Annotated in this window: 80 protein-coding genes, 2 tRNA genes, 3 rRNA genes and 11 pseudogenes (1 of these 96 cut by a window edge); 55 read left to right on the top strand and 41 right to left on the bottom strand. The window is 63.6% G+C overall.

Translation table 11 applies throughout. From position 1 onward, the window contains the following. From ACCQ00_RS21260 to ACCQ00_RS21245, 4 genes are all read left to right on the top strand, one after another. A protein-coding gene (locus ACCQ00_RS21260) for an OmpA family protein (RefSeq protein WP_052758119.1) crosses the window boundary here: on the top strand, window positions 1–288 show its final stretch. The gene continues 462 nt to the left of window position 1, outside the view; the window shows 288 of its 750 coding nt (coding positions 463–750); its start codon lies beyond the left edge, outside the window; its stop codon occupies window positions 286–288. A gap of 81 nt (window positions 289–369) precedes the next feature. Beyond that, window positions 370–2,964, top strand: a complete 2,595-nt coding sequence (locus ACCQ00_RS21255; protein WP_127446621.1) for a hypothetical protein — start codon at window positions 370–372, stop codon at window positions 2,962–2,964. Between the two features lie 1,140 nt (window positions 2,965–4,104). Further along, on the top strand, window positions 4,105–5,124 hold the full coding sequence (locus tag ACCQ00_RS21250) for an F-box protein (protein ID WP_039571080.1): 1,020 nt from the start codon (window positions 4,105–4,107) through the stop codon (window positions 5,122–5,124). 93 nt (window positions 5,125–5,217) lie between these two features. Further along, window positions 5,218–7,269 carry an IpaD/SipD/SspD family type III secretion system needle tip protein gene (locus ACCQ00_RS21245; protein WP_039571082.1) on the top strand — a complete coding sequence of 684 codons (2,052 nt, stop codon included), beginning with the start codon at window positions 5,218–5,220 and terminating at the stop codon, window positions 7,267–7,269. Window positions 7,270–7,677: 408 nt separating this feature from the next. Here the strand turns inward: ACCQ00_RS21245 and ACCQ00_RS21240 are convergent. Then, window positions 7,678–8,207: pseudogene (locus tag ACCQ00_RS21240) on the bottom strand (plasmid pRiA4b ORF-3 family protein). A 168-nt stretch (window positions 8,208–8,375) separates the two neighbouring features. Here ACCQ00_RS21240 and ACCQ00_RS21235 point away from each other — a divergent pair. Then, a complete protein-coding gene (locus ACCQ00_RS21235) occupies window positions 8,376–10,967 on the top strand; it encodes a hypothetical protein (protein WP_372354027.1) in 2,592 nt (863 codons plus the stop codon). A gap of 55 nt (window positions 10,968–11,022) precedes the next feature. Here the strand turns inward: ACCQ00_RS21235 and ACCQ00_RS21230 are convergent. The 4 genes and pseudogenes from ACCQ00_RS21230 to ACCQ00_RS21215 form a co-directional block, all read right to left on the bottom strand. After that, a pseudogene (locus ACCQ00_RS21230) lies at window positions 11,023–11,555 on the bottom strand (transposase); the annotation flags it as partial. A 20-nt stretch (window positions 11,556–11,575) separates the two neighbouring features. After that, window positions 11,576–12,663, bottom strand: a protein-coding gene (locus ACCQ00_RS21225) for an IS3-like element ISXac2 family transposase (RefSeq protein ID WP_099770635.1) whose coding sequence is annotated in 2 segments (ribosomal slippage) — window positions 11,576–12,411 and window positions 12,411–12,663 — 1,089 coding nt in all. Because the reading frame shifts where the segments join, the coding sequence is not laid out codon by codon here. Window positions 12,664–12,733: 70 nt separating this feature from the next. Then, a pseudogene (locus ACCQ00_RS21220) lies at window positions 12,734–13,096 on the bottom strand (restriction endonuclease); the annotation flags it as partial. A gap of 491 nt (window positions 13,097–13,587) precedes the next feature. After that, window positions 13,588–15,138, bottom strand: coding sequence for a choice-of-anchor Q domain-containing protein (locus ACCQ00_RS21215; protein WP_180301616.1), 1,551 nt, complete (start codon window positions 15,136–15,138; stop codon window positions 13,588–13,590). A gap of 194 nt (window positions 15,139–15,332) precedes the next feature. Here ACCQ00_RS21215 and ACCQ00_RS21210 point away from each other — a divergent pair, with 194 nt between their 5' ends. Both ACCQ00_RS21210 and ACCQ00_RS21205 read left to right on the top strand, forming a co-directional pair. Next, the gene (locus ACCQ00_RS21210; protein WP_174888085.1) at window positions 15,333–16,400 is read left to right on the top strand and encodes an RluA family pseudouridine synthase; all 1,068 of its coding nucleotides are present in this window, start codon (window positions 15,333–15,335) and stop codon (window positions 16,398–16,400) included. Between the two features lie 30 nt (window positions 16,401–16,430). Further along, complete coding sequence (locus ACCQ00_RS21205) at window positions 16,431–17,123, top strand: DUF2306 domain-containing protein (protein ID WP_046121223.1); 693 nt, start codon at window positions 16,431–16,433, stop codon at window positions 17,121–17,123. Window positions 17,124–17,141: 18 nt separating this feature from the next. Here ACCQ00_RS21205 and ACCQ00_RS21200 read toward each other — a convergent pair. Continuing rightward, window positions 17,142–17,572: pseudogene (locus ACCQ00_RS21200) on the bottom strand (hypothetical protein). Between the two features lie 314 nt (window positions 17,573–17,886). Here ACCQ00_RS21200 and ACCQ00_RS21195 point away from each other — a divergent pair. After that, window positions 17,887–18,285 (top strand): antitoxin Xre/MbcA/ParS toxin-binding domain-containing protein, encoded by a 399-nt coding sequence (locus tag ACCQ00_RS21195; protein WP_022560443.1) that lies wholly within the window; start codon window positions 17,887–17,889, stop codon window positions 18,283–18,285. A gap of 103 nt (window positions 18,286–18,388) precedes the next feature. Here ACCQ00_RS21195 and ACCQ00_RS21190 read toward each other — a convergent pair whose 3' ends face one another. Next, window positions 18,389–20,008 (bottom strand): alpha/beta hydrolase, encoded by a 1,620-nt coding sequence (locus ACCQ00_RS21190; RefSeq protein ID WP_022560442.1) that lies wholly within the window; start codon window positions 20,006–20,008, stop codon window positions 18,389–18,391. 508 nt (window positions 20,009–20,516) lie between these two features. Between ACCQ00_RS21190 and ACCQ00_RS21185 the strand changes: the two are divergent. Then, window positions 20,517–21,563, top strand: a pseudogene (locus ACCQ00_RS21185) (IS256 family transposase); the annotation flags it as partial. Window positions 21,564–21,568: 5 nt separating this feature from the next. On the opposite strand, the gene ACCQ00_RS21180 reads toward ACCQ00_RS21185, so the two are convergent. Further along, on the bottom strand, window positions 21,569–22,795 hold the full coding sequence (locus ACCQ00_RS21180) for an IS256-like element ISXax1 family transposase (protein ID WP_011345585.1): 1,227 nt from the start codon (window positions 22,793–22,795) through the stop codon (window positions 21,569–21,571). Between the two features lie 66 nt (window positions 22,796–22,861). On the opposite strand from ACCQ00_RS21180, the pseudogene ACCQ00_RS21175 reads away from it, so the two are divergent. Together ACCQ00_RS21175 and ACCQ00_RS21170 are read left to right on the top strand one after the other, a co-directional pair. Then, window positions 22,862–23,080, top strand: a pseudogene (locus ACCQ00_RS21175) (transposase); the annotation flags it as partial. A gap of 30 nt (window positions 23,081–23,110) precedes the next feature. Continuing rightward, window positions 23,111–23,443: pseudogene (locus ACCQ00_RS21170) on the top strand (hypothetical protein); the annotation flags it as partial. Between the two features lie 205 nt (window positions 23,444–23,648). On the opposite strand, the gene ACCQ00_RS21165 reads toward ACCQ00_RS21170, so the two are convergent. Next, complete coding sequence (locus tag ACCQ00_RS21165; protein WP_022560441.1) at window positions 23,649–24,755, bottom strand: type II toxin-antitoxin system RelE/ParE family toxin; 1,107 nt, start codon at window positions 24,753–24,755, stop codon at window positions 23,649–23,651. After that, on the bottom strand, window positions 24,742–24,948 hold the full coding sequence (locus ACCQ00_RS21160) for a hypothetical protein (RefSeq protein ID WP_022560440.1): 207 nt from the start codon (window positions 24,946–24,948) through the stop codon (window positions 24,742–24,744). Before ACCQ00_RS21160 ends, ACCQ00_RS21165 begins: the two co-directional genes overlap by 14 nt. A gap of 270 nt (window positions 24,949–25,218) precedes the next feature. On the opposite strand from ACCQ00_RS21160, the gene ACCQ00_RS21155 reads away from it, so the two are divergent. Continuing rightward, window positions 25,219–25,746 (top strand): CcdC protein domain-containing protein, encoded by a 528-nt coding sequence (locus ACCQ00_RS21155; protein ID WP_007964984.1) that lies wholly within the window; start codon window positions 25,219–25,221, stop codon window positions 25,744–25,746. Window positions 25,747–25,769: 23 nt separating this feature from the next. Here ACCQ00_RS21155 and ACCQ00_RS21150 read toward each other — a convergent pair whose 3' ends face one another. From ACCQ00_RS21150 to ACCQ00_RS21140, 3 genes and pseudogenes are all read right to left on the bottom strand, one after another. Beyond that, window positions 25,770–27,035, bottom strand: a complete 1,266-nt coding sequence (locus ACCQ00_RS21150) for a phospholipase D-like domain-containing protein (protein WP_022560439.1) — start codon at window positions 27,033–27,035, stop codon at window positions 25,770–25,772. 120 nt (window positions 27,036–27,155) lie between these two features. Beyond that, window positions 27,156–27,703: pseudogene (locus ACCQ00_RS21145) on the bottom strand (RNA 2'-phosphotransferase). 155 nt (window positions 27,704–27,858) lie between these two features. Continuing rightward, entirely contained in the window at window positions 27,859–28,692 is an 834-nt protein-coding gene (locus ACCQ00_RS21140) for an SDR family oxidoreductase (protein ID WP_022560437.1), read from the bottom strand. A gap of 100 nt (window positions 28,693–28,792) precedes the next feature. On the opposite strand from ACCQ00_RS21140, the gene ACCQ00_RS21135 reads away from it, so the two are divergent. The 3 genes and pseudogenes from ACCQ00_RS21135 (at window position 28,793) to ACCQ00_RS21125 (ending at window position 31,809) form a co-directional block, all read left to right on the top strand. Continuing rightward, the gene (locus ACCQ00_RS21135; RefSeq protein WP_007964977.1) at window positions 28,793–29,695 is read left to right on the top strand and encodes a LysR family transcriptional regulator; all 903 of its coding nucleotides are present in this window, start codon (window positions 28,793–28,795) and stop codon (window positions 29,693–29,695) included. A gap of 106 nt (window positions 29,696–29,801) precedes the next feature. Further along, window positions 29,802–30,334, top strand: a pseudogene (locus ACCQ00_RS21130) (YdeI/OmpD-associated family protein). Window positions 30,335–30,447: 113 nt separating this feature from the next. Beyond that, complete coding sequence (locus tag ACCQ00_RS21125) at window positions 30,448–31,809, top strand: MFS transporter (protein ID WP_007964975.1); 1,362 nt, start codon at window positions 30,448–30,450, stop codon at window positions 31,807–31,809. A gap of 250 nt (window positions 31,810–32,059) precedes the next feature. On the opposite strand, the gene ACCQ00_RS21120 is transcribed toward ACCQ00_RS21125, so the two are convergent. The 5 genes from ACCQ00_RS21120 to ACCQ00_RS21100 form a co-directional block, all read right to left on the bottom strand. After that, window positions 32,060–34,378 (bottom strand): FUSC family protein, encoded by a 2,319-nt coding sequence (locus tag ACCQ00_RS21120; RefSeq protein ID WP_022560436.1) that lies wholly within the window; start codon window positions 34,376–34,378, stop codon window positions 32,060–32,062. Then, entirely contained in the window at window positions 34,375–35,835 is a 1,461-nt protein-coding gene (locus ACCQ00_RS21115; RefSeq protein ID WP_039574950.1) for an efflux transporter outer membrane subunit, read from the bottom strand. The genes ACCQ00_RS21120 and ACCQ00_RS21115 overlap by 4 nt, the downstream gene beginning before the upstream one ends. After that, window positions 35,832–36,755: an efflux RND transporter periplasmic adaptor subunit gene (locus ACCQ00_RS21110; protein WP_039574948.1), complete on the bottom strand. Its 924-nt coding sequence runs from the start codon at window positions 36,753–36,755 to the stop codon at window positions 35,832–35,834. Before ACCQ00_RS21110 ends, ACCQ00_RS21115 begins: the two co-directional genes overlap by 4 nt. Then, window positions 36,752–36,970, bottom strand: coding sequence for a DUF1656 domain-containing protein (locus ACCQ00_RS21105; RefSeq protein ID WP_017158363.1), 219 nt, complete (start codon window positions 36,968–36,970; stop codon window positions 36,752–36,754). Before ACCQ00_RS21105 ends, ACCQ00_RS21110 begins: the two co-directional genes overlap by 4 nt. Window positions 36,971–37,057: 87 nt before the next feature. Continuing rightward, window positions 37,058–37,510 (bottom strand): MarR family winged helix-turn-helix transcriptional regulator, encoded by a 453-nt coding sequence (locus ACCQ00_RS21100; RefSeq protein WP_039574946.1) that lies wholly within the window; start codon window positions 37,508–37,510, stop codon window positions 37,058–37,060. Window positions 37,511–37,640: 130 nt separating this feature from the next. Here ACCQ00_RS21100 and folE point away from each other — a divergent pair, with 130 nt between their 5' ends. From folE to ACCQ00_RS21070, 6 genes are all read left to right on the top strand, one after another. Next, on the top strand, window positions 37,641–38,243 hold the full coding sequence (folE, locus tag ACCQ00_RS21095; RefSeq protein WP_017158364.1) for a GTP cyclohydrolase I FolE: 603 nt from the start codon (window positions 37,641–37,643) through the stop codon (window positions 38,241–38,243). 19 nt (window positions 38,244–38,262) lie between these two features. Then, window positions 38,263–39,732 carry a DUF3375 domain-containing protein gene (locus ACCQ00_RS21090; RefSeq protein ID WP_039574944.1) on the top strand — a complete coding sequence of 490 codons (1,470 nt, stop codon included), beginning with the start codon at window positions 38,263–38,265 and terminating at the stop codon, window positions 39,730–39,732. Beyond that, window positions 39,719–40,420 carry a DUF4194 domain-containing protein gene (locus tag ACCQ00_RS21085; protein WP_039574942.1) on the top strand — a complete coding sequence of 234 codons (702 nt, stop codon included), beginning with the start codon at window positions 39,719–39,721 and terminating at the stop codon, window positions 40,418–40,420. Before ACCQ00_RS21090 ends, ACCQ00_RS21085 begins: the two co-directional genes overlap by 14 nt. 325 nt (window positions 40,421–40,745) lie before the next feature. After that, entirely contained in the window at window positions 40,746–41,027 is a 282-nt protein-coding gene (locus tag ACCQ00_RS21080) for a hypothetical protein (RefSeq protein ID WP_372354152.1), read from the top strand. Window positions 41,028–41,239: 212 nt separating this feature from the next. Beyond that, the gene (locus ACCQ00_RS21075) at window positions 41,240–42,466 is read left to right on the top strand and encodes an IS256-like element ISXax1 family transposase (protein ID WP_011345585.1); all 1,227 of its coding nucleotides are present in this window, start codon (window positions 41,240–41,242) and stop codon (window positions 42,464–42,466) included. Window positions 42,467–42,637: 171 nt separating this feature from the next. Beyond that, window positions 42,638–46,660 carry an SbcC/MukB-like Walker B domain-containing protein gene (locus ACCQ00_RS21070; RefSeq protein ID WP_039569997.1) on the top strand — a complete coding sequence of 1,341 codons (4,023 nt, stop codon included), beginning with the start codon at window positions 42,638–42,640 and terminating at the stop codon, window positions 46,658–46,660. A gap of 74 nt (window positions 46,661–46,734) precedes the next feature. Here ACCQ00_RS21070 and ACCQ00_RS21065 read toward each other — a convergent pair whose 3' ends face one another. After that, entirely contained in the window at window positions 46,735–47,517 is a 783-nt protein-coding gene (locus tag ACCQ00_RS21065; RefSeq protein ID WP_180301614.1) for a sulfite exporter TauE/SafE family protein, read from the bottom strand. 298 nt (window positions 47,518–47,815) lie between these two features. Here ACCQ00_RS21065 and ACCQ00_RS21060 point away from each other — a divergent pair, with 298 nt between their 5' ends. The 4 genes from ACCQ00_RS21060 (at window position 47,816) to ACCQ00_RS21045 (ending at window position 50,470) form a co-directional block, all read left to right on the top strand. Next, window positions 47,816–49,369 (top strand): site-specific integrase, encoded by a 1,554-nt coding sequence (locus ACCQ00_RS21060; protein ID WP_039570001.1) that lies wholly within the window; start codon window positions 47,816–47,818, stop codon window positions 49,367–49,369. Next, window positions 49,366–49,548 carry a PIN domain-containing protein gene (locus tag ACCQ00_RS21055; protein ID WP_052763246.1) on the top strand — a complete coding sequence of 61 codons (183 nt, stop codon included), beginning with the start codon at window positions 49,366–49,368 and terminating at the stop codon, window positions 49,546–49,548. Before ACCQ00_RS21060 ends, ACCQ00_RS21055 begins: the two co-directional genes overlap by 4 nt. After that, window positions 49,545–50,042 carry an NYN domain-containing protein gene (locus tag ACCQ00_RS21050; RefSeq protein WP_236493322.1) on the top strand — a complete coding sequence of 166 codons (498 nt, stop codon included), beginning with the start codon at window positions 49,545–49,547 and terminating at the stop codon, window positions 50,040–50,042. The genes ACCQ00_RS21055 and ACCQ00_RS21050 overlap by 4 nt, the downstream gene beginning before the upstream one ends. A 101-nt stretch (window positions 50,043–50,143) precedes the next feature. Beyond that, window positions 50,144–50,470 (top strand): hypothetical protein, encoded by a 327-nt coding sequence (locus ACCQ00_RS21045; protein WP_039583999.1) that lies wholly within the window; start codon window positions 50,144–50,146, stop codon window positions 50,468–50,470. Window positions 50,471–50,520: 50 nt separating this feature from the next. Here ACCQ00_RS21045 and ACCQ00_RS21040 read toward each other — a convergent pair whose 3' ends face one another. Next, on the bottom strand, window positions 50,521–52,104 hold the full coding sequence (locus tag ACCQ00_RS21040; protein ID WP_039584000.1) for a MobA/MobL family protein: 1,584 nt from the start codon (window positions 52,102–52,104) through the stop codon (window positions 50,521–50,523). A 261-nt stretch (window positions 52,105–52,365) separates the two neighbouring features. Between ACCQ00_RS21040 and ACCQ00_RS21035 the strand changes: the two genes are divergently transcribed. Further along, entirely contained in the window at window positions 52,366–52,641 is a 276-nt protein-coding gene (locus ACCQ00_RS21035) for a hypothetical protein (RefSeq protein WP_236493321.1), read from the top strand. A 68-nt stretch (window positions 52,642–52,709) separates the two neighbouring features. Here ACCQ00_RS21035 and ACCQ00_RS21030 read toward each other — a convergent pair whose 3' ends face one another. Next, on the bottom strand, window positions 52,710–53,936 hold the full coding sequence (locus ACCQ00_RS21030; protein WP_011345585.1) for an IS256-like element ISXax1 family transposase: 1,227 nt from the start codon (window positions 53,934–53,936) through the stop codon (window positions 52,710–52,712). 67 nt (window positions 53,937–54,003) lie between these two features. Beyond that, window positions 54,004–54,395, bottom strand: a pseudogene (locus tag ACCQ00_RS21025) (transposase); the annotation flags it as partial. A gap of 369 nt (window positions 54,396–54,764) precedes the next feature. On the opposite strand from ACCQ00_RS21025, the gene ACCQ00_RS21020 reads away from it, so the two are divergent. Continuing rightward, window positions 54,765–55,127: a type II toxin-antitoxin system RnlB family antitoxin gene (locus tag ACCQ00_RS21020; RefSeq protein ID WP_080950264.1), complete on the top strand. Its 363-nt coding sequence runs from the start codon at window positions 54,765–54,767 to the stop codon at window positions 55,125–55,127. A gap of 59 nt (window positions 55,128–55,186) precedes the next feature. Here the strand turns inward: ACCQ00_RS21020 and ACCQ00_RS21015 are convergent, their stop codons facing one another. The 3 genes from ACCQ00_RS21015 to ACCQ00_RS21005 are packed head-to-tail and all read right to left on the bottom strand — an operon-like array spanning window position 55,187 to window position 59,001. Next, window positions 55,187–56,716, bottom strand: coding sequence for a DndE family protein (locus tag ACCQ00_RS21015; protein WP_039584031.1), 1,530 nt, complete (start codon window positions 56,714–56,716; stop codon window positions 55,187–55,189). Between the two features lies 1 nt (window position 56,717). Next, the gene (gene dndD / locus ACCQ00_RS21010; RefSeq protein ID WP_039584029.1) at window positions 56,718–58,796 is read right to left on the bottom strand and encodes a DNA sulfur modification protein DndD; all 2,079 of its coding nucleotides are present in this window, start codon (window positions 58,794–58,796) and stop codon (window positions 56,718–56,720) included. After that, on the bottom strand, window positions 58,786–59,001 hold the full coding sequence (locus tag ACCQ00_RS21005; protein WP_017154970.1) for a DNA modification system-associated small protein: 216 nt from the start codon (window positions 58,999–59,001) through the stop codon (window positions 58,786–58,788). Before ACCQ00_RS21005 ends, dndD begins: the two co-directional genes overlap by 11 nt. A 68-nt stretch (window positions 59,002–59,069) precedes the next feature. Between ACCQ00_RS21005 and ACCQ00_RS21000 the strand changes: the two genes are divergently transcribed. Continuing rightward, entirely contained in the window at window positions 59,070–60,053 is a 984-nt protein-coding gene (locus tag ACCQ00_RS21000) for an IS5-like element ISXfu1 family transposase (protein WP_022557821.1), read from the top strand. 135 nt (window positions 60,054–60,188) lie between these two features. Here ACCQ00_RS21000 and dndC read toward each other — a convergent pair whose 3' ends face one another. Continuing rightward, window positions 60,189–61,346: a DNA phosphorothioation system sulfurtransferase DndC gene (gene dndC / locus ACCQ00_RS20995; protein WP_236493574.1), complete on the bottom strand. Its 1,158-nt coding sequence runs from the start codon at window positions 61,344–61,346 to the stop codon at window positions 60,189–60,191. Between the two features lie 130 nt (window positions 61,347–61,476). Continuing rightward, entirely contained in the window at window positions 61,477–61,758 is a 282-nt protein-coding gene (locus ACCQ00_RS20990; protein WP_052756665.1) for a helix-turn-helix domain-containing protein, read from the bottom strand. Window positions 61,759–61,920: 162 nt separating this feature from the next. Between ACCQ00_RS20990 and ACCQ00_RS20985 the strand changes: the two genes are divergently transcribed. The 3 genes from ACCQ00_RS20985 (at window position 61,921) to ACCQ00_RS20975 (ending at window position 63,457) form a co-directional block, all read left to right on the top strand. After that, entirely contained in the window at window positions 61,921–62,691 is a 771-nt protein-coding gene (locus ACCQ00_RS20985; protein ID WP_039575679.1) for a hypothetical protein, read from the top strand. Between the two features lie 80 nt (window positions 62,692–62,771). After that, window positions 62,772–63,086, top strand: coding sequence for a hypothetical protein (locus tag ACCQ00_RS20980; protein WP_039575675.1), 315 nt, complete (start codon window positions 62,772–62,774; stop codon window positions 63,084–63,086). After that, window positions 63,083–63,457, top strand: a complete 375-nt coding sequence (locus ACCQ00_RS20975; RefSeq protein ID WP_080950263.1) for a hypothetical protein — start codon at window positions 63,083–63,085, stop codon at window positions 63,455–63,457. Before ACCQ00_RS20980 ends, ACCQ00_RS20975 begins: the two co-directional genes overlap by 4 nt. Window positions 63,458–63,683: 226 nt before the next feature. Here ACCQ00_RS20975 and ACCQ00_RS20970 read toward each other — a convergent pair whose 3' ends face one another. Next, window positions 63,684–64,319 (bottom strand): YjaZ family protein, encoded by a 636-nt coding sequence (locus ACCQ00_RS20970; RefSeq protein ID WP_503290771.1) that lies wholly within the window; start codon window positions 64,317–64,319, stop codon window positions 63,684–63,686. 325 nt (window positions 64,320–64,644) lie between these two features. Between ACCQ00_RS20970 and ACCQ00_RS20965 the strand changes: the two genes are divergently transcribed. From ACCQ00_RS20965 to ACCQ00_RS20955, 3 genes are all read left to right on the top strand, one after another. Continuing rightward, window positions 64,645–65,034 (top strand): YchJ family protein, encoded by a 390-nt coding sequence (locus tag ACCQ00_RS20965; protein ID WP_017166597.1) that lies wholly within the window; start codon window positions 64,645–64,647, stop codon window positions 65,032–65,034. A 216-nt stretch (window positions 65,035–65,250) separates the two neighbouring features. Beyond that, entirely contained in the window at window positions 65,251–65,457 is a 207-nt protein-coding gene (locus ACCQ00_RS20960) for a hypothetical protein (RefSeq protein WP_039575672.1), read from the top strand. A gap of 178 nt (window positions 65,458–65,635) precedes the next feature. Continuing rightward, complete coding sequence (locus tag ACCQ00_RS20955; protein WP_372354026.1) at window positions 65,636–67,798, top strand: lytic murein transglycosylase; 2,163 nt, start codon at window positions 65,636–65,638, stop codon at window positions 67,796–67,798. Window positions 67,799–67,963: 165 nt separating this feature from the next. Here the strand turns inward: ACCQ00_RS20955 and ACCQ00_RS20950 are convergent, their stop codons facing one another. Next, window positions 67,964–68,212 (bottom strand): hypothetical protein, encoded by a 249-nt coding sequence (locus ACCQ00_RS20950; protein WP_236493573.1) that lies wholly within the window; start codon window positions 68,210–68,212, stop codon window positions 67,964–67,966. A 182-nt stretch (window positions 68,213–68,394) separates the two neighbouring features. On the opposite strand from ACCQ00_RS20950, the gene ACCQ00_RS20945 reads away from it, so the two are divergent. The 3 genes from ACCQ00_RS20945 (at window position 68,395) to bphP (ending at window position 72,254) form a co-directional block, all read left to right on the top strand. Continuing rightward, window positions 68,395–69,660, top strand: a complete 1,266-nt coding sequence (locus ACCQ00_RS20945) for a TCR/Tet family MFS transporter (protein ID WP_039575594.1) — start codon at window positions 68,395–68,397, stop codon at window positions 69,658–69,660. Window positions 69,661–69,759: 99 nt separating this feature from the next. Next, complete coding sequence (locus tag ACCQ00_RS20940; RefSeq protein WP_039575597.1) at window positions 69,760–70,353, top strand: biliverdin-producing heme oxygenase; 594 nt, start codon at window positions 69,760–69,762, stop codon at window positions 70,351–70,353. Continuing rightward, window positions 70,350–72,254 carry a bacteriophytochrome BphP gene (bphP, locus tag ACCQ00_RS20935; RefSeq protein WP_039575599.1) on the top strand — a complete coding sequence of 635 codons (1,905 nt, stop codon included), beginning with the start codon at window positions 70,350–70,352 and terminating at the stop codon, window positions 72,252–72,254. Before ACCQ00_RS20940 ends, bphP begins: the two co-directional genes overlap by 4 nt. A 74-nt stretch (window positions 72,255–72,328) precedes the next feature. Here bphP and ACCQ00_RS20930 read toward each other — a convergent pair whose 3' ends face one another. Next, window positions 72,329–73,510, bottom strand: a complete 1,182-nt coding sequence (locus tag ACCQ00_RS20930; protein WP_039575605.1) for a benzoate/H(+) symporter BenE family transporter — start codon at window positions 73,508–73,510, stop codon at window positions 72,329–72,331. A gap of 746 nt (window positions 73,511–74,256) precedes the next feature. Here ACCQ00_RS20930 and ACCQ00_RS20925 point away from each other — a divergent pair. The 8 genes from ACCQ00_RS20925 (at window position 74,257) to ACCQ00_RS20890 (ending at window position 84,425) form a co-directional block, all read left to right on the top strand. Continuing rightward, window positions 74,257–75,803, top strand: a 16S ribosomal RNA gene (locus ACCQ00_RS20925). Between the two features lie 95 nt (window positions 75,804–75,898). Beyond that, window positions 75,899–75,974, top strand: a tRNA-Ala gene (locus ACCQ00_RS20920). An 18-nt stretch (window positions 75,975–75,992) separates the two neighbouring features. After that, window positions 75,993–76,069: transfer RNA gene (locus tag ACCQ00_RS20915), tRNA-Ile, on the top strand. 226 nt (window positions 76,070–76,295) lie between these two features. After that, window positions 76,296–79,176 (top strand): 23S ribosomal RNA (locus ACCQ00_RS20910). A 170-nt stretch (window positions 79,177–79,346) separates the two neighbouring features. Further along, window positions 79,347–79,461, top strand: a 5S ribosomal RNA gene (gene rrf / locus ACCQ00_RS20905). The 16S, 23S and 5S rRNA genes sit together here with 2 tRNA genes alongside, the layout of an rRNA operon. An 808-nt stretch (window positions 79,462–80,269) precedes the next feature. Beyond that, a complete protein-coding gene (gene mutM / locus ACCQ00_RS20900) occupies window positions 80,270–81,085 on the top strand; it encodes a bifunctional DNA-formamidopyrimidine glycosylase/DNA-(apurinic or apyrimidinic site) lyase (protein ID WP_039569938.1) in 816 nt (271 codons plus the stop codon). A gap of 692 nt (window positions 81,086–81,777) precedes the next feature. Continuing rightward, a complete protein-coding gene (locus tag ACCQ00_RS20895; protein WP_039569929.1) occupies window positions 81,778–82,755 on the top strand; it encodes a DUF4380 domain-containing protein in 978 nt (325 codons plus the stop codon). A 68-nt stretch (window positions 82,756–82,823) separates the two neighbouring features. Then, on the top strand, window positions 82,824–84,425 hold the full coding sequence (locus ACCQ00_RS20890; RefSeq protein WP_039583978.1) for an OpgD/OpgG family glucan biosynthesis protein: 1,602 nt from the start codon (window positions 82,824–82,826) through the stop codon (window positions 84,423–84,425). 162 nt (window positions 84,426–84,587) lie between these two features. Here the strand turns inward: ACCQ00_RS20890 and ACCQ00_RS20885 are convergent, their stop codons facing one another. Then, window positions 84,588–85,832, bottom strand: a complete 1,245-nt coding sequence (locus ACCQ00_RS20885; protein WP_039569926.1) for a GAF domain-containing sensor histidine kinase — start codon at window positions 85,830–85,832, stop codon at window positions 84,588–84,590. Between the two features lie 428 nt (window positions 85,833–86,260). After that, on the bottom strand, window positions 86,261–86,890 hold the full coding sequence (locus tag ACCQ00_RS20880; RefSeq protein ID WP_017155167.1) for a thymidine kinase: 630 nt from the start codon (window positions 86,888–86,890) through the stop codon (window positions 86,261–86,263). 208 nt (window positions 86,891–87,098) lie between these two features. Here ACCQ00_RS20880 and rep point away from each other — a divergent pair, with 208 nt between their 5' ends. The 3 genes from rep to ACCQ00_RS20865 all read left to right on the top strand — a co-directional run bounded on the left by rep (window position 87,099) and on the right by ACCQ00_RS20865 (window position 91,260). Then, the gene (gene rep / locus ACCQ00_RS20875) at window positions 87,099–89,075 is read left to right on the top strand and encodes a DNA helicase Rep (RefSeq protein ID WP_007971162.1); all 1,977 of its coding nucleotides are present in this window, start codon (window positions 87,099–87,101) and stop codon (window positions 89,073–89,075) included. Between the two features lie 562 nt (window positions 89,076–89,637). Continuing rightward, on the top strand, window positions 89,638–90,174 hold the full coding sequence (locus ACCQ00_RS20870) for a GNAT family N-acetyltransferase (RefSeq protein ID WP_017159712.1): 537 nt from the start codon (window positions 89,638–89,640) through the stop codon (window positions 90,172–90,174). Between the two features lie 51 nt (window positions 90,175–90,225). Then, window positions 90,226–91,260 (top strand): DUF4272 domain-containing protein, encoded by a 1,035-nt coding sequence (locus ACCQ00_RS20865; protein ID WP_039569922.1) that lies wholly within the window; start codon window positions 90,226–90,228, stop codon window positions 91,258–91,260. A gap of 106 nt (window positions 91,261–91,366) precedes the next feature. Here ACCQ00_RS20865 and ACCQ00_RS20860 read toward each other — a convergent pair. From ACCQ00_RS20860 to ACCQ00_RS20845, 4 genes and pseudogenes are all read right to left on the bottom strand, one after another. Continuing rightward, a pseudogene (locus ACCQ00_RS20860) lies at window positions 91,367–94,066 on the bottom strand (bpX6 domain-containing protein). Beyond that, window positions 94,059–95,906, bottom strand: a complete 1,848-nt coding sequence (locus ACCQ00_RS20855) for a hypothetical protein (RefSeq protein ID WP_039569921.1) — start codon at window positions 95,904–95,906, stop codon at window positions 94,059–94,061. The pseudogene ACCQ00_RS20860 and the gene ACCQ00_RS20855 overlap by 8 nt, the downstream one beginning before the upstream one ends. Beyond that, window positions 95,903–96,316 (bottom strand): bpX5 domain-containing protein, encoded by a 414-nt coding sequence (locus tag ACCQ00_RS20850; RefSeq protein WP_039569919.1) that lies wholly within the window; start codon window positions 96,314–96,316, stop codon window positions 95,903–95,905. The genes ACCQ00_RS20855 and ACCQ00_RS20850 overlap by 4 nt, the downstream gene beginning before the upstream one ends. Beyond that, complete coding sequence (locus ACCQ00_RS20845; RefSeq protein WP_039569917.1) at window positions 96,313–97,434, bottom strand: AAA family ATPase; 1,122 nt, start codon at window positions 97,432–97,434, stop codon at window positions 96,313–96,315. The genes ACCQ00_RS20850 and ACCQ00_RS20845 overlap by 4 nt, the downstream gene beginning before the upstream one ends. Before the next feature lie 142 nt (window positions 97,435–97,576). On the opposite strand from ACCQ00_RS20845, the gene ACCQ00_RS20840 reads away from it, so the two are divergent. From ACCQ00_RS20840 to ACCQ00_RS20820, 5 genes are read left to right on the top strand one after another with little or no spacing between them, the layout of a single operon-like run. After that, on the top strand, window positions 97,577–98,488 hold the full coding sequence (locus tag ACCQ00_RS20840) for an STM4015 family protein (protein WP_017155176.1): 912 nt from the start codon (window positions 97,577–97,579) through the stop codon (window positions 98,486–98,488). A 19-nt stretch (window positions 98,489–98,507) separates the two neighbouring features. Then, window positions 98,508–99,602, top strand: coding sequence for an STM4014 family protein (locus ACCQ00_RS20835; protein ID WP_372354151.1), 1,095 nt, complete (start codon window positions 98,508–98,510; stop codon window positions 99,600–99,602). Continuing rightward, window positions 99,595–100,413 carry an STM4013/SEN3800 family hydrolase gene (locus ACCQ00_RS20830; protein WP_201417377.1) on the top strand — a complete coding sequence of 273 codons (819 nt, stop codon included), beginning with the start codon at window positions 99,595–99,597 and terminating at the stop codon, window positions 100,411–100,413. Before ACCQ00_RS20835 ends, ACCQ00_RS20830 begins: the two co-directional genes overlap by 8 nt. Beyond that, window positions 100,410–101,771: an STM4012 family radical SAM protein gene (locus tag ACCQ00_RS20825; RefSeq protein WP_039569912.1), complete on the top strand. Its 1,362-nt coding sequence runs from the start codon at window positions 100,410–100,412 to the stop codon at window positions 101,769–101,771. The genes ACCQ00_RS20830 and ACCQ00_RS20825 overlap by 4 nt, the downstream gene beginning before the upstream one ends. A gap of 7 nt (window positions 101,772–101,778) precedes the next feature. Continuing rightward, entirely contained in the window at window positions 101,779–102,630 is an 852-nt protein-coding gene (locus ACCQ00_RS20820; protein ID WP_039569910.1) for an STM4011 family radical SAM protein, read from the top strand. 163 nt (window positions 102,631–102,793) lie between these two features. Here the strand turns inward: ACCQ00_RS20820 and ACCQ00_RS20815 are convergent, their stop codons facing one another. Next, window positions 102,794–103,450 (bottom strand): YceH family protein, encoded by a 657-nt coding sequence (locus ACCQ00_RS20815; RefSeq protein ID WP_039583974.1) that lies wholly within the window; start codon window positions 103,448–103,450, stop codon window positions 102,794–102,796. Between the two features lie 349 nt (window positions 103,451–103,799). On the opposite strand from ACCQ00_RS20815, the gene ACCQ00_RS20810 reads away from it, so the two are divergent. Next, complete coding sequence (locus ACCQ00_RS20810; RefSeq protein WP_039569906.1) at window positions 103,800–104,765, top strand: HAD family acid phosphatase; 966 nt, start codon at window positions 103,800–103,802, stop codon at window positions 104,763–104,765. Then, window positions 104,762–105,490 (top strand): orotidine-5'-phosphate decarboxylase, encoded by a 729-nt coding sequence (gene pyrF, locus ACCQ00_RS20805; RefSeq protein WP_039569904.1) that lies wholly within the window; start codon window positions 104,762–104,764, stop codon window positions 105,488–105,490. Before ACCQ00_RS20810 ends, pyrF begins: the two co-directional genes overlap by 4 nt. 384 nt (window positions 105,491–105,874) lie before the next feature. On the opposite strand, the gene ACCQ00_RS20800 is transcribed toward pyrF, so the two are convergent. The 4 genes from ACCQ00_RS20800 to ACCQ00_RS20785 form a co-directional block, all read right to left on the bottom strand. Continuing rightward, window positions 105,875–107,476: a tryptophan halogenase family protein gene (locus ACCQ00_RS20800; protein WP_039569902.1), complete on the bottom strand. Its 1,602-nt coding sequence runs from the start codon at window positions 107,474–107,476 to the stop codon at window positions 105,875–105,877. A 23-nt stretch (window positions 107,477–107,499) separates the two neighbouring features. Continuing rightward, window positions 107,500–110,535 (bottom strand): TonB-dependent receptor, encoded by a 3,036-nt coding sequence (locus ACCQ00_RS20795; protein ID WP_039569900.1) that lies wholly within the window; start codon window positions 110,533–110,535, stop codon window positions 107,500–107,502. Between the two features lie 325 nt (window positions 110,536–110,860). After that, window positions 110,861–113,899 (bottom strand): TonB-dependent receptor, encoded by a 3,039-nt coding sequence (locus ACCQ00_RS20790; RefSeq protein WP_372354025.1) that lies wholly within the window; start codon window positions 113,897–113,899, stop codon window positions 110,861–110,863. A gap of 167 nt (window positions 113,900–114,066) precedes the next feature. Continuing rightward, the gene (locus ACCQ00_RS20785) at window positions 114,067–115,119 is read right to left on the bottom strand and encodes a LacI family DNA-binding transcriptional regulator (RefSeq protein ID WP_039569898.1); all 1,053 of its coding nucleotides are present in this window, start codon (window positions 115,117–115,119) and stop codon (window positions 114,067–114,069) included. Between the last annotated feature and the right edge of the window lie 224 nt (window positions 115,120–115,343).

The raw sequence follows: 115,343 nt of genomic DNA, 5'->3' as shown, positions 1-115,343 counted from the left end.
AATCTCGATCTGAGCGCGCGCCGCAGCGAACGCCTGATGTGCGTGTTGCTTGCGTCGCCGGAAAAGCAGGGCGGCGCAACAGGCGACGCGACGATGACCGAGGGTTCGCTGCAAACCATTCGGCAACTGTTCAAGGTTGGCGGGTATTCCGCTGGCGCACAGAAGGAAAGTGCCGCAGCAAGCAGACGATTAGCGTTGAAAATGGATTTTTACAAGCTCGACGAGCCCCGGCGGCAAGCCATTGCGCTTGCGATGCCGGTCGGATCGTGCGCGCTCGGGTCTAGCTAGCGGCGTATGTGAGACGAACTATATAGCGTGAATTAAAGTAACGGCCAGCGCGCCGTTCCACGACCAAACAGGATTGATAGCTTGGAAACGATGAAAGGCATTGCACCGCACGCCCTGCTGGAGGTCTGGCGTCATGCAGCCGAGGGCAAGACCGTCGCTTCATTCGACTGCTTCGATACGCTGCTATGGCGGGGCGTGGGCGCGCCGAACCAGGTGTTTTGCGAGTTGGCCGGCAAGCCGCCGTTTTCGACGCAGGGCTACACCGCCTACCATCGTGTGGCGGCCGAATCGTTGGCGCGCCGTGTCCGGTTTGAACAGCGCGAGGTTCCAGAAGTCACGCTGCGGGAGGTGTATCAGCAGCTATTCCCAGAACCTGACGGCGCCGCACAGATAGCGGCGTGTATGTCGTACGAACAGGATGCGGAGTCGTCGATCTGTTTCGTCGCGCCGGCGGTGCTTGCCTGCATGCGCGAGGCCCGGCGTCTCGGGATGTCCGTTATCGTCGTCAGCGACACATGTTTCAGCGCCGGCCAGTTGCGTGCGCTCATCGCGTCGGTGTCGCCCGAAGTCGACGAGCTGGTCGATCAGATCTTCTGCTCGTCCGACTACCGGATCGGAAAGGCCCGTCAGCTCTGGCACTGCGTGCTCGGCGAGTTGTGCGCGACGCCGGACACGATCATGCATCTGGGCGACAATCCCATTGCCGACGTGCAGGCGCCGTCGAAGCTGGGTATCGCGTGCCTGCGTCTCGATCGGTATGCCGGCGCGGCCGAGGCTGTGCTGCGCCGGCGCGAGTTCGCGACCCGGCTGATGTTCAGCGGCGTTGGAGAGACCCGATCCGTGTGGACTCTTTACGACGGCCTCGAATGTCAAACGCAGTCCGGGCGCACAAGCTGGCACGGTGAACTAGGTTGGCATCTGCTCGGACCGGTGGTGTTCGCCTTTGCGAAAACACTGGCCGACGAGTTCGCCGACCGGACACGCGACACTGATCAGCCGACAGTCCGCTTCGCGTTCCTGATGCGCGACGCCCACCTGTTGCGCAACGCCGCTGATATCGTCGCGCCCAATGAGCCGCATCCGTCATTGCACATCAGCCGGAAAACCGCGTTCTCCGCGTCCTTCGACAATGACCATGCAATCCAGAATTTCGTCAAGCTGAGTACGCTCGAATATCGGCTGAGTCCTGCGCAATGTGGAGCCTGTCTGCTGCTGAACGACGAAGAGCGCGCGCGTTTTACAGAAGCCTTCATTGCGAAAGAAGACACGCCGCGCGCGATTAACGATTTTTTTTCCGCGCAGATGCTGGACGCCATCAAGACGCGTTCGAAAGCGTTCCGCGGCCGGCTGATCACGCACATCGTCGCGCAGACTGGGCTCAAGCGTGGCGACACGCTATGCCTCGTCGATACGGGCTACAACGGCACGATTCAATACCTGCTGTGCGATGTATTGCGTAAGGAAATGGATGTCACCGTCATCGGACGGTATCTGATCTACCGGCAGAACCTCCGGCTGCGCGGACAGGCGTCGGGCCTGATCGACGCATCGTGGCTCGACCAGGGTCTGATTCATGCGCTCACGCAGTCGGGCCTCGCGTTTCTAGAAGCGATGTGCGCCGGCGGCGGCGGCTCCGTCGTCGACTATGAGCCGACCGGGCATCCGGTCTGCAATGCGGAGATCGTGCGCCGGCCGCTATGGATGGGCGCATGCCAACGCATGGCGCTGATGTTCGTCGATCAGGTTTGCGCGGTGCCCGCGTCCGCGTTGCCGAAGTTGACGCGCAGCCGTTTGCGGGAGTCTGCATTGACGAACCTCGGCGCCATGTTGTTTTTTCCGAGCGAGCGCGAACTGTCCGAGATCAGCCAGATGCAGTGGGACGTGAATCTCGGCGGCGATATTTGCCACGACGTGTGCGATCCAAAAAAAGGCGTGAGCGGATTGCGTCGGCGGGGATTGCTTTATCTGACCGGCGGTGGCGAGTTCCGAAGCAATGGGCCGTTCGAACTGCGGCATGCTGGCGCAGACCAACTGACGCTTTACATGGCGTGCGTGCGCAATGGTCTGCCGATGACCGAACCTGCGTTGTCCTATCGGCGCATTGCGTTGCCGCTGACATTCGCATTTGAAGAAAACGTCGTGCGCCGATGCGTGCCCGCACACGCGACATACGACGGATACTACACCGCCGTTTTTCCGCTGGGCCAATGCACGGTGCGCGTCGAAATCGGCGCTCTCACGCAGTGGTTGCAGATCGAATCGGTGACGAGCTTCCCGGCCGAGGCGTACGGGCGTATGTCTGAGACCAGTGGGCCGCAACTGCGCTTCGAGACAACGGATTATGTATTAGATGGCGTGACGCGCCACGGCGGCGGACTGCTGGAGTGCGGGCGTACCGCGGCGATGACGTTTGCGCCGATTCCGGAAGGAACGTCGGATTACATCCGGGTGGCATTCCGTCCGGTAACGCTTCACGACGGCGCCCAGCCGCAGTGCGACGATCCGCTGCTGCCGGCGGCCTTTTCATCGGCGGCAGCTCTATTCGCCGACGGTGCGGGCGACGACTGCGGAGGCAAAGACGAGTCGGCTGCGATATCCAGATATGCAGCGGTTGTCGATGGAAAACTTGCTGCGGCCGCATCGGTTTTGAACGCCGCGCTCTATACCGCGTTATGATGAACAGCGCCAATCACGTCATGAGGAGCTGCGATGGACGATGCAATAATGACCCGCATATATGGCTATCACGGCAATCGCACCACAGATATCTACAACTCGGCCCGGTTTCCGGAGCGGCGTTACGCGGTCATTGGCGTCTACGGATACAACCGGAGGCTGGAGGGCGGGCTGGCGCGGGTCGACAACACTCATCCGTGTTCCTATGGCCCGTCCGCTGACTACTGGGTGGATGAACGCGATAGAGATTCGGATGAGCAGGAGTTAGACGACGATTATCGCGACACCAGTTTTTTTGCCGGAGCGACCACGAGCGCAGCGACGAGGGAATGCTGGCCCGCTTCGGGCGTCGAGCGGCAGGTGCGGCCTACGGAGGGTACGAGCGCGAGCCATCCATCCGCTGCCGGCGCGGTGAGGCCCGGTCTCCCTCCGGTCGTCTGTGCCGTCGGGTCTCCCATCGGGTGCCGTGTCCGGCCCGATCGCGGGTCATACGCCAGCACCACCGTTGCCCTCCCGGCATATCAACAACATACACGTGGTCGTCAACCGGTCTACGAATAGGGTTGTCCGGCCTGCAATTACAGTTGTGACGGTATCGAGCCCGGTTGGGTTGCGGTTCGAAGTGTCGGAGATGGTAAGCGACGCAGTCCCGACCGACCGCAGGCGTGGCGTGAATGGCAAGGGCGAAAAGGACGACACAAACCGAAGGAAACAACGGAATGCACCTGGCCTCGCTGCGAGAATCGAGGCGGATATCCGCCAGCATGTCCATGCGGAGTTGCGCCGGCACCTTGAACGTTGGACTTGAGCCGGCGCCGGTACGACGACGGACACGTCGCCTGCGTCCGCAGTCACTGATAAGGGTTCCAACCACGATGAGGACGCGATGGAGACCGCTACGCCAGGTCCAGGTCGGGCACAGTACGTTCTCGCCTATCAGAAAGAACAAGGAGGCATGACATATATAACGCACCTATCTCGCAGACGGGTCGCTGGCCGCCGCTCGTTCATGCCGTCGAAGCCGCGCCGACTCACGGCCCCTCGTCCGATGGCTGCGCGGATGCCAGCGCATCCGCGCAGCCAGCCGATGAAGACCACGCCGTTGATAATTCCGACGCGACGCCATCATGCAGCTTGGGCATGCTGCACGATTACGCGCTAGGCACCATATTCGACCATTGTGATCTGCGCGAACTGGCACGAATGTCGCAGGTGGATCGCCGCAGCAGGAACCTTGCCGCACTGACGTTCCAAAAAAGGTGGACGGCGGAAAAACGCCGACAACAAGTGATCGATGCGACGCTTTCCGATCAGCCTGACGCACTTCATTTCGCTCACCGAATGAGCATGACTATAGATGATGTGAGGGTGCGCGGCGAAACGCTTCTATCCAGATCCCTTGCGTTTCCGCTTCATCAGCATTCGTATCGCGCCCTGCTGGCGATGACGAACAATCTGCACGACAAGATCGTTACGCTGCAGATGCTGAACTGGGAGCAGCGCGGCTTTGTGTTCGGCGCCATCTACAACCATTGCCAGGAAGCGATCAAAGCCATCCTCGCATGCACGCGCTTTCAGGGAACCGCACATCCCGAATTGCGAAGGCGCTACTTCGTGGATGCGATCCATTATGGCGACGTCGCGACCCTCCGCGTACTTGTCGACTCCGGGCGTTTCGATGTCAACGCAACCTATCGGGGACAGTCGCTATTATGGCATGAGATGGCGACGCCCGATCAGAGTCTGGACAAACTGCACTATCTCCTCGGGCTCGACGGGATCGATGTGCATGCCAGAGGACTACCGGCAGCACCATGTCATGCAGACCTCGCAAAGTACCGGTTGTATCTTTCGGACCCGCGGGTGGATGTCAACAAGCCGTGCAGGCCCCCGAATTACGATATGGAAGTCAGCGCGCTCACCTATGCGGCCAATATCGCCATGATTTATGACGACACGCGGATTTTCGATGTGCTTATTGCTGACCCGAGACTCAACATCCTGCAACGGTATCGTCATTCGTCGGGTTCGTTATTCAATTCGATCGAAACGTTACGACACGCCCATCGTGGTGATGATCTGGGAGACAAACAGAGAATATTCAGGTATCTGGAAAGCAGGATGCTCTCGCATCCCAGTTTCCGGACGTCGTCAGCATAGCCTGAGGGTGAGTCGCGAATGCACGTTTTTTGAGCGCCAAGGTCGGAAGTAGCAGCTATAAATAGAGTAGCAGCTATAAATAGGGTGGTATTAATGAAACTATTGGAAAGCATCATTCAAGGCGAGATTTACACGAGCGAGCAATATGCGGCGTGCGTCACTGCGAAGTCGGCGGCATATGCGCCACGAATGAAAGACGCGAATCGCCCGGACGACACTGCGCCAGTTCAGCACCCGCAATCGAACGGTCGGGTGAGCGATATGCTTCGCGAGGTGACGCTTGCTGCAAGCGAGCTGCTGCCGGCCGATGCCGGCGAGCTGCGCGAGTCGAATATGGCGCCGCTCGATAAAACGGGCGCCATCGTGCAGCGTGCGGTTAACGACGCCGCAATGGGAAATGCGCACAACCTCGCGTTTGCGTTGAAGATGCAATCGGAAGCTCGCGCCGACGCGTTTTCGAATATCAGGCTAGCAATTCAAGGTCATCGAATGACGCAGGTTGAGGCCATATCCCCATTGCATGAGCAGTTGATGACGAAGTCGGCCCTTGACCCTCGACATGAGATGGCATTGTCATCATCAGCGAGCGGTCCGAAACACGGACTCGGCGCATTGGCAAGTCCGCCTACACAGAGCGATCCATCGCCCGCGCCCGATCCGGATACAAGTACGCCTTCCTGGGTGCCAAGCACCCCAGCGGACGTTGATGCGATCAAGATCAATTCGCTGGAAGACCTCAAGGCATACTACGCACAGTATGCGGCGGACTATAAAGTTCTTGCCGCATATGTCCAGGAGAATACCGAGACGGACCCGACTGGTTGCGAAGAGAAGATTCAGGTATTTGCCTCGAAGTACAGCGCGCCGTTGATCGTCAACGCCGGTATTGATCCCGCCTACGCCTCGGTGGCATTGGGCGGGGATTGGCGGATCCACGAATTCAATCTGCCGGGAAAGGGCACCTTCGAGGCGTATCAACTCAACTTAGACACCGTGCAGGCCTATCTCGACGACCAGGCATTCTGTAATCGCCTGCAAGACGACAGGGACGCTGCCGCTTGTCTCTGGCAGGCGTCTGGCGGAAGTGACTATTCTTTGAGTGGTACTCCGCCTTCCTATTCGGAAGCCTCCGCTGCCTTGGAGAAAGTGGAAGCGTCATTTAACAAAAACAATCATGTGAGCGTCCTTCCCGATAACCTTCCAGAATTTTATACGATTAGTCCCGATCCTGCAGGCGGATACTTTGTCTATCCCTCGGAAAAATTTAAAGAAACCATCAATTCTTTCAATGACTACCTTGCAGCATGGCGTGCATATTACGGCGGCGGCATTCCAGAAGATAATCAAACATTTAACAAAACTGATGAGAAGTATAATCCATCAGCATTGAAAGATATTGATCCTGCTTATGGTCTAGTCGGAAAGTGGTTGGGCCAATCGATTGACAACGAGGCATGGCTATCGAAAATAACTCAATACATGTCGACTTTATTTGAAAGCTGGAATCCCGATGTTGCTCGCGCCAATGCCAACCTCGATAGTCTGGAGCGGTCGGACGCTGCTCAATACGGCGGTCTCTATGCGACAATCGGCGCCGCGAAGGCAGCGATTGTCGATAATTATGGCAACCTGATCAGTGAGTATATGAGCTACACGCAATCAGCCACCGATCTTGTCGCCGATCTGTCGAAGTACGTCAAGGCGACCGATGATGGCTCGAAGGTAACCTTCAATGCCGACGATTTGCGCTCTGAAATTCAGCAGAAAATCGATAGTCTGTCGCAGTGGTCACTGACGACTCCGGGCACTTCCTTGCTCTCGGTTAATGATTGGAACAAGGAGCTGAGCGGTAATTTTATCGCGACGAAGAACGCCGACGCTACCACGACGCTGAGGCTTGATCTGACGAATTTGATCGGAATGCGCGATTCGTTGGCGGAATATAGCAACGCTGACATCAGCGTCACCCAGTACAATGCGTGGTATTCCGGTTTTTCAAGCGAAAAAGATAATGTCCAGAATCTGTCCCAAAGCATCGCGGAAAAATATTCAAGAATGAATAGCGCGTTCGATAATCTTGTGCGAATGATGAGTTCGACGATCTCCGCATTGCTCGAGTCGGAGGCAAAGTACTTCCAGTGGTAAATGGCGCACGCCACGTCGCCGTTCGCGCTTGATAGAAGCGCGGCGGCGGGGTGGCCGAGCGGCACGAGCTCGCGCGACCGTTGATGGGGTGGAACGAACCGTTGCTGACGGTCCAGGCGACACCGTACTTACTAAAAGTTAGGGAAGCTCTGAACAACTATTTCGCGAGCTTACGATTGAGAGCCGGGGCAATTGCCATCTCGTGCAAGTGCTTGATTTCAAGTACTGGAAATCGCCACGATCAACCGAAATTCCCAATTTGCTCGCGGTCCAGGGCTTTGTTCAGAGGTTCCTTAGATTTTGTGTTGGCGCGTGTTGAAAATTGACCATAAAAATGGGGTTCTGCGCACTGAAAATTGGGGTTTGAGGCGCAGTAGAACGGAAAGTGCGGTTAAGCGCCGGTAGGCATCAAAGCTTTACGCGTCGCAACCGTCCGTTCGCGACCTCGACATTAAAGGTGCTAGGGTCAAACTCGCCGCCATACCACTCGCGCATGGCCGCGTGTTCGGGATGGGTCCGATCTGAAACCGCTTGCAGGAAATGATGTAACCTAGTGGTCCACCTACATCTTCCGGTGGACAGGATTGGGCGCCGCCGGTGCAGATCGAATGCTTCGATGCCGGGTCGATGGGCAGCGTGTCTTCGACCGCGACGCGATGCTTCCAACCATCGCCAAAGTCGTAGGTGTAGCTGAAGACCTTGGCCTGCCCCAACGTCTTGGACAGCCGCACTCGGTGTTCGGATTCAGGTGATTCGTCGTCGAATGGATCGGGTGTTCCGTAGCGCATGCCACCGATTCCAAACTCGTGCAGATGACTATCGGTCCACCCCATTGCCGCTTGTATCACTTGGTGCAGCTTGGGGAGCGTGATCGACCCCGGCACGATTACCTGTCGGTAGACGGTGGGTTGGATCTCCAGCAATTCGATGCGCAGCATCAAGGCATGAGGAAGCGTCAAAGAACTGGAAAAGCATCCACCACTGGAAGCCGGCGTTGCAGAGCTTCCAATTGATGTTCGGCGAGGAACGAGTGCCACTGGCAGCGCTGTGATGAAAATCGGTTACACAGTTCGTTTGACAGACCCTACGAGTGAGGAAGTTTAAAAATGCCAAATTCAATTACGCAATATCGTAAGGAAAATGGAAAGCATATCAATTGGATTGACGAACAACTGGGATGTCAAAGGTTGCAGGAAAGACGCATCCACCAGTTGGCCATCCAGCCCGGCAGTCACGCGAGCAACAAAGACAGGCAGCAAATAGCTCATTCAATAGTGCATTTACTTTCTATACTCACTAGTGTGCAGAATACTTCTGCCGGACTAGTGATGGAGCCCGGAAAGCCAAGCAATGCAGCTGAATTTGATAAAATTATTAAATATAATAACTTCTACTCTGGAGAAATTCATAAAAATTTTATTGGCAGCAAAACACAAGGAAATTTTGAAAATACTTCCTGCTCGATAATTTCCAAAGAAAACAAAAATGAATTACCAGAAAAGCGCATGAAACTTCCGAAAAAATTTATATGCTCTACTACGTTGAGTCCTATCCAATCACTTGAACAAAAGAATTCAGTTTTTGACGATCACAATAAATATGCTTTTCCAAGCATGATTCAAGAGGCGCTCAATTCGGTTATAAATAAATTGTACAAAACAGGAGATTTTATACATTTAATTGATCCCTTGAAATTCCCGGTGGCGAGTGCGGCATCTTTGCGGTTTCGGGAAACAATGTTGCCATTGAATGTAAATACCACAAAAAAAAATAGTCTTTTGTCCTCCGTGATACATCAGTTAGTTTTAAATGGCCAACTATCTGAGAATGATGGTCAAAATATGTTACAGCTGCTGGAGTCGGATCCTACTATGCCATTACCACTAACCTTTAAGCGTCTGACAGACGAGACGATTGAAAGACACGAAAAACGTGCGTTGAGGGCTGATTTAGATCCTCAAACAGCTTATCACATAAAACAGCACTGCGCATCTGAAGAACAAGTGCTGAATATGAGGGGAAGGAATTCAGATATGAGGCTTTTGTTTGAAGCTCAGCGTCTAGAAAATCCGCTCCGGCGGTTTTATGACGATTCTGATGAGGAGCCTTCCGCCACCGTCAAGAATATTGTTGACGCATTAAATCTATTTCTCAACCTTGGTTCTTTTGGCATAAAGCCTTTAGTCGAAAATTTACTTGCAAATAAAAAAAGAGTTGAGTACTACGAAAAAAAAGGTGATGCGATTTGCGCAGAAAGATTTAGGCGGATCAATGTTGCTGAGTTGCTTACGGGCATTGATATTAGCGCGTTGCCGTACAGCACTCGCCATCAGTCAGCTAGAGTAAGTCGTATCGGTCGTCCTGGTATTCGTTTAGAGACGGACAATGGCATACAAGATCGAGAAATTAATATAAAAGATATTTCATCAAAAGGGAAGCAGAAAAAAACGATTGATCATGTTGAAGAAAATAAACAAACGAAGGTATTGCCAAAGAATAAACATTCAGAGCTTGTTAGCGGGCATTCATCAAGTTCGGTCATTCGATTTCCCGATATATCTGTGTCATTGACTAGTAGAAATGAAAAAGCCGAAGAGGCAATTAATGCATATTTCCTTAAACATATGCAAGAGCATTCCTTATTAATGGCAGAAAGCATAGCTTTTATTGACCGAGATGCTAAAAGTGATATTTATTTTTACGGGAAAATCAAGAAAATTTTCAAGGGCGATTATTTTGTTTTTTCGAGTGGACTGAAGATCAATGATCATGATACAACAGCTATTAAGAACTCAAAATTAATGATCCGGGATCATGTGCAATATGCTAAATATTCACTTTTAAAATCAAAATCAATTTACAGATTTGCAAAAGAGAAAATCGCTCCTGCAGCGACGCAAAAAGGCGAAATATTGAAAAATTATTTAAGTAGATATTTTAAGAGAACCCTTGATATTACTAATGAAAATTTGTTAGCGAGTGTTATAGAAAGATTTGGGGAAGTGGCCACCAGGTGCCTGCGATTCCAACGACGCATTATTCAAAGAGATTTCAAAAATTTTTGGTTTGCTTCAACTCTAGGCGACCTTGATCGAAATGCTGAGGGACATGAATTTTTTACCTTACTAGATGCAGACCGCATAAAAGATATGCCTCTAATGGAGTCATATTATGCAAAGAGAATACAAGATTCAGTCATAGCAACCTTCCCAGAGGCACTTTATGGAGTAAATCCTGAGCACTCAGTTTTGTATAGACGATATCCAGCGGCGCATGCCGGTCAAAGTTTATTGCACGAGTACACTCATATATCTTCATCCACACGTGACTTAATTTATAACGATAGAATGTATGATGGGCAAGCAAAAAATGCAAAAGATATGATGCGAGGTTTTTATGATGATTTGCAGGGAGGGTTTGCCAGTCAATCCATGGTCGATTTTACACAATCTTATTGCGCTGCCTATGGCAAACCGTCCCCTCGAACAATTTACGATTTGTTCAAGGAAGATGAAATATTTAGATCGCTTACTGTAATGAGTAACGCTGCGTCTTATGAAACATTTTTTCGTGATATATCGATGCTGTTGTCATACGATTTCGATATCCGGATGTTGCCGTTTATTACCGAAGTGAATGTGGAGGAGATAAATGCTGTCGAATTGCAGAATGAAATATCGGCGATAGAAAACATGTAATGACCGACCGGTTTCTGCTGGTTCTAGGGAAGGCCTGAACAACTCACCAAACCTCTCAAATTCCAGCTTCTTGCACGGCAGCAACGTGCAAAATGCTGCGTTTGGTGCGATTTCTGCAACTTTCTGGCGGTTTTAGCTGCCAGGCGGTGTTCTTGGCCAAGCCGCGATAGCGAACCTTGGTGTAGCCAAACTGGCGCTTGATCACGCGAAACGGGTGCTCCACTTTCGCACGCACGCTCGCCTTGAAGTGTTCCCAACGTTCTTCCCGAGCACGCTCGCGCTTGTTGCCAATGGCTTGATTCGGGGGTCGCTTGGCGGCAATGAAAAATGCAGCCTCGCAGCTCTGTAGCTCGTCGCGCTTTTCTGCACCGGTGTAGCCGCTGTCGCCGAACACGCTGTCTTCCTTCCCGTGCAGCAATGCGTGCGTCACCATGACATCGGCCACGTTGGCTGCAAGTACCACTGGTTGCCTTTCTTGGTCTGATGCATCTCAGGGTCGCGCGCACGATCGGCGTTCTTGGTTGAGCTGGGCGCAGCGATCAGCGTCGCATCGACGATCGTGCCCGACCGGGTAATCCCCCCACTTCTAGCGGTCGCCAGAAGTGGAGCTAAGCGGCCATCGCCAACTTCATGGCAGGCGTGATGCCGCCGAGCGCCATATTCGGACGCTCGTGGTTGTACGTCCATAGCCAGCGGGTGGCTTTGTCCTGCACCTGGTCGATGGTGTCGAACAGGGTTTGGGCGAGCCAGGCGTAGCGGATGGTGCGGTTGTAGCGTTCAACGTAGGCGTTCTGCTGTGGCTTGCCCGGCTGGATGTGCTCGACCCGGATACCATGCCGCTGCGCCCAGGACAGCAACGCGCCACTGATGTATTCAGGGCCGTTGTCGCAGCGGATCACGGCGGGCTTGCCGCGCCACTCGATGATCTGCTCCAGCGATCGGATCACACGGGCTGACGGCAGCGACAGATCCACCTCGATCCCCAGCCCCTCGCGATTGAAGTCGTCGAGCACATTGAACAGCCGGAAGCTGCGGCCGTCGGCCAACTGGTCGTGCATGAAGTCCATCGACCAGACCTGGTTGATAGCCTCCGGCACCGCCAGAGGCTCGGGCCGCTCACGCACCAGCCGCTTCCTCGGCTTGATCCGCAGGTTCAACTCCAGCTCGCGGTAGATCCGGTAGACCCGCTTGTGATTCCAGCCAAAGCCCTTCACGTTGCGCAGGTACAGGTAGCACAGGCCAAAGCCCCAGTCGCGATGGGCGGTCGTCAGGCGGACCAGCCAGTCGGCGATCCGGGCGTTCTGCTCGCTGGCCTTGGCCTGGTAGCGGAAGCAGGTCTGGCTCACCGCGAAGGCCTGGCAGGCGTGGCGGATGTTCGTACGCCCGCTCGTGACTGCCGATTGGGCCATCTCGCGTCGCTGAGATGGCCTCACCATTTTTTTGCGAGCGCTTCCTTCAGCAGGTCGGTACTGAGCTGCGCCTCGGCGTACATCTTCTTGAGCCGGCGGTTCTCCTCCTCCAGCTCCTTCATGCGCGCGACCATGGACACGTCCATGCCGCCGAACTTGCTGCGCCACTTGTAGAACGTGGCCGAGCTGATGCCGTGCTCGCGGCACAGCTCCGGCACGGGCGCACCGGCCTGGGCCTGCTTGAGCACGGCGATGATCTGGCTGTCGGTAAAGCGGGACTTCTTCATGGAACCTCCTCGGGAAAGGGGACGAGAAAATTCCACTTCTGGCGTCTGCTAATGGGCGGGGGGATTACCCTTCGACGTGGTAGCCCTGGCGGCGGAAGGCGTCGGCGACCAATTGTTCGAACTGGCGCCAGCCGCCTGCTGCCAGGCTTTCCAGAGTGGTACGGGTGTCGAGGAAGCGGCGGCGGCGGCGCGCGCCGAGGTAGGAGACCAGCGCGGCGAGCCAGCAAACGCCGAGCAACATCCAGGCCAGGGGGGCGAACAGCGCGTCTGATTGCTGGGCGAAGCCCTGCGCGAGTAGCCCGCCATGCTGCGATAGCCACCAGGCGATGCCGTAGCGCACCGTGAGATAGCCAACGAGGCCGACGACGAGCGCCAGTGGCCAGGGCAATGCGGCCAGTGCGTCGAATGTGCTGCCCCTGTGTTTGCGTCCCATGCAAGAACCCCCGTTCCAGTCCCGACCATAGCCGCTGGCAGCGGGTTTGTCAGCAGCACATGGATGCGCTTGCGAACCAGGTCGCATCGCGTGCGTCCTTCACTGCTATGCAATAGGTCAGTGTCGAAAGATTGAGTTCGCTTGCCCCGCGCAGAGTGCACTTGCGTGGGACTGCGATGGGATCGACGTGCATCAATCCGTTTCGATCTAGCGGGCATAGCCGTGGGGAGGCTGCACCGTCTGGTTGGAACCTGGTCTTCGGATGATGTCGCGATCGTCGCGATGCTCGGCATGTGCCGCACCAAAAGAGCGCGGCCTAGCGCGTCATTTAACCGGCATCCTGTGCCCGAGAGATTCCTGGCTCAGCGGACGACGATCGACGCCGGCCCTGCACCGTGCTGCGATGAACCTTCGATCGCGCGACCGAGCGACATCGCCCGCCCGGTCACGCGGCGCGTCCTCGCCAGAGGGCAAGGAGGCGCGAGCAGGACTTACTTGATTTCTACCGCACCCGCATCGCACGCCGCGGTATCACGCGCAACACCACGCTGGTCGATGTTGCGGCAATTGCTGCCGAGGTTGCGCACCGGGCTGTTGGCCGCCGGCAATTGGGTGAGCGTGGGGCCGCCATTGGCGGCTGGTGCGCCCAGCAGCGGATCGGTGGCGCGTGCGAGGCCGGCGGTGAGGCAGCTGTGGAACAGTCCGCCCGCAGCCGAGTACTCGATCAGGTTGTTGCCGGTGCTGCTTTGGTCGCTGCAGAAGGTGCGCTCGGTCTTGGAGTAGAAGATGCTGTTGCGGATGTCGAACCCACTACCGAACAACGTCGACCCTGGCGTGTTCTCGGCGAAGGTGACGTTGTTGAAGCGCACCGTGGTCTTGCCCTGGTCGCCATTGGATGGCTGCCAGCCCACATGCTGGATCGCCGCGCCCACACCCTTTGCATAGTTGCCATAGAAGGTGCTGTTGCTGACGTTGCAGGACGGGCCGTAGCAGTCCATGTACAAGGCGCCGGCGTTGCTCTTTTCGGCGCGGTTGGAGATGAAGCTGGTTTCTTCGACGTTGATGATGCCCGGCGTAGTGATGGTGGTGCCGGAGTGCGTGGTATCGCCAAAGCCCAGGCTGATGCGCGCACCGCCGGCCGGGCCGCCATAGGCGATGTTGTTGGCGAAGGTGGAGTAGCGCACGTCGATGGTGTCCGGTGCATACGCCCACAACGTGGCGCCGCCGCCGCTGTTGGCCGCGCTGTTGTTGCGCACCACCGTGCCGCACACCGAGAGCGTGGCGCCACCGGCGGCGGCGTTGAGGTAGCCGGCGAGCGAGGCGCCGTCGGTGTCGATTGCGCCGCTGTTGCCGAACTGGTCGGCATCCGGGAAGCCGGCCGGCGCATTGATGGCCTGGTTGCCGACAAATTCGGAATTGACGATGGTCAGACGGCTGAGCTGCGTGTAGAGCGCGCCGCCCAGCCAGGAGGTGTTCTTGGAGAACGAGCTCTTGACGATGGTCACGTCGGTATCGCTGCCGGCGAAGATGGCACCACCCCCAATGCTGCTGCGGTTGCTCAGGAACTGGCTGTTGATCACTTCCAGCTTGCCGCGGTAGCTGACCTTGATCGCGCCGCCACCCCAGGTGCCGGGCGCGTACTGGTTGTTGGAAGCCGGCTGCACGGAGCTGCCGTTCTGCAGTTTGAGATTGCGCACCGACAGTGCATTGCCGTTCTGCACCTGGAAGATACGCGCGGCCTGGCGGCCATCCAGGGTGATCTTGCCCTGACCATCGATCACCGTTGGCGTGCTGGCGCTGATGTCGATGGTCTGGTTGACGGCGATGCTGGTCGCACGCGTGCCGCAGTTGAAGGTGACATAGCCGCCTTGCGCCACCGCAGTGGCGAGTGCGCTGGCGGTACAACTGGCGGCCGTGCCGTTGCCGACCACCACGCCGGCATTGGAGTGCGCCCACGGCTGCGGCGTGGTGCATTGCGCCACCGATGGCACGGCGGCGATGGCCGCGCTGGTGGTGAGCAGGGCAAGAAGCCCTGCCGTCACGACGGTGGCGTGAAGTGTTGAACGCATGGTGATGTTCCTGCTTGAGAAATGGATCGAAGGGCGCCCATTGCCTGCACGCAACGTCAACGGGTGATGACAGATGTGTTGCAAGCCGAAGCGTCGCTCCCGAGGCGTGGCATGGTGCGCGATTACACGCATCGCGATGCCAACCTAAGTTCCAGAACACCACGTCGATGCGGCGCCATCGCGCCGGCGCACATCGCTTCGCGCATGCGGAAGCCGGGCACTGCAGCGATCAACCGATGCTGCAGTGCTGCATGCAATCGCCCGCTGTATGCAATGCGTTGCCGCATCGCGCGTTACCATGCTGCACTCTCGATCCTGTCGCGATCTCGGCAATGCCCGATGCACACCGCACCCACGATGGCACGCCGGCCAGCCGCTTCCAGCTGCCTGCCGGTCCGTGGGGCTCGGTCTTCGATGCGCTGTGCGCATGTTTTCCGGCGATCACGGCCGAGCGTTGGCGCAATCGGTTTGAGCGTGGTCTGGTGCGCGATGCCGATGACCAGGCCCTGGCGCTATCAGCGCCGTATCGGCTGGGTGCAGAGATCCGCTATTTCCGCGAGGTCGCCGATGAGCCGGTGATTCCGTCTATCGAGACAGTGGTATATGCCGACGCGCAGCTGGTGGTGGCCTGCAAGCCACACTTCTTGCCGGTCGCACCGGCCGGTGCGTACGTGCGCGAGACGTTGCTGACGCGACTGGTGCGGCGGCTGGACAATCCGGCGCTCGTACCGTTGCACCGCATCGATCGCGAAACCGCGGGGCTGGTGCTGTTCTCGGCCAACCCTGCCACGCGTGGGATCTATCAGGCCTCGTTTCGCGAGCGGCGCATCCGCAAGCATTACCTGGCGGTGGCAGCACCGCTCCCACAGCTGAGGTTTCCGTATGTGCACCGCAGCCGACTGGAGCCGGGCGAGCCGTTCTTCCGCATGCGCGAGGGCGTGGGCGAACCGAACAGCGAAACGGTGATCGAGGTGGTCGCACGCAACGCAGACACCTGGACGTATCGGCTGGAACCGGTGACCGGGCGCAAGCATCAGTTGCGTGTGCACATGGCCGCGCTGGGCGCGCCGATCCTGCACGACCGGTTTTATCCCGCCCTGGAAGCCCAGCGGCCCGACGACCCGGAACGCCCACTACAGCTGTTCGCGCGTACATTGGCGTTCGATGACCCGCTGACCGGTGAGCCGAGGCACTTCATCGCAACGGTGGGGCCGATGCACTCTGCCACGGGCTGACCGAAGGAGCGGGACATGCACGTCGATCCGATGCGCGATGGTGTTGCGGTCTCCCGTCACCGGCGATCGACCAGCTTGTTGTGGGCGCTGCTCTGGCTTGCGCTGGCCGTGCTCGCCGGTGAGTTCGTGCGGCACGTGTATCTGAAATATGCCGCACTGGATTCGCCGGCCTATGGCATGTTTCTGACCCGCCGCGGTTGGTTGTGGTGCCACCTCGGCGGTGGTGCGGCGGGCATTGCGCTTGGCACGTTGCAGTTCGCCACGCAACGCTGGCGCAGACAGGCGTGGGTACATCGCTGGACTGGGCGGGCGTATGTCGCCGGCATGCTGGTGGCCATGCTCGGCGCCACTGGGCTGATTGCTACCTCGCCCGCGCCGACGACGATCCGCGTCGCCTTCGCAGCGACGGAAGTGGCATGGGCGGCGGTGGCATGTGTCGGCCTGCTGGCCATCGGCCGCGGGCAGCTCGATCGGCACCGGCGCTGGATGGTGCGGGCATATCTGGTGACGCTGGCGCCGGTGGTGTTTCGCATCGCGCTCTATGCAGCAGTTGGGGCCGGGGTGGTGCCTTCGCCCGGCACGATCGCCGCGCTGCTCTGGGCGAGCTGGGCGGTGCCGGTGCTGATCCACGTGGCGGCAACCCGCCGGGCACTGACCAGGCCCTGGCGCAGGCGCATCGCTGTGCCGCGCCAGGTGCCGCGGTCGTCATCGACGCGTGGCTGAAACCCGCTTCGGCACGCCTCAACGCACCTTGTACAACACCGCCGCACCCGGTCGGGGCTCGAACATCGGCACGGTCTGCTGCGTGAGCGCGCTGCCCTTGGCGTCCCACACCAGGGTGTCGGCGGGGTATTCGTCCTTGCGGGTCATGCGGTCGATCTGTTTGGCGATGACCGTGGATCCGGCTTTCACTTCCGGGTTCCAGGCGAACACGCCCAGGCGGCCGTAGAACACGGCCGGTGCTGCGGCGTCCAGGCGGCGGTCGGGGCACATCACCAGGCCGCGTTCCAGCATCACGCGCAGCGCGCCGACGGGACGGCCTTGACGGTGGGCGTGGTGCGTTCGGTGTTGTGGCCCGGGCAGACATTGGCCGAGCGGGTGAGCATGTCTTCGACCACCTGGCGGTCGGACTGCGCAAGCGCCGGCAGCGCGGCGGTGGACAGGGCAAGCATGGTGAGGGTGGATTTCCAGGGCATCTGACAACTCCTCATGAGGCGAGACTCCAACACTGCAGCCATTCACGTGCAGGCTGCTGCCAGTGACGCGCCCGGATGCTAGCAACCCCTGCGTTAAGCGCCGAGAAGGCGGGTGGGGGCGACGCCGTGCAGGCGATCCCTGGCCCTGCGCGTGCATTCCATGCCGGGCCGCCGCGCCGCGCTGCATAACGCAACGGCCGCTGACGCGCCTGGCAGCTGTCAGGAGTCTCCCGATTGAGCGGCAGCAGCGGCCCGGTTAGCGTGCGCGCACGTACTCAGCTGGACACCCCATGGAACGCGCCGACCTCATCGCAGCAGTGCTTACCGGCATGCGGCGCGCCGAAGATTTTCGTGCGCAGGGCGCGCTCTACAGCACCGCACACAGCGAGCGGATGCAGGTGGACCACGGCAAGGCGGCCGACGCTGAGCTGGTGCTGTCGATGTTTGCGTTCACCCCTGAACACCTCAAGTTGCTTGGCACTGCCGGCATCGAAAACCTGGGCGAAATCGTCTGCCACGCATGGGCCTTGAATGGTGGCAGTAATGAGGGGCTGATCCGCTGGTTTCGCCAACCCATGAATGCCCTCGACGGCCAGACGCCTGCAGCGATGGTGCGTGGCGGGCGCATCCAGGTGCTGCTGCTGGTGCTGCGCCAGCAGGTGGAATGGGAATTGCCGCGCTCTGCCTGATGCACGACCGGCAATGCCGCGCATGCGATCTGGCAGGCGCGGTGCGGTTGCGGCAGGCGTTGCACGCGCGTAGCGCCGCGTGCAACGCGGTGATCTCAGCCGCTCACCGTTTCGGTCGCGCCACTGCGTACATCTCTGCGGCAATCTTCTTCATCAGTGCGTCGTTGTCGTCGCCCTCGGTGTAGAGATCGAAGTGGGTGCGGCCTTCCAGATAGCGGAAATCGCTCCTGGCGCCCAGGCCATCCAGCACCGCCTGGAATTGATGCGCCGCGCCATCCAGGTAGAAGGTATCGGCGGTGCCGACGATCAGATGGATCTTGCCGTCCAGGTCCGGCTTGAGCGTGGGCCATTGCGCGGCCACGCGCGCGGAAATGTCGTAGTGGGTACGCCAGTAGGCCACCACGGCCGGGTCCACCTTGCCGGTGTCGCGGTCGAACATCGGCAGCGGGCGGCCGTCGGCGCCGCGCGGCGAAAAGACCCACTCGAACGAGGTGAGCTGCCCGCCGTACGGGCCGAGCACGCGTTCGAGCTTGGCGAAGGTTTCCAGATCGGCCAGCACCTTGCCGTGGTCGCGGATCAGCGGAAACTGGCTGCCATCGGCGCTGCGGTAGACATTGGCATTGGGCGCGTACAAGTCCGGGCCGGTGAAGTCGCGGAAATCGCTGGAATCCGGCGAGGTAGACCAAGTGCCGCCAAATAATTTGGGGTAGCGCGTCTGCAACCACAGCGTGGCCCAGCCGCCGGACGAATGCCCGTTCAAGAAGCGGCCGCTGGCCTTGCCGTCCATCTTGTACTGGCGCTCGAGCGCCGGAATCAACTCTTCGGTGAGCGCAGTGCCCCACGGGCCGTTGTTGACCGAATCGGCGAACTCGTGGGTACCGGTCGGCGTGGATTGATCCAGGAAGACCCAGATCATCGGCGGCATCTGCCTGGCCGCCATCAGGCTCCAGGTGGATGCAATGCTGCCGGCGAAGCGGTTGTAGTTACCGCCGAAGCCATGTGTGACATACACGGTGGGATAGCGCGTGGCGGCCTTGGGGTTGTAGCCGGGCGGCGTCAGTACGCGGGCGCGCAGTGAAACCGGCCGGCCCCAGAACGTGCTGAGCGAGGTGCTCACCATCGAGGCATCGGCGCTATGCAGCTTGGCGTCGGGCACCGCATCGCGCACCGCCTGCGGCGCACGTGGCGACACCTGCCACGGATCATCCGAGACCGGCACCTGCTTGCTCAAGGTCAGCGCCGGCAGCGGCTTGCCCTTGGCCAATGTCACGGCGGTGACCTCGCTCAGCAGATCGCCGCCATCGCGGCCGCTGTAGCCATAGCTGCCATCCGGGTCGAGCACGGCCTGAAACAGATAATCGCCGGCCGGCAGCGCAGAAAACCCGCGCGGGAAGGCGATATTGTCCAGATCGATCTGGACGCTGCCGCCGGGTGCCAGCGCGGTGACGTCCTGCGCGGCCACCGCCACTGCGGTGGGGCGGAAGGGATTCATATTCACCTCCTCCACCTTGCCGTCTTTCCCGCTTTGTTTGGCCTGCGCCTGGGCATCCTTGGCCAGGGTGGCGAACACCAACAGGCGCCCGGACGTGGCCTGGTCGGTCGCCCCGCCCAGGGTGACGCGCAGCAGACGATGCGCCGGCGCCGGCTCGGCGGCGTGTACGGCACAGGCGCACAGCAGGCCAACGGCCAGGCCCAGGCGCGGGGCAAGACGATGCAGGGACATGCAGATCCTTGAAAGCGGATGGGTGGGGTGGGCTTGGTGGCCCTGTGCGGACTGTAGCCAGTTTCTGGGGAGCTGCGCGCGCTGTGGGCGAGATGAGGTTAGCGCATCCGATCCAGGTATTTTACGCGCTCAGGTTGGGGTCGCTTGCGGCGCAAGTGGCTAGAGTTGCATGTGTTCAAGGCGTTTGTGGTGAGGGCGGACTAGCTCAGCGCAGCTGATACAGCACAGATACCATGCAGTTAGATCGACTGTCTGAACTGCCGAGGCAACCGGATATCCAGGTCACGTCGAATTTGCGAGTGGAGCTCAAGACATCGATAGGCAAGCAGCAGACAGGCGTCAGATAAGTTATATGGCGATATTTGTAGTTAGAAGTTCATGCATCGCTGCGACCCGGTAGAAAGCGACCTATGGACGCTTGTCTACTGGTAGAGTGGCGAACGGGCGTGTCCTAGATTTTGTGTAACCGGGCCACAGGCAGGAGACTGCCACCTAACCCGGAGACACCATGAGCCCACGCACACATGAGGTACCCGACGAGCTGCTTAGCAGCCTGTTGGTCAACTACACCAAACCCGAGGATCTGATCGGCGAGAACGGCCTGCTCAAGCAGCTGACCAAGCGGTTGGTGGAGCGGGCGCTGGACGCGGAGATGACCGAACACCTCGGTCATGACAAGCATGAGCCGGTCGCCAACGCGGCCGGCAACACGCGCAACGGACGCAGCCGCAAGACGCTCAAGGGCGAGTTCGGCGAGCTGCCGATCGAGATTCCGCGTGATCGCCACGGCAGCTTCGCGCCACAGCTGATCCCCAAGCACCAGACCCGCTGGGCCGGCTTCGATGACAAGATCTTGTCGTTGTACGCGCGCGGCATGACCGTGCGCGAGATCCAGTCGCACCTGGAGGAGATGTACGGCACCGAGGTGTCGCCGAGTCTGATTTCCTCAGTCACCGATGCGGTCGTCGAGGAGGTCAAGGCGTGGCAGGCGCGGCCACTGGATCCGGTCTATCCGATCGTCTATCTGGACTGCATCCACGTCAAAGTGCGCGAGGGCGCGGTGCGGGTCAAGGCGGTGTACCTGGCCATCGGCATCACCATGGGCGGCGAGAAGGAAGTGCTGGGCCTATGGCTGGCGCAGGCCGAGGGTGCCAAGTTTTGGCTGCAAGTCGTGACGGAGCTACGCAACCGCGGGGTGCAGGACATCTTCATTGCCTGCGTCGATGGCCTGAAGGGGTTTCCCGAGGCGATCGAGGCGGTGTTCCCGCAGACCACCGTGCAGCTGTGCATCGTGCACATGGTGCGGCACAGCCTGAACTACGTCTCGTGGAAACGCCGCGCCGAGGTTGCCGCCGATCTCAAGCGCATTTACGCCTGCGCCACCGTCGAGGAGGCCGAGCAGGCACTGACCGAGTTCGAGGCCAAGTGGGACGCCCAGTACCCGCCCATCAGCCAGTCATGGCGGCGCAATTGGTCACGACTGATCCCGTTCTTCGACTACCCACCGGAGATCCGCAAGGTGATGAGCGTGTGCAGAATTTTGTGTAACCGTGGTTTGGGTTACCGCTGAGGAAGTCGCCCCTCGAACTGGATCGTAAAGCGGTTCAGCGCAGCCTTCCAGTCGCGGATCGGCAGCGTCCATTTCTTGGTGATGTTGCGCAGAGCCAGGTAGAACAGTTTCATCAAGGCTTCGTCGCTGGGGAACGCGCCGCGGTTCTTGGTCAGCTTGCGCAGGCTCATGTTGACCGACTCGATGGCGTTGGTCGTATAGATCACCTTGCGGATCTCCGGTGGGTAGTCGAAGAACGGGATCAGTCGTGACCAATTGCGCCGCCATGACTGGCTGATGGGCGGGTACTGGGCGTCCCACTTGGCCTCGAACTCGGTCAGTGCCTGCTCGGCCTCCTCGACGGTGGCGCAGGCGTAAATGCGCTTGAGATCGGCGGCAACCTCGGCGCGGCGTTTCCACGAGACGTAGTTCAGGCTGTGCCGCACCATGTGCACGATGCACAGCTGCACGGTGGTCTGCGGGAACACCGCCTCGATCGCCTCGGGAAACCCCTTCAGGCCATCGACGCAGGCAATGAAGATGTCCTGCACCCCGCGGTTGCGTAGCTCCGTCACGACTTGCAGCCAAAACTTGGCACCCTCGGCCTGCGCCAGCCATAGGCCCAGCACTTCCTTCTCGCCGCCCATGGTGATGCCGATGGCCAGGTACACCGCCTTGACCCGCACCGCGCCCTCGCGCACTTTGACGTGGATGCAGTCCAGATAGACGATCGGATAGACCGGATCCAGTGGCCGCGCCTGCCACGCCTTGACCTCCTCGACGACCGCATCGGTGACTGAGGAAATCAGACTCGGCGACACCTCGGTGCCGTACATCTCCTCCAGGTGCGACTGGATCTCGCGCACGGTCATGCCGCGCGCGTACAACGACAAGATCTTGTCATCGAAGCCGGCCCAGCGGGTCTGGTGCTTGGGGATCAGCTGTGGCGCGAAGCTGCCGTGGCGATCACGCGGAATCTCGATCGGCAGCTCGCCGAACTCGCCCTTGAGCGTCTTGCGGCTGCGTCCGTTGCGCGTGTTGCCGGCCGCGTTGGCGACCGGCTCATGCTTGTCATGACCGAGGTGTTCGGTCATCTCCGCGTCCAGCGCCCGCTCCACCAACCGCTTGGTCAGCTGCTTGAGCAGGCCGTTCTCGCCGATCAGATCCTCGGGTTTGGTGTAGTTGACCAACAGGCTGCTAAGCAGCTCGTCGGGTACCTCATGTGTGCGTGGGCTCATGGTGTCTCCGGGTTAGGTGGCAGTCTCCTGCCTGTGGCCCGGTTACACAAAATCTAGGACACGCCCAAGGTGATCTATACGACCAACGCCATCGAGTCGGTCAACATGAGCCTGCGCAAGCTGACCAAGAACCGCGGCGCGTTCCCCAGCGACGAAGCCTTGATGAAACTGTTCTACCTGGCTCTGCGCAACATCACCAAGAAATGGACGCTGCCGATCCGCGACTGGAAGGCTGCGCTGAACCGCTTTACGATCCAGTTCGAGGGGCGACTTCCTCAGCGGTAACCCAAACCACGGTTACACAAAATTCTGCACACGCTCGTCACCACCACCTATTCCATCGATGTGCAGTCGAAGATGATGAGCGCTTCGGCGTCGCTGCCATCGCCTGTTGCCACGCAGCCGCTGATGCTCACGGTGCCGCTGTCGCCGTTGGGGTTGTCTGGCGAGTATGCGTTTGGTGCGTTCCGGCCGAGCGCACTGCCCAATACCTATGTGCTGTTCTCGATCGGTCTGAATTTCAAGGGGCCCAAGTCGTCCGTGCTCGTGCTCAACAGCGACAAGCGCTACAACTGCCTGGTCACCAGCGATCCGGCGCCCTTCAAGGGAGCCTTGAGCAGCCAGCTTGGAAAGGACCAGGGGCGTTGATGTTGCAGCATCCCAGTCGCCGCCGTACGGGCCAGCCGACCAGGGCTTCAGCGCGTTCGGCCAACCTCTGCGCGGCGGCGTCACAGAGCAGGATGTGCTCAGCACAGGGCGCTGGCGATGGGCCGAGCGGGTGGCGTTGTTCGGGACGCCATATCCGAGCAAGCGGCGTGGCCGCCTGCCGCAATGTCTGGCGGGCAACCACCCCTCAGCGATACGGCCCCGGCCCACGCCAGACCGGTTCGCCCTGGCGGTAGACCTCCATCATGTTGATGACCTCGCGCGCGTCGCCGATGGACTTCAGCTCGGGCGAATCCGGTGGCAGCAGGCGGCATTTGCTGGAGCCGCGTTTGAGCGCGACATCCAGCGGGCAGATCATGCGTTGCTGGGTGCCGGGCAGGATGATGGCGATTTCCTGCATGCCTTGTTCTTTCCATGCGCGTAGCTGGGTTTCGCTGCGCACGTCGTAATAGACCTGGAAGCCGCCGATATCCAGGCTGGGCTGGGCGTTGTTGCGGTCGTTGCGGCGGCCCTGGTTGATGGTGGGGGTGTTGGCCATGCCGTCTTCGGCGCCGTCGGCGGGTTCGTCGAGCATGCCCGGCGGGCGGCCGGTCCAGGTGTCCGGGCGGCGCTGGGCGGATGCCGCCGGGGGGGCGGGCGGTTGCGGCGGCGTGGGCCGTTGCTGGCGACGCGGCTGGCGGCGTTCGGCCAGGCTGCCTTGCGCGGTATCGCCCTGCGGCGGCACCGGATTTTTGGCTTGCCGCACCAGCGTGGACCGTACCGGCGAGGCAGCCGGTGGCGGCTGCACGGGCGTGGGTGTCGGTGGCACCGGGGTAGGCGAGGGCACCGGCTCATCGGGCTGGGAGGTGTCGCCGACGAAATCCACCTTGATGCGTCCACCGCTGGCCGAGCCCTGCGGCGTGGTCATGGTGGGGGTGGAGGCCGACAGCAGGATCAGCAACATCAGCACGTGCAGCAGTGCGCTGATCAGCGCGGCAATCCACGGTTCGATGCGTTCGATCAGCGGCTCGGTGCGTGGCAGCCAGTCGCCGGCTTCCAGATGGATGTGCAACACCTGCAGGGCGCCGTCGCGCACGCGGTAGACCAGCACATACGGGGTTTGCTTGACCACCCATTCGCGGGTGCCGGGCACGCGGCCAGCGCGGCCACGGCCAGGTTGCTCGGCCAGCGTGCGGGTGGCTTCCAGCACCTGCCGCGCCATCGCGGCAGCGGCGGTCGGGTTGAGCGCGTGGTAGTGATCCTGGGCGTGTGCAAGCTGCGTGGCGGCCGGGACGGTCCAGTCACGCCGTAACATCAACGCCCCATCTGGCGAACAGTGCGCTCACCTGTGCCGGAGCCGTCAACGCGCCCTGATCTGCAGCGGCAATCCCTTCCTGCACCGCGGCCTGGAAACTGGCGTCGGTCACGACGCGGACCACCTCGCCCCATCCAGCCGTCTCGGGCAGCGTGTCGATCAGCATATGGGCGTCTTGCTTGATGGCGGACATGGCACGGCGGTGGGGGAGCACTGCGCAAGTCTACCCGCGCCGCTCCTGTTCGCGTGTGGCAGGCGCTGGCGTCCGCGCGCGGCGTTCACCGGACAGGCGGCAAGCGCCTGCGCGGCAGCGGTCTGGGTGGCGTACAGCCGTGCCGCATGCGGTGCAGGGCAGCGACCGGCGGTGCTGCCGCCTGCAGAAAGTGACACTTGGCACCTTGTTCGCGCCCATGGCTGGTTTCATTCTGCGCGGGTCGCTCCACTCATTCGCAAAGGACTCGCCATGCCCGCCGCTGCCATCGCACCCCTGACGCCGTATCTCTCGATGGCCGCCATCGGCTACCTCTACTACCGGCGCATCCGGCGCAGCTTCGGCCGGCAGCAATGGAAGCCGGTGGCCACGGCGGTGCGCAGCGCCGTGCTGCTGATCGCCGTGGCAGCACTGACGTTCGCGGTGTACGGCTTGCCGCAGGTGCGGCTCGGTATTGCCGCAGGCACGCTGGTGGGCATCGGCCTGGGTGCGCTGTCGCTGCGCTACACGCATGCCGAATGGGTGGATGGTCAAGGCTGGTACACGCCCAATCCCTGGATCGGCGGCGGTTTGATGCTGGTGCTGCTGGGGCGCCTGGCCTGGCGCTGGGCCGATGGCGCGTTCACTGCCGGTGCGGCGGCGGCCGGTTCGCAGGCCAGCCCGCTGACCCTGGGGATTGCTGCGGCACTGGTGCTGTATTCGCTGGTGCACGTGGGCGGGTTGTGGTGGCGGCTGCGCCACCTGCGCCTTCAAGCAAACTTGGCAAGGCCGGCGCTCTAGGCGCCGCCACCCGCCCTGCGCGTTCACACCTGCGAGCGGAACGGAAACACCAGTTTCTCGCCAAGCTTCTGCCGCAACGGCCGCGCGCGCCAGCGCTCCAGCGAATATTGCTCGGCACGTTGCAGATCGCGCTCGAACACCTCGGTCATGCGTGCAGCCAGCGTGCGGTCGTAGACATTCAGGCTGGCCTCGTCGTTGAGGCGGAACGAGCGGATGTCGAAATTGGTGGAGCCCACCGAGACCAACAGGCCGTCGATGATCAGCAGTTTGGTATGCAGCATGGTGGGCTGGTATTCGTGGATCTCGATGCCGGCCTGCAGCAACGGCTCCCAGCTGGCCTTGGAAGCCAACCGGACCGAGACTGCATCGATATGCTTGCCGGGCAGCAGCACGCGAATGTGCACGCCGCGCGTGCGTGCTTCGAGCAGCGAGCGGGTGATCAAGGCATCGGGTACGAAATACGCCGCAGCCAGGTCGATGGTGTGGCGTGCGGCGGCGATGGCGATCAGATACATCAGGTGCATGCTTTCGCTGCCGCCGGCCGGCGAGGCCACGAACAACTGCGCATCGCTGTCGCCGGCAGACTCCAGCGCCGGGTAATACTGCGCGCCGTTGACCACACGGCCGGTGGTCTTGATCCAGTTGTCGTTGAAGGCGGTCTGCACCTGCGCCACCACCGGGCCCACGATGCGGTAGTGGGTGTCGCGCCAATGGTCCGGGTCCTGCGCGTCGCCCATCCATTGGTCGGCCACGCCGACCCCACCGGTGAAGCCGATGCGGCCATCGATCACCAGCAACTTGCGGTGGGTCCGGTTGTTGATGCGGTGCAGGTTGTACCAGGCCAGGGGGCGGTAGCGATGCACCTCCACGCCGGCCTCGGTCATGGTCTCCACCAGCGCATGGTCCATCTTCAGGCTGCCGCCCCAGTCGATGGTGACCCGCACGGCCACCCCGGCACGCGCGCGCTCGGACAAGGCGTCGCTGAACTCGCGGCCGATCTCGCCCGACCAATAAATATAGGTCTCGAAGGTGATGGTGTGCTGCGCGCTGCGGATCGCGTCCAGCATGGCTGGAAAGATCTCGCGGCCGTTATTGAGCACGTCGATCCTGTTGCCGGGCAGGATGGCCGGCCCCAGCAACACCGACATCTCGCGCTTAAATTGCGGATCGGCGACGTCGTACAGGTGTTTGGGGATGTGCTCGAGCTTTTTCTCCGGCGTGGCGAAGTTGAGCAGCAGCAGCCCCACCAGCAAGGTGACCGCCACGGCGGCCACGATGATCCATGTCATGCATCCCACTCCGATGTCCCGCCACTGCGGGCGCAAGCGGCCGGCATTTTGGCAAGGCCGGCGGCATGGGGTTTGTGAAGGGGCTGCAGCAGGTGGGATGCACGCGATGTGCTGCCTGCCTCACTCCACCAGATGCAGGTAGTTCGGTGGTACACGCGACGTCAGCCAGATGCTGTTGTCGGCCTGGTGAAAAACATCGCCGTCCTCGTGCATCTGCAGACTGTGCACGCGTAGCACGCCAGGTGCGCCGTGCCGTGCGCCGACCGTGGCGGCGGTCTGCGGATCAGCGGACAGATCCACATGATGGCGTTGCCCGGGCTGCAGACCTTGGACAAGGATGGCTTCGAGAAAGCCGGTCGCGGTGCCGGGGTACGGCATCGACGGTGGCATGCGCGCCACATGCGCCAGAGCGACGGTCGCTGTGGAGTGGCCTTGGACTGCGCGGATTTGCCGACCATCGGCAGACAGCGCAACGCGCTGCTTGTCGTTGCTGGAGACCACTGCACGGATCAGGTCTGCGTCACGCGCCCTTCCAGCGGCAGCGGCGGCAGCGATCAGGGCAGCGATGTCGGCCCATCTTCGCGATCCAGCGTCAGCCCGATGGACTGCGGCGCATGCCGAAGGACATCGCTGAGGAACTTGCTGGTCTCGGTGTGCAGCGAGCGCATGTGCGGTGTTGGGGGCGTGGCGCGTGGCGCGTGGATGCGACTCTACTGCCGCGCGCTGCGGCAGACCCGACGCATTGCACGATGCGGCATGCAGCGCGTGTCTGCATGCGGCGTCGCGCAGGCGCACATCCACATCCACTTCTGCGTCTGCCGCATCACGGTGGCGGGCTGTCGGTCGACAGGGCAATGCCGCGTTGCGCCTCGAGTTCGGCCAGGCGGGCGCCCAGGGCCTGCCGGATGGAATGGTAGGCGCTGGCACCCATCACCAGACGCCGCGGTGGCGGGGCGTGTTCGGTGCTGGCGATCATCGCGTCCACCATGCGTTGCGGGTCGCCAGCGATGACCCAGCTGCCATCGTCCAGTGCGCGGCTGAGCGCTCCGACCGGCGTGTCGGCGTAGTCGGCAGGAATGTGGGTGCGTACCAACGCGGCGCCGAAATTGGTGCGGGCCGGGCCAGGCTCGGCCAGGGTGAAGTGGATGCCGAAGCCGGCCACTTCCTGCTGCACGGCTTCGACGAAGCCTTCGATGCCCCACTTGCTGGCGTGGTACAGGCTGAAGCCGGGATAGGCGATCTGCCCACCTTCCGATGACACCTGCACCACGTGCCCGCCGCCCTGCTGGCGCAGCCCCGGCAACACGGCCTGGATCAGTGCGATGGAGCCGATGAGGTTGGTGTCGATGACCGCGCGGACCTGCGCTTCGGTGGCGGCCTCGGCCGCGCCCAGCGTGCCGTAGCCGGCGTTGCTGACCACCACATCGATGCGACCCAGCGCTGCGAATGCCTGTGCCACCGCTGCGTGCACGGCTGCAGTCTCGCGCACGTCCAGCTGCAGCACCGTCGCTGCATCGCCATACCGGGCCTGCAGATCGGCTAGCGCGTGTGGTTTGCGGACGGTGGCGACGATCCGATCGCCGCGCGCCAGCACGGTCTCCGCCAAGAGGCGGCCGAAGCCGGACGATGCGCCTGTGATGAGCCAGGTCTTGGACATGGGAGTGGCCTTGTTCGCTGGAGAAGGCTTCACTCTAGGAAACGGGTATTGCTGGGTCTATGCCATAAAATTCGAATGACTTGATGCGGTTTTACCACCAATGTCCAAGCCCAGCTTCAACGATCTGGTCGCCTTCACTGCGGTCGCCACGCACCGCAGCTTTCGGCGCGCCGCCGCTGAGGTGGGCTTGGCGCCGTCTTCGCTCAGCCATGTGATCAGCGCACTGGAGCGCAATCTCGGCGTGCGGCTGCTGCACCGAACCACCCGTAGCGTGTCGCTGACCGAAGCCGGCGAACGCCTGTACGCAAGGCTGGTACCGGCGCTGCAGGAGGTGGACCACGCGTTGCTGGCGCTGGACGATTTCCGTGGCGGGCCCACCGGCACGGTGCGCATCAACGCACCGGAAGTGGTGGTGCAGGTATTGCTGCAGCAGGTGGTGCCGCACGTGCTGGCGCGCCACCCGGCGCTATCGGTGGATCTGGTGAGCGAAGGCCGGCTGGTGGATATCGTGGCTGCAGGATGCGATGCCGGCATTCGCTTCAGCGAGTCGGTGCCGCAGGACATGGTGGCGGTGCCGTTCGGTGGGCCTACGCGCTTCCTCGCCGTCGCGGCGCCAGCCTATCTTGCGCGCGCGGGGATTCCACCAACGCCCGATGCCTTGCACCGGCATGCCTGCATCCGCCATCGCATGCCCAGCGGCAGGCTGTACCACTGGGAGTTCGAACGTCGTGGCCAGGAAGTGGTGATCGATGTGCCCGGGCGGCTCACCCTGGACCAGATCGCACCGATGCGCGAGGCGGCCGAAGCCGGCCTTGGCATCGCCTATGTACCCGAGTACGCGGTAAGCGCCGCCCTGCAACGCGGCACATTGGTGCCTGTGCTGGAAGCATGGTGCCCGGCCATTCCGGGGCTGGTGCTGTACTACCCGGGGCATCGGCATCTTCCGCCGGGTCTGCGCGCCTTCATCGAGATGCTCAAGGAGGTGCTGCCGCAGCACGGCTGAAGCGCGCGTCACGGCTGCGACCATGGCGCTGCCTGCACGATCACGCGTGCGCCAACGCGGCAGCAAACAGCAGAACCTAGGGGTGTGCGGTGCTATGGTTCGCGCCATGCATCCGGCCGCCGCCATCCGGTTCGCTGCCACCTCGCTGCAACCGGCAGCGCCGGCCGATGTCACCTGGCTGTTTCTACTGCTGCAGCGGCGAGCAACGCGCAGCATGGTGAGCGTCACCGGCACGGTGGCCGGGACCCGCTGCAGGCGACGCTGCAGCCAGACGGGCGGGGCGGGCATTGGCTCGCGATCGAACGCGCCCTGCAGCAGGCAGCCAGTGTGTCGGCTGGACAGACGGTGGCGCTCGCGCTGGCGCCCGTTGCCGAAGAACCCGCGCCGCTGGTGCCGGACGACCTGCGTGCAGCGTTGGCCGCGCAGCCGACCGCGCGTGCGACCTGGGACGACGTCACCGCCGTGGCGCGGCGCGAGTGGATCTTCTGGGTGGTGTCCGGCAAAAGGGCCCAAACGCGGAGCAAGCGCATCGCCACCGCATGCGCCATGCTGGCCTCGGGCAAGCGGCGTGCGTGCTGTTTCGATCGCTTGGGCAAGGACCGCCACGCGCTGGCGGCACCCACGCCAAAAGCGGGCTGAAGCAGGCGGCCCGGTGCGCGAGTGGCCGCCATCTATAAGCCAAAATGCTTACATGCGTCACACAAGCGCGCACCTATACTCCGGGGCTGTCCCACCGAAGAGGTTCTGACCGCATGAGCGCACCCCCATCGTCTCCGATCGCTGCCGGTTCTGGCACAGCTGCCGGTAGCCTTCGCCGCTCGGTGTCCAACACGCTCAAGGGCTCGGCCGGCAACCTCGTCGAGTGGTACGACGTCTACGTCTATTCGGTGTTCGCCACCTACTTCGAGTCGCAGTTCTTCTCCAAGGAAGACAAGAACGCCACCATGTTCGTGTGGGCGATCTTCGCGATGACGTTCCTGATGCGCCCGATCGGCGCGTGGTATTTCGGTCGCTTCGCCGACCGTTATGGCCGCCGCCTGGCGCTGACCATTTCGGTGTCGGTGATGGCGCTGTGCTCGTTCGTCATTGCAATCACGCCCACGGTGGCCACGATCGGCATCGCTGCGCCGATCATCTTGCTGGTGGCACGCCTGCTGCAGGGCTTTGCGACCGGTGGCGAATACGGCACCAGCGCCACGTACATGTCCGAAGCGGCGATTCCGGGCCGGCGCGGCTTCTTGTCCTCGTTCCATTACGTGACGCTGGTGGGCGGGCACGTACTGGCGCAGACCACCTTGCTGATCATGTTGCATTTCTTCGATGCGTCGCAGGTCTCCGAATGGGGCTGGCGCGTGGCGTTCGGGCTGGGCGGCATCGGCGCGTTGGTGGTGTTCTGGCTGCGTCGCACGATGGACGAGTCGCTGAGCTCCGAGTCCATCGCCGATTCGCGTACCGGCAAGGCCAGGGCCTCCGGCTCGATGCGCGAATTGTTCGTCAATCAGTGGCGTCCGCTGCTGTTGTGCTTCCTGATCACCGCCGGCGGTACGATCGCGTTCTACACCTATTCGGTCACCGGGCCGAAGATGATCCAGACCGCATTCGCCGGTGGCGATGTGATGGCCGGCACCATCATCAACCTGGTCGCGCTGACCGTGCTGATGCTGATGCAACCGGTCGGCGGCTGGCTGTCGGACATCGTCGGGCGCAAGACCTTGCTGGTGTTCTTCGGCATCGGCGGCGTGCTCTACACCTGGTTCCTGGTGATGGAACTGCCCAAGCAGACCGACTGGCTGACCGCGTTCGTGATTCTCACTGTGGGCTTTGTGATCCTGACCGGCTACACCTCGATCAATGCAGTGGTGAAGGCGGAATTGTTCCCCACGCATGTGCGCGCGCTGGGCGTCGGTCTTGGCTACGCGCTGGCGAATTCGGCGTTCGGCGGCACCGCGCCGTTGCTGTATCAGGCTTCGCTGAAGACCAACCAAGTGACCGAGTTCGTGATCTATGCGACGGCGGTGATTGCGGTGTCGTTGGTGGTCTACATGTTCTTCCTGACCAACAAGGGCAGCAACTGGCTGGACGACGAAGCGGCGATGCATCAGCGCAAGCGGTGATGAGCGCGCGGGCTGGCTGTTTCCTTCTCCCTGCGGGAGAAGGTGCCCGAAGGGCGGATGAGGGGCGCCCCAGGTGACTGGCAGACCGACCGTGGTAAACGCGTCGCCACGCGCCGCCAAGGTGAAGCATCGATGCTGCGGTCGTGCATGAGTACCCCGTACCCTCACCCCACCCCCGCTCCGCGCCCCGGCCCGCGCCAGCAGCGCGGGCGCTCCAAGGCACGCGCGCCAGTGGCGCGCAAGCAGTGCCTTATCGTCCCGGCGGGAGAGGGGCCAACGCGGGCTGCTGTTCTGCGACGTCCTGATGCTGCGCCGTTGTCTTTGCAAACACGCTGTAACGCAGCCCAATCAACCCCAACAACGCTTCATCGCGATGCGCGCCGGCCGGCACTTTGCCCACGCGCGCCAGGGAAACATCCAGACGATCACGCAGAGATTCCGGCCCAGGCAACGGACGCTTCTGTGCAACCTGCTGCCGGTAGTACGCAGCCACCTCGCGCAGAATCGCGTCCACCGCATCAACGCTCGGCTGCGGCAAACCATGCCGGGCGCTGCGCAGCTGCAGGATGTTCAAGCCAACACGCACTTCGTTGAGCATATCCACCGAGGCCAGGTCGCTGCCTTCCGGCGTCAACGCCAGCCGTGGCGCAAGCAGGCCAAGCAGATCCAGCATGCGTGCGGCAAAGTGCTGGCGATCGTGCGCGCCGTGTCCGTCGGCGGCGTCGGCCAGCGTGCGCCAGCCCTGGCGCACCAGCCGGCGTGCGCTCCATTCGGCACCGACCGAACGAAACAGACGCGTGAGCACCACCGCAAACCCGATCCCCAGCACCATCGCCACCGCCGCATTGACGAAGCTCTGCAGGTTGGCGCTGTAGCTGTTCTGCAGGCTCAGCAGCGCGGTGAGGTTCACCACCAGCGGCAAGGCGATCAGCATGCTCTTGGGGCGATGCAGTAGCGCGCCCAATGGCAGGAAGCCCGCCGCGAGCACCAACACCAGCATCGGGAAATCGTGGATGGCCGGGAAGATGCCGAACTGATAGATGCCGGCAACCACGCTGGCCACCACCGCCCAGGTCAGGAACGACAGCATGCTCGGCGCAGGGTCGTCCTGGGCGGCGAAAAACGCAGCAGTGACCGCGGCCATCATCGCGCCGTTGCCGCCGCCTTCCCAGCCGATGCCGATCCACAACACGCAGTACGCCATCAGCGCGAAGCCGGCGCTCAGCGCGGAAAACGCGGCCATGCCGAAATCGATGTGGCGCGTGGCGTGGGCAGCGCCCGACACGTCGGTGATGGCCGGCGATGACCAAGGCGATTGCTGCGACGGCGCCTCACGCGTTGACCGAGGCAGTTCAAGATCTTGCGACGTTGCGTGCACCTGCGCGGGCGAGATGGCCTGCGCCGCCTGACTGCGCGACCAGCCCAAGCGCCGCCGCAGCGATCGATGTATTGCGGCACGCGGAGCTGCATCACTGGTTGTGTTGTCGGCCTGCACGGATGCAGCAGGTACCGTAGACGGCATCGCACGCAGCGCAACCGGCGCCGTGCCTTGCACCAGGGCCTGCTGCAGCGTGCGGCAGGCCTGCCACAGGTCGAGCAGTTCCTGCAGGCGCAGCAGCAAGCTGGCCAGCAATAAATGATCGATGTCCTGATCCACTACCGGGCGCAATGCGTCGATGCGGACACGCAATGCATCAGCGTTGGCATCGGCATCGGTATCGGCGTGGACACTGCCGCTGTCGCCCACAGGATCCACCCACGCAGCAACATCTTCCAGCAAGGCCGCAAGCGTCGAGGCGTGCGCCGCGCCATCGCGCTGCAAGGCATCCAGGCGGTCGGCAATCGACGACAGCACCGGCAGCAGCATCAGCATGCGGGCGCGCAGCTGTTCCAGCGTTGGAGCCGCCCCGGCATGGCGCGGGTCGTCGTGGCGGACGAAGGCGATCAAGGCCTCGAACTGCACCAGATCGGCCGCCAGCCGATTGCGCGGCGCCTGCGATGGGCCGCGCTGCAGCACCTGGCGGCACCACTGCGCTGCGTCCTGCATCCAGTTACCGATCCGTGCGGTGAGCATGGGCTTGACCGAGGCCGGGAACAGCAGCGACGCGAACAGCACCGTCATCACCGTGCCCAGGATGATTTCTTCGCTGCGGGCCACGACGGTGTCGAAGATGCTTTCCGGCGAGGTGACCGCAGGAAAGCCAATGAACGCGGTGGTGTAGCCGGCCAGCAGGAACGCATAGCCGCGCGGGCCGCGATTGAGCAGCGCCAGGAACAGGCATGCCGAGAGCCACAGCGCCATCGCCGCGCTCAGCAGCAAAGGCGTTTCCACCAGATTCGGCAGCATCACCAAGGTGGCCACGCCGGCCAGCAAGGTGCCGAGCAAGCGGTACACGCCCTTGGCACGGGTAGGGCCGAGCAGCGGTTGCGAGACGATGTAGACCGTGGCCATTGCCCAGTACGGTCGCGACAGATTGCCGGCCAGCGCGACATACAGCGCCACGATCGAGGCGGCGAAGGTCTTGGCCGAAAACAGCCAGGCCTGACGATCGCGCAGCAACGGCATCATCGCGCAGCCTTGGTGTGGTTGCGCCCTGCGTCGGCATCCCAACCGCCGCCCAGCGCCAGAAACAGCTGGATCTGGTCCTGCGACACCTGCGCTTGTGCAGTGGCCAGGGTCATGTCGGCGGTGGCCAGGGTGCGCTCGGCGTCCAGGCTGGACAGGTACGGCGTGCGCCCGCCCTGATACAGGCGCCGGTTTTGCGCCGACGCCAGCTCTGCCTGTTGTTGCGCCTGTTCCAGCAGATGCAGGCGGTCCAGATCCTGCGCATAGCGCGACAAGCTGGTCTGCACTTCGCGCAAGGCCTGCAGCACGGTGTTGTCGAACTGCGCCAGCGCAGCGTCGGCGCCGGCTTCGGTGGCGCGCACCCGCGCACGTGCGCCGCTGGAGGGCAGCGTCCAGGAAATCAGCGGGCCGAACGACCACGCGTGCGTGGCCGGCTCACCGAAATCCGCCAGCAGGCCGGTGGCGCCGATCGAACCACCCAGGCGGATGTCCGGATACAACTCGGCGGTGGCCACGCCGATGCGTGCGGTGGCGGCGGCGAGCCGGCGCTCGGCCTGGCGCACATCCGGGCGGCGCGCCAGCAGCGCCCGGCCATCGCCGATCGGGATCGGCTGCTGCACTGCCGGCGCGTGCGCGCAGCTGTCCACGCCGGCCGGCACCTCGCCGGGTGTCTTGCCGAGCAGCGCGGCCAATTGGTAACCGGCGGCCTGGCGGCGCGCGCGTAGCGGCGGCAGCGACGCTTCCAGCATCGCCACCTGCGCGGTGGCGCGCGCCAGATCCGGTGGCGTGCCGCGACCGGCCGCGATCAGGCGTTGGGTGATCTGGCGGCTGTGTTGCTGCAACTGCAGCGAATGCTCGGCCACCTGCAACTCATGGTTGGCGTGGCAAATCTCCACATAACTGCCAGCCACCTGCGCGGCCACGCTGACGCGCGCCAGATCGATCGCCGCCTGCGCCACCTGGGTGTCGGCGTGCGCGGCTTGGGCACCGCGTTGCAGCTTGCCGAACAGATCGAACTGATACGACACACCGAACTTGCCATCGGCCAAGTTGAACACCGGCAGTTTTTCTTCCTGCAAAAACGCCTCAGCCGACACCTGTGCGCGGCTGACGCCGGCTTCCACCTCGTAATCGAAGCCGCCGGCATCCATGGCCTGTTCGTAGAGCGCAGCGGCGCGGCGCAGATTGGCACCGGCGACCTTGAGCTCGACGTTGTCGCGCAGGGCCTGCTCGATCAGGCTATCCAGCATCGGGTCCTGATACAGCGCCCACCAGCGCGCCGGCAACGCGGCGCCAGGTCGTACCTGGTCGTTGCCGGTGTCGAGAAACGCGGCATTGGCGGCCGGCCGCCGGTACGCCGCATCGTCCGGTACGGCGTAGTTCGGGCCAACCGTGCTGCAGGCACCGAGCATGCTCAGCAGTGCGGCCAATCCCAGCGGACGCAACATCGCGCGGTTCATGGCGCCGCCTTGGCCTGCACACGGGCAGGCGCGATCGCCGGGGGCGCGTTTGCGGTGTCGGGCAGGATGCTCACCGTGGCAGTGCGCCCTGCGATCAACTGCACATGCGCAGGCACGCGGTCCAGCACGATGCGCACCGGAATGCGCTGCGCCAGCCGCACCCAGTCGAACGCAGGCGTGACATTGGGCAATGCGCCGGCGCTGCCGCTGCGGTAACGGTCTTCGATCCCGGCCGCGATGCTCTGCACATGCCCATGCAGCGTGAGCGGCTCGCCCATCAGCTGCACGTCCACGCGCTGGCCGGGGTGCACGCCCTGCAGGCGGGTTTCTTCGAAGTAGCCATCGACCCGGAACGAGCCGGTGTCCAGCACCGCCACCACTGGGCGCCCGGCGCTGACGTAGTCGCCCACGCGCACGGTGCGGTCGCTGACGCGGCCGTCGGCCGGGCTACGCACCTGGGTGCGGTCCAGGTTGAGCTGGGCCAGATCCACCGCCGATTGCGCGGTGGCCACTGCGGCCTGCGCCTTTTGCACGTTGGAGCGGCGCACTTCGGCATCTTCGGCGGCGACCAGGTCCTGCAGGCTGCGGTCGCGCGCGATCTCGCGGCGCAGCTGGGTCAGCGTCGCCTGGCGTTCGGCCAGTGCGGCACGCGCCTGTTCCAGGGCGATTTCGTAGCGCGCACGGTCCACCACCAACAGCAATTGCCCGCGCCTGACCGGCTGGTTGTCTGCCACGGCCACCGATTCCACCAGCCCGGAGACATCCGGCGCCACCTGCACCACATCGGCGCCCACGTGCGCATCGCGCGTCCACGGCGCCTGCATGTAATAACGCCACAGGTGCTGCAACACCAACGCGGCCACCATCACCATCGCCAGGGTCAGCAGTGCCGGCCCCGCGGTCTTGATCAGCTTTTTCACGATTGCATCCAACGGGTAAGGAAGAACAGGCCGCCCAGCAGTGCGATGTACAGCGCCAGGTTGAACAGCGCCGGGTGCCAGATGTAGCGGTAGGCGCCGACGCGGGTCAGCAGCGCGGCGATGCCGCTGTTGAGCAGGTAGGCCAGCGTCATCAACGCCAGCAAGGTGGGTACGAACACACCGTAGAGACTGAATTCGCCGTACATCGGGCACATCCTGGAGAAGGAACCACAACGCCCGGCGCAGCGCGCAGAGCATCGGAAAAGGCACAACGGGCGTCGCGCGCGACGCCGGCAGCCGACTCAGTCGGCCTGGCTCAGCCGCGCATGCGCCTGCGCGATCTGCTCCCACAAGGTCAGCACCACCTGCACGTCGGCGTCGCTGAGTGCGCCGAACACCTGCGCACGCAGTGCATCCAGGCGGATCTCGATCTGGCCGACCAGCGCCTGGCCTGCATCGGTGAGCCAGAGCTGGTTGGCGCGGCGGTCGCTGCTGTCCGCCTGGCGGCGCAGCAGGCCCTGCGCGGCCAACTTGTCCAGCAAGCGCACCAGCGAGGGGCCTTCCATGCCCAGTTGCTGGGCCAGCGCCACCTGGCGGATGCCGCCGCCGGAGCGCCCGATCATCAGCAATGGTCCGGTGCAGGCGCTGGAAAGGTCGAACTCGGCGAACGCCTGATCGGCCAGGCGTTGCCACTGACGGGCAGCCACCAGCAGGCCGGAACTGAGCCGGGCGCGTGGAGAAAGAACAGGTTTCATAATAGATAGGATGCTATCAATTCATAAATGAATCAATAGTCACTGAATATTTGCAAGCTGGCGCGACCGCCACTGGGGCGGCCGGGCCGTCCTCAGGTACCATGCTCGCCCCTTTTGGGTGCATCCGCGCATGAGCCAGTCCAACCAGCCCGATTCCTCCGTCACCCAGACCCAGGCCGAAGAGGCCGTGCGCACCCTGTTGCGCTGGGCGGGCGAAGATCCCACGCGTGAGGGTCTACTGGACACCCCGCGCCGGGTGGCCGAAGCCTACGGCGACTGGTTCAGCGGCTATCGCGAAGAACCGCGCGAATACCTGGAACGCACCTTCGAGGAAGTGGCCGGCTACGATGAGTTGATCGTGCTGCGCGACATTTCCTATGAAAGCCATTGCGAGCACCACATGGCGCCGATCATCGGCAAGGTGCACGTGGGCTATCTGCCGCGTGGCAAGGTCGTCGGCATCAGCAAGCTGGCGCGCGTGGTGGAAAGCTACGCGCGCCGCTTCCAGGTGCAGGAAAAGATGACCGCGCAGATCGCCCAATGCATCCAGGACGTGCTGCAGCCGCTTGGCGTGGGCGTGGTGGTGGAAGGCGCGCACGAGTGCATGACCACCCGCGGCATCCACAAGCGCGGCGTCAGCATGGTGACCTCCAAGATGCTGGGCAGCTTCCGCGAAGACGCGCGCACCCGCGCCGAATTCCTGCAGTTCATCGCCGTGGGCGGCAAGCGTTGAGGCAGTCGCGGCTGCGCCCATGAAGCACCAGGCACGTATCTCCGGCTACCGGCAACTGCGCGAGCAGCCGGTATGGAAACTGCTCGCCGCCGACCATGCCCCCGAACTGATCGGCCTGCTGCAGACGGTGCTGATGGATGGCGAACGCCGCCTGCCGTCGGCCGTGTTGCACGAGCGTTTGCAGCGCCAGCTCGACGCCTTGCGCGCCGACGAGCTGTCGCGCGAACTGCCGCGCACCGCACAGGCGTACCTGGCGCATTGGCTGGCACAGGGCTGGCTGGAACGCCGCCTGCCCGAAGGCGCAACCGAAGAAGAATACGAACTCTCGCGTGCCGCGACCCAGGCCATCCGCTTCATCGCCGGCCTGCGCGAAAGCAGCAGCAGCGCCACCGAAAGCCGCCTGTCGTTGGTGATCCAGCAACTGGTGCAGCTGGCCGGGCAGACCGAAGCCGATCCGGAGCTCCGGCTGGCCGCGCTGCGCGACGAACGCGCGCGCATCGATGCCGAGATCGAACGCGTGGCTTCCGGCCGCGTGGCCGCCCTGGACGGCAAACGCGCGCTGGAACGCGCGCGCGACCTGATCCATCTCTCAGACGAGCTGGCCGAAGATTTCCATCGCGTGCGCGACGACTTCGAGCAGCTCAACCGCCAATTCCGCGAGCGCATCATCGACGACGAAGGCGCGCGCGGCGACGTGCTCGAACAATTGTTCAACGGCGTGGATGTGATTGCAGACAGCGAGGCCGGGCGCACCTTCGAGGCGTTCTGGAGTCTGCTCAACGACACCCAGCAAAGCAGCCAGCTCGACCAGGCGCTGGATGCGCTGCTTGCCCGTGGGTTCGCCCGCAAGCTCGATCGCCGCGAACGCGCCTTCTTGCGCGGGCTGACCGGCACGCTGCTGGAGCGCGGCGGCGAGGTGCACACGGTGATGCAGCATTTCGCGCGCAGCCTGCGCGGGTTCGTGCAAAGCCGTGGGTATCTGGAACAGCGCCGGCTCAATCAATTGCTCAAGCAGGCGCAGGGCGAAGCCTTGCAGTTGCGCGAGAGCCTGCACGCCACCACCGCTACCGGCTATACGCAGGCGCTCAGCAGCAGCCGTCTGCGTTCGTTGTCGCAATGGCGGCTGCACGATCCACGGCTTACCCAGGTCGATGGACGCGTACAGGCCGCCGATGCGGCCGAGATCTCGCTGGACAGCGTGGGCGACCTGGTCGCGCAGTCGGAGATCGATGTGCGCAGCCTGCGCCGCGACCTGCACGAGCTGCTCGGCCAACGCCCGCGGCTGACGATCGGCGACGCCTTGCAACAACGCCCGGCCGTGCAGGGCCTGGGCAGCGTGATCGGCTACCTGTCGCTGGGCACGCGCCACGGCATGGTGATCGAAGGACAGATGGAAACGGTGCAATGGGAAGGCAGCGACGGCGCCGTGCGGCGCGCGCGCATTCCCTTGGTGTGGTTTACCCGGGAGAAACGCAATGAACTGGTCTGAGGACACCGGCCTGGACGCCGACGAGAGCACCGGGGCGGCGTCCATCGACGAGCGCATGCCGATGACCCACACCTCCAGTGCCGAGCCGCGCGGCGAGCTGTTCTTGGGCGATACCGGCACGCTGCCGTTCGACGCGCGGCGCGCACTGTGCCAGTTGCTGGCAGGGCCCAGCATCGATGCGCAACGTCACGGCACGCTGTGGCCGGCGTTGTTGCGCAACGAGGTGGCGATCCGCCAGGTGCTGTGCGAGCTGTTTCTGGAGTTGGTGCTCGACCGCGAGGGTGGGGTGGCCTTCACCCGCCAGGCCGACACCGCCGAGCTGGAATCGCCCACCTTGCTGCGCAGTGCGCCGCTGACGTTTATCGAGTCGGTGTTGCTGCTGTTCCTGCGCCAGCAACTGGCCGAGGCCGATACGCGCGGCGAGCGCGCGGTGGTGGACGAGGCGCAGTTGGTGGAGGCGTTGTCGGTCTACGAGAAGAACGTGTCCACCGATCGGGCGGGCTTCGCGCGGCGGGTGATGACGGCCATCGGCAAGATGCGCGACAACCAGTTGCTGTCGCGCTTGCGCGGCAGCGAGGAGCGCTATGAAGTGTCGCCGGTGTTGAAGCTGTTGTTCTCGGCAGAGGATGTGCAGGCGTTGGTGGTGGCGTATCGGGAGCTGCGTGAGGGGGAGGATGCGTTGGATTGATGTCTCTTGCATCTCCCTTCTCCCTCCGGGACATTGTCCTCCTTCATGGGGGAGAAGGTGCCCGAAGGGCGGATGAGGGTGTGGTATCAGGCGGTAGGTGGCGCTGTGCTGAGTGATCTGGTTTTTTTTGGGGGAGGGGTAGGGCAGAGCTTTCACGCCCTTGCGGGCGCGAGTCACTTTTTCTTTGCTTGTGCAAAGAAAAAGTAACCAAAAAGAAAGCACACCCCGTCCTCGCGCCCCCGCGCCTGCGGCGCTGCGGGTGCGCAAGTCCGGCAGAAATTTTTGTAAGGGACATCCGTGTCCCTTACAAAAACGTCGCGCATCCATGCGCGCCGCCCTGCGGGTTGTATCTGCCGGCCTTGCCGCTGCGGTATGGGGCCCCCAAGTGCAAACTGCTTACGCAACAGCAACAGCAACAGCAACAGCAACAGCAACAGCAACAGCAACAGCAACAACAACAACAACAAGGGTCTGCATCAGCAGCACGATGTTGAAAGCAGCAAAGCAGCAAAGCAGCAAAGCAGCAAAGCAGCAAAGCAGCAAAGCAGCAAAGCAGCAAAGCAGCAAAGCAGCAAAGCAGCAAAGCAGGGATGTCGTGATGCAGTGACTAGGAAGGAGTGATGGTGGTCGCGATCGGCCGATGTGGACAAGGTTGGTGCTGCAGGTGCTCGAAAACCCGTAGCTTTCGTCGCACTGGCGCGACCTCCACGCCAGCTGGTGCAAAGAACCTGCTTCTCTGGAGCGACCCCGGTCGGGCGTGTCCTAGATTTTGTGTAACCGGGCCACAGGCAGGAGACTGCCACCTAACCCGGAGACACCATGAGCCCACGCACACATGAGGTACCCGACGAGCTGCTTAGCAGCCTGTTGGTCAACTACACCAAACCCGAGGATCTGATCGGCGAGAACGGCCTGCTCAAGCAGCTGACCAAGCGGTTGGTGGAGCGGGCGCTGGACGCGGAGATGACCGAACACCTCGGTCATGACAAGCATGAGCCGGTCGCCAACGCGGCCGGCAACACGCGCAACGGACGCAGCCGCAAGACGCTCAAGGGCGAGTTCGGCGAGCTGCCGATCGAGATTCCGCGTGATCGCCACGGCAGCTTCGCGCCACAGCTGATCCCCAAGCACCAGACCCGCTGGGCCGGCTTCGATGACAAGATCTTGTCGTTGTACGCGCGCGGCATGACCGTGCGCGAGATCCAGTCGCACCTGGAGGAGATGTACGGCACCGAGGTGTCGCCGAGTCTGATTTCCTCAGTCACCGATGCGGTCGTCGAGGAGGTCAAGGCGTGGCAGGCGCGGCCACTGGATCCGGTCTATCCGATCGTCTATCTGGACTGCATCCACGTCAAAGTGCGCGAGGGCGCGGTGCGGGTCAAGGCGGTGTACCTGGCCATCGGCATCACCATGGGCGGCGAGAAGGAAGTGCTGGGCCTATGGCTGGCGCAGGCCGAGGGTGCCAAGTTTTGGCTGCAAGTCGTGACGGAGCTACGCAACCGCGGGGTGCAGGACATCTTCATTGCCTGCGTCGATGGCCTGAAGGGGTTTCCCGAGGCGATCGAGGCGGTGTTCCCGCAGACCACCGTGCAGCTGTGCATCGTGCACATGGTGCGGCACAGCCTGAACTACGTCTCGTGGAAACGCCGCGCCGAGGTTGCCGCCGATCTCAAGCGCATTTACGCCTGCGCCACCGTCGAGGAGGCCGAGCAGGCACTGACCGAGTTCGAGGCCAAGTGGGACGCCCAGTACCCGCCCATCAGCCAGTCATGGCGGCGCAATTGGTCACGACTGATCCCGTTCTTCGACTACCCACCGGAGATCCGCAAGGTGATCTATACGACCAACGCCATCGAGTCGGTCAACATGAGCCTGCGCAAGCTGACCAAGAACCGCGGCGCGTTCCCCAGCGACGAAGCCTTGATGAAACTGTTCTACCTGGCTCTGCGCAACATCACCAAGAAATGGACGCTGCCGATCCGCGACTGGAAGGCTGCGCTGAACCGCTTTACGATCCAGTTCGAGGGGCGACTTCCTCAGCGGTAACCCAAACCACGGTTACACAAAATTCTGCACACGCTCCCCCGGTCGCGACGCCGTCCACGCATTCCATCCGCTGCTCAAACTTGACCCGCATCACCGCACCGCAAAGAAAGCTTCACCGTTCGTAATGGTCTGTCCTTGGCGTCTCTGTCGTTCTGTTTTGGTGAGTGAGCAATGAATTCCCAGTCCAACCTGTCGCCGGCGTCGCCGGGTGCTTCCTTGTTTGCCGAGACGCTTGCCGAGCAACGTGCGCAGCAGTTCCGCATGCGCCGCTTGCAGGTGCACAACTGGGGCACCTTCAACGGGCTGACCGAAGTGCCGATTGCGGAAAAGGGCTTCCTGTTCGTTGGGCGTTCGGGTTCGGGCAAGTCCACCTTGCTGGATGCGATGTCGGCACTGCTGACGCCGCCGAGCATCGTCGACTTCAACGCCGCCGCGCGCGAAGCCGAGCGCAGCGGGCGCGATCGGAGTCTGGTGTCGTATGTACGCGGTGCGTGGGCCGATCAGCAGGACAGCGCGTCCGGCGAAATCGCCACCCAATACCTGCGCAAGGGCGCGACCTGGACCGCGCTGGTGCTGGAATACGCAAATGCGCACGGCGAGGCGGTGAGCCTGATCCGCTTGTTCTGGATCGCCGGCAGCGGTAACGCGGCAGCCGATGTGCGGCGGCACTACATGGTCGCGCCACGCCGTTTCGACGTGGCGACCGAGCTGGATGGCTTCGATCTGGACCTGCGCAAGCTCAAGGCGCGATTGGGTGAGGAAGTGGCGCATTTCGACGGCTTCGCCGGCTATGCAGAACGCTTCCGGCATGCGCTGGGCATCGGCAACGAGATGGCGCTGCGGCTGCTGCACAAGACCCAGTCGGCCAAGAACCTGGGCGATCTCAATGCGTTCCTGCGCGGCTTCATGCTGGATGAGCCGCGTACCTTCGAAGCGGCCGATCGGCTGGTGGAGGATTTTGCCGAACTCGATGGCGCCCACCATGCGGTGGTCACCGCGCGGCGCCAGGTGGAAACGCTGACCCCCGCGCGCGAGCACCATGCGGCGCTGATGGCGTTGCGCCACAGCGTTGGCGAGTTGCGCGAGCTGCAGTTGGGCGTGGACAGCTACCGCGAGCAGCAGCGGCTGGCCCTGCTGGATGAGCGCTTGCAGGAGCTCGATAACCAGGACCGTGGACTGGCCGGCGAAGAAGGCCAGCGCCGCGAATCGCTGGATAACCACGAACAAAAACTGGTTGGCTTGGAGCGCGAGCAGCGTGCTGCCGGTGGCGAGCAGATCGAGGAACTGGAACGCGAGCGTGCGCGTGTGGAGCGCGAGCGCGACGAACGCCTGCGTCGCCGTGCGCAGATCGAACAGGCCTGCCGCCAGCTCGGTACCGCCCTGGCGGCCGGCGCCAGCGGCTTTGCCGCACAGGTCGCGCATGCGCAAACCGTGCTGGATAACGGCAAGCACGACGCCAGCGCGCTGGACGAGGCGATCGCCGAACGGATGGGCGCGCGGCGCGACGACGAACGCCGGTTTGCCGAAATCCGTGCCGAGCTGGAGGCCCTGAAGAAGGCACCGTCGAGCATGCCCGCACCGATGCAGGCGCTGCGCGCGCGCTTGTGCGAAGACACCGGCATTGCCGAGGCTGCGCTGCCGTTCGTGGGCGAGCTGGTGCAGGTGCGCGAAGACCAGTCGGCCTGGCGCGGTGCCATCGAGCGTGTGCTGCACGGCTTCGCGCAGTCGCTGCTGGTGGACGAGCGGCATTACGCGCAGGTCAGTGAATGGGTCAACCGCACCCATATCGGCACGCGCCTGGTGTACTTCCGTGTGCGCCGTAATGACGAGCTGCACTCGCGGCGGGTCGATCCCGGCGCGCTGCCCGGCAAGCTGCAATTGCGCGAGCATGCCTTCACCGAATGGCTGCGCAACGAGCTGATTCGTCGCTTCGACTACGCCTGCGTGGACAACGCCGCCGCACTGCGCAACGCCGACCGCGCCATCACCCGCGAGGGCCAGGTCAAGCACCCGGGCGATCGTTACGAAAAGGACGACCGCCACGCCGTCAACGACCGCAAGCGTTGGCTGCTCGGCCACGACAACCGCGACAAGCTCAAGGTGTTCGAGCGCGAAGCGCAGGCGCTGGCCCAGCGCATCGCCGGCTGCGATGCCGATGTCGCAGCGCTGCGCAAGCAGCGTGAGCAGGACCAGGAGCGCCAACTGGCTGCCCACACCCTGGTGGAGCGCGACTGGGACGAGATCGACGTCGGTCCCAAGCTGCAGCGCCTGAGCGATATCGACGAACAGTTGGTGCAGCTGCGCGAAGGCAACAGTGGCCTGCGCGCGCTCGGCCAGGCCATCGACACCGCACGCACCTTGCGCGACCAGGCCAAGCGCACTTATGAAGACGTGCGGCTGGAGCGCGCGCAACTGGCGCGCGAGCGTGTGCGGCTCGAACAGCAGCATGCCGCATGTGCGGGCCGCGCCGGCAGCGCTACGCTCACGCCCACCCAGTTGCAGGGCTTGCGGGAACGGCTCGCCGCATTGACGCCGCTGTCGCTGGACAATCTGGAAGCGCATTTCCGCGTGGTCGAACGTGGCCTGGCCGAGCAGCTGGCCGACAGCCAGGGCCGCGACAGCCGGCTCAGCGCGCAGTTGCTGGAATGCTTCCGCAAGTATTGCCAGCAGTGGCCCGAAGACAGCGGCGATTTCACCGTGAGCCTTGCCAGCGCCGACGATTTCCTCGCGCGCCTGGACCGGTTGGAAAGCGATGGCCTGCCGCGGCACGAGCATCGTTTCTTCGATTTGTTGCAGACCCAGAGCAAGAATAACCTGCTGGCCTTGCAGCGCCACACCGCCGAGGCCCACAAGGGCATCAAGCAGCGCATGGACGAGGTCAACGCCAGCCTGGAGCAGGTGCCGTTCAACCGCGACACCATCCTGACCATCGAGGTCGGCGACCGCCGCCTGGCCGAAGTGCAGGAATTCCAGCAGCAGTTGCGCGCAGTGCTGTCGCATCAACAGACCGAAGACCGAGCCCTGGCCGAAGCGCAGTTTTCCACCTTGCGCGCGCTGGTGGCGCGCCTGGGCGCGCAGGAACCGGAGGCACGCCGCTGGCGCGAGCAGGTGCTGGACGTGCGCCTGCATGTGGAGTTCATCGGTGTGGAGCTGGACGCCCAGACGCGTGCGCAGGTGGAGATCTACCGCAGCGGCGCCGGCAAATCCGGCGGTCAGCGCCAGAAGCTGGCAACCACCTGCCTGGCGGCCGCGTTGCGTTACCAGCTCGGCGGCGAAGACGGCGAACTGCCGCGCTACTGCGCGGTAGTGCTGGACGAAGCCTTCGACAAGGCCGACAACGAATTCACTGCGCTGGCGATGAATATCTTCGAGAACTTCGGCTTCCAGATGGTGGTGGCCACGCCATTGAAGTCGGTGATGACCTTGGAGCCCTTCATCGGCGGCGCGTGCTTTGTCGAAATCAGCGGCCGTCACAACTCCGGCGTGTTGCTGATCGAATACGACGAGCAGGCACAGCGGTTGAAGTTGCCCGAGCGCGCGCGTGGCGATGAGCCGGCAGTTGCCGATGCCGTTGATGCTGCGCCGTCGATCGAGGCTGCGGGCGAGCCGGCAGGAGTGCAGGGCGCTGCCAGCGCAGATGGCATGGCAATTGACGGCGCCGCAGTGCCCACGGCATCGCCTGCCGCCGATGAGACCTTGTCCGCGGCGCCGGAAACGCAGACTGGTCAGCGCACGCCGGCAGTCGCGACGGCGAACAAGCAGAACAAGAACGCCAAGACCGCATCTTCCACGCGCGCTGCGGCACAGTCGCAAGCAATGCAGACCAAGAAATCGACTTCGCGCACTCCAGCTTTGGCTAGCAAGGCGGCGTCCGACAAACGCGCCTCGGGTGCGTCGGCGGTGCCTTCGGCAGCTGCATCCAGGTCCAGCGTCGGCAAGACCACTCGGTCTTCGAAAACACCGGGCAAGCCGATTGCGGCCACAAACGCATCCAGCGCCACATCCAGGAAGGTCGCCACCGCCTCTGCGGCGGTGAAAACTGCCGCAGCCAAACCACGTGCAACAGCCGCATCGACCGGACAGCCAGTCCGCGGTGCCGGCAAGGCAAGCTCCAAGCGCGCGGCGACGCCTGCTTCACCGGCCAAAACGCGCGGCGCCAAGCCAGGCACGGCGCAGTCGCGCGGCAAGCGCTGACCACCGGGCACGGGCGACGCCATCTGCACGGTGGCCTCGCCCATCGAGCATCTCGCATCGCCAGCACGTTGCGATTACTGCTGCAGCAGATCCCAGCCCATCTTGCCGATCAGCACGATCACCAGCACCAGGAACAATTTGCGGATCAATGGCGTGCCGCCGCGTAACGCCATCCTTGTGCCGGCCACCGCGCCGGCCACGTTTGCCGCCGCCATCGGCAGGCCGATCGCCAGCATCACCTGTCCGCTGGGCAAGAAGAACGACAACGCCGCAAGGTTGGTGGCCAGGTTGACGACTTTTGCCGCCGCCGAGGCGCGCAGGAAATCCAGCCCGAAAAAGCGAATGAACAGGAAGATCAGAAAGCTGCCCGTCCCCGGGCCGAAGAACCCGTCGTAGAAGCCGATCGCCGCTCCCATCGCCAACGCGGTGGCCAGTTCGCGCCGGCCGATCCGACGTGGCCGATGCAGCGCGCCGAAGTCCTTCTTGATCAGCGTGTAGATCAGCATCGCGATCAGCAGCACCAGAATCAGCGGCCGCACCGCCTGCCTGGGCATCAGGCTGACGGCGGTCGCCCCCAGGAAGGAAAACGTAAACGCCGCCGCGGTGGCATACAGCACCGGCCGCCACGGAAAGCGCACCGTGCGCGCGTATCGCCACGCCGACGCAGCGGTGCCGAACATTGCGCTGAACTTGTTGGTGCCCAGAATCAGCGATGGCGCCTGCTGCGGCAGCGTCGCAAACAGGCCAGGCAACTGGATCAATCCGCCGCCACCCACGGCCGCATCCACCAACCCGGCCACGAACGCAATGCACAGCAGCCACGGCAACTCGGTGGGAATCAATTCCAGCAAGACCACGCTCCGCACAATAGGGGCCACAGCATAGCGAGTGCACCGAGGTCGCGCGCCGCAGTAAAAGCCAACGGAATCGCGGCAGGTGTAGCCGCGTCGGCAGTTGCAGTATCAGCATCAGCAGTAGCGAGCCGAAGCCCGCCCCGTGTCACCCACGCACACGCAATGGAGACCGTGCAACATCAGGTCACGGCATCCAAAGCCCCTCTCTCCGCCAGATTACGCAAGCCCCTGTTTACGCAGGGGTTTTTTGTTGGCGTAAAGACTGGGCTACAGGAACGCAAGGCGGGACACATGACGCCCCATGCGCATCCCTCATCACCTCTCCCGTGCACCGTCTGGCCTCTGGTCGTTCCGGCAACGGGTGCCCGTAGACCTCCAGTTGGTCGTGGGCCGCCAGACCTTCAAGCGCACCCTGCAAACCTGCGACATGAAAGACGCGCGGATGCGCGCGTTGGTGTTGGCGGCCGGCTATGCTCAGGCCTTCACCGTGTTGAGGGAACGACGCGTGTCCAAGATGACTCCGCAGGAAGTGGACGAGCTCATCGCTCGGCTGACCAACAACCCCAACGGCATTGCAGAGCTGACCCTGCACCGGACCCGGGCGCCTGACGGCACCACGTCCGAGCGCTGGGAAATCGACAGCCCCAAGGACATCAAGCTCTACAAGCAGATGATGGAGCTAGAGGCCAAGCTGGCGTCCTACCCGGAACCGCCCCCGCCCAAGCCAGGCCGGCGGCGGGTCTTCGCGGAGGACTTTGTTCATCCAGCCAAGACCGAAACTGAAGCCAGAGCGGTCATCGAGACCATCACCTTGGGCAAGGCCCGGGACGCGTGGCTTGATAGCATCAAAGCCAGCACCCTGCCCAAGACCTGGACCATCAAGCGCACCGCCATCGACCTGCTGACCCGCTTTCTCGGGGAAAAGACCAAGCTGCACACCGTCACCCGCTCGGACCTGGCCCGGTGGTATCAGCACATGCGGGACAACAAGGCCTCCACCCCAACCCTAACTAACAAGCAGTCCTACATCGGCGGCAAGGGCGGGTTCTTCGAGTGGGCCCAGGCGTCGGGCCACTACCCCCGCGGCGACAACCCCGCGTCCGGGCACGTGAGCTACTCCACTCGGGAGAAGCGGGCCCGACGCAAGTTCGGCTTCAAAGCCTACGACGCCCACCAGGTCCAGGCCTTGTTCGCACCCGCGGCCTTCGAGGGCCTGCCCCTGGCCGCGCGGTGGGCGTCCCTCATCGGTCTGTATACCGGTGCCCGCGCTTCGGAGGTCGGCCAACTGCTGACCTCCGACGTGGTCGAAGAAGGCGGCCTTCCCTGCTTCCAGATTTCGGACGAGGGAGAGCACCAGAGAGTGAAGACGGACAAGAGCTTGAGGATTGTGCCGATTCACCCCGATCTCCTCGCCCTGGGTTTCCTGGCCTGGGTCGAGCGGGCGCGCGCCGAGGGCCAGGAGCGCTTGTTCCCGGCGGCCAAGGCCGATGCGAAGAACGGCCAAGGCAACTGGATATCCAAGGCGTTTAGCCGGCACCTGGCCGAGGTGGGTAAGAACTGGCCCAAGGCCAAGCGAGGATTCCACTCGCTCCGCAAGACCTTGATTCAAGAGTTGCAGGGCGAGGGCGTGGTGTCCGAGCTCCGGGCCCAGTTGGTGGGCCATGAGTTGGACGACGAGCACCACGTGACTTACAGCCGGGATTTTACCGCCAAGGAAAAGCTGGACGGGCTCCGGGGTGTGTCGCCGGGGCTTTCGGTGTTGGCCTACGGTCTCGGTCTGGACGCTCTTCTCCCCTTGCTCGAAGAACCAACGCCGGGCAAGAAACAATCCAAGCCAAGGAAGCAATCCACATGAGCACACCTGGACTTCCGCACGAATCCCGCGTTGCGGTCCTGGTGGACTGCGACAACGTGCCCACCGACATCGTGGAACACGCCCTGCGCATGGTGGCCCAGTTCGGTCGGGTCGTGCTGCGTCGCGGCTACGGCAACCATGCCACTTCGACGGCCGTGCCGACACCTTTTGCCTGGTGACCAGCGACTCGGACTTTTCCTACCTCTGCCGCAAGCTCCGGGAGCGCGGCGCCACGGTGTGCATCGTCGGGGAGCCCAAGACCCCGGACGCCCTGCGCAACGCCTGCGATCAGTTCTTCGAATGGGACCGCACGGCCCAAGAGGAAGCCACAGCGAAGCGGCAAGCGGACGAGCCGGAGGCCTCGAAAACGGAGGCAGCCAAGGAAGAGGCCAGGAAGTCCGATGGCAAGCCGCTGCCGAAACGCCGCCCCCTGTTCCTAGTCGAGGCGGTGACGTTGCTCGCGGGAGACACCTCCGAGGGCAAGGTTGGGCTCGGGGCGCTCGGGCAGTATTTGAAACGAACCGATCCGTCCTTCTCGCCCAACGTCTACGGCCATTCGGGCCTGCTCAACATGGTCAAAACCTATGACCTGTTGACCACCCACTACGAGCAGACGGGTGGCTGGTCGGTAGGCCTCGCACCCAAGCCGCTCGCTGCGGCACAGACAGTCTGACTAAAGTTCAGATGTGTGAACCAGGGCTCGCCCTTTGTGCTTGTGGGTTCCTGAATACGCGGTTGTATGCAGGCAATCCCTCAACGCTCGAAAGGAGCACCATGCCCGCTGAAACCCAACTCCGCATCGCAAGCCAACTGCTCGGCCATCTGCTGTCCCAGCAATCCAATAGGACCATTCCCGGAAGCATGTTGGACATCCGCTATTCGCTGGATGTCGCCGCCGAACTGATGCGTCAGCAGAGCGGCCAAGATGGCGCGCCGCCCACCTACGATTACGACCCGCCCCAGCCTTCCGAAGAACCTCGGACTCGGGAAGCGCTCATCGTCCGCGAGATGGTGAGTCAAGAACAATGGCGGGCAAACCGGCAGCGAAAAGCGGCACCCGACCCCACCGCCACGCCGCGGAAGAAGCCAACGCTTCACTGAGAAACGAACCCCTCAACAGCAAACGCCCCGCACTGCGGGGCGTTGTCGTTTCAGTGGAGGCGTGGCCGGCGATGAACTCCAGGCGTCAACGTTGGGGCGGGCGTCGCCAAATCTTGACCATCCAAGAGCTCCGCCGGTTCCGATGCTAGGCGGTAACGTCCCAGCATTTCCTGGCTCCATGCCTCCAGGTGCTTGCCCGCGACCTCGGCGTCCTCCTCGCACATCGTCTGCTGCTCTGGGGTCACCAGGGCGCGAACCTCTGCCAGTTCCTGGGTGCGCATTTCCAGAGTGGACAGGCGCCGCCCCCGCCGCTGCATCCAATCCTTGGAACTCCAAGAGGGGCCAGGCTGCGCGTGGTTGGCGGTGAAGTCTTCCCAGGACTGTTCCGCCATGTGGCAAAGCCGTTCGGCTCGTCTCAGCGCGTCCAAGCGACGAGAGAACTTCAGCAGGTTGGTCTTGAAGCGACGAAGACGGCGAACCAGCTCTTTGAGGTCCGATGGCAGCCGCGTGTTCTCCGCGAACGCCAATGCTCGCTCCTTGGCCCAGGCGAGCAGTTGCCGGGTGGCACGGAGGGTTTGGGCCAAGGCCTGGTCAAGGATCGGGGCCCATAGGTCGACCGCTTCCGCGAACAGTTCATCCGCACTGGGCGGCGGTTTTGATGCGGTGCCCTCACCTTCCTCCGTGCCACTGCGCCCTTGGAGCGCCCGGGCCAGGCGGCGGTTGACCACGATCTGCCCTTGGCCCGAAGTCAGCGGAAGGGAAAGGACGGCCGGGGGACGGCGGGCTTCGCGAAGCGCTTGGGCCTGGTTGTGCCCCTCCGGCATAGGCATCGCCCGGCCCTGGTCCTCGAACAGTGCCACCAGTTTGCGGAAGGTCTCTTCGTTCGCTTCTTCCACCGCTTGGTTGACCTCGGCACGCTCCGACTTCCCACCTCGGCGCTCGATGGCGGTGCCATTTTTGCCGACGTGCTGAGTGGGTTCGCGAGAGAGGACGGCGGCGGTGGCCAAGTCGCCGTTGGCGAGGGCCTCGTCCGCCTGAGCTTTAAGGCTGCGGTGATCCACCCGCGCGTCCAGCTCGGCCGCTGCCAGGTGGGCGTTGGTCTTGGCGGCCACCAGCTCTCGCACCCACTCCACCTCGGCCCTGCCCGATGGCCCGCCGTCCAGTTCACGGGTTTTGTCGGCCAGGCCATCGGGCCCGACGCGTCGCGTCGTGGCCAGCACGTGGACGTGGTAGTTCAGTCCGTCCTTGGCGCCAGGGCTGTGGATGCTGGCTTGGGCGGCAAACCCGTATCGGTTAACCAAGGCCCTGGTCACCTCGACCGCCAAGGCCGACCGCTGCCCGTCGTCCAGTTCGTGGGGCAACGCAAACTCGAACTCGCGGGCCACGGTGGCATCCTTGCGACGCTCGGCGGCCTCCGCCGCGGTCCAGAGCTCGGCGGGGACCAGCGCCCAGTCCGGCGCATGCTCTGGAGCGATGACCCGGGTCTCGACCACGCCGTCCCTGCGACGGTAGTCGTGGCGCGTGCCAGTGCGCTCATCGGCGAGCAGCAGGCCTGCCCTGTAAGCGGCAGCGGCCACTGAAGAGTGGCCCTTGGCGCGACTAAAGGTTTTGAGGTTCGCGTGATAGATCGCCATAAGACTCCGAAACAGTGGGGTTGCTTCGTTTATGCCGTGGCTTTGGATTTGCGCAAGCGCCCTCGGCGCTTGGGGTTCAAGGGGCGAAGCCCTTTGCGCACGCGTTCCGCAGGAACGCCTAGGTGCGCTCTTGCTTATTCTCGAAAGCTCCTGTTTTTCAGACTTGAACGATTCGGCAACCTTCGAATTTTTGGAAGCGGTCGAAACTTGACGAGGCGCTTTTCCCTGATTGACTCAATACCAGGACCAAGGGAGAAGCGCATGACCGCAACGAATCACTACCGCGACCAAATCGGACGGGCCATGGACCGGTTGGCCCAGCTGCAAGCGAAGGAACTTTTAGCCAACCAGCGGCGCGAAGCCAAGGAGCAGCAAACAGCGAAGCGGGAAGAAATGAAACGACGCCAACGTGTGGCCGACTTGGTTTTTTTAGCCGGGGCTCAGACACTGGACGACGCGGAACGAGCGTGTGCAGAATTTTGTGTAACCGTGGTTTGGGTTACCGCTGAGGAAGTCGCCCCTCGAACTGGATCGTAAAGCGGTTCAGCGCAGCCTTCCAGTCGCGGATCGAGCGTGTGCAGAATTTTGTGTAACCGTGGTTTGGGTTACCGCTGAGGAAGTCGCCCCTCGAACTGGATCGTAAAGCGGTTCAGCGCAGCCTTCCAGTCGCGGATCGGCAGCGTCCATTTCTTGGTGATGTTGCGCAGAGCCAGGTAGAACAGTTTCATCAAGGCTTCGTCGCTGGGGAACGCGCCGCGGTTCTTGGTCAGCTTGCGCAGGCTCATGTTGACCGACTCGATGGCGTTGGTCGTATAGATCACCTTGCGGATCTCCGGTGGGTAGTCGAAGAACGGGATCAGTCGTGACCAATTGCGCCGCCATGACTGGCTGATGGGCGGGTACTGGGCGTCCCACTTGGCCTCGAACTCGGTCAGTGCCTGCTCGGCCTCCTCGACGGTGGCGCAGGCGTAAATGCGCTTGAGATCGGCGGCAACCTCGGCGCGGCGTTTCCACGAGACGTAGTTCAGGCTGTGCCGCACCATGTGCACGATGCACAGCTGCACGGTGGTCTGCGGGAACACCGCCTCGATCGCCTCGGGAAACCCCTTCAGGCCATCGACGCAGGCAATGAAGATGTCCTGCACCCCGCGGTTGCGTAGCTCCGTCACGACTTGCAGCCAAAACTTGGCACCCTCGGCCTGCGCCAGCCATAGGCCCAGCACTTCCTTCTCGCCGCCCATGGTGATGCCGATGGCCAGGTACACCGCCTTGACCCGCACCGCGCCCTCGCGCACTTTGACGTGGATGCAGTCCAGATAGACGATCGGATAGACCGGATCCAGTGGCCGCGCCTGCCACGCCTTGACCTCCTCGACGACCGCATCGGTGACTGAGGAAATCAGACTCGGCGACACCTCGGTGCCGTACATCTCCTCCAGGTGCGACTGGATCTCGCGCACGGTCATGCCGCGCGCGTACAACGACAAGATCTTGTCATCGAAGCCGGCCCAGCGGGTCTGGTGCTTGGGGATCAGCTGTGGCGCGAAGCTGCCGTGGCGATCACGCGGAATCTCGATCGGCAGCTCGCCGAACTCGCCCTTGAGCGTCTTGCGGCTGCGTCCGTTGCGCGTGTTGCCGGCCGCGTTGGCGACCGGCTCATGCTTGTCATGACCGAGGTGTTCGGTCATCTCCGCGTCCAGCGCCCGCTCCACCAACCGCTTGGTCAGCTGCTTGAGCAGGCCGTTCTCGCCGATCAGATCCTCGGGTTTGGTGTAGTTGACCAACAGGCTGCTAAGCAGCTCGTCGGGTACCTCATGTGTGCGTGGGCTCATGGTGTCTCCGGGTTAGGTGGCAGTCTCCTGCCTGTGGCCCGGTTACACAAAATCTAGGACACGCCCGCTCGCTGGCCTTGGCCTGGTAGCGGAAGCAGGTCTCGCTCACCGCGAAGGCCTGGCAGGCGTGGCGGATGTTCGTACGCCCGCTCGTGACCGCCGATTGGGCCATCTCGCGTCGCTGAGATGGCCTCACCATTTTTTTGCGAGCGCTTCCTTCAGCAGGTCGGTACTGAGCTGCGCCTCGGCGTACATCTTCTTGAGCCGGCGGTTCTCCTCCTCCAGCTCCTTCATGCGCGCGACCATGGACACGTCCATGCCGCCGAACTTGCTGCGCCACTTGTAGAACGTGGCCGAGCTGATGCCGTGCTCGCGGCACAGCTCCGGCACGGGCGCACCGGCCTGGGCCTGCTTGAGCACGGCGATGATCTGGCTGTCGGTAAAGCGGGACTTCTTCATGGAACCTCCTCGAGAAAGGATACGAGAAAATTCCACTTCTGGCGTCTGCTAATGGGCGGGGGGATTACCCTCGGGTTTGGTGTAGTTGACCAACAGGCTGCTAAGCAGCTCGTCGGGTACCTCATGTGTGCGTGGGCTCATGGTGTCTCCGGGTTAGGTGGCAGTCTCCTGCCTGTGGCCCGGTTACACAAAATCTAGGACACGCCCCGCACTTTGGTTGGGTCAGCGTCACAGGTTGTTCCACATGGATGCACAAGGCGTTAACACTCGTGTTCTTGAGTCCCGCGATGTTGCTGTTGCGCTCGTTAACGATGTTTTGGATACGATTGAAGTTGCTCACCAACACATTGAAGGAACTAAGGGAGGCACATGAAAAACTTTGTTGTTCTTCACTCGCCTACTGAGGCTTTCGCTGTTGTCGTGATGTCCACGGGTGCATCCCTACCTCAAGAAAATCTTGAGGAAGTAGCGCAAGAGCTGCGCCAGCGCCATGTCAATGGCGAAGTCGTATTCGACCTACTGACGTCAAACGGATCCAAAACCCGACGCTACTTCTCAACGGATTTCGATGGCAGAGAGTTCGCTCCTGGTGCTTGTCTAAAGCGTGTGCAAGCTGACGTTGCTTTACGAGAAGCTGCTGCAAAATATATGCATGAGCACGTGTCTGAGTTTGACCTGAAATTGCTCACACCTGCGATGCGTTACGCCGCTAGGCAAGGCATCCCTCTCTGATTTGATAAGCATGCGCTGGACAAGTTAGGTCCAGCGCATGTTTCAGACTAGATTTAACTTTATTTCCATGCCAGCACCCTGCGCGACTTCATGTCGCCGCGGGCGCGAACGTAAGCCTCACCCTTCTTGAGAGAGGTTAGGGAAGCCCCTGCCCCCAAGATGCGCTTGACTGAAGCCTCTCGTGCATTCGTGCCGAAGCACACCAAAAGCCCCATCTCCGACAAGAAATCGTCGTCCTCGCCCTCGAAGTCGTCCGGCTTCTGCGAGATGAGCATGACGGCCGCACCCTTCGAACGGCCAAGCCGGATGAGGTTCGACAAACCTGGGAGCCTGGCTTCCAAAGCGCGGTGGGCCTCATCGATCACACACATGATGCGGAGCGAGCGATTGCCTTCGGCATCGGTGTCCGAATCCTGCTTCGAGTTGATGAAGCGCTCTAGGGCATCCGTTAACAACGCCACGACCGTCACTCGAACGAGTTCCGGGACGCTGGCGGGTAACGAGATGATCCACGACCGGGAGAAGAACTCTTCCGGCGTCATCTTGGGCTCAAAGAGCGGAAGCCTGCACAGATCGACCAGCATGGAGACTGCGCCATCTTCTTTGACCCCGGCAGACGCGTAGACGTCCTCAAGACACTCTTTCACGTCTTCCAGGGTGCAGGGATGGCGGGTGCGCAACGCCTCTTCCAAGGCATCGTTTAGGCGACGGCGCTGCTGGTCCCCTAGCTTGTTCTGCTTGAGATTGCTCAGGCTATCTCGCAAGCGCTGGGCGGTGTTCACTACCCCGTGCTTGCTGTTGTCTGAAAAGGCGAACACGTCCAAAGGAATGGTGATGTTCGGCGGCGATAGAACGACCGCACCAAACGCCTTATCCAACGCGTTGTGCTTGTCCGCCATGTCCCCCTTGAAGTCGAACGCCAACAACGGCACGTTGGTCTGCTCAGCGATAGATCTCAAGACAAATGCTGCTGTGCGGGTCTTACCACTCCCCACGCCACCCATGAAAGCACTATGAGGACTGCCTCCAGGAGCATTGAGCGTCCAGATGACTTCTTCGTTGCTCGACACATCGTGACCGATCTCACCCATGCGCACGGGCACCGGGCCGCGCGATGTCTCTGCCACGGCTGCGGAGGTTCCACTACGACGTTTTTCTGTCACCTCTGGCAGAGCGCTCTCAGCCAGACGGCGCCAAAACTCAGAGTTGTCGCCATCGGAAGCATCGAGCTCCTCAGATAGAATCTTCATGCCCCTCGCCCAGTGTCGCTGGACGACGCTTTGCAGGTCCTTGATGGTGAGCGAACTGCCAGCATGCTCGATAAGGAGCGACACCCAACTGGCTAGGTCGGCCCCCGTCCCAAACAACACATCACCCTTGATGGTCCGGCCCACCTCACCCTCCGCTTTGGAGGGCGGCGCAGGTATGGCCAAAGAGCGGGCCAAAGCCAGCCGCGCAGGGATGTTGAAAGACCCGAACCCGAGTCGATCTTTGACACGCTGGGACAGCTCATCCGTGTCAGCGGTCGAGCGAAAAGCCGTGCCTGCAACCACTTCCAGGGTCAGGTAGTCGTTTGTTCCATTGCTCATTTCAGACTCCCTGCCCATCAAAATAGCCTTCCTCGCACCAGCTACGAGCCACGCCACCCTCGACCTTGTTTCGGATGATGTAGAACTTAGCCACCTTGGCGCGTATCGCGGCAAGGAACTGACCAACCACCTCTGTATCCGTGGAGATCAGAATGACCTGCCCCTTGCGGCTGGTGATGTGTTTCAGCACGTTCAGTCGATGGTTCTCGTCCAACCGACCCAGTGGCGTGTCTACAACCAATGGGAAGGTTCGCTCGGACACTTCAGCGATGGCTGAAAAAAGCGCTTGGGTGAAGATTTGCTTTTCGCCGGCCGACAGGTCGTATTGACGTAGGTCTCGGCCGTCTGGGGAGGCCAGTTCAACGGCGCCCTCCTCATTGATCGTAACGTCCCGCAAGTAGTCACTGCGATGAGCCATGGCACGAATGCCCCGCGTCATCGCTTTTGCCACGGCGTCAGACTGCAGGGGCCAGGCTTCTTCAACCAGATTCCCCAGCATTTCCGCGACCTTCTCAGCACGACCTGCCAACTGCGCCGGCCGCTCTGATTGGTCCAGATGCCCGGTCAGGCGACCCAGCTCGCGCCGCTTTTGTTCCAAGTCGGCCCCGCGAGATTTGACCATGTTGGTCAACGAGCCGCGCTCTTCGCGCATCAGGCCCACTTTCGTGTTCACTTCGTTTAGTTGGTCGCGCTTTTCTTCGACCTGCGGCGTAGCTCCCTCAGTCGAACGAATGACAGCGGAGACTTCGCGAAGCTTGGCAGAACTGCTCTCCATGGTCTCGAGAAGTTCAACGATGCTCGCGGAGGACACAGCCTTGGCATCGCGAAGACGATCCAAGACCCGCTGGAGCATCGGCCCGCGAGCGTGCGCGTGCCTGAAAGAATCGGCTACATCCCCCGGAGGCGGGAACCACAATCGTTCCAAAGCCTTCTCCACGGCCGCGCGAACACCATCCACCTGGCGCTCCAGAAGCTCGGGCTCTACCGTCGGCAGCTGTTCGTTCAAGAACTCAAGGACGCTTGCAGTGCGATCATCCCGTTGAGAGAGCGCAGCTTCCCATTGGTCCAAGCGTGCTTCTTGGTCCAGACGCGCCTCAACTTTTGAAAGCAGTATCCCTCCGGCGAGCGCTAACGGTAGATCTGACTGCGCTGCGGTTACGAGTTGGTCTTGTGCAGAGTTGTAGCGCTTTTCGTAGTCGGCTTGCTCACGGGTTAGCTCCTCCAACTGGGCCCTGGTGCCTGCTCCGTAGCCCAGCTCCCGCGTCAAGGAGTCGCGCAATGCTTCGCTGTCACGGATTTCGTTCTCAATGGTCTGCAGCCGATCTTCGTAGCGCGCCAACTCTTCTTCCATGCTGCTGACAGCCGAATCCAACTCAGCGATGGCCTCATTGCTGACCCCTTTCGGGACCTGGCTACGCTTAGTGTTTGCATAGGTGCGGAGGTCCTTTTGCAGCTGCTTGAGCCAGTTCAAGCCCAGCAGCCCCTCGATTCCTTCCCGCACCTGGGAGCCCATGTCCCGTTCGGCATACACGGCTGCTGACTCGCCGTCGAAAAGGAAGAACCCTGCCAACGATGTAGGGATGAAGGTCTTGGACACCCAGTCGCGATACCAGCCCTCAACGTCATGCTCGGTTCGGCCAGGCCCAATGACCCGCCGACCAATGCCTTGAAAAATCTTGAGTTGCTCGGCCGACTCGCCAGCTTTCAGCTTGCCTTGGTCATTGAAATACCAAGTCCTCTCGATCCAAATGGGATCACCGCCATCATCGATGAACTTCAGCTCGATACGACAGGAAGAGCGGCCATTTGCAAGCGCGTTACCGAAAAGGGCGCGCTCCATGAACTCTTTGAATGACTGCGCCCGCCCTTGTTCGTCGCTGGCAATGCCTGCGCGCAGCACCAGTCGCAAGCCATCGCGGCCGAACAAGCCCAATGCCAATGCCTCAAACAGCGAGGTCTTACCAAAGCCGTTGCGCCCGCCGATGACAACGACGTTCTTAGTCTTACCGGGCGTAGGAAACTCAAAGGTAGCCGACTCGAAAGCCTTCCAGTCTCGCAGACTGATCGACTCAAGATGCATTGTCGGCCTCCTCTTCATACGTCTCACCCAGCACTTCGTCGAAGGCCTCCCAGAGGCCATGACGGCGCTGCATCGTGCTCTTGTCGACAACCTCTTCAACGAGCCTGCGGAGGTCGTTCACCGGCAAGCCGATCTGACGGCAGTGTTTACGAATCAACTTGTTGCCCGCCTCTTGGGCGAAAAGCGTTACGACGTCACGTGGCATCTAAGGAAACTCTGAACAATCCGTCCTGATCTGCCACAATCGATCATCGACCCGAGTAGACGATTTCGATGCAGCTGACCTTCGGCGACGCGGAGTACGACGGCAAGCGCAAGCGGACGCGGCGTGAGGTGTTTTTGGCCGAGATGGAGCAGGTCGTGCCGTGGAAGGAGCTGCTGGGGCTGATCGAGCCGCACTATCCGAAGTCGGGGCAACCGGGACGACAGCCGTATCGGCTGGAGACGATGCTGCGCATCCACTTTTTGCAGCAGTGGTATGCATTGAGCGATCCATCGGCGGAAGAAGCCTTGTACGACACGGTGTCGATGCGCCGTTTCGCCAAGATCGGCGGGCTGGATGAGGTGCCGGACGAGACGACGATTCTCAACTTTCGCCATCTGCTGGAGCAGCACGATTTGGCGCGCAAGCTGTTCAATCGGGTGAACGCGCATCTGTCGCGCAAGGGTCAGAGCCTGCGCGGCGGGACGATTGTGGATGCCACGATTATCTCTGCGCCCAGTTCGACCAAGAACAAGGACGGTGAGCGCGATCCGGAGATGCGCCAGACCAAGAAGGGCAACCAATACTTCTTCGGGATGAAGGCGCACATTGGAGTGGATGATGAATCCGGCCTAGTGCACCACGTGGAATGCACGGCAGCCAACGTGGCGGACATCACGCAAGCGCACAAGCTGCTGCATGGCAAGGAAGACACGGTGTGTGGGGACAGCGGCTACACCGGGCTTGAGAAGCGCGATGAGATCAAGGGCAAGCGCAAGCTACGCTACCTGATCGCGGAGAAGCCCTCGAAGCTGAAGCAGATCAAGAACAAGCGCGAACTGAAGTTGGCCAAGCGCTGGGAGCACACCAAGGCCAGCCTGCGTGCGAAGGTGGAACATCCGTTTCGGGTGATCAAGCGCCAGTTTGGCTATGCCAAGGTGCGCTATCGCGGCCTGGTCAAAAACACCGCGCAGGTGCTGACGCTCTTTGCGCTGTCGAACCTGTGGCTGAAGCGGAAGCAGTTGATGCCTGCCGTTGGGAAGTTGTGCCTGTAATGGGGAGAACGCCCCGAGAATGCGCTGGAAACAGCGAAAAACCGAAGGTGTGAGCGTAGTCAGCGCTACCGATGCGGGTCGACGCATCCTCTGGCCGCATTGATCAGACCATCCCTAAATCTTCCCCCTGTGTCCTTACTTGGAACCTGCAACGGCCCGTGCTTCATCCACAGACCTGGTGGCAAACATGCTGGCGTCTTCGGCCCAAATCTCTCGAATTCGGATGACCTCAGACTCCTCAATGATCTTGCTCTTGGTTTCCCGTTCGAGCGCCAGAACCCGGTCTAGAACCTCTCGACGCGTTTCCAAAGTGAAGGGGCCTGGAATAAAGACCCCATCGTTGGTGATGGTCAACTTGCCATTTCGGCGGCGAGCCAAACGACGCTCGGGGTCATTGCGAATCCCAGCCAGCCAATCCCGAAAATTGATCAAAGGGCTGAACTCGCCGTAGCCCGCCTCGACGAACCCCATAAGGCTCTTGTCCTTCTCTACCACTGTGCATGTCCAGCAGCCAAACCGAGAGTTCGAGGTTCCACAGCCTGGCGCATCATCCTGGGACAACACGGTCGGGCATTCGGCCGCGCCTGCGTCCATGTAGAGCTGGATCAGCGCGCTGTGCGACCCTCCCCACGGCGGGGGCGTGAAGGCTAAATATTCCCAAACTTCGTCAGTGGACAGCTCCACGATGGGGCGGAAGACCATGCAGTTGAGAAGGTCGTTATGCCGATTGAGCCGTTCACCGTTGTCGTAGCGAGCAACGGTAGCGGCGCGCGTGGAGCTCTCTGAGCGTCGGACGCCCAGAAGAAGGATCACTTGCCCTGCCATGTCTGCTTGCGAACGGATGTATTGGCTCGTCGGCTGGATCTTCATCCGGTCCGTGCACCAGCGAAACGACCTGTTCGGTGGCGGGTATCCCCTGCCAATCAGGTTCACCCAGAAGGTGGAATCCGTTTCAGGGCGTGTGGTCACCACTCGAACCGGCATCCGCCAAGCATTGGCCGCGTGGTCGATCTCTGACTGGACCGTGGCAACGTGGGTGACAACCAGTGGGCTTTCCACAAGGGTGTCATTGGACACGATATGAACCTCTCGCGTCCGCTCGTGCGGAGCAAGAGACATCAGGACATCGAAGACCAGATGCGTAACAAGGGTGCTGTCTTTGCCACCGGAAAAGCCGATGACCCAGGGGTGTTGATGATCGGCCAGGTATTCCTCTCGGATGTCCTGCTGAATGCGCTGAATTTTCTTCCCGAGCGCGGGGTCCATCTGGGGGCGGGGACGTGCAATGCTCATCATCAGATTGTCTCATAGGCTTCATGCAACCAAGCCGGGCGAGGCCGCAAAAAAGGCCTCGCCATCGTGAGAAGCCTTCTATCGATGGGTCTCGGCGACCGCTCTACGGCCTCGCTCAAGTCGCCCAGAGCTAGCCTGAAGAGCCGTCGGAAGTCAGATGGCTCTTGACGAGGTCTAGCACGGCTTGCTGACGCTCTTCGGGCAGCCGAGCGACCAACAGGATGACCTCGGCCAAGACATCAGATCCGGCGTGGAAGTATGCCTCCGGAACCCCCAAGACATCGCTCAAGGCAGCCAGGGTCTCATGATCCGGCTCGCGCTCTCCTCGCTCATAGCGGGAGAGGCGTGACGAGGCGGCTTTCTCATTCATTCCCAGCATCGCTCCCAGTTCGACCTGCGACAGGCCCGCCACACGTCTGGCCGCGCGCAAGCGACGACCAAAGACAGAACTGGTGGGCAGGGGTGCAGGCATAGCGAGCTAACCAAGGGCTGACCCGCAAGTCTGCACCGACTAGCATCCTAGCGCACTTATCTGCCAATATGGCAGATACAACCACGCACCCAAAGAGGGCTTATGGCAGTTCCAGGACGGGGAGTGCTTGTTGCGCTCCTAGCATTGACGCTTGGCTCAACGGCGGCGAAAGCACAAGAAGACGCGTCTAGCCTTCCGCAGAAGCCTGGCTTCTTCCGACAGTTGGGTAAGGGCTTGGCGGACACCGGCAAGCAGATGGTCGGCATCAAGCCGAAAGCCTTTGGAAACGGCACGGGCCAGGCGAGCGGTGGCGCCATCTACACCCCCGTTGCTGGTGCCGGGAGGATCCAGGGCCTCTTCAACGGGGACAACCATCAGTCGGCACAGCTCGGAAAACTGGATTGGCCCCGTGTGGCGTTGACCTTCACTGAGTGGGGCTCGTCGCTGCCCTGCTGGACCGTGGAGGCCCGCATCTGGACGAGCCCGACGGCATCGAGCACCGAGACGTTCCGGACGTGCGCCGATGCAGCCGTTACGGAAGCCGATGACCTGGGCGAGGTGGCGGAGCTCAACACGCCGGCTCTCTGGAAAGGCCGGGACGTGCTCAACGGCATTCGCGTGCCGCCCGGTAAGCCGAACACCGGCACTCAGCGGTCCACCGGTCCGAATCCGCCGGCCCAGCCGTTCGTCGTCAACGTTTCTCGACCTGGTGTTTCGGACAAGGCGGTGGATGTAGCCCTCCGGGTGGCGTGGGTGTCCGGCTTCCTCCAGACCGCCGACCTGCACCCGGGGCCCAGCGGCCTCCTCACCCCATTTAAGGACACCCGGATGTGGATCGCCGGGTTCAAGCCCGACGGCAACCGCGACCGGTAGGCAGGCACTCGCCTTCCCGCCTCCGATCCCTCTTGCGGGCCGGCCTGCCGGCCCGCACCACCCAGCAAAGGAACGACAGAATGAAAAACACATGGATTGGCCTGGCCGCCCTGGCCTCGGCCGTTGGCCTCACCGCGTGCAGCGGAAAACCCTCGTCGGGCGACGCCAAGCAGGCGCTGGCCACCCTCTTGGAACAGAGCGGCGCCGGGCGCGTCCTGGAGGTCCGGGACTTCGAGCTGAGCGGTTGCACCCAAGCCGATGGCGCGGACGGCTACCGCTGCGACACCCGCGGCCAAGTGGTGCTCGAGATTGCAGGTCGTCAAGTCCCGCTCCCGGTCAACAAGAGCCTGCGCTATGCCAAGGCCGATAGCATCTGGAGGGCATTCACCCAATGAGCAAGGATCCGATGGCTGGAACGTCCGTCGGCGCCGTCGGTGGCTTTCGTGGGGACGGCGCCTTGCGCGCTCCTCCCAAGAAGGTCATGACCCCGCATACGAGGTTCTTCTGCTGGTTCTCGCTGAGCCTGCTCCTGCTCGGGCCCTTCGGGTTCATCGTGGGCCCCTTGATGGCTCGCCGGGGGCTGCGAAAGGTCGAGCGGCTGTATCCGCAGGAGGCCTACGCAGCTCGGCAGCGCGATACCGGATTTCATTGGGGACAGTGGTGGGTGATGACGCCGCTCGTGGTTACTATGGGCGTGGGGTCCTTGACCATGCTGAAGTCGCTGCCGATGTTGCTGCTGGTGCTCTGGGCCCAGCTTGCTACCTGAATCCTAAATGTTAAAATTTAGGAAAACACAGTTCCACTTGAACTGGCATGCATGGTATTGCAATTGCAATACACCCGAGCTAGCATGCGCCCCAAGAGTTCCGTAGCCGGTAACCAGGAACCGCCCACCCGCCTAGCGGGTCTAGCAATGCTGGTAAGAGGACCCCCGGACCGCGTCAACAAAAAGCCCCGCTTGCGGGGCTTTTTGCTTGTCTGCGCCAGCACAATCAGGGGGCGATGAGCTTCGCACATTGGCCAATAAAGTTTTGGCGATTCTCCCACTGCACTCCATGAGGCAGTTCCTTTACATAGGCGCTCTGAACGTAGAGAAGCACCTTACGAGGTGTGCTCGCTGGAGCAGTTAGCGTAAAGAAAGCTTGATAGCACGGCCCACGCTTACCCGCACCCTCTGGCCGCCAGATCATGTAGTTGTCTTTCCTCGCTCGATAGCAGGCAGTCTTGCTATTTCCAAGACCTCGGACCATTTCCGGCAACACTAGGGATCGCTCGTAGCGATCCAACTCAAAGCAGCGCTTGTGCCCGCCAGTATCGAACCAGATCCTCGAATCGTCGGGGCCACCTGTGCCGTGGATAGATGACTCGAATTGCTCAGATACGACATGGCAGTCGAAATTGACGGTCACCAACACGTCTAGCGCCGGGAACTTTCCATTGGCAGGACGCGAAACCTGGAAGTCGAAAGGCCAGAGATGGTCGAATGCATACGTGACACCTTCGATCTCTCGAGGGCGCCACCATCCGAACTTTGAGGGACCTCGGTAGTCCCTACCGTTGTGTGTGGCCCCTGACCACACTTCCAGAGCTCCTCCGAGCTCAGACTTTGCATCGAGACTGTCAGCCATCCTGGACTCATTGTCATGGGCTTGGAAGCTCATCCCCAAACGGACAACGCTACTTCCCCGCTAGCCCAACAGGTTACACCCCTGGTTCCGTATATCCATCTTGGACTAGCCCGCGCTATCCAAGGAAAGCTACAATGGCGGTTCACAAGTCAGGACACATCCCTGGTTTGCGTCCTGTAGGAGAGTCAGGAAGTTGGATCGGGATCAGTCGATCCCCCTCTCCCTGCGGGAGATGGGTGAGGGTAGGGGGCGAAGCCTCGTGTTGTTCGATAAGAGGCCGCTAAACAACGCCCCAATCCCCAATCCCATCCCGCACAATCCCCGCATGCCAACCTCCACACCCACCGACCCCTGTCCCTGCGGCCGCCCCGCCAACTACGCGCAGTGCTGTGGCCCTTACCACGCCGGCGCCGCCGCGCCCGACGCTGAGACATTGATGCGCGCCCGCTACAGCGCCTATGTGCGCCGCGATACCGCCTACCTGCTGGCCAGCTGGCACCCGTCCACGCGCCCGGCCGCGCTGTCGCTGGACGAAGGCGGGCGCACCACCTGGCTTGGCCTGACCGTGCAGCGCACCCTCGAGACCGGCCCCGAGACGGCCGAGGTGGTCTTCCTGGCGCGCTATCGCATCGGTGGCGGCAGCGCCGTGCGCATGACCGAACACAGCCGTTTCGTGCGCGAAGCCGGCCACTGGTACTACCTCGACGCGCGCTGAGCACGACCTGGGCCAGTCGCTACCGCAGCCCAAGCAACCCCAACCACGTCTGCACACGCGCGCAGCCAACCGACTCGTCCGCATCCCAACGCGCAGCCCTGAAGCCCGGTTCAGCCCGACGAACGGCATCCAGACCCGCCATTTGTCGACGCCGCGTTCGCAGCCGATCGCCGAAGCTTGCCGCGCAGGCGAACTCCGCCGCGGGGGACTTGGATCATGGCAACCTTCAATCTCTGGCAATGGGCGATTCTGGCGGCGGTCGTGTTCGCGGTCGTGCTGCCGGCGTGCGTGGCGACCGCACTGATTCGCTTCGGCCCGCGCCACGACGTACCGCGCCACGCCCGCACCCGCCGAGTGACCGAAAACGCTCCGTCCGCGCCGGCCCTGTCGATGCTGACCGGGATCACCGGCGAGGGCAGCTGAGCCAGTCGGGCCGGCGGCACCATCGCTCGCACCGAGCCGCCGAGCTCGCCCGGGAACGCCTCGCCTATCGCCATCCTGCACGCCTGCCACCATCCAGGTTGGCTATGCTCGGCGGCTCGACTTGCCGCGCAGGAGCATCCCACTGCATGACCTCTGCCCTCCCGCCGGCCATCGCGCCATGACGCTGTCCCGGCGCGCATTGCCGCTCGTGTTGGGGCTGCTGCCGCTGGCAGCCTGTGCCGATCCGGCCTTCGACCGCTGCCTGGCCGGCCTGCAGACCCAGGCCGCTGCCAAGGGCGTGGACGCTGCCAGCTTTCAGCGCTTCACCGCCGGGCTGGCGCCCGATCCCAGTGTCCTGCCACTGCTGGACGCGCAGCCCGAATTCACCACGCCCATCTGGGATTACCTGGCCAGCCTGGTCGACAGCCAGCGCGTCACCGATGGCCAGGCCATGCTGGTCACCCACCGCGAACTGCTCAGCCGCCTGTCCGAACAGACCGGCGTGGACCCGGCCACCATCGTGGCGGTGTGGGGCGTGGAGAGCGATTACGGCCGCGTCACCGGCAAGCACCCGCTGCTGGTGTCGCTGGCCACGCTGTCGTGCGCCGGCCGCCGCCAGCCGTTCTTTCGCGGCGAATTGCTCGCCTTGCTCAGCCTGCTGCAGCAAGGCGATCTGTCGGCGGACGGACTCATCGGCTCCTGGGCCGGCGCGTTCGGGCAAACCCAGTTCATGCCTTCGACCTACGCCCGCATCGCCGTGGATGGCGACGGCGACGGCCGCCGCGACCTGGTGACCAGCATCCCCGATGCACTGGCCTCCACCGCCAACTATCTGGTCAAGGCCGGCTGGGAACGTGCCCGTCCGTGGGGCATGGAAGTCACCCTGCCGCGCGGCTTCGACGCCAGCAAGGCCGGGCGCACCCGCCGCCAACCGCTACAGGCCTGGCAACGCGCCGGCCTGCTCGGCACCGACGGCAAACCGCTGGCACCGACCGGACTGCCGGCAGAAACGCCGGCCGCCTTGCTGCTGCCGGCCGGTGCCACCGGCCCGGCGTTCCTGGTGTTCCGCAATTACGACGCGATCTACGCCTACAACGCCGCCGAAAGTTACGCGCTGTCCATTGCCCTGCTCGCCGACCGCCTGCGTGGCGGCCCCGGCCTGATCGCGGCCTGGCCCACCGACGACCCCGGCCTGGGCCGGCCCGAACGGCGCGAGCTGCAGCAGTTGCTGCTCGCCCGTGGCTACCAGATCGGCGAGGCCGACGGCATGGTCGGCAGCGCCACCCGCCGCGCCATCCAGGTCGAGCAGACCCGCCTGGGCCTGCAACCGGCCGACGGCCGTCCGGGCCAACGCATCCTCACCGCGCTGCGCGCCGCCCCGCCGGTGGCCGGCGCCGCCCCCATCCGCCCCACCGCGTTCAAGCTGCCGGCTGCATACCCGGCCTTCGCCCAATCCCCCAGCGTTTACAAGGCATCCCCCATGTCCGACACCATTGGCCTGACCACAGGCGATTTCCACGGGTTTCCGTCGCTGCTGATCGAAACGCCGTTCTCCACCGCCGCCATCAGCCTGTTCGGTGGCCAGCTGCTCTCGTTCGTGCCCAAGGGCGGACAGGACGTGATGTGGCTCTCGCCCATCGCCAAGCAGCCGCCCACACCGATCCGCGGCGGCGCGCCGGTGTGCTGGCCGTATTTCGGCCGCCAGGACCAGACCGGCGACGTTCCCGCCCACGGCTTCGTGCGCACGGTGGCCTGGCAACTCACCGAAAGCCGCCGCGAAGACGACGGCACCGTGGTGCTCACGCTCACTCCGCCGCGTTTCGACGACCTGGCGCTGGGCCTGCGCATGACGCTGCGCATCGGCCGCACGCTGGAGCAACGCCTGATCACCGAAAATACCAGTGCCGCTCCGGTGCGTTTCACCCAGGCGCTGCATAACTACTTCCGCGTCGGCGACGCGCTCAAGGTCAGCGTGCAGGGCCTGGACGGCCTGGACTATCTGGATAAATACGAGAACTACGCCACCGCCCACCGCCAGCAAGGCGACTGGAGCCTGCGCGACCCACGCGATCCTGGCCGTAGTGACCGCATCTACATCGACGCCGGTGGCCGCTACACGCTCACCGACCCGGTGCTCGGCCGCCGCATCGTCATCGCTACCGAAGGCAGCCGCTCGCTGGTGGCCTGGAACCCGGGCGAAGAGGCCGGCAAGAAGATGGCCGACGTGGGCGAGGGCTGGCGCGACTATGTCTGCCTGGAAGCGGCCAACGCCGGCCCGGACGTCATCGAACTGGCTCCCGGCGCCAGCCACACCCTGACCCAGATCATCAGCGTCGAGTAACCGAGCGCCGGCACCACGCCACGCCAGCCACGCCAGCCACGCCAGCCACGCCACCGCGCTGCCTTCTCCCGCCTGCGGGAGAAGGTGCCCGAAGGGCGGATGAGGGCCGGCGACCAGGCCAGGCACTGCGTACCCGGACGTCACCGAGGTCGCTCCCGGCGCCAGTCACACCCTGACCCAGACCATCAGCGTCGAGTAACCGATCACCGGCACCAGCCACGCCACCGCGCTGCCTTCTCCCGCCTGCGGGAGAAGGTGCCCGAAGGGCGGATGAGGGCCGGCGACCAGGCCAGGCACTGCGTACCCGGACGTCACCGAGGTCGCTCCCGGCGCCAGCCACACCCTGACCCAGACCATCAGCGTCGAGTAACCGATCACCGGCACCAGCCACGCCACCCACGCCAGCCACGCCACCGCGCTGCCTTCTCCCGCCTGCGGGAGAAGGTGCCCGAAGCGCGGATGAGGGCCGGCAGCCAGGCCAGGCACTGCGAACCAGACGCAAGGCTGCGCGGGGCCACGCAGCGCAACCAATGCACCGCCGGTAGCTGCCCTCCCTCTGCCGCTACACTGCCGGCCTCACCACCCCGGGCCGCGCGATGTCCCTCTCTCCCGATTCCGCTCCCGTCCCGGGGCGCCGCCGCGCCGCGCTGATCTTCATCTTCATCACCGTCCTGATCGACGTGCTGTCTTTCGGGGTGATCATTCCGGTACTTCCGGATCTGGTGCGCCACTTCACCGGTGGCGACTACGTGGTGGCTGCCGGCTGGATCGGCTGGTTCGGCTTCCTGTTCGCTGCCATCCAGTTCGTCTGCTCGCCGTTGCAGGGCGCGCTCTCCGACCGCTTCGGTCGCCGCCCGGTGATCCTGCTCTCGTGCCTGGGCCTGGGCCTGGACTTCGTCCTGATGGCGATCGCCCACAGCCTGCCGATGCTGCTGCTGGCGCGGATCATCTCCGGCGTGTGCTCGGCCAGCTTCTCCACCGCCAATGCCTACATCGCCGATGTCACCCCACCGGACAAACGCGCCGGCGCATTCGGGATGCTTGGTGCTGCCTTCGGCATCGGCTTTGTTGCCGGCCCGTTGATCGGCGGTTGGCTGGGCAGCATCGGGTTGCGCTGGCCGTTCTGGTTTGCCGCCGGGCTTGCCCTGTTGAACGTGCTGTATGGCTGGTTCGTGCTGCCCGAATCGCTGCCCGCCGAACGCCGCACCGCGCGGCTGGACTGGTCGCACGCCAATCCGCTGGGCGCGCTCAAACTGCTGCGCCGCTACCCACAGGTGTTCGGCCTGGCGTCGGTGGTGTTCCTGGCCAACCTGGCGCACTACGTCTATCCCAGCATTTTCGTACTGTTCGCCGGCTACCAGTACCACTGGGGCCCGCGCGAAGTGAGCTGGGTACTGGCCGGTGTCGGTGTCTGCAGCATCATCGTCAACGCGTTGCTGGTCGGCCGCCTGGTGCGCCGGCTCGGCGAACGCCGCGCGTTGCTGTTGGGGCTGGGCTGCGGGGTGATCGGCTTCATCATCTATGGGCTGGCCGACAGCGGCGCTGCCTTCCTGGTCGGTGTGCCGATCAGTGCGTTGTGGGCCATCGCCGCACCGTCCGCGCAGGCCCTGATCACCCGTGAGGTCGGCGCCGACGCGCAAGGTCGCGTGCAGGGCGCGCTCACCGGTCTGGTCAGCCTGGCCGGCATCGCCGGCCCATTGCTGTTCGCCAATGTCTTCGCCTGGTTCATCGGCAGCGGTGCGCCGCTGCATCTGCCGGGCGCGCCGTGGTTGCTGGCCGCTGTGCTGCTGGCCGCAGGCTGGGGCATGGCCTGGAAACGGGCGGCGCGCGGCGCCGGCACCGCACCCGCGGCGCAGCCGTGAAGCCAACCTATTCAGCTTGCGCTCGCGTCTGCTTTTTCCGATTTGCGCAGGCACTGCTAGGCTGGTGTCCTTCGTGCCGCGGCACCGCCTTGAGCCCCTATGGTTTCCGACGTCCTGGCAGTTCCGCCATCGGCTGCGTTCGCGCTGCGCCATGCCACCCAGGATGCCCATCGCCTGGTCGAAGCAGTGCCGCTGATGCAGGCGTTAGCGCAGGGGCAGGTCGATTCGGCGGCCTATGCGCAGATCCTGCGCCGCCACCACGCCTTGCTGGCCGGCTTCGAAGCACAGTTCGGCGACTGGCTGACCACCTTGGTCGGCAACGGCTGGCAGTACCGCCGGCGCGTGCCGGCACTGCGCGATGACCTGCGCGCGCTTGGCCAGCAACCGGATCTACCGGTCGCACTGCCCGCCAGTGCCGACGATGCCGCACGCTGGGGCATGTTGTACGTCATCGAAGGCTCGCAGCTCGGTGGACGGGTGATCGCTCGCAGCTTGCGCAAACAGCAGCCCGCGCTGGCCGGCGCCCTGCGCTATTTCGAGATGGCCGACGACGACCCGGCCGGCTGGCGCCGCTTCCAGGCAGCGCTGGACCGACGCCTGGCCACCCCATCCGCACGCGACGCCGCCATCGACGGCGCGCAGGCCATGTTCGCCCACTTCCATACCTGCCTCGCAGCGGAGCCACAGCCGTGAATCAGCCCACTCAACCTCTGGATATGGATGTCTGCGCGCGGGAACCGATCCATATTCCCGGCCTGATCCAGCCCTACGGCGTGTTGCTGGTGATCGAACCGGCCGATGGCCGCATCGTGCAGGCCAGCAGCACCGCCGCCGACCTGCTCGGCGTGCCGATGGATGCCTTGCTGGGCATGCCGTACACCCAGGTGCTGGAACTGCCCGACGCGCAACCATTTGCAGTAGACGATCAACCGCAGCACCTGCTGCACGCCGATGTGCGCTTCCCGCAGCGCAGCGCGCCGACCGATCATCCCTGGGTCGCCGCCTGGCATCTGTATCCGGAGCAGTGGCTGATCGAAATCGAGCCGCGCGACGCGCGCCTGATGGATGTCACCCTGCGCGAAGCGCTGCCGCTGTTGCGCAGCATCGAGCGCGATGTGGGCATCGACGAAGCGGCCGTGCGCGCGGCCAAGGGCCTGCGCAGCATGATCGGCTTCGACCGGGTGATGGTGTATCGCTTCGACGAAGAGTGGAATGGCGATGTCATCGCCGAAGCGCGCCAGCCCGAACTGGAGGCCTATCTGGGCCTGCATTACCCGGCCAGCGACATCCCGGCGCAGGCACGCGCGCTGTACCTGCGCAACCGCGTACGCCAGATCGCCGATGTGCGTTACCAGCCGTCGCCGATCCAGCCCACCTTGCATCCGCGCCTGGGCACCCCGGTGGATCTGAGCGATGTCAGCCTGCGCAGCGTCTCGCCGGTGCATCTGGAATACCTGGCCAACATGGGCGTCAGCGCCACGTTGGTGTCCTCGATCGTGGTCAACGATGCGCTCTGGGGGCTGATTTCCTGTCACCACTACAGCCCGCACTTCACCAGCCATGCCATGCGCGATGCCACCGATGCGGTCACCCGCGCGCTGGCCGGGCGCATCGGCGCGCTGCAGGCGGTGGGGCGGGCGCGGCTGGAGTCGGTGCTGCTCACCATCCGCGAAAAACTGATCACCGACTTCAACGACGCCGAGCACCTGACCGTCGACATGCTCGCCGACATGGCCCCGGACCTGATGGACGTGGTCGATGCCGATGGCGTGGCAATCTTCCACGGCAACGAAATCAGCCGTCATGGCAGCGTGCCGGATGCAGAGGCGTTGCGCCGCATCCGCGACCACATCGAATCCGAGCACCACGACGCCCTGCGCGAGGATGCGGTCGGCGCCCTGCATGTGGACGCCATCGGCGAGGTGTTTCCCGAGCTGGCCGACCTCGCGCCGCTGGCAGCCGGTTTCATCTTCGTGCCGCTGATGCCGCAATCGCGCAGCGCCTTGTTGTGGACGCGCCGCGAGCAGGTGCAGCAAGTCAAATGGGCCGGCAACCCGCAGCTGGCCAAGCTGCAGGACATCCCCAATTCGCGGCTGTCGCCACGCAAGAGTTTCGATCTGTGGCAGCAGACCGTGCGCGGCCGCGCACGGCGCTGGTCGGCGCTGCACCTGGAATCGGCGCGCAGCCTGCGCGTGCTGATCGAACTGATGGAACGCAAGCGCTTCCAGCAGGATTTCACCCTGCTCGAAGCCTCGCTGTCGCGGCTGCGCGACGGAGTGGCCATCATCGAGCGTGGCGCCAACACCGCCGCGCACCGGCTGATGTTCGTCAACCCGGCGTTTGCCGAACTCAGCCAGACCGAAGTGGCCGACTTGATCGGTTGCGACATCCTCGCCCTGCTGGCCGACGATGCCGCCCGCGGCAAGGTCGAACTGCTCGAAGAGGCGCTGCGCCTGGGCCGTGCCGCCTACGTCACCTTGCCGCTGCGCACCCGCGATGGTGCACCGGTGTATCGCCAGTTCCATCTGGAACCCTTGCCCAGCCCCAGCGGCGTCACCGCGCACTGGCTGCTGCAGTTGCGTGACCCGGAGTAAGAACGCTGCGATCACCGGCATGCGGCCAGCGCATGCGCCTGCCGCACCGCTTGCTCCATCCGCGGGCACGCGTGCTAAGGCGCTGCTTTCGTCCGCAAGGCCAGCAACGTGACCGTTCCGGCCACCAGGCCCCAGAACGCCGCGCCGATCCCGCCCAGCGTCAGCCCGGAGGCGGTGACCAGGAAGGTGATCAACGCCGCTTCGCGTTCGCTGTCCTCGCGCAATGCCGCCGCCAGGCTATTGCCGATCGTACCTAGCAGTGCGATCCCGGCAATGGCCATTACCAGTTCACGCGGGAAGGCCGCAAACACCGCGGCCACGGTCGCACCGAACAGCCCGACCACCACGTAGAACACACCCGCGCTGACCGCAGCGGTGTAGCGCCGCGCCGGATCTTCATGCGCTTCGCGACCCATGCAGATCGCCGCAGTAATCGCCGCCAGATTCAACGCAAAGCCGCCGAACGGCGCCAGCACCGTATTGACCGCACCGATCCAGCCGACCGTCGGTGACATCGGCACTGCATAGCCGGACGCCCGGATCACCGCCACGCCGGGCACGTTTTGCGAGGCCATGGTCACCACGAACAACGGAATCGCCAGACCGAATAGCGCCGCCCACGATAGCGACGGCATCACCAGCACCGGGTGGGCCAGTTGCAGCTGCACGGACTGCAACCGCAGCAGCCCCCCGCCGGCAGCGATCGCAATACCCACCAACAAGGTCGCAATCACCGCATAGCGCGCAAACCAGCGCCGCCCGCCCAGATAGGTCGCCAACATCGCCAGCGCCAGCAACACCTGGCTCTGCATCGCCACAAAGAGGTCCAGGCCGAAGCGCAACAGCACGCCGGCCAGCATCCCGGAGGCAAGCGAAATCGGAATCCGCCGGATCGCCCGTTCGAATAATCCCGAAAACCCGGCCACCATTCCCAATACCGCGGCCACCACGAACGCACCGACCGCCTCGCCTAATGGCACCCCGGCCGCACTGCCGATCAGCATCGCCGCGCCCGGCGTGGACCAGGCCGTGACCACCGGCACGCGGTAGCGCAGCGACAAGCCGATACACGTCACCCCCATGCCGATGCCCAGCGCCCACATCCACGACGCCACCTGCGCCTGGTCGGCGCCCAGGTGGCGTGCCGCCTCGAACACGATCACCGCAGAGCTGGCGAATCCCACCAGCACGGTGACAAAACCGGCGGCAATCGCAGGCAGGGAGAGATCACGAAGCACATTGCGGGAAGCGGGCATGAGGGCGCTCTGTGTCTGGTACATGCATTTTCATCGAGCCAACCTGCGATCGATACCGCAGCGTTGCGTCGCTGGGTGTCGATCAGTGAGCTGGCACCCAGCGTGCGTGGGGACGCGGCTGGAGTGCGCAATCGCGTGCGATATCTACGTGGATAGGGGCCGATGTCATGCCAGTGTCAAAAAGTGCTTGCACTTCTGCGTGGTCTCGACAAACTGCGCGGCCTCGCTCGGGACGGCGGCGCTTCTCGAAGCATCGCACCAAGGAACGAGGCGAATCGGAAACATCACAAGGTGTTGACGAAACGAAAAAGCCGGCTATGATGGGCGGCTCTCTACACGGAAAGACGCTACGGCGGATCGAGGTGCAGCGGCGGCAACTTCCTCTTCACGAGGGGTTGACGAGGATGAAAAGCCTGCTAATATGGCCGGCTCGCTTCGCAGAAAACCTTCGGGTCGAAACGAAGCAGCGTCAACCACCTCGAAATGAGGTGTTGACGGCAAGAAAAAGTCCGCTATAATGAGCGGCTCGCTTCGACGGAAACGACGAAGCTGACGGGAACGGCGCTGAGGCCACTCCCCAGGTTCTTTGACAGTGTGCGCAGGTAATTTGTGCGGACGCCTGCAGGAAGGATGATTGTCCATCTTGCAGACGTTTAATCAAGCAACATATTAATTGCTTTGCAAGCGATAAGTTGCCAGTGGTTGGACTTCTGCAGCTAAAGTATTTGCCTTCGGGCATGTAATTTTAAGTGAAGAGTTTGATCCTGGCTCAGAGTGAACGCTGGCGGCAGGCCTAACACATGCAAGTCGAACGGCAGCACAGTAAGAGCTTGCTCTTATGGGTGGCGAGTGGCGGACGGGTGAGGAATACATCGGAATCTACTCTTTCGTGGGGGATAACGTAGGGAAACTTACGCTAATACCGCATACGACCTACGGGTGAAAGCGGAGGACCTTCGGGCTTCGCGCGGTTGAATGAGCCGATGTCGGATTAGCTAGTTGGCGGGGTAAAGGCCCACCAAGGCGACGATCCGTAGCTGGTCTGAGAGGATGATCAGCCACACTGGAACTGAGACACGGTCCAGACTCCTACGGGAGGCAGCAGTGGGGAATATTGGACAATGGGCGCAAGCCTGATCCAGCCATGCCGCGTGGGTGAAGAAGGCCTTCGGGTTGTAAAGCCCTTTTGTTGGGAAAGAAAAGCAGTCGGTTAATACCCGATTGTTCTGACGGTACCCAAAGAATAAGCACCGGCTAACTTCGTGCCAGCAGCCGCGGTAATACGAAGGGTGCAAGCGTTACTCGGAATTACTGGGCGTAAAGCGTGCGTAGGTGGTGGTTTAAGTCTGTTGTGAAAGCCCTGGGCTCAACCTGGGAATTGCAGTGGATACTGGGTCACTAGAGTGTGGTAGAGGGTAGCGGAATTCCCGGTGTAGCAGTGAAATGCGTAGAGATCGGGAGGAACATCCGTGGCGAAGGCGGCTACCTGGACCAACACTGACACTGAGGCACGAAAGCGTGGGGAGCAAACAGGATTAGATACCCTGGTAGTCCACGCCCTAAACGATGCGAACTGGATGTTGGGTGCAATTTGGCACGCAGTATCGAAGCTAACGCGTTAAGTTCGCCGCCTGGGGAGTACGGTCGCAAGACTGAAACTCAAAGGAATTGACGGGGGCCCGCACAAGCGGTGGAGTATGTGGTTTAATTCGATGCAACGCGAAGAACCTTACCTGGTCTTGACATCCACGGAACTTTCCAGAGATGGATTGGTGCCTTCGGGAACCGTGAGACAGGTGCTGCATGGCTGTCGTCAGCTCGTGTCGTGAGATGTTGGGTTAAGTCCCGCAACGAGCGCAACCCTTGTCCTTAGTTGCCAGCACGTAATGGTGGGAACTCTAAGGAGACCGCCGGTGACAAACCGGAGGAAGGTGGGGATGACGTCAAGTCATCATGGCCCTTACGACCAGGGCTACACACGTACTACAATGGTAGGGACAGAGGGCTGCAAACCCGCGAGGGCAAGCCAATCCCAGAAACCCTATCTCAGTCCGGATTGGAGTCTGCAACTCGACTCCATGAAGTCGGAATCGCTAGTAATCGCAGATCAGCATTGCTGCGGTGAATACGTTCCCGGGCCTTGTACACACCGCCCGTCACACCATGGGAGTTTGTTGCACCAGAAGCAGGTAGCTTAACCTTCGGGAGGGCGCTTGCCACGGTGTGGCCGATGACTGGGGTGAAGTCGTAACAAGGTAGCCGTATCGGAAGGTGCGGCTGGATCACCTCCTTTTGAGCATGACGTCATCGTCCTGTCGGGCGTCCTCACAAATTACCTGCATTCAGAGATGCGTATCGGCACAGGCCGGTATGCGAAAGTCCCATCATGGGGCCTTAGCTCAGCTGGGAGAGCACCTGCTTTGCAAGCAGGGGGTCGTCGGTTCGATCCCGACAGGCTCCACCATTTGAGTGAAACGACTTTGGGTCTGTAGCTCAGGTGGTTAGAGCGCACCCCTGATAAGGGTGAGGTCGGTGGTTCGAGTCCTCCCAGACCCACCACTCTGAATGTAGTGCACACTTAAGAATTTATATGGCTCAGCGTTGAGGCTGAGACATGTTCTTTTATAACTTGTGACGTAGCGAGCGTTTGAGATATCTATCTAAACGTGTCGTTGAGGCTAAGGCGGGGACTTCGAGTCCCTAGAAATTGAGTCGTATGTTCGCGTTGGTGGCTTTGTACCCCACACAACACGGCGTATGGCCCCGAGGCAACTTGGGGTTATATGGTCAAGCGAATAAGCGCACACGGTGGATGCCTAGGCGGTCAGAGGCGATGAAGGACGTGGTAGCCTGCGAAAAGTGTCGGGGAGCTGGCAACAAGCTTTGATCCGGCAATGTCCGAATGGGGAAACCCACTGCTTCGGCAGTATCCTGCAGTGAATTCATAGCTGCTAGAAGCGAACCCGGTGAACTGAAATATCTAAGTAACCGGAGGAAAAGAAATCAACCGAGATTCCCTAAGTAGTGACGAGCGAACGGGGAGCAGCCCTTAAGCTGGAATGGCTTTAGAAAAACAATCTGGAAAGATTGGCCATAGAAGGTGATAGCCCTGTATTTAAAAGGGCCACTCCAGTGAAGACGAGTAGGGCGGGGCACGTGAAACCCTGTCTGAATATGGGGGGACCATCCTCCAAGGCTAAATACTCCTGACCGACCGATAGTGAACCAGTACCGTGAGGGAAAGGCGAAAAGAACCCCGGAGAGGGGAGTGAAATAGATCCTGAAACCGTGTGCGTACAAGCAGTAGGAGCTCGCAAGAGTGACTGCGTACCTTTTGTATAATGGGTCAGCGACTTACTGTTCGTGGCAAGCTTAACCGTATAGGGGAGGCGAAGGGAAACCGAGTCTGATAAGGGCGCATAGTCGCGGGCAGTAGACCCGAAACCGGGTGATCTAGTCATGGCCAGGGTGAAGGTGCCGTAACAGGTACTGGAGGCCCGAACCCACGTCTGTTGCAAAAGACGGGGATGAGCTGTGATTAGGAGTGAAAAGCTAATCGAACCCGGAGATAGCTGGTTCTCCTCGAAAGCTATTTAGGTAGCGCCTCATATGTATCCTCTCGGGGGTAGAGCACTGTTATGGCTAGGGGGTCATCGCGACTTACCAAACCATTGCAAACTCCGAATACCGAGACGGACTGTATGGGAGACACACGGCGGGTGCTAACGTCCGTCGTGAAAAGGGAAACAACCCAGACCCACAGCTAAGGTCCCAAATTCACTGCTAAGTGGAAAACGATGTGGAAAGGCATAGACAGCCAGGAGGTTGGCTTAGAAGCAGCCACCCTTTAAAGAAAGCGTAATAGCTCACTGGTCGAGTCGGTCTGCGCGGAAGATTTAACGGGGCTAAGCAGTGAACCGAAGCTTGGGGTGCATAAAACTTGTTTTATGCGCGGTAGAGGAGCGTTCCGTAAGCCTGCGAAGGTGGATTGAGAAGTCTGCTGGAGGTATCGGAAGTGCGAATGCTGACATGAGTAACGATAATGCGGGTGAAAAGCCCGCACGCCGAAAGCCCAAGGTTTCCTTGCGCAACGTTAATCGACGCAGGGTTAGTCGGTCCCTAAGGCGAGGGCGAAAGCCGTAGTCGATGGGAAGCAGGTTAATATTCCTGCACCTCGCGTGAGTGCGATGGAGGGACGGAGAAGGTTAGGTGTACCGGGCGTTGGTTGTCCCGGGGAAAGGCGGTAGGTTTGGATCTTTGGCAAATCCGGGATCCTTTAAGACCGAGCACCGAGACGAGCCTTTTTGGCGAAGTCACTGATACCACGCTTCCAGGAAAAGCTCCTAAGCTTCAGCTCACGAAGACCGTACCGTAAACCGACACAGGTGGGTAGGATGAGAATTCTCAGGCGCTTGAGAGAACTCGGGTGAAGGAACTAGGCAACATGGCACCGTAACTTCGGGAGAAGGTGCACCCTTTTTGGTGGCTCGTGCGAGCTATAGCTGAAGAGGGTCGCAGAAACCAGGCCGCTGCGACTGTTTATCAAAAACACAGCACTCTGCAAACACGAAAGTGGACGTATAGGGTGTGACGCCTGCCCGGTGCTGGAAGGTTAATTGATGGGGTCAGCCGCAAGGCGAAGCTCTTGATCGAAGCCCCAGTAAACGGCGGCCGTAACTATAACGGTCCTAAGGTAGCGAAATTCCTTGTCGGGTAAGTTCCGACCTGCACGAATGGCGTAACGACAGCGGCGCTGTCTCCACCCGAGACTCAGTGAAATTGAAATCGCTGTGAAGATGCAGCGTTCCCGTGGCAAGACGGAAAGACCCCGTGAACCTTTACTATAGCTTTACACTGAACGCTGAGTTCGTCTGTGTAGGATAGGTGGGAGGCTATGAAACTGTGGCGCTAGCTGCAGTGGAGCCATCCTTGAAATACCACCCTGTCGTGCTTGACGTTCTAACCTAGGTCCGTTATCCGGATCAGGGACCGTGTATGGTGGGTAGTTTGACTGGGGCGGTCTCCTCCTAAAGAGTAACGGAGGAGCACGAAGGTACGCTCAGCGCGGTCGGACATCGCGCACTGTGTGCAAAGGCATAAGCGTGCTTGACTGCAAGATCGACGGATCAAGCAGGTACGAAAGTAGGTCTTAGTGATCCGGTGGTTCTGTATGGAAGGGCCATCGCTCAACGGATAAAAGGTACTCCGGGGATAACAGGCTGATACCGCCCAAGAGTTCATATCGACGGCGGTGTTTGGCACCTCGATGTCGGCTCATCACATCCTGGGGCTGTAGTCGGTCCCAAGGGTATGGCTGTTCGCCATTTAAAGTGGTACGCGAGCTGGGTTCAGAACGTCGTGAGACAGTTCGGTCCCTATCTGCCATGGGCGTTGGAAGTTTGAGAGGGGCTGCTCCTAGTACGAGAGGACCGGAGTGGACGAACCTCTGGTGTTCCGGTTGTCACGCCAGTGGCATTGCCGGGTAGCTATGTTCGGAAGCGATAACCGCTGAAAGCATCTAAGCGGGAAGCGCGCCTCAAGATGAGACTTCCCGGGGCACAAGCCCCCTAAAGGAACCATGTAGACTACGTGGTTGATAGGTCAGGTGTGTAAGTACAGCAATGTATTGAGCTAACTGATACTAATGATCCGTGCGGCTTGACCATATAACCTCAAGTTGCCTTGGTCCCAACGAACGTTGGTAGATCATCAAATGCAAGCTACGTCACAAGTTAACTATGCGAGGCTGAGCGCCGTAGGTGCTTCCACACGCAAACCCAGGCACACCCGTGCTCACGTTTGAGGAAGCAGCAACTGGCGACGCTCCAACCGTCTCCCTGGTGAAATTAGCGCTGTGGAACCACCCGATCCCATCCCGAACTCGGAAGTGAAACGCAGCTGCGCCGATGGTAGTGTGGCTCAAGCCATGCGAGAGTAGGTCATCGCCAGGGGCTTTACCCCGGAACCCTCAGTCCGCAAGGACTGAGGGTTTCTTTTTGCGCCCAAATTGATGCAGGACCCAGTCGGGATGGCCTCAGGGCGCCCGAAGCCGGCGGTGACCGAGGTGCGGCAGTAGCACAGCGCATGAGATAACCGCCGCAATCGCCTGGCGGTGGGAAGTTAGTCACCTTATCCGCAGCACCGCGCTCCCCCAACCGCCTGGCCCGCTTACCCTGCGCCGCTGGCCATCGGTGCCGACATCGCCTTCGTGGTAGCAGGGTCAGGGTCAGGGCGCCCGTACGGCCGGGGCTGCGAATGCCCCGCAACACAAAGCACGCGCTCTCCGCAACCGGCGGGCTACTGGCACCTACAGCTTCTCTTGGCCGCCAAACCGCCTGGCCAATGCCAGACGCGCCGCGCGGCGGTCGCTGGAGCCGAGCACAGCGCGATCAATGGCTGGCCGAGCAGGCGCATGCAGGCATGCATGAGCCGTCCCAGGAAACTGGCCCACCGAGGCAAGGCGCAGCATTACATTGCTACGCCATGGATCGCTTCCACGCCATGCAATCGAAGGAACCATTACGGCGAGCCGTAAACGCCAAGGAACGCCGCTGCGAGAGACCCGCAGCGTCATAGCGAAACAAATCGTGCACCCATCTAGCGTTAGTCCACGCTGTGGAGTCGACGTGGTGCTATCGGGCAGGCAACGCACGAATAACCCCGCGATGGCGCGCCGACGCCGTCCACTGATTGCATTTGAGTGTTTCGACCCCATTAGCTGCCTTGCCGGTGCATTGCCGGCGCTTGCTGGATGCGCTGATGCCTGAGTTGCCCGAGGTCGAAACGACGTTGCGTGGTCTGTCGCCGCATCTGGTCGGGCAGCGGATCCATGGGGTGATCCTGCGTCGGCCCGATTTGCGCTGGCCCATTCCCGAGCAGATCGAGCGCTTGCTTCCCGGTGCCACCATGACCAACGTGCGCCGACGCGCGAAATATCTGTTGATCGATACGGATGCGGGCGGCAGCGCGCTGTTGCATCTTGGGATGTCCGGAAGTCTGCGGGTACTACCTGGCGATACGCTGCCGCGGGCGCATGACCATGTGGATATCAGTCTGCAGAACGGGCGCGTGTTGCGCTTCAACGATCCGCGTCGCTTTGGCTGCCTGTTGTGGCAATCGGGCGCGCAACCCCATGAATTACTTGCTGCGCTTGGTCCAGAACCATTATCGGACGCATTTACTGGCGATTATCTCCACGCGCTGGCACAGGGGCGGCGGGCTGCAGTCAAAACCTTTTTGATGGATCAGGCCGTGGTTGTCGGGGTTGGAAATATCTACGCTGCCGAAAGCCTGCATCGGGCGGGCATCAGTCCGTTGCGCGAGGCGGGAAAAGTGTCGCTGGAGCGCTATCGGCGTCTGGCTGACGCGGTGAAAGACATCCTGGCGTATGCCATCCAACGCGGCGGAACCACGTTGCGCGACTTCATCAGCCCGGATGGTGCGCCTGGCTATTTCGAGCAGGAACTCTCTGTGTATGGGCGCGAGGGCGAGGCCTGCAAACAATGCGGACGGGTGTTGAAGCACGCGACGATCGGCCAACGCGCCACCGTGTGGTGCGGGAGCTGTCAGCGCTAAGCGCGATATCGGGCCGACGCGGTGGTTGAGCACGGGCACTATCGGGATGTGTCCCGTCGTTTAAGCCAACTCACACCAAGCGACTCCGACTCACTCTCCATATGGCGCAACTGCGGGCGTGCTACACGCGCCTGCTCTGCGCAATGCTGTGACGATCGACATGGCTCTCCTTGGGCAACGTAGGTGTCGGCTTGCACTGTCTGGTTGTGACGCATGCGGTCAGGGTGCCCGAGACGAATGAATCGATCGCTGTACCGCACCCGCAAAGCAGCCACCCAGCTGCAGGAATCCTCGCGTTCGTTACGCTCGCTCCGATGCCGGCATCGGACCTGCGCTCCATCCTGCATGCATGTCCGAGCGCATGTTCCGGCCAAACGGAAACCCGCTTCTGCTCGAGTCCGTCGAGAAGTGTTCGGCGCGCTGCGTGGCCAGGTCTCCAGGCAGGCATCGCCTGAAGTCGCACCCAGCTTGCAGCGGAGTTGCAGCAAACAGCCGCAAGCAGCGGTGTTCTGGCGTCGACGCAGGCGGCGGGCCACAATCGCAAGGTCCTCCTATGGAAGCGCTGTATGTCCAGCTCGCGACAACTTGTCATTGCTCTGGTGCTTATCGGTGCAGGTGCGCTGGTAGCGATGCAGTCGACTGGCGCGGTGACGACTCCTGCGAGCGATGCGGCTGCCGTAGAGCGCCTCCAGTTGAAGACCAGCGCGATAGAGCTGAGTGTCACGCCGGCATTTGGCGGGCGCGTGCTGTCGTTCAATCTGCGCGGCCAGCCCAACGTGTTGAAGGTCGGTGCGGCGGTGGAGCAACAGCCTGCCCCCGAGGTGTCGGCTACTGCGGGAGATATTCCCTATTTTGGTCATGATGTATGGGTCGGGCCGCAGAGTCAGTGGTGGCTGCATCAGCAGCTCAATGCCGAGCGTCAGGCGGCGGCCGCAGTGTGGCCGCCGGATCCGTATCTGTCGCTGGCGCAGACGCGCGTCAGCGTGCGTCGTCATGACGTGGTGGAACTTGAAGGCGTGCCCAGCCCGCTGACCGGGGTGCAATTGCGCAAGCAGATCAAACGTTCTGCAGCGCGTGCGGACACTGTCGACATCCAGGCCAGCGCGCGCAATATCCGCGCGCAGCCAATTGCCTGGGACCTTTGGTTCAATACGCGGGTTGCGGCGACGACGCGGGTGTTTGTGCCCGTTGCCGCTGCTGCGGATATTCGGCTGCAGCCACCGCGCGAGCCCGGCACGGTGGCGCCGCGTTATCAGCAGGAGCGCGGCCTGCTTGCGCTGCGCGCCGATGCGCGCCCAGATGGATTGATCCAGCGCGGCAAGCTATTGCTGCAGCCGTCGGCAGGATGGATGGCCGGTTTCGCAGGCGGGCAGGTCCTGGTGATTCGCTTCGTGCATCAACCGCTGTCGGCGATCCATCCCGAGCAAGGCCAGGTGGAGTTGTATCTGGATGCGCCAGCCCAGCATCCGGAGCAGGGATTGCTGGAAATGGAGGTGCACGCGCCGTATCGGCAGCTTGCGCCAGGTGCGCAGATGCAGGCACAGGAGCAGTGGACGCTGCTGCGCTACACCGGGCCGGATGAGGAACAGGCGCAGCGGCGGTTCCTTTGCAGCAACGCCAACGCGCTCGCGCTGGCCAATGCGTGCGATGCGCCGCCTGCACCTGGCTGAGATGCGCATTCACGTCGATGCCGGGCTGTGGCTATGATGTCGTCCATTCCCTGACCAGATCGATGCGCATGCAACGACGCCACTTCCTGAAGAATGCTGCTGCCGCATTGGCCGCGCTCGGTTTGCCGACGTTGCCGCAGTGGGCGCTGGCGGCCAAGGCCGTTGGTCTGCGTCGACTCGGGCAGCCACAGCCGTTCGACTACGCCTGGTTGAAGGGACAGGCGCGCGCGCTGGCGAAGGCGCCTTACAAGAGTCACAAGCAGCTGCTGCCGGGGCCGCTAGAGGCGCTGAACTGGGATCAGTACCAGTCCATCCGCTACCGCCAGGACCACGCGCTGTGGGCCGATGGCAATGGCAAATTCCAGGCGAAGTTCTTCCACCTGGGGCTGTATTTCCATACCCCGGTGCACATCTACGACATCGTCGATGGCAAGGCGCAACAACTGGCCTACGACCCGGCGGCCTTCGATTACGGCAGCAGCGGGCTGGGCGGCAAGCAATTGCCAAAGGACCTGGGCTTTGCCGGTTTCCGGCTCAACACACGCAAGGACACCGAGCGCGACTTTTCGGCATTCCTGGGCGCAAGCTATTTCCGTGCGGTCGGCAAGGAAGGCCAGTATGGGCAATCGGCACGTGGGCTGGCCATCGATACCGGTACTGGCGGGCCGGAAGAGTTTCCGGATTTCATCGCCTATTACCTGGAACAGCCGGCGGATGATTCGGACACGGTGGTGGTGTACGGCTTATTGGATTCGCCCAGCGTTGCCGGCGCCTACCGTTTCGCCATCACCAATGGCGATGTGTTGCTGATGGATATCGACAGCGCGCTGTACCCACGCAAGGCGATCGAGCGGTTGGGTATCGGCCCGTGCACCAGCATGTACCAAGTCGGCGAAAACGATAACCGGATGGACTGGGATTGGCGTCCGGAAATCCACGACACCGATGGCCTGGCGATGTGGACCGGCGGCGGCGAATGGATCTGGCGCCCGCTATGCAACCCGCCGCATCTGCGTTTCAACATGTTCGTCGACGAGAACCCGCGCGGCTTCGGGCTGCTGCAGCGCGACCGCAACTTCGACCATTACCAGGACGATGGCGTGTTCTACGAAAAGCGCCCGTGCCTGTGGGTGGAACCCAAGAGTGGTTGGGGCAAGGGCTCGGTGCAGTTGGTCGAGATTCCGACCGTCGACGAGACCTTCGACAACATCGTGGCGTTCTGGAACCCGCAATCCAAGCCGCAGCCGGGGCAGGAATTGCTGATGGGTTACCGGCTGTATTGGGGCGCGCAGCCGCCGGCCAGCTCACCGTTGGCGCATTGCGTGGCCACCCGAACCGGCCTCGGCGGCATCGTCGGGCAAAAACGCAGCCATTTCTCCTGGCGCTTTGCGGTGGACTTTGCCGGTGGCGAACTGGCCGCGCTGGCGAAGGATGCAAAGGCCAAGGTGGAGGCGGTGTTGCAGGTGTCGCGTGGCACCACTGAAATCGTGTCGGCGCGTCCGCTGCACGAGCTCAAGGGTTACCGGGCGATGTTCGACCTGGTGCCGCCGGACGAGGGCACCCAGCAGATCGATATCCGCCTGTACCTGCGCGCCAACGGCAAGCCGCTCACCGAAACCTGGCTGTACCAGTGGACGCCGCCGCCGCCGAGCGAGCGCAAGATCTACTGAGAAGCGCCGAACCAGGCGGCCGGCGACGCTTGTTGCGGGCAATCCGGTTGCCCGCGCTGTCGCGTGCGGCGCCAGGGGACGTGTGGCCGGCATGCAGCATGCGGCTGGTGCACTACCTGTTGGTGGACTTGTCTGCGGGACGATCGTCGCTGCCTCGCGCACTCAGGCCGGCGCCGAGGTGCCGACCAGGTGCAGTCGTCCGCGCGGACGTGTGCAGGCCAGCTCCACGCGGAAGCAGGTGCCGTCCTTGCCGCTGATGATGCGTAATTCGCCTTGATGGGCCTTTGCGATCTGCGCCGCCATATGCAGGCCCAGATCGACATCCGGTAGCGCACGTCCGCCGGTATGCACATGGGTGGAAGCATGCAGCACGTCCAGCCGACGCGGATCGATCCCATCCAGATTGCAGACTTCGATGCGTAGCCGGCCATGTTCGGTGACCGCGACGGCCTTGATCAGCGAACTTTGCGGCCCTTGCACGACGGCGTTGATCATCAGGCTGCCGAACATCTGCGCCAGCCGGATCGCATCGCCGTGCACGGGCTCGTCGATGGTCACGTGCGTGGACAGCACCTGGTTGGGGTAGGCGGCGCGGGTTTCGTCCACGACCTGGGAAAGTGCATCGAGCAGGTCGCTCCCGTCGCCATAGTCCAGCTGCAACCAATCGAGTTCGATGCCGCGAGCGAAATCGCAGGCGAAATCGATCAGTTCTTCCATGCGCCGCAGGCTACGCTGCAGCGAGCGGATGGAGCTGCCATAGCGATGGTTGAGTTGGTCGATGGACAACGTATCCACCACCGCATGCATGGACTGCAATGGGTTGCGCAGGTCGTGCCCGAGAATGCCGATGAATTCTTCGCGCAAGCGCGCCGAGGCGCCAACGCGGCCCAGTTCGCTGCGGGCGCGCCGCGATTCCTGCGCGCTTTCTTCGGCGCGTTGCTCGGCCTGGATCTGTGCGGCCAGCAACTGTGCGAGCAGTTCGACCTTTTCCACCAACGGTGCGTCCATGACGCGCGGCTGCGGGTCCAGCGCGCACAAGGTGCCGAATACGCTGCCGTCGTCGAACTTGATCGGCACCGAGACGTAGCTCTCGAAGCCGTAGAGTCGCGGGGAGGGGTGATCGCGATAGACCGGGTCATCCGACGCATGGCCGAACCACACGGCATTGCCTTTCACCCGCACGCTGTCGCAAAACGTGGTGGCCAGCGGCAGCTCGTCGCCGGGCTGCAGGCCAAAGGACAACGCATCGCGCACCTGGCAGGTGATCCAGCGTGTCTCGGTGACGCGGGCGACGGCGGCAAATCCCATCCCGGTCAGGCGGGTGAGGACGCTCAACACGTCGGCGACCGAGGAGAGCCGGCCAACACGTGCGATATCGGCGCGTAATGCGGGAGGCAGTGGATCCATGAGTGCCTCCAAAGAGTAGACGATTGCCAGTTTACAGGACCGCGGTTGCGCCCGGTTGTGCGCCGCGCCGCTGTCTCCCAGACGCCACGATACGCCTGTCTGACGGCGTCCGCGACGCTGGCGTGAGCGCATGCCCGCACAGGTTTAGCAGCGCCTGCAAAGCGTATAGAGCGTGGCCGTTGGTCGCGCGCGGCTGTCGACGAACGCGGTGCCGCACTGTGTGCTGACGTAGGTTCTAGCGGCTGGCGTCAGCGCGACGGTGACGCGCTTGGTGCTGTCGAATGGCCAACTGCGATGTGCAAGCCCCGGCTTTCCAGCGCGATAGCGCAGCGCGAACGAGGATGTGCGCGAACGCTGCTCCGGGGCACTGCTGGGCTGGATGCACCGCGGCAGCGCGGATGGCTGCGGGTGCATGACCAGCCCCGGCGCTAGGCGACGGGCAGCGGCAAGGCGATCTGCAGCGGATCGATGCGGCCTTCGCCACGCATGATCTTCTTGAACTCGGCCCGGCTGACCGACACATAGCGCTCGTTGCCGCCGATCTCCACCTGCGGGCCGTCCTGCACCGCGTGCCCGTGCACATCGACGCGCACGGTCATGGTCGCCTTGCTGCCGCTGTGGCAGATGGTCTTGATCTCTTCCAGCTCGTCGGCCCAGGCCAGCAGGAACTGGCTGCCTTCGAACAACTCGCCGCGAAAATCGGTACGCAAGCCGTAACACAGCACCGGAATCCGCAGACGGTCGACCACCTCGCTCAACTGCCAGACCTGGGCGCGGCTGAGGAATTGCGCTTCGTCCACCAGCACGCAGTGCAAAGCGCCATCGTTGTGGATGTCGCGTTCGACCAGCTGTTGCAACTCGGTGCCGCGCTCGAAGATACGCCCGTCCGCGCGCAGGCCGATGCGCGAGGCGACCACGCCGCTGCCGGCGCGGTGATCGAGTTTGGGCGTGAGGATCAGCGTGCGCATGCCGCGCTCGCGGTAATTGTGCGCCGATTGCAGCAAGGTGGTGGTCTTGCCGGCATTCATCGCCGAATAGTAGAAGTAGAGCTTGGCCATCGGGCGATTTTACCGGGCCAGGCGGCAGGATGCGGCGCGTGTGTAGGCGGCGATGGCGTGGCTGGGCGGGGGCAATGCCTGCCGTCGAGCGGGTGGGAGCGCAGCCCCCGGTGATGGGCAAGGGCCAGCGGCACTGGAGACATGAATCCGTCGCGTCGGCCAGCCGCAAGCAGCCCCGGTACAATGGCGCGCTCTGTCGGAAGCCATTATGTACGGTCTCAATCCCCCGCAAAGCGCCGCGGTGCTGCACTGCGAAGGTCCCTTGTTGGTGCTGGCCGGTGCCGGCAGCGGCAAGACGCGCGTGATCGTGGAAAAGATCGCGCACCTGATCGCCATCGGCCGCTATCCGGCCAAGCGGATCGCCGCGATCACCTTCACCAACAAATCGGCCAAGGAAATGCGCGAGCGTGTGGCCAAGCGCATCCGTGGCGACGGCGCCGACGGCCTGACCATCTGCACCTTCCATGCGCTGGGCTTGAAGTTCCTGCAGATCGAACATGCCGCCGCCGGACTGAAGCGCGGGTTCTCGATCTTCGACTCCGATGACGCGGCTGCGCAGATCAAGGACCTGATGCACGGCGCCAAGCCGGATGCGATCGAGGATGCCAAGAACCTGATCTCGCGCGCCAAGAATGCTGGCCTGTCGCCGGAGCAGGCGATGGCGGCCGCACGCAGCACCCGCGAGAAGGAAGCGGCCAGCTTGTACGAGCGCTACCAGGCGCGGCTGACCACCTTCAACGCAGTGGACTTCGACGACCTGATCCGTCTGCCGGTGCAGATCCTGGAAGCCAACGAAGACATCGTGATGGGCTGGCGCGAGCGCATCGGCTACCTGCTGGTGGACGAGTGCCAGGACACCAACGATGCGCAGTACCGGCTGCTGAAGATGCTGGCCGGCCCGCGCGGCAACTTCACCTGCGTGGGCGACGACGACCAGAGCATCTATGCCTGGCGCGGTGCCAATCCGGAAAACCTGCAGCAGATGGCGCGCGATTATCCGGCGCTGGAAATCATCAAGCTGGAACAGAACTACCGCTGCTCCAATCGTGTGCTGCGTGCGGCCAACGCGTTGATCGCGCATAACCCGCACGAGCATTTGAAGACCTTGTGGAGCGACCAGGCCGACGGCGAGCGCATCCGCGTGTGGGAATGCCGCGACAGCGAGCACGAGGCCGAAAAGGTGGCCGCTGAAATTTCGTTCCTGGGCACCGCCAAGCAGGTGCCGTGGAGCGATTTCTGCATCCTGTTCCGGGGCAATTTCCAGTCGCGGCCGCTGGAAAAAGCGCTGCAGCTGTTGCGCGTGCCGTATCACCTCACGGGCGGCACCGCGTTCCTGGAGCGGCAGGAGGTCAAGGATCTGCTGTCGTGGTTGCGGTTGATCGTCAATCCGGACGACGACGCGGCGTTCCTGCGTGCCGTGCAATCGCCCAAGCGCGAAGTGGGTGCGACCTCGCTGGCGCGCCTGGCCGAGCTGGCCAGCGCCAAGTCGGTACCGATGTCGCGCGCAGCCGAGTCGATGGGCGCCTTGCAGCATTTGCCGCCGCGCGCGGCCAACGGTTTGAGTGCGTTTACCGACATCCTGCGCGACATGCGCGAGCACTCGTCCAGCATGCCGGCCGGCGAACTGGTGCGCCTGCTCGCCGACAAGTCCGGTCTGCTCAACGACCTGCGCAATCAGTCCAAGGACGAAACCGGCTTCCAGCGGCGCAAGCGCAATCTGGACGAGCTGGCCGAGTGGTTCGAAGGTGGTCCGCGCGGCGCCAGCGCCAGCGATCTGGCTGCGCAGTTGGCGTTGCTGTCGCGCAACGACAAGGACGATGGCGGCAACCAGGTGCGCATGATGACCATGCATGCGTCCAAGGGATTGGAATTTCGCTATGTCTTCATCGTCGGCTGCGAGGACGGCGTGCTGCCGCACGAAGTGAGCCTGGAAGAAGGCAATTTGCAGGAAGAACGCCGCCTGCTGTACGTGGGCATCACCCGCGCCAAGGAGCAGTTGTGGATGAGTCACAGCAAGCTGACGCGCAAGTTCGGCGAGCATGTGCGACTGAAGCCGAGCCGGTTTTTCGATGAGATTCCGGCCGAAGAACTGCAGCGCGATGGCGCCGACCCGGTGGCCGATGCCGAGCGCAAGAAAGAACGCGCCAGTGCGGGATTGGCGGCGATCCAGGCATTGTTCGATTGAGTTCCACTGAGTCGCGCGGGCAGCGTGGTGCCACCTGCATGAAGAGGTGAGCCTGGCACGCAAGACGGTGCTGGGCGTGGGCCGGATGCGCTGCTGGTGCGCACGTGCCACACATCGGTTGCGAAGCGTGCCTTGCGCTTAACCTTCTGAGCCGGCTGCACTGCACGGCATCGCGTGTGAAAGAACACAGCGCATCGTGCAATGACCTGCCATGCGGTGGCAGAAGAAGTACATCAGGGCTCAGCGTTGCACCTCGACATGCGCACTACGCGCCGAGGCACGCGACCTGCCACAGAAGCGGAGCAGCCTGGCATGCAGGCCCGGCATGATGGCTCGCGCTGTCGTTCGCCGGCCCAAGCCCGAAGCGCTGCAGGCCAACGATGCAAGCCGGCAACGCGCCGATGGCCGCAAGACCCATCGGTGGTGCGCGACGATTGCACCGCCCAACCTGCGTGACATCACCGACCTTGCGCGCCATGCAGCGTGGCCATGCGTGCTGTGGTCAGGCTTGTCAGTGCCATTGCCGCACGGCAGTCTGAGGCTCCCGCCAACGGAGTGCGCCGTGACCGTCATCCTCGAAACCGCTCGCGTGCGCTTGCGTCTGCTCGACCCCGAACGCGATGCGGAGGCGATGCTGGCGCTGGTCAACGATCCTGCCTTCATCGCCGGCATCAACGACCGCGGCATCCGCACCCGCGAGCAGGCGCGCGAGCATGTGCGCGAATGGGCGCAGGCCCATCAGCAACAACACGGCTTCGCGCACTGGGCGCTGGAAACGCGCGAGGCAAGCGCCTTCATGGGCACCTTGGGTCTGTTGTGCCGCGAGACCTTGCCGGTGCCGCATATCGGGTTCGCGCTGTTGCCCGCGTATCGCGGCAAGGGCTATGTGACCGAAGCCGGGCGCGCGGTGCTGGAGCATGCACGCCAGCGACTGGGATTGACGCAAGTGTGCGCGATCGTTTCGCCAGGCAATGCGGAGTCGATCCGCGCGCTGGAAGCGCTGGGGCTGCGCTACGACAGCTTGCGGGTGCTCAGTCCCGGCACCGAGGCCGTGGCGTACTACACGATCGACCTCCGCCGCGGTGGCGTGGACAGCTGAGCGGCGCTGCGTCACCCTGCCGGCTGTTTTCCACCGCACAGGGATGCCTGCATGGCACTGTTGGTCAACGCCTATTCCACGCTGCGCGCGCCGCTGTGGCCAGACTTTCTGCCGCAGGCTGCCGTGCAGCACCGCGACCATGCCGATCCGGAGCTGACAGATCACTTGCATGGCTTCGTCGGCTACGTGAACCAGGCCGGCGATGGGCAGATGACGCAATCGCGCTATCACCTGATGCGGCATGTGCAGCGGGTGCGCCAGCACTTCAGCTTCCAGGTCGACGATGCCGACTTCGGCGCGCTGGCGCAGTGGGCCGAGCAGGCCAATGCCGTGTGTTTCCTGGCCGATGGCAGCGTGCGCGACCCGCAGGGCCGGGTGCTGATCAGCCAGGGCGAGTCGCCACTGGATGCGCAGGCGCAGCTGCCCTATCCGCCGGACGCGCTGGAGCGCCGCGCGCGGCAGCACGACCAGCTGGCAGCGCTGGGCATCCGTGTGCCACCGAGCCTGCCGCCGGTGCCGGGGGAGGCCGAGGCCCGCCTGCGGACGCCGGACAGCATTGCCGCGCGCATGCTGGGGTTGTTTGCGGTGGCGCTGCGGGCGGAAATCCTGGCCGCCGGCGATACGCCGCCGTCGCTGACCGACATGGCCGAACGCCTGCCGGGACTGCAGGCCGCCGTGTCACCGCAGGAACAGGCATTTTTCGAACACGCGCAGCCGGATGCGCAGCAACTGGCCAACTTCGGCTGGCGCTACGAAAGCCTGGCGCTGCTGCAATGGGCGGTGGGCATGACCGACACCCTGCCGCTGCCCACCGGTCTGTGCGATGTGCCCGGCGTGGCGCAGCGCGCGCTGGAGCGCGCCAAGATTCCCACGGCACCGCCGCCAACGCTGCGCCCGGTGCCGGAGCTGCTGGATGCGCTGGACCGCCACCTGCGCCTGCACTGGGCAGTGCGCCAGGCCGGGCAATCCGGTCAGACGGTCCCCGCCGGCATCGTGCCCGGCGTGGTGTACGAGCGGCATTACGCGCTCAACTGGCTGCTGCACTTCGAAGACGCCGACTGGGACGAGGTGGATACACCGACCTGAGCGTCGCGAGCGCCGCTGCGACCTCGGCGCTGCATGGGGCTTGGCGCAATGCATCCGCCTGGGGTTGCGTCTTCGCGCCTGCCTCAGCGTGTGATTCTCACATGCGCTAGCCGAGGAAGGACATGGCATGGGTCAGCGAGCGATCGGTCTGCAGATCCAGTAAACGGCCGTGCGCGTCGTGGAACAGCAGATGGCCGGACTGCTCGCGCACCTTGACCGCGATGCCCGCAGGCCAGTCCAGCGACGCAACGATGCCGCCGTCCTGGTGGCGCACCACCAGATAGCGCGAGCCATGCGGCCAATGCAGGCCAACCAGGAATCCCGCTTCAAGCGCCACCACATTTGAGCCATCCGGCGTGCCGGATGCGGCGCTGCGTTCGTGCAAACGGCGCTGACGGGCGCTGCCGGAGTGCTGGTAGTGCAGTCAAATGTCGCCATCGGGATCGGCGCGCACATCCGCTTGCTGCACGCTGCCGAGCCGATGCGCGAGCAGCGGCGTTTGCGGCTCAACGCGCAGGGACTCGCGCGCCTTGAGGCGTCGCGCAGGCAGGCTGTAGGTCCAGTCTTCCAGGTGCTCGCGGGCCTGCACGAGATACACCTCGCAATCGCTGAAGAATCCCGCCGCAATCACCGGGCCGGGCAGGTCACCGACGTGCCACAGCACGCTGTGCAGATCCTTGTCGGTATCGACGACCAGCAGCCGGTTGTCGACCACGATGCTCCAGCCGATTCCGCTGTAGCTGGGCGCGGCGTACTGCAGCGCGATCTGGCCAAGGTCGCGCACCGCATGGGTGATCAAATCCAGCCGATGGACGGTGGACACGCGCTCACGCGGTGCGATTGCCAGGGCGACCTGCCCACTGTCGGCGATGACCACACCGAATGCAGGCGCCGGGTAGCGCCGCAGCAGGCGCCCGTGCGCGTCCACCACCGCCGCACCGGCTTCGCCCAGGGCCAGCAGATAACGGCGACCCGGGAGTGCAGCCACATCGTGGATGGCCGCCAGACCGGCCTGCGGTGCCTGCAGTCGCAGGGTGGTGGCGCCGTCCCATAGTTTGGATTGGCTGGCCGTGACGTGTGGTTTGAAGGCGGGAATATCGGCGCTGAGCAGTGGGTCGTTGGCCAGTTTCAGCAGCGTGGTCAGATCGCCGACCGACAGGCTGTTGCGTGCGAGCGCATGATCGGCGGCAATCGCCGGCAGCAACTGCCGTGCCAGCTGTTGCAGCCAGCGGTTGGGGGACGCATCCACCAGCAGCGCTGCTGCCATTTCGCTGCGCGGTGCCGGATCGGCGGTGGGGTCCGCAAGCGCGGCGATGCGGTCGGCGTACTGTTCCAGCGTGTCTGGCAACAGCTGCGCGCGCTTGACCAGGGCGCGTGCGCGCAGCGTGCTGCCGGCCTGTTCCGCGGCCAACAGCCACTGCGCGGCTTGGTTGCGCGCTGTGTGCATCGGCCACACCGCGTCCACGGCGGCCAGCCAGTCGCCGGTCTGCACCAGTGCCTGGCCCCATTCCAGCCGCAGCGCGTCGGCCAGCGCGCGCTCGGTGCCGTGCAGCAGCTGGATGGCGGCGGCAAAGGCGCCATCGCGGCGCGCCACCTGCACCGCACGCGCGTGGTCGCCGGACAGCATCAGCAGCCGGATGATCATCGCCGCCGACATGTCCCAGCCCAGCGCCAGCTCCGCGGCCTGTTTGTAGCGAGCGTGCTTGACCAGATAGTCCAGCGCCTCCTGGCGCGCATTGAGCAATTCGGCCAGCACGAACACCGCACGATCGATCTGCCCCTCGCGGTCCAGGCGCGCGAAGGCGCTGCGATAGGTCGCGCGCAGATGCGCCTGCAGCTCTTCGCCCAGGCCGATGCTGGTGCCGGCGCCGCGCGTGCGTGACAGACTCAGGTCGCTGCGCCGCTGGGGCACCCCGAACGCCTGCCCCAACGACTCGCCCACGCCATCGAGCGGCAGCGCGTTGCGCAAGGCTTCGTCCAGATCGCCAGTTTCGAACTGGCGCAGCATCCGGCGCATGTAGGCGCCCTGGTGACGTCCGACCAGGCTGGCCATCCGCGAGGCAACCAGTGCGCGGGCAAGCCGCGTGCGCCACGCCGACACGGATGCTGCGTCCCGGCGTGCCGGCACGACAGCGTTGTGCCCGGTGGCTGCGGATCCCTGCGATGCCGGTGCGTGCTCGCTGTCCAGGGTGCGCTGAGCGCGCGCCAGCAGGCGTTGCCACAGCGTGTTGTTCTCAACGCCGGGGCGCTGCGTCTTCAGCGCGTGCAGAAACGCATCGCGCTCGGCGCTGGCTGGTGGGACGGCCTTGCCCAGCAGTTGCCGCAACGGTTTGCCGCGCAGCCGGTCCACCTCCAGCGGTGGCTCGCCCGGGCTGCAGTCGTAGGGCATGTGCAGCGGGTAGCCGGACACGTCGATCGCCTCGGATGGATCCAGCGCCACCGCGTGTTGCCACTGCAAGGCGATCACCTGGGCGCCATGGACCAGGCCGATATCGGCGGAGGGTAACTGCGCCGCCTCGGCGGCGGTCAGCGCGCCGGAGAACAGGCCGCCATGCACCTGGCACAGCACCAGGCCGGGCGCCTGCTCGCAAACCAGCGCACGCGGCGCAGCGAAGCACAGCACATCGCCGTCGGCAAAGCGCAGCGCCCGGCTACCGGGCTGCCAGGCGCGCACTAGCCTGGCCAGGCGTTGGTCCGGGCTGAGCCACGCTGCCGAGAACCACAGCGCCGATACCATCTGGCTGCCATGCCACAGCGGGTACCGCACGCTGGCGCCCGCGTTGTCCGTGCGTGCGGAACTACTCATGGCCGGGTTGCTCGGCCTGGCCCTGCACGACCATCAGCGGGGTCAGCCCGCCATCGCCCAGGATCCACGCCTGCCCCTGCAGGGTGACCAGTGCAACCCGCGCGCCATCGCTGGACACCGCCGCGGCGCTGATCTCGCTGGCGGCACGATGCAGTGTCCGCCGGCCGCTGGCCCCGATGGCGAGCAGCGCGCGACGATCGGCGCGCAGTACCAGCAGCAGGCTGTGCTGCGGTGCGTCCGGGTCGCCGATCAGGCCAATCGGTCTGTCGCCGGATGCCACGATCGCCTCGAATTCCTGAAAGCCATCGGCCGACCCCCCGTGCAGCACCCGGTACGCCAGCGAGCGGTCGCCACCGGCCTGACGGCTTGCCAGTTCCAGGGCAATGGCGCCACGCCATTGACCCTCCTGGGGCAGGCTGCGCAGCAACACGACCGGCGGACGCGACCCCAGCGCCAGCTGCAGGACCAGGTCCTGCTTGCCGGCGCGGTGCAGGCGTAGCAGCCGCAGTTCGCCAGCGACATAGGTGGCGTAGACCGCGTGTTCGGCATCGCTTTGCGCCAGCGCCACCAGCTGCCCGGCGATCTCGCTGCCTTGCGCAACCCGCTGCACATGGTTGGTATCGCGCGTCCACGTCATCAGCCGGCCGTGCTGGTCCCACAGCAGGAACCGCTGCGGTTTGCCGCCGCTGTTGAGCCATACGCACGGACGCAGCCGCACCTGGCCTGGGGCGGGGCAGATGCTTTGCCCGCCGGCATCGATGGAGCCGGGCATGCCATCGAGATTCCAGAACTCGGCCTGCTCCCGGACAGCGACGATGCCGCCCAGGTGCTTGTTTTGCGCCGCAAGGCACAGCGGCTGACCACCCTGCGCCCATTGGTGGTAGCGCGGCGCCGCCCGTTTGACGATGTCGGCGGGCTGTACCTTCACCATCGCGCTGCGGCAGCCGTCTGCCAGCAGCAGCGCGACATGGCTGCCGTCCGGGCTGAACAGCGGCGCATGGCGCAGCGAAAACTTGCCCCTGACCACGTGTTTCGCGGTGTCTGCCTCGGTAGGGCGTTGCATGTCGATGAAATGCCCGCGCAGCAGCTGCCTGGCGGCCATGCTCGCAGGCACCGGCAACAGGCTGCTGCGGGTGCCGTGGCGCGTCTGCAGCATCACCTGCAGATGCGCATCGGCCGCAGGCGCGATGCCGGCCTGGTGGTGGAACGGTGCCGCTTGCACCGGCTGCGCGCCGATCCACCAGCACTCGCTGGTGGTGGGCGTCGCGCTTGCCAACTGCGTGGCCCAGGCCTGCGCATGCTGCAGGCCGGTCGCCTCGAAGGTGCGGCCCTGCAGCAGCTGTTGCAGCCGGGCGGGGCTGTCGGCGTCGTGCAGGTCGCCGGGCAGATGCGCCAGGCCCCAGACAAAGCGCGCATTGGCGGACTGCGCACGGCGTGCCAGCAGGATCCACAACGCAATCTGCGCCAGACGCGGCGCCCCCCACTGCGCCGGACCGGCATCGAAGATCGCCACCAGACGGGCATCGCGCGTGCGCGCCTGCATGCGGGGCACCAGGAACAGGTGTTCGGCGTGTGCGGCACGGCGCAGGAATTCCTCCGGCAATGCGTCGGCCAGTGCCCACTCGCTCAGCAGCAGATGCGTGTAGCTGCCGCGTCGGCGCAGGTCGTCGATGCCGTCAGGCTCGGCGTCTCCGTCGGCGCGGCGCAGGCTGTCGCGGCCGAGCAAGGGGTCAAGACGCAGCAGCCAGGTGCCGAGCTGGGAGGCGATTTCCGGGTCGAACCAGTCCAGCCACAGCCGCCAGGCCTGTAGCGGGGCGGGTAGCTGCAGCGCGGCACTCACGCGGCCTCCCAGTGCTGACGGATCTGCGCCACGACCTCGGGACGCGCCGGCAGCAACCGATGCAGTGGCAGCACCAGCGCAGGTGAGCGCAGCAGCAACAACGGCTGCAGCCCGTACTGGCGGCGCAGCGCACGCTCCAGCAGTTCCAGCGCAAGGTCGGGGCGTTCGGCGGTGGGCAACCACAGGCCGGCGGCGTCCGCGCGCGGTGCCACGTATTGCACGCCGTTGGCCCAGGGCAGCTGCGTTGCAGGGCCGGTCAGCAGCACGGCGTGCGCCGTGGCGCTCACCAGCAAGCCCGCGCCGTCGGGCACGCGCTCCCATGCCGCCAGCAACGCGCGTGCGGCATCGCCCACGCCGATCACCCCCTGCGGGGCGACCGGCACCGGCTCGTCCTGCCACGACCAGTTCACGCGCCGCTGCCGATCTGCTCGATCAGGCGCGTGCGTTCGTGGGCCAGCTCGGCCGGCAGCGAGGCGGCGGTGAAGTTGGCATCGATCTCGCGCAGCAAGGCTTCGGCCATGGTGCGCAGGGCCGGAGTGTGCGGATCCTGCAGACAGCACTGGGCGGCCTCGACCAGCCGCGCAGTGCGCGAGAGCGGTTGCAGGGCGGCCTGTTCGACGGCCGCGCGCAATGTGGGATTGTCAGCAGCGGCCAGGGTGCCGCGCAGCAGGTCCTGTGCGCTGGTTTGCTGCTCGCGTGTCGGCAGCACATAGAACAGCGGCCACAGATCGGCCTCGCTGGCCTGGGTGCGTCCGGCCAGCACGCAGGCGGCGGCGATCAGCCGCTGGGTCTTGACCAGGCGGCGGTCCGAGAGCTGCATGCCGGCGCCGCGCAATGTCCGGATCGCCGCGGCCAGCGCCGTGCGTGCGCCATCCATGTCCACCATGCGTGCCTGCGCGCACAACAGGTCCAGGTCGGCCAGCCCGGCGGTGTGTTGCAGCGGTGCGCGCTCGGCCTGCCAGCCGCCGGCGAGCAAGGCCTCCAGCTGGTGATCGGCCACCGGGTCGACGAACAGATGCAGCAGGAAGCGGTCGCTGAAGGCCGCCAGCGCATCGTCTTCCGGCAGCGCGTTGGCCGCGCCCACGCACAGCCGCAACGGGCAGTGCAGGTCGGTCTGGCCACGCCGGAAGCGGCGCTCGTTGAGTAGGCCCAGCAAGGTATTGAGGATGGCGGTGGAGCCCAGGAAGACTTCGTCGAGGAAGGCGATCTCCGCTTCCGGCAACATCCCGGTCACATCGATCTGCACGCTGCCCTCGCGCAACTTGCGCAGGTCCACCGGGCCGAACAGCTCGGCCGGTTCGGTGAAGCGGCCCAGCAGATATTCGAAATAACGTCCGCCCAGTGCGGCAGCGACGCGCCGCACCACCGCACTCTTGGCGGTGCCCGGCGGGCCGATGATCAGCAGATGCTCCTGGGCCACCGCTGCCAGCACGATCAGTTCGGCCAATTGATCGCGTTCGATCAACCCGCTGGTGGCGGAGTGGACGGTGGCGCGAACACGCGCGGCGGCATCAGACGAGGCTTGCATGCGGTCGATCCTTCGAGAGAACGCGCGACCGGCCGCTGCGCGGACGATCGGTGGTGGACAATGGAACGGGCAGCCCCGCTTAACGAGGCTGCCATGGATGTGCGGGTATCCTGCCCGCTCACCGAGCCAGGGAGGCAATGCAATGACGATTGGTCAGTATTCGGAATTCTACCGTGGCAAGCGGGTGGTGGACTTCAGCGTCGATCAGCCGGCCAGCGGCGGCGATGTGGTGTACCGGCTGCGGCAGGAGTACGAAGGCGAGGACACCCAGGCGGCGCTGCTCGACAGCCTGCTGGCGCAGGTCGATCCGGCCAGCATCCAGGCGTTGATCATCGGCTCGTGGCGCGAATCGCATGATGAAGGCCCCAGCGGCTATCTGCAGCGGTTGATCGAACGCCGCGACGAATTGCCTGCGCTGCGCGCGCTGTTCGTCGGCGACATGACCTACGAAGACTGCGAGATCTCCTGGATCATCCAGACCGACTACACCCCGCTGCTGGCGGCGTTTCCGGCGTTGGAATCACTGCGCATCCGCGGCTCCTCGCAATTGAAGCTGACGCCGTTTGCGCATGCGCAGCTGCAGGAACTGGCGATCGAATGCGGCGGCCTGCCATCGGCGATCGTGCAGGCGATCGCCGCCTCCACGCTGCCGGCCCTGCAGCACCTGGAGCTGTGGCTGGGCGTGGAGGACTACGGCTTCGATGGCGACCTGGGTACCTACCAGCGGTTGCTGGCGGCGATCGGCCCCGAACGGCTGCGCTATCTGGGCCTGCGCAACGCCGCCAACACCGATGAACTGGCGACCTGGCTGGCGGCGCAACCGTGGCTGGGGTCGCTGGAGGTGCTGGATCTGTCGCTGGGCACGATCGGCGACGTCGGCGCGCGCGCGCTGTGCGAGAGCACGCATCTGGGCCAGCTGCAACGGATCGATCTGAGCCATCACTACATCTCTGCCGAGTGGCAGGCCCGGCTGGCAGCGTTGCCGGTGACGGTGATCCTGGAGGATCCCGAAGAGGAAGACGAGGACGAGCGCTACGTCGCCGTCTCCGAATGAGGTGAGCATGCCTTGGGTCGTGGTGGGGCCGCGGGACAGCCGCAGGATCGCGGCCCTGCAGCAGGCATTGCAGGCGCAGGGGCATCCTGCGGCGGTGGTGTTCGACTATCTGCAGCTGCTGCAGGACTGGCTGGCACGCCACCCGGCCGCGCGGGTCAAGCTCGAATCGCCCGGGGAGGTGCCTGAGGTGCATCAGGCGCTGGTGCTGCGCGGCTGGCGTCGGCTGGGAGCGCAGGGCGCGGCACCGGCACCGCTGGCGCATGGCGAGCTGGCCCATCAGCAGCTGTGGTATGCCGGGTTTGCGGACCTGCTTGCGTCGCTGCCGGCCGCGCAGTATCTGAACCCGCCGGCCGGCCTGCTGGCGATGACGGACAAACTCGCCTGCCAGCAGCGCCTGGCTGCCGCAGGCGTGGCTGTGCCTACGCTGCTGGGCAGCGTGAGCAGCTATGCCGAGATGCGCGTCTGCCTGCAGGCCAGCGGCTGCAGCCAGGCGTTTCTCAAGCCGCGCTATGGATCGTCCGGCGCCAGCGTGCTGGCGTATCGCTGGCACCGCGACGGGCGCGAGATCGCCAGCGGCTCGGCCGAGCTGGTCGTGGAGCAGGGCCGCGTGCGCGTGTTCAATGCATTGCGCCAGCGCCGCTACACCCAACGCACCGAGATCGCGCCGCTGGTGGATGCGATCGCCGCGCAGGGCGCCTATCTGGAGCGGTGGATTCCCAAGCCGCGCGCGCCCGGCTTGCCGGGCCATCACTACGACCTGCGGGTCGTCGCGCTGGATGGCGTGGCGCGGCAACGCGTGGCACGCGCCAGCCGCGGCGCGCTGACCAATCTGCATCTGGGCAATACGCGTCTGCCAGCGCAGGCGTGGCAGGGCGCGGACGTGGACGCGCTGGTGTCGGCCACGGTGGCGCAGGCCGCGCGCGTGTTTGCCGACTGCCGCATGATCGGCTTCGACCTGATCCAGCGCGACGGGCGCTGCCACGTGCTGGAAGCCAATGGGTTCGGTGACCTGCTGCCGGAGCTGCGCTGGCAGGGGCGAACGACCTACGAAGATCAGGCGGCACTCGGCACGGTTGCTGCCCATGCCGGCGACGGGCGACGACGGCATGGCTGAGCAATTGCCGGACATGCACGCCATCGTCGGTGCGCGCGACATCGTGCTGATCACCCTGGATACGCTGCGCTACGACGCCGCGCAGCGCTGCTTTGCGCGCGGCGAACTGCCGGTGCTGGCGCCGTATCTGCCGGCCGATGGCTGGGAACGGCGGCATACCCCGGGCAGCTTCACCTACGCCGCCCACATGGCCTTCTTCGCCGGCTTCCTGCCCACGCCTGCCCGCCAGGGCCCGCATCCGCGCCTGTTCGCGCTGGCCTTCGATGGCAGCGAGACCATCGTGGCGCAGACCCAGGTGTTTGCCGACAGCGGCGACATCATCGATGGCCTGGCGCGGTGCGGCTATCGCACGCTGTGCATCGGCGGCACCGGATTTTTCAACAAGCGCAACGCACTCGGTCGGCAGTTGCCCGGCCTGTTCCAGGAGAGCCACTGGACGCCGGACTTCGGCGTGACCGCGATCGACTCCACCGAGCATCAAGTGGCATTGGCCTGCGCGCGCCTGGGCGACCCGGCGTTGCGCGACACGCGCTGCTTTTTGTTCATCAACGTCTCGGCGCTGCACCAGCCCAATCGGCATTACGTGCCCGGCGCCGTCAACGACGACTTCGACAGCCACTGCGCCGCATTGCGCTATGTCGATGCCGCACTGGCGCCGCTGTTTACCGCCTTGCGCGCGCGCGGCGGTGCGTTTGCCATCGTCTGTTCCGATCACGGCACCGCCTACGGCGAGGATGGTTACCATGGCCATCGTCTGGCCCACGAGGTGGTGATGACCGTGCCTTATGCCCATTTCCTGGTCACCCCATGAGCTTGCCGTCGTTGGCCGATCTGCTGCGCTTGCCGCCGTATCAGGCGTATTCGTATTCGTACCCGCATAAAACCAGTTATCGGCCGTTGCAGCCGGCGGTGCCGTTGTCGCAGGTGTGGGCCGACGAGCGCCGGCAGGCGCTGTTCCTGTATCTGCACATCCCGTTCTGTTCCTATCGTTGCGGGTTCTGCAATCTGTTTGCGCTGGCACGGCCAGCGCCGGCGCAGGTGGAGGCGTATCTGGCGCAGATGGAGCAGCAATTGCGCGCCACCGTGCAGGCGCTGGGCGCGCACCGTTTCGTGCGCTTTGCCATGGGCGGCGGCACGCCAAGCTATCTGGATGCGGGGCAGTTGCAGCGGGTGTTCGACATGGTGGCGCGTCACGCGACGATCGCGATGGATACCATCCCGGCCGGGATCGAGGTCTCGCCGGAAACCGTCGATGCCGAGAAGCTGCAGGTGTTGCGGCAGGCCGGGATCGACCGCGTCAGCATGGGCATCCAGAGTTTCAGTGCCGCCGAGGTGAGCGCGCTGGTGCGGCCGCAGCAGCGCGAGACGGTGGAACGTGCGATCGACATCATTCGCGCCCACGACATCCCGACGCTGAACCTGGATCTGATCTACGGCATCGCCGGGCAGACCGTGGAAAGCTTCCTGGCCTCGATCGACAGCGCCTTGGCCTTCGCGCCGGAAGAGCTGTACCTGTACCCGCTGTACGTGCGGCCAATGACCGGGTTGGGCCGGATCGAGGCCAAGGCCGGCGGGCGACGCAGCTTCGTGCTGCAGCCCGAACCACTGGACGAACGCCTGGCGTTGTACCGGGCCGGGCGCGACCGGCTGCTGGCAGCCGGCTACACCCAGATCTCGATGCGCATGTTCCGCGCCCCGCATGCACCCGATGGCGACGCGCCTGTGTACTGCTGCCAGAGCGATGGCATGGTCGGCATCGGCTGCGGTGCGCGCTCGTATACCGCCGGGCTGCATTACTCCAGCGAATACGGGGTGAGCCGGCGCTCGGTGGCGGATATACTCGAACACTATCTGCAGCGCGACCCGGCCAGCTTTGCACGCGCCGACTACGGCATTGCGCTGGACGCCGACGATGCGCGGCGGCGGCATGCGATCCAGTCGCTGCTGGTGGTGCCAGGGCTGGATCGCGATGACTTCCGCCAGCGTTTCGGCATGGACTGCCTGGATGCCTTGCCGCAGCTGCAGGAGTTGCTGGCGCTGGGGCTGGCGCAGTGGCAGGGCAGCCTGCTGTCGCTCACCGCCGCCGGCATGGAGCGCGCCGATACCGTTGGCCCGTGGCTGACCTCGGCGCCGATCGTCGAGCGCATGCAGCAGTACCAGGTCGGGTAGGCGGCCGATGCATCTGTCGTTGCTCTATCGCGGCCGGCTCAGCAGCTGCAATTACAGCTGCGATTACTGCCCGTTCGCCAAGACCTACGACAGCGCCGCCGCACTGCGTCGCGACGCGCAGGAGTTGGCGCGGTTCGTCGCCTGGGCGCAGGCGCAGACGCGGCCGTTGTCGATCCTGTTCACGCCCTGGGGCGAAGGCCTGGTGCGGCGGCATTACCGCGAGGCGATGGTGCAGCTGAGCCAGCTGCCGCAGCTGCGCCGCGTGGCGATCCAGACCAATCTATGCGTTGGCCTGCGCTGGCTCGACGCGGCCAATCTCGACCGCCTGGCATTATGGTGCACCTACCACCCCAGCCAGGTGACGCGCGCGGCCTTCCTGAAACGCTGTCAGGCGTTGCGCGAACGCGGCGTGCGGCACAGCGTGGGCATGGTAGCCGCGCACGCGCACATGGACGAGATCGAGGCGCTACGCGCAGCTTTGCCCGACACCACGCCGATGTGGCTCAACGCTTTCGATCCGCGGCCACCCGACTACTACACGCCCGAGCAGGTGCAGCGCTTGAGCCGGATCGATCCGCACTTCGGCTACAACCTCACTCCGCCACCTAGCTTCGGTGCGCCCTGCCTGACCGGTGAATCGGTGCTGTCGGTGGATGGCGACGGCACCGTGCGGCGCTGTCATTTCGTCGATGCGCCGCTGGGCAATCTGTACGACGGCAGTTTCGCGGCGCAGTTGCGTACCCGCAGCTGCCCCAACACGCGGTGCGACTGCTTCATCGGCTACGTGCATCGGCCTGACCTGCCGTTCCAGGCCGACTACGCGGGCGGCGTGCTGGAACGGGTGCCGGCGACGGCGTGATCCGGCCAGTACCGACCGCCGAGGCACCCCGACGTGGCTCACAGCCTGGCAGGCGGTGAGCCAAGGACCTGCGCACAGTCACCGCAGTACGCGCGTGGTCGGTGCTGCAGCAGGCATCGGTCGCGCGCGGTTGGCGGCTGCGCAGGCCGCTCGCTCCTCGCGCTTACTCGCCCACGCGGGCGCGCAGTTCGCTGACTTGCTCGCGCAGTTCCTGCAGCTGCTCTTCCAGGCTCTGCACCCGCGCTTCCAGGGCAGCGGTGTCGGCGCCGCGCGGCGCGCTCTCGCGCGTTGCAGCTGCGGCCTGCAGCGCGTCGAGATCCAGCGCGCCGCTGAGCAGATGCATGTAACGATCTTCGCGCTGACCGCTGGCACGCGGCAATTGCACCGCCAGGCCACGCTGGATCAGCCGCTCCAGGTGATGGCGCACATCCTCGGCATCGTTGAAACGCGCCAGCCGTTCGCTACGTGCGTACAGCTCACCTAGCGTCTGCGGGCCGCGCAACAGCAGCAGGCCGATCAGTGCGACTTGCTGGCGGGTCAGGTCCAGCACGCTGCCAAGGCGGTGTTCGTAACGCTCGGCACGCGAAGAAAACTGCTGGCGCACCAGGCCCAGCGTTTCCAGCTGGCGCAACGCGTGATGCACCACGCCGGTTTGCAGACTCAGCACCGGCTCGCGCGCGGTCTTCTGGTTGGCGGCTACCTGCGCGGCGTTGACGGTGAGCGGGTAGGCGTCCGGGGTGGTGGCCTCTTTTTCGATCAGGCAGCCAAGCACGCGGGCCTGGGCGGTATCGAGCACGGGGATGGACGATGTCTCTGTCATGCGGCAGCTCCTGGGCAATCAGCAGGGAAGGATATGCCGATCCCGTGCCTGGCGGTCTGCGCGTCGTTCGCCGTGCAACGCCGCGCTCGGGCCGTGTGGTGATGGTGTTGCGGCCATCCCCCGCTGCGTGTGTCCCGGCGTCATCGACCAGCGTGTTGCTGGCCGGAGGGCGCCAGGTCCGCGTGCCCCGCAGCGGGCGAGCCCACCGTGCAGGCAGTGGAGCGATGTCGCATGCCGCAAGCCCCGCAACGTGCCAGGTCGGCCGGCGCGCGCGTCGGCGGCGAAAACGGGCAGGGCAGCACCACGCGAACCCGCTAAAATCGCGGGCTTCATTGCCGCTCCTGTTCTGGTGGATGCCATGCGCCCCTCGCTTTACGCACCGTTATCCCTGCTCGCCTGCACCGCGCTGGCCTTGAGCGCCTGCAAGCCCGGCCAAGAGGAGACGGGCCAGCGTGCGCAAGCCGCTGCCGTGTCCGCCAACGCGGCAGCCAGTGCCGCTTCGGCGAAACAGGCCTCCCCGGCCGCTGCTGCAGCCATCCCTGCCGGCGACGACAACCTCAACGCGGTGCTGTGGATGCAGCGCTCGGAGGAATACCGCGCCGTGGCCGAGCAGACCTACCGCGCCGCTGCCGACAAGCTGGATGCCGCGCTCAAGCAGCCCAACTGGGACGCGCTGGTGCCGGAAGAGCGCGGCAACGCCGCCACCGGCCTGAAGCCGGCGGTGGTGCTGGATGTGGACGAGACCGTGCTGGACAACTCGCCCTATCAGGCGCGCCTGCTGCGCGATGGCAAGGAATACGACGAGCTGAGCTGGGACCAGTGGGTGGCCGAGAAGAAGGCCACCGCCATCCCCGGCGTGGTGGATTTCGCCAAGGCCGCCAGTGCCCGCGGCATCACCCTGATCTACATTTCCAACCGCGCGGTGCACCTGAAGGACGCCACCTTGGCCAATCTGCGCAGCGTGGGCCTGCCGGTGGCCGACGACAGCGTCTTTCTCGGCCTGGGCACGGTGGTGCCCGGCTGCGAGCAGAACGGCAGCGAAAAGAACTGCCGCCGCCAGCTGGCCGGACAGAAGTACCGCGTGCTGATGCAGTTCGGCGACCAGTTGGGCGACTTCGTGCAGGTCACCGCCAACACCGGCCAGGCGCGTGGCGCGTTGTTGCAGCAATACCACGACTGGTTCGGCGAACGCTGGTGGATGCTGCCCAACCCCAGCTACGGCGGCTGGGAGCCGGCGCAGTTCAATAACGACTATGCGCAGCCCTGGCAAAAGCGCCACGACGCCAAGCGCGCTGCGCTGGAGGTGGCCCGATGAGCCGCGCGCGCTTGCCGCTGGCCGCGCATGAGCGGCTGATCTTCGCGCTGGATGTGCCCAGCCACGACGAGGCGATCGCCTGGGTGGACCGGCTCGGCGATTCGGCGTCCTTTTACAAGATCGGCATGGAGTTGCTGGCATCGGGCGAGTACTTCCACGTGCTCGATGCGCTGGCCAAGCGCGAAAAGCGTGTGTTCGTGGACCTCAAGTTCTTCGACATTCCCGCCACCGTGGCCGGCACGATTCGCCGCCTGGCGCAGTGGCCGGTGAGCTATTGCACCGTGCACGGCTGGCACGCCGGCATGCTGCAGGCGGCCGCCGACGCCAACCATGGCGACATGCGCCTGCTGGCGGTCACCGTGCTGACTTCGATGGGCCGCCCAGACCTGGCGGCAATGGGCATCGACCGCGAACCGGTGGACGTGGTGGTGGAGCGCGCGCTGGCCGCACAGGCCGCCGGGATCGATGGCGTGATCGCTTCCGGCCAGGAAGCCGGCCCGATCCGCCGTGCCACCGGTCCGGACTTTTCGATCGTCTGCCCCGGTATCCGCCCCGGCGGCCCGGTCGGCGACGACCAGCAGCGCACGGTCGGCGTGGCGCAGGCCTTTACCGACGGCGCCGATGCGATTGTCGTCGGCCGCCCGATCCGCCTGGCTGCCGACCCCGCAGCCGCTGCCACCGCCATCCAGGACGAGATCCGTGCGGCACTGGTGCAAGCAGGTTGATCGAGCAGCAACAGCTGCAAGATATCAAGCAGTTCAATAACTTAGGCGATCATAATTAAAGCATTGCTTTAACGTGAAAGTCTCGTTAACATGCCGGCGTCCGATGTCAGTCGGAAGCTGTGTCACTCATTGTCCACCGGGCACGTCCCGGTTTTCGAAGGGATCGGGCCTTGTGCCCGGTCCTTTTTTTTGGCCGGCACGTCGTGCCTGCCGCGGTAGCCGGCGGCGGATAGCGTGTTACCCGCTGCACCAGGCGTCTGCATCGCCTGGACGCCCAAGCGGAGTGCGCCGGTAGTGCATGCTTGGATCCATGCATCCGGACCGGCCAAGCGCAACTGCCACCACCTTGGAGCATCAGCTCAAGCCGCGGCGCAACCAACGCACCTACGGCACTGCCGCTGCCTTGCAATAGCGGTCGATGAAGTGCTGGTGGCCCGGCATCACATCCACGCAGTGCGAAATGGTATGCGCCACGCTGGCCAGGAAGCCTTCGGCGTCGCGGTCGGGCACCTGGTCCACCAAGGGGTGATACCCCTGCGGCAGGATGCCCTGGCCCACCAGTACCTGCACCCAGCTGATCTCGGCGAACATTTCTTCGGCATTGCGATAGAAGCGCCCGCTGTCGCGGAACAGGTTCAGCGTGGCCTGCAACTCGGGGGTGATCGGCATCTGGCGGCAGTGCCGCCAGAACGCGCTGTCGTCGCGTTCGGTGGCGTGGTAGTGCAGCAGCAGAAAATCGCGGATGCGGTCGAACTCGAACGCCAGCCGGTCGTTGTAGCGCTGCACCAGCACCGGGCTGATGCCCTCGCGCGGAAACAGCTCCAGCAACTTGGAAATGCCGGACTGGATCAGATGGATGCTGGTCGATTCCAGTGGCTCCAGAAATCCGCTGGCCAGGCCCAGCGCGACGACATTGCGGTTCCAGCACTGCTTGCGCCGGCCGGTGGTGAAGCGCAGCGGGCGCGGGTCGGCCAGCGGCTTGCCATCCAGATTGGCCAGCAGCGTGGCGGCGGCTTCGTCGTCGCTGATATGCGCGCTGCAATACACATAGCCGTTGCCGGTGCGGTGTTGCAGCGGAATGCGCCACTGCCAGCCGGCTGCGCGCGCGGTGGAGCGCGTGTACGGCGTGGGCGGGCCCACTTTTTCGCAGGGCACTGCCAGCGCGCGATCGCACGGCAGCCAATGGGTGAAGTCGTGATAGCCGGTGTGCAGCGCTTGCTCGATCAGCAGCCCACCGAAGCCGGAGCAATCGATGAACAAGTCGCCGTGCACCGTCTGCCCGGATGCCAGCTGCAGCGACTGCACATGGCCGCTTTCCGGATGCAGCTGCACCTGCTCGACCAGCCCTTCGATGCGGGTGACGCCGCGCTGCTGCGAATACCGGCGTAGAAAGTGCGCGTACTGGGTGGCATCGAAGTGGTAGGCGTAGGCGATGTTGGCCAGCGGCGAGTTGGCCGGCACATCGCCGGCCGAGGTCATGAACTTGCCGCGCGCTGCCGCCACGGTGTTGAGCGTGTACGCACCCAGCGGCTGCGCTTTGCCGCGCGCGTGTTGCTTGATCCAGTATTGGTGAAACGGCAATAGCCCCAGCGGGTGCCCGATCTGGGTGCCGAAGCCATGCATGTACGTACTGCCGGGGCGTTGCCAGTCGACGAACTCGATACCGAGCTTGAAGCTGCCCTGGGTCTGGCGCACGAACTCGGCCTCATCGATGCCGAGCAGATTATTGAAGGCCTTGATATGTGGCACGGTGGCTTCGCCCACCCCGACGGTGCCCAGCTGTTCGGACTCGATCAGCTGCACCTTGAAGGTGGGTCCGAGCACGCGCGCAAACGCGGCGGCCGCCATCCAGCCGGCGGTACCGCCGCCGACAATGACGATGTTGCGAAGTGGAGCGGGAATCATGCCGATGCATTCCTGGGCAAGGACAGCGGACGGATACGCGAACGGGGCCAGTTGGCCCCGTTCGACAGGCCACATGCCCATCCCGGCGCATGTGGCAAGGTACGTCAGAACTTGGCGCCGATCTCCAGCACGACACTGCGTGGCACGTAGTTGATCTCGCCACTGGTATTGATCGCGATGTCCGGATCGAACTGCCCGTTGCTGCCGAAGCCGTTGTAGGCGTACGCGCTGTAGTTCTTGAAGTTGAACGCATTGAGCAGGTTCACGCGCGCGTTGAGCTTGAAGTCGCCGACCACGGTGAACTCCTTGGTAGCCTGGAAGTCCACCGTGCGGTAGCCCCAGATATCGCCGCCCACCAGGAACTTGCCGCTGCCCGGCGGGGTGACGCCGACCTGCTGGCAGGTGGCGCCATCGGGATCGGTGAAGCCGAAGCAGGCGATCGTGTTGATCGGCTCGGGCGTGGCCAACACCAGCTTCGCACCGAAGGTCACGCCCCACGGGCCGTCGATCGAGCCGGAGGCGACGAAGCGATGCGCGGCCACCGCGTCGGATTTGACGAACGGGTAGTCGTGGATCGTGGCCTTGTCGAAGCCGTAGGGCTCATCGATATTGCGATTCTGGCGCGCGCTGGTGTGGGTGTAGGACAAGGTCAGGCCCCAGCCGGATTCCTTGGTGTACGGCTTGTCGGCCGACAACAGCACCTGGCTGTTGCGCTGCTCCAGGCCGTTGCTGCCCAGGATGGTGTTCTGGTAGCCCGGCACCGGCTCGCCCCACGGCACGTTGCCGTTCTGGAAGTAGGAGCCATCCGGATAGCGGTTGATCAAGCCCATCGCAAAACCGTCGTAGCTGAGGATGCGCTGGAAGGTCACATCGGTCAGCCAGTCGCCCACCTGGTTGGTGATGCCGATGCTGTACTGGTCGCTGTACGGCGTCTTGAGCTTGTTGTTGAACATGAAAAGCTCGGCGCTGCCGGACACACCGGGAATGGTGTTGAGCTGATCGATGCCGTTGAGGTAGCGCGGGTCGAACGCCACGCAGGTGCGGTCGGCGCGATAGCATTGCTGGGTTGCCGGATTTTCGAAATACACCGCCACCGGCGACAACGCCGCCTTGCTGGTTTCCAGCGCCAGTTGTTCGAACAGGTTGCGATCGTACGAGCGCGCCGCACCACCATGCACGATGGCCGCTTCGTCGCCGAAGATGTCATACGAGAACCCGAAGCGCGGCGCCCAGGCATCCTTGAAGTTCTTGCGGTTGTTGCCGGTGCTGATGTAGTCGGCCACGTTGATGCCGCTGGGCAGCAGGCGATTGGCCCACGGCTGGCCGGGATTTTCCGCGTCGTTGGCATACAGCGCGTCGACGAAGGCTTGCGAGGTGACGAAGTCGGTATAGGCCGGGGTGTCTTCGTAATCCCAGCGCACGCCGATGTTGATCATCAACTTGTCGGTGGCGGCCCAGTCGTCCTGCAGATAGATGCCGTACTGCTTGGACGGCGAGACCACCGTGGCGCGCTGGCCGGGCGTGGTGTACGGCGCAATGAAGTCAACGCGATACGGCGTGGATTCCACGCTGCCACCATTGACGCGATAGCTGAACTGCGGATTCAACGCCGCCGCATCCTGCGAGGTGAGCTCGATGTCCTTGTAGTTCACACCCATCTTGATGGTGTGTTCGCCATGCCACTGGAAACTGGTGAAGGTCAGATCGTTCTGGATGAACCAGCCCTTCTGGCTCTTGCGCTGCGCGTTCTTGCAGCCAGCCGAACCGGTGGTGAGGAACGTGCGCTCATCGATATCGGTGGAACCGGCACGTGGCTGGAAATAGGTGTAGACGATGCCGTTGCCCAGGGTGCGCGGGGTCGGGTTGTTCTCCGAGTTTTCGGTGCCGACGATGACCTCGTTGAACCAGTTGTCGGCACTGTGCTGCCAGCGCAGGTTGGTGCGCTTGTCCTTGTTGATCTTGTCGGTGGCTTGGGCGAGCGTGTTGGTACCGCCGACGTTGGCGGTCTGCGTCTCGTCGCGGTAGATCGTGCTCAGTTCGATGCGATCGCGATCGGTGGGATCGAAGTCGATCTTGCCGAACAACAGGTCTTCTTCGAACGGCATGTTGGCCGGGCCATATTGGCTGGCCAGGTTGGCCGGCAACTGGCTGACGAAGGCCGCCGCCTCGGAGCTCGGCTGCACGCTCTTGGGCGCCACGTTTTCCTTGCCCTCGTAGGCAACGAAGAAATGCATGCGGTCCTGGATGATCGGCCCGCCCAGTGCGAAGCCGTATTCCTTGGTCTGCGAATCGATCTTGCCGTTGGCTTCTTCGTCGGGCCGCTTGTCGCGCAGGTCCTGATCGGTATAGCGATAGAACGCTTCGCCGTGGAATTCGTTGGTGCCCGACTTGGTGGCTGCGGTAATCGCCGCGCCACTGATCTGGCCGTACTCGGCCTTGTAGTTGGAGGTAATGACCTTGTATTCGCCGATCGCCAGCTGCGGGAATGGATTGCCCTGCGTATCGCTTTGACCGGCGACGCCGCCGCTACGCACGTAGCTCTTCTGGCCCACGCCGTCGATATACAGATTGCCGGCGCTGGCATTGGATGCACCGCCGCGCAGCTTGGTGTTGCCGTTACCGTCGACTTGAAACACCATGCCCGGCACGGTATCGGCAAACTCCAGGAAGTTACGCGTGGCCTGTGGCAACTGCTGGATCTGGCGCGCGCTGATGGTGTTGCCCACCTCGGAGGTCTTGACGTCGCGGATCATCGGCGCGCTGACCGTCACCGTCTCCAGCGTGGTCGCATCGCCGGCCGGCGCGGGGGCCGTCTCGGTGCCCAGATCGACGATGGCGCTGGAGGCCACCGACAGGGTCACCGTGCGGCTGATGCCGTTGGATTCGACCTTGTAGGTGCCCGGCTGCAGCCCGACGATGGTGTAGTTGCCGTTCGCATTGACCGGCGCGCGTCGCACCGAGCCGGTGGCGATGTTGGTGACGACGACTTCGCTGCCGCTCTGCGCGGAAGCGACCTGGCCGCGCAACGTGGCGTTGCTGGACTGGGCCATGGCCGGTGTGGTGGCGAACAACGAGGCGGCCAGGGCGCAGCACAACAGGCTGCGCGCCGGCAGGGTGGAGACGGTGCGGTGATTCTTCATGACTTTCCCCCTCCCAGGGGTAAAGCGCGACGCAGTGCAGTGACTGGCGCGTTGGGTTGGTGCTTTGGTGTGGAACACAGGGACAACAGGCAACAACAGCCGCAAGGGCTGCAAGAACAACAAGGGTCTGCGGGGACGGGTGCTTGCTCCTTCAGGCACGGGTCGAGACGGGTGAGGCAATGGCGGCACGCGGCCGATGCAGCGCATCGGCAATCACCGGGCCATGCAAGACCAACGATGCACCAGGGTGGGTGCCGTGCACGATGGCCAGCACAGGCGGCGTCCCTGTGCTGGCATCGCTGGCGACGCTGGCGCTGCTAGCGACTTACCAGATGATGCGTGCGCTCAGGAACAGCGTCCGCGGCGAGGTGGACAGCGCACCGTACTGGTTGATGCTGGCACGCGGGTTGTAGACGCCGTCCTGGCCCCAGTCGATGGCGTACTGGTCGTAGTTGCGGAAGTTGAGCGCATTGATCAGATCCCCGCGCACCTGCACGGTCAACGCTTCGGTGACATGCATGTGCTTGGACAGCGACAGATCCAGCTGCCGCGTGCCGAAGATGTCGCCGCCGGCGATGAACTTGCCGCCCGGTGCATCCACCGAGACGATGCGGATGTTCTCCGACGGCTGGCCGCCGTACTGGTCGTAGGACACCGCCTCATTGCGCGGCGGCACCGTGGCCAGGGTCAGCTTGGCCGAGGCGCTGATGCCCCAGAACAAGTCGTAGATGCCGGTCAGCACCAGGCGGTGGCGCGGCACTGCGTTCAGATCCAGGAACGGGTAGTCGGCGATGGTGGCCGCATCGAACCCGTAGCGATCGTCGTTGCCGCGGTTGCCGCGCGCGCGCGAGAACGTGTAGGCCGCCGTCAGCCCCCAGCCGCTTTCCTGGGTATAGGGCTTGTCTGCCGACAGCAGCAACTGGCCGGTCTTGGTTTCCACGCCGTTGTTGCCGATCAGAAGCGAACCGAAGCCCGGCGGATTCTCGTTCCATGGCTGGCCGCCATTCTGGAAGAAATCGCCATTGGGATAGCGGTTACCCAAGGTGAGGATCAGACCGTCCTTGCTATGGATGTAGGACAGCGTGGCCGAGGTGTTCCACTCGCCCAGCCGCGTGCGCAGGCCCAGCGAATACTGGTCGGAATAAGGCGTTTTCAGATCGTTGTTGAGCAGGTCGATCTCGCCGTTGCGCACGCCCGAGTTGACCAGGCCGCCGAGGCTTGCCGGGTCGCTGAGGTAGGCCGGGTTCCAGTTGACGCAGGTGCCCGGCGCCGGCGTGCAGCCGGGCGCGGCTTCGGCAAAGCGCAGCGTGTACTGCGCCAGTGCCGACTTGACCTGCTCCAGCCCCAGGATGTCGAACAGGTTGCGGTCGTAGCTGCGTCCGGCACCGCCGAACAACACCAGCGATTCGTCGCCGCGGAAATCGTAGGAGAAGCCCAGGCGCGGGGCGAAGTTGTTGTTGTCTTGCTTACGGTTATGGCCGTTGCTGATGTAGTCGTTGATGTTGACGCCGCCCTTGGCCAGTTGCTCGGCGTAGGTGGCGCTCACCGTCGGGTCGGTGCCGGGGCCGTTCAAGGCCGCCACCACTTCCGGCGGGGTCACGTTGTCCAGGTAGGATGGAATCTTCTCGCCATCCCAGCGCACGCCCAGGTTCAACTGCAGCTTGTCGTTGACGTCCCAATCGTCCTGGATGTACAGGCCCAGCTGCTTGCTCTTGGTCGTCACCGACGGTGCCGCGCCGGCAAACGGCAGGTTGAACTTCACCTGGTACGGAATCGCCGAGGTTCCCAGGCCATCGGCCACCGCGTAGTAGAACGACGGATTGACCGCCGAATTTTCGCTCTGGGTCAGCTCCACCTCCTTGTACTTCACGCCCATCTTGATGACGTGGCTGCCGTGCCAGTCGATGCTGTTGAAGGTCAGGTCGTTCTGGAAGCTCGGGCCTTTCTGTCCCTTGCGCTGGATCGCCAGGCCGCTGGTGGCGTTGTCGCGGATCAGCACATCGTCTTCGGCCACGCCGCGGGTATAGATGTTCTGGTTGCCCAGGGTGAAGGCATTGGGGTTGAACAGCACGTCCTCGTAGGAGACACGCGCCTCGTTGACGTAACGTTCGCCGAAATGCTGCCAGCGCAGGTCGTAGCGTTCTTCGGTGTTGAGGTTGTTCTTGCCGGCGATGGCGGTGTTGCGGTCGCCCACGTCGTCGCGGCTCTTCTCGTCGCGGTACTTGGCGGTCAATTCCAGGCGATCGTTCTCGCCCACGTCCCAGTCGATCTTGCCGAAGTACAGGTCTTCCTTGAACGGACGGGTGACCGAACCCAGGCGGCTCTGCACGCCGGCCGGCAGGTCGTCGCTCAGCGCGCTGAAGCTGTCTGGCACCGAGACCGGGTTGGCCGACACCTCGAAGCCCTTGCCTTCGTAGCTGACGAAGAAATGCGCCTTGTCCTTGACGATCGGCCCGCTGAAGGCCATGCCGTATTCGTCCTGGTGGGTCTGGCGCTTGCTGCCGTCGGCATTGGGGGCACCGGCGCGCTCGTCGGCCTGACGCGCGCGGAAATCGGTATTGGTGGTGCGCCCGAAGATCTCGCCGTGGAACTCGTTGCCGCCGGACTTGGTGGAGGCCACGATCGCCGCCGACCCCACCTGGTCGAACTCGGCCTTGTAGTTGGAGGTAATGACCTTGTATTCGCCGATCGCCAGCTGCGGGAACGGGTTGCCCGCGCTCTGCTCCTGGCCGGAGACGCCGCCGAACAGATAGCTCTTCTGGCCCACGCCGTCGATGTAGACGTTGACCGCCGAACTGGCCTGCGCGCCACCGCGGATGCGGCTGTTGCCGTTGGGGTCGGTCTCGAACTGCATGCCGGGCACGGTGTCGGCGAACTCCAGGAAGTTGCGCGTCAGCTGCGGCACCGTGTTGATCTGCTTGAGCGACACATTGGTGCCCACTTCGGAGGTCTTGACCTCCTGCAGCGAGGTGGCGGTGACCTTGACCGTGTCCAGGGTGGTGGCGGTGCCATCGGCGGGCGTTGTCGCCTCGCCACCACCGCCCAGATTCAGGCTCACCGACGAGGCCACCGACAAGGTCACCGTCTTCTCCGTGCCCGGGCCGGCATCCACCTTGTAGGTGCCCGGCGGCAGGCCAACCAGGGCATAGCTGCCGTCCGGCCCGGTCGCCACGCGTCGCGTGGTGCCCGTGGCGACATTGGTGGCGGTCACCGTGGTGCCTGCCTGGGACGCGGCGACTTGCCCGCGCAAGGTGGCATTACTGGACTGGGCCATGGCCGGACTGGCGGCCAGCAACGAAGCGGCAAGGGCGCAGCACAGCAGGCTGCGCGCCGGCAGGGTGGAGACGGTACGGTAGGTCTTCATGACTTCCCCCTCCCAGGGGTCAGGCGCGTACCGGCAGCGTGGTCGGCGTGGCGCAGGGTGACGCGTTATTTCAAGGACGAACGAGCAGCGACAGCGGCAATGTTAGAGTTATAAAAAGCATAAGAAACCGTAAAGAATTCGTGAAGATGCGACGTAGTGCATAGACGTCAATGGCCTGGCGTGCCGCGGGCGGCGCTGGAGGCACGCACGATCAGCTCCGGAACCATCTGCGAAAACGCCGGCGGCGCAGCGTCTGCAGGCGGTGCAGGCGCATCGACCAACTGTTGGCCCAGCAACAACTGCAACGCGCGCGCGCCCAGGCCGGCGATATCCACCCGCATCGTGGTCAGCGCAGGCAGCACGTAGCGCGCCATCGGCACATCGTCGAATCCGGCCAGCGCAATGTCCTGCGGCACCTTGAGCCCGGCATGGCCGAGCGCGAACAGGCAGCCCAAGGCCATCATGTCGTTGGCGGCGAACACGGCGTCGGGCCGCGTGTCCCGGGCCAGCGCCTGGCCGGCGCGGTAACCGGATTCTTCGTCGAAATTGCCGGGCAAGACCCAGGGCTGCGCGGCCGGGTCCAGCGCCAGTTCGTCGCGATACCCGCGCAGGCGCTCATGCGCATCGAAGTTGTCGTCCGGCCCGGCGATGAAGGCGATGCGGCGGTGGCCACTGTCGCGCAGATGCCGGGTCATGACCCGCGCGCCGCCGTAGTTGTCCACATTGAGCACCGGGCGCTGGCTGGCGCTGCCGGCGCAGTTGAGCAGCACTGCCGGCAGGCCGCCGGGCAGCGCGTCTTCATGCACGCCTGAATCGCCCAGCGACGGCGACATCACCACCACCCCGTCCACGCGCCCGGGCAAGCGCTCCAGTGCCCGGCGCTGCGCCTGCGGGTCGCCGTGCGAGCTGGACACCAGCAGGTGGTAGCCGTGCTCGCGCGCCACCTGGTCGATGCCGCGGATCAATTCGGAAAAGAATTCGCCATGCAGGTCCGGCAGCACCACCCCGATGGTGTGGGTGCGCCGGCTGCTGAGGCTGCGCGCGGCGTGGTGCGGGATGTAATTGAGCGCACGCGCCACCTGCAAGACCCGTTCGCGCACCGATTCGGCCACGTGCTGATGCCCGTTCATGGTGCGCGAGACCGTCGCCACCGACACCTGCGCTTCGCGCGCAACGTCCTTGATGGTGACGCTGCCGCCTTCGGACCGTGGCCGACTCATGCTGTGGCGTTCTCCAGGTCAACGCGCGTGGCGCCGCGCGCCGGGGTGAGGCGCGCAGAGTGCTGGCACCAAGCGGCCGTGTCACGCAGGCACATGAATGACATCAGCGCCATCTGATGAAGACCCCCAAGCGAGATGCAGCGCACGCTAGCAGGAACTGCAAGCGCTTACATGATGCGCCGCAGCATTGGGCCAAACGCAAGCGGCGCAAGGGTTGACGTCCG

The organism is Xanthomonas sp. NCPPB 3761, assembly GCF_041475705.2.
Taxonomy (GTDB): domain Bacteria; phylum Pseudomonadota; class Gammaproteobacteria; order Xanthomonadales; family Xanthomonadaceae; genus Xanthomonas; species Xanthomonas phaseoli.
Note: the sequence above shows the minus strand (reverse complement) of the source record. Positions and strands in the feature narration are given on the sequence as shown.

What these genes read in the sequence shown, in the direction of transcription:
- ACCQ00_RS21250 (WP_039571080.1), top strand. Translation starts at nt 4,105, where the DNA reads ATGCTGCACGATTACGCGCTAGGCACCATATTCGACCATTGTGATCTG.
- ACCQ00_RS21245 (WP_039571082.1), top strand. Translation starts at nt 5,218, where the DNA reads ATGAAACTATTGGAAAGCATCATTCAAGGCGAGATTTACACGAGCGAG.
- ACCQ00_RS21235 (WP_372354027.1), top strand. Translation starts at nt 8,376, where the DNA reads ATGCCAAATTCAATTACGCAATATCGTAAGGAAAATGGAAAGCATATC.
- ACCQ00_RS21210 (WP_174888085.1), top strand. Translation starts at nt 15,333, where the DNA reads ATGCGGCGCCATCGCGCCGGCGCACATCGCTTCGCGCATGCGGAAGCC.
- ACCQ00_RS21205 (WP_046121223.1), top strand. Translation starts at nt 16,431, where the DNA reads ATGCGCGATGGTGTTGCGGTCTCCCGTCACCGGCGATCGACCAGCTTG.
- ACCQ00_RS21195 (WP_022560443.1), top strand. Translation starts at nt 17,887, where the DNA reads ATGGAACGCGCCGACCTCATCGCAGCAGTGCTTACCGGCATGCGGCGC.
- ACCQ00_RS21190 (WP_022560442.1), bottom strand. Translation starts at nt 20,008, where the DNA reads ATGTCCCTGCATCGTCTTGCCCCGCGCCTGGGCCTGGCCGTTGGCCTG.
- ACCQ00_RS21180 (WP_011345585.1), bottom strand. Translation starts at nt 22,795, where the DNA reads ATGAGCCCACGCACACATGAGGTACCCGACGAGCTGCTTAGCAGCCTG.
- ACCQ00_RS21165 (WP_022560441.1), bottom strand. Translation starts at nt 24,755, where the DNA reads ATGTTACGGCGTGACTGGACCGTCCCGGCCGCCACGCAGCTTGCACAC.
- ACCQ00_RS21160 (WP_022560440.1), bottom strand. Translation starts at nt 24,948, where the DNA reads ATGTCCGCCATCAAGCAAGACGCCCATATGCTGATCGACACGCTGCCC.
- ACCQ00_RS21155 (WP_007964984.1), top strand. Translation starts at nt 25,219, where the DNA reads ATGCCCGCCGCTGCCATCGCACCCCTGACGCCGTATCTCTCGATGGCC.
- ACCQ00_RS21150 (WP_022560439.1), bottom strand. Translation starts at nt 27,035, where the DNA reads ATGACATGGATCATCGTGGCCGCCGTGGCGGTCACCTTGCTGGTGGGG.
- ACCQ00_RS21140 (WP_022560437.1), bottom strand. Translation starts at nt 28,692, where the DNA reads ATGTCCAAGACCTGGCTCATCACAGGCGCATCGTCCGGCTTCGGCCGC.
- ACCQ00_RS21135 (WP_007964977.1), top strand. Translation starts at nt 28,793, where the DNA reads ATGTCCAAGCCCAGCTTCAACGATCTGGTCGCCTTCACTGCGGTCGCC.
- ACCQ00_RS21125 (WP_007964975.1), top strand. Translation starts at nt 30,448, where the DNA reads ATGAGCGCACCCCCATCGTCTCCGATCGCTGCCGGTTCTGGCACAGCT.
- ACCQ00_RS21120 (WP_022560436.1), bottom strand. Translation starts at nt 34,378, where the DNA reads ATGATGCCGTTGCTGCGCGATCGTCAGGCCTGGCTGTTTTCGGCCAAG.
- ACCQ00_RS21115 (WP_039574950.1), bottom strand. Translation starts at nt 35,835, where the DNA reads ATGAACCGCGCGATGTTGCGTCCGCTGGGATTGGCCGCACTGCTGAGC.
- ACCQ00_RS21105 (WP_017158363.1), bottom strand. Translation starts at nt 36,970, where the DNA reads ATGTGCCCGATGTACGGCGAATTCAGTCTCTACGGTGTGTTCGTACCC.
- ACCQ00_RS21100 (WP_039574946.1), bottom strand. Translation starts at nt 37,510, where the DNA reads ATGAAACCTGTTCTTTCTCCACGCGCCCGGCTCAGTTCCGGCCTGCTG.
- folE (WP_017158364.1), top strand. Translation starts at nt 37,641, where the DNA reads ATGAGCCAGTCCAACCAGCCCGATTCCTCCGTCACCCAGACCCAGGCC.
- ACCQ00_RS21090 (WP_039574944.1), top strand. Translation starts at nt 38,263, where the DNA reads ATGAAGCACCAGGCACGTATCTCCGGCTACCGGCAACTGCGCGAGCAG.
- ACCQ00_RS21085 (WP_039574942.1), top strand. Translation starts at nt 39,719, where the DNA reads ATGAACTGGTCTGAGGACACCGGCCTGGACGCCGACGAGAGCACCGGG.
- ACCQ00_RS21080 (WP_372354152.1), top strand. Translation starts at nt 40,746, where the DNA reads ATGCGCGCCGCCCTGCGGGTTGTATCTGCCGGCCTTGCCGCTGCGGTA.
- ACCQ00_RS21075 (WP_011345585.1), top strand. Translation starts at nt 41,240, where the DNA reads ATGAGCCCACGCACACATGAGGTACCCGACGAGCTGCTTAGCAGCCTG.
- ACCQ00_RS21070 (WP_039569997.1), top strand. Translation starts at nt 42,638, where the DNA reads ATGAATTCCCAGTCCAACCTGTCGCCGGCGTCGCCGGGTGCTTCCTTG.
- ACCQ00_RS21060 (WP_039570001.1), top strand. Translation starts at nt 47,816, where the DNA reads ATGCGCATCCCTCATCACCTCTCCCGTGCACCGTCTGGCCTCTGGTCG.
- ACCQ00_RS21055 (WP_052763246.1), top strand. Translation starts at nt 49,366, where the DNA reads ATGAGCACACCTGGACTTCCGCACGAATCCCGCGTTGCGGTCCTGGTG.
- ACCQ00_RS21045 (WP_039583999.1), top strand. Translation starts at nt 50,144, where the DNA reads ATGCCCGCTGAAACCCAACTCCGCATCGCAAGCCAACTGCTCGGCCAT.
- ACCQ00_RS21040 (WP_039584000.1), bottom strand. Translation starts at nt 52,104, where the DNA reads ATGGCGATCTATCACGCGAACCTCAAAACCTTTAGTCGCGCCAAGGGC.
- ACCQ00_RS21035 (WP_236493321.1), top strand. Translation starts at nt 52,366, where the DNA reads ATGACCGCAACGAATCACTACCGCGACCAAATCGGACGGGCCATGGAC.
- ACCQ00_RS21030 (WP_011345585.1), bottom strand. Translation starts at nt 53,936, where the DNA reads ATGAGCCCACGCACACATGAGGTACCCGACGAGCTGCTTAGCAGCCTG.
- ACCQ00_RS21020 (WP_080950264.1), top strand. Translation starts at nt 54,765, where the DNA reads ATGAAAAACTTTGTTGTTCTTCACTCGCCTACTGAGGCTTTCGCTGTT.
- ACCQ00_RS21015 (WP_039584031.1), bottom strand. Translation starts at nt 56,716, where the DNA reads ATGAGCAATGGAACAAACGACTACCTGACCCTGGAAGTGGTTGCAGGC.
- dndD (WP_039584029.1), bottom strand. Translation starts at nt 58,796, where the DNA reads ATGCATCTTGAGTCGATCAGTCTGCGAGACTGGAAGGCTTTCGAGTCG.
- ACCQ00_RS21005 (WP_017154970.1), bottom strand. Translation starts at nt 59,001, where the DNA reads ATGCCACGTGACGTCGTAACGCTTTTCGCCCAAGAGGCGGGCAACAAG.
- ACCQ00_RS21000 (WP_022557821.1), top strand. Translation starts at nt 59,070, where the DNA reads ATGCAGCTGACCTTCGGCGACGCGGAGTACGACGGCAAGCGCAAGCGG.
- dndC (WP_236493574.1), bottom strand. Translation starts at nt 61,346, where the DNA reads ATGAGCATTGCACGTCCCCGCCCCCAGATGGACCCCGCGCTCGGGAAG.
- ACCQ00_RS20985 (WP_039575679.1), top strand. Translation starts at nt 61,921, where the DNA reads ATGGCAGTTCCAGGACGGGGAGTGCTTGTTGCGCTCCTAGCATTGACG.
- ACCQ00_RS20980 (WP_039575675.1), top strand. Translation starts at nt 62,772, where the DNA reads ATGAAAAACACATGGATTGGCCTGGCCGCCCTGGCCTCGGCCGTTGGC.
- ACCQ00_RS20975 (WP_080950263.1), top strand. Translation starts at nt 63,083, where the DNA reads ATGAGCAAGGATCCGATGGCTGGAACGTCCGTCGGCGCCGTCGGTGGC.
- ACCQ00_RS20970 (WP_503290771.1), bottom strand. Translation starts at nt 64,319, where the DNA reads ATGGCTGACAGTCTCGATGCAAAGTCTGAGCTCGGAGGAGCTCTGGAA.
- ACCQ00_RS20965 (WP_017166597.1), top strand. Translation starts at nt 64,645, where the DNA reads ATGCCAACCTCCACACCCACCGACCCCTGTCCCTGCGGCCGCCCCGCC.
- ACCQ00_RS20960 (WP_039575672.1), top strand. Translation starts at nt 65,251, where the DNA reads ATGGCAACCTTCAATCTCTGGCAATGGGCGATTCTGGCGGCGGTCGTG.
- ACCQ00_RS20955 (WP_372354026.1), top strand. Translation starts at nt 65,636, where the DNA reads ATGACGCTGTCCCGGCGCGCATTGCCGCTCGTGTTGGGGCTGCTGCCG.
- ACCQ00_RS20945 (WP_039575594.1), top strand. Translation starts at nt 68,395, where the DNA reads ATGTCCCTCTCTCCCGATTCCGCTCCCGTCCCGGGGCGCCGCCGCGCC.
- ACCQ00_RS20940 (WP_039575597.1), top strand. Translation starts at nt 69,760, where the DNA reads ATGGTTTCCGACGTCCTGGCAGTTCCGCCATCGGCTGCGTTCGCGCTG.
- ACCQ00_RS20930 (WP_039575605.1), bottom strand. Translation starts at nt 73,510, where the DNA reads ATGCCCGCTTCCCGCAATGTGCTTCGTGATCTCTCCCTGCCTGCGATT.
- mutM (WP_039569938.1), top strand. Translation starts at nt 80,270, where the DNA reads ATGCCTGAGTTGCCCGAGGTCGAAACGACGTTGCGTGGTCTGTCGCCG.
- ACCQ00_RS20890 (WP_039583978.1), top strand. Translation starts at nt 82,824, where the DNA reads ATGCAACGACGCCACTTCCTGAAGAATGCTGCTGCCGCATTGGCCGCG.
- ACCQ00_RS20885 (WP_039569926.1), bottom strand. Translation starts at nt 85,832, where the DNA reads ATGGATCCACTGCCTCCCGCATTACGCGCCGATATCGCACGTGTTGGC.
- ACCQ00_RS20880 (WP_017155167.1), bottom strand. Translation starts at nt 86,890, where the DNA reads ATGGCCAAGCTCTACTTCTACTATTCGGCGATGAATGCCGGCAAGACC.
- rep (WP_007971162.1), top strand. Translation starts at nt 87,099, where the DNA reads ATGTACGGTCTCAATCCCCCGCAAAGCGCCGCGGTGCTGCACTGCGAA.
- ACCQ00_RS20865 (WP_039569922.1), top strand. Translation starts at nt 90,226, where the DNA reads ATGGCACTGTTGGTCAACGCCTATTCCACGCTGCGCGCGCCGCTGTGG.
- ACCQ00_RS20845 (WP_039569917.1), bottom strand. Translation starts at nt 97,434, where the DNA reads ATGCAAGCCTCGTCTGATGCCGCCGCGCGTGTTCGCGCCACCGTCCAC.
- ACCQ00_RS20840 (WP_017155176.1), top strand. Translation starts at nt 97,577, where the DNA reads ATGACGATTGGTCAGTATTCGGAATTCTACCGTGGCAAGCGGGTGGTG.
- ACCQ00_RS20830 (WP_201417377.1), top strand. Translation starts at nt 99,595, where the DNA reads ATGGCTGAGCAATTGCCGGACATGCACGCCATCGTCGGTGCGCGCGAC.
- ACCQ00_RS20825 (WP_039569912.1), top strand. Translation starts at nt 100,410, where the DNA reads ATGAGCTTGCCGTCGTTGGCCGATCTGCTGCGCTTGCCGCCGTATCAG.
- ACCQ00_RS20820 (WP_039569910.1), top strand. Translation starts at nt 101,779, where the DNA reads ATGCATCTGTCGTTGCTCTATCGCGGCCGGCTCAGCAGCTGCAATTAC.
- ACCQ00_RS20815 (WP_039583974.1), bottom strand. Translation starts at nt 103,450, where the DNA reads ATGACAGAGACATCGTCCATCCCCGTGCTCGATACCGCCCAGGCCCGC.
- pyrF (WP_039569904.1), top strand. Translation starts at nt 104,762, where the DNA reads ATGAGCCGCGCGCGCTTGCCGCTGGCCGCGCATGAGCGGCTGATCTTC.
- ACCQ00_RS20800 (WP_039569902.1), bottom strand. Translation starts at nt 107,476, where the DNA reads ATGGGCATGTGGCCTGTCGAACGGGGCCAACTGGCCCCGTTCGCGTAT.
- ACCQ00_RS20795 (WP_039569900.1), bottom strand. Translation starts at nt 110,535, where the DNA reads ATGAAGAATCACCGCACCGTCTCCACCCTGCCGGCGCGCAGCCTGTTG.
- ACCQ00_RS20790 (WP_372354025.1), bottom strand. Translation starts at nt 113,899, where the DNA reads ATGAAGACCTACCGTACCGTCTCCACCCTGCCGGCGCGCAGCCTGCTG.
- ACCQ00_RS20785 (WP_039569898.1), bottom strand. Translation starts at nt 115,119, where the DNA reads ATGAGTCGGCCACGGTCCGAAGGCGGCAGCGTCACCATCAAGGACGTT.